General features: G+C 60.6%; 111 protein-coding genes, 1 tRNA gene and 1 pseudogene (2 of these 113 running past the window's edge). 59 read left to right on the top strand and 54 right to left on the bottom strand.

Annotated features, from left to right (window positions below):
- The 6 genes from uvrB to ACZ500_RS01035 all read right to left on the bottom strand — a co-directional run.
- Positions 1-766: the start of an excinuclease ABC subunit UvrB gene (uvrB, locus tag ACZ500_RS01060; RefSeq protein ID WP_464230685.1), read on the bottom strand. The gene continues 1,229 nt to the left of window position 1, outside the view; the window shows 766 of its 1,995 coding nt (coding positions 1-766); the start codon lies at positions 764-766; the stop codon falls past the left edge of the window.
- Positions 759-2,207, bottom strand: a complete 1,449-nt coding sequence (gene cysS / locus ACZ500_RS01055; RefSeq protein WP_464230684.1) for a cysteine--tRNA ligase — start codon at positions 2,205-2,207, stop codon at positions 759-761. Before cysS ends, uvrB begins: the two co-directional genes overlap by 8 nt.
- 41 nt (positions 2,208-2,248) lie before the next feature.
- Positions 2,249-2,740, bottom strand: coding sequence for a 2-C-methyl-D-erythritol 2,4-cyclodiphosphate synthase (gene ispF, locus ACZ500_RS01050; RefSeq protein ID WP_464233136.1), 492 nt, complete (start codon positions 2,738-2,740; stop codon positions 2,249-2,251).
- Between the two features lie 49 nt (positions 2,741-2,789).
- On the bottom strand, positions 2,790-3,008 hold the full coding sequence (locus ACZ500_RS01045; RefSeq protein WP_464230683.1) for an FmdB family zinc ribbon protein: 219 nt from the start codon (positions 3,006-3,008) through the stop codon (positions 2,790-2,792).
- A gap of 68 nt (positions 3,009-3,076) precedes the next feature.
- The gene (locus tag ACZ500_RS01040) at positions 3,077-4,081 is read right to left on the bottom strand and encodes a GSU2086 family protein (protein WP_464230682.1); all 1,005 of its coding nucleotides are present in this window, start codon (positions 4,079-4,081) and stop codon (positions 3,077-3,079) included.
- Entirely contained in the window at positions 4,078-4,677 is a 600-nt protein-coding gene (locus ACZ500_RS01035) for a D-sedoheptulose-7-phosphate isomerase (RefSeq protein ID WP_464230681.1), read from the bottom strand. Before ACZ500_RS01035 ends, ACZ500_RS01040 begins: the two co-directional genes overlap by 4 nt.
- 597 nt (positions 4,678-5,274) lie before the next feature.
- Between ACZ500_RS01035 and ACZ500_RS01030 the strand changes: the two genes are divergently transcribed.
- The gene (locus ACZ500_RS01030) at positions 5,275-5,454 is read left to right on the top strand and encodes a hypothetical protein (RefSeq protein WP_464230680.1); all 180 of its coding nucleotides are present in this window, start codon (positions 5,275-5,277) and stop codon (positions 5,452-5,454) included.
- A gap of 84 nt (positions 5,455-5,538) precedes the next feature.
- Positions 5,539-5,808 (top strand): HU family DNA-binding protein, encoded by a 270-nt coding sequence (locus tag ACZ500_RS01025; RefSeq protein WP_028320332.1) that lies wholly within the window; start codon positions 5,539-5,541, stop codon positions 5,806-5,808.
- A gap of 90 nt (positions 5,809-5,898) precedes the next feature.
- Here ACZ500_RS01025 and selA read toward each other — a convergent pair whose 3' ends face one another.
- On the bottom strand, positions 5,899-7,341 hold the full coding sequence (selA, locus tag ACZ500_RS01020) for an L-seryl-tRNA(Sec) selenium transferase (protein WP_464230679.1): 1,443 nt from the start codon (positions 7,339-7,341) through the stop codon (positions 5,899-5,901).
- 394 nt (positions 7,342-7,735) lie between these two features.
- On the opposite strand from selA, the gene ACZ500_RS01015 reads away from it, so the two are divergent.
- The 7 genes from ACZ500_RS01015 to phoU all read left to right on the top strand — a co-directional run bounded on the left by ACZ500_RS01015 (position 7,736) and on the right by phoU (position 14,031).
- Positions 7,736-7,811 (top strand) — tRNA-His (locus tag ACZ500_RS01015).
- Between the two features lie 114 nt (positions 7,812-7,925).
- Positions 7,926-9,335, top strand: a complete 1,410-nt coding sequence (gene pyk / locus ACZ500_RS01010; RefSeq protein WP_464230678.1) for a pyruvate kinase — start codon at positions 7,926-7,928, stop codon at positions 9,333-9,335.
- 380 nt (positions 9,336-9,715) lie between these two features.
- On the top strand, positions 9,716-10,534 hold the full coding sequence (locus ACZ500_RS01005; RefSeq protein ID WP_464230677.1) for a phosphate ABC transporter substrate-binding protein: 819 nt from the start codon (positions 9,716-9,718) through the stop codon (positions 10,532-10,534).
- 59 nt (positions 10,535-10,593) lie between these two features.
- Complete coding sequence (gene pstC / locus ACZ500_RS01000; RefSeq protein WP_464230676.1) at positions 10,594-11,595, top strand: phosphate ABC transporter permease subunit PstC; 1,002 nt, start codon at positions 10,594-10,596, stop codon at positions 11,593-11,595.
- A gap of 23 nt (positions 11,596-11,618) precedes the next feature.
- Positions 11,619-12,494, top strand: coding sequence for a phosphate ABC transporter permease PstA (gene pstA / locus ACZ500_RS00995; protein WP_464230675.1), 876 nt, complete (start codon positions 11,619-11,621; stop codon positions 12,492-12,494).
- A gap of 92 nt (positions 12,495-12,586) precedes the next feature.
- Positions 12,587-13,330 (top strand): phosphate ABC transporter ATP-binding protein PstB, encoded by a 744-nt coding sequence (pstB, locus tag ACZ500_RS00990; protein WP_464233135.1) that lies wholly within the window; start codon positions 12,587-12,589, stop codon positions 13,328-13,330.
- A gap of 20 nt (positions 13,331-13,350) precedes the next feature.
- Positions 13,351-14,031: a phosphate signaling complex protein PhoU gene (phoU, locus tag ACZ500_RS00985; protein WP_464230674.1), complete on the top strand. Its 681-nt coding sequence runs from the start codon at positions 13,351-13,353 to the stop codon at positions 14,029-14,031.
- A 48-nt stretch (positions 14,032-14,079) separates the two neighbouring features.
- Here the strand turns inward: phoU and pcaD are convergent, their stop codons facing one another.
- Both pcaD and ACZ500_RS00975 read right to left on the bottom strand, forming a co-directional pair.
- Positions 14,080-14,925 (bottom strand): 3-oxoadipate enol-lactonase, encoded by an 846-nt coding sequence (gene pcaD, locus ACZ500_RS00980; RefSeq protein WP_464230673.1) that lies wholly within the window; start codon positions 14,923-14,925, stop codon positions 14,080-14,082.
- Between the two features lie 41 nt (positions 14,926-14,966).
- A complete protein-coding gene (locus ACZ500_RS00975; protein ID WP_464230672.1) occupies positions 14,967-15,545 on the bottom strand; it encodes a hypothetical protein in 579 nt (192 codons plus the stop codon).
- A 221-nt stretch (positions 15,546-15,766) separates the two neighbouring features.
- On the opposite strand from ACZ500_RS00975, the gene ACZ500_RS00970 reads away from it, so the two are divergent.
- From ACZ500_RS00970 to ACZ500_RS00955, 4 genes are all read left to right on the top strand, one after another.
- On the top strand, positions 15,767-16,276 hold the full coding sequence (locus tag ACZ500_RS00970; RefSeq protein WP_464230671.1) for a hypothetical protein: 510 nt from the start codon (positions 15,767-15,769) through the stop codon (positions 16,274-16,276).
- Positions 16,277-16,278: 2 nt separating this feature from the next.
- Positions 16,279-17,559: a putative porin gene (locus ACZ500_RS00965; RefSeq protein WP_464230670.1), complete on the top strand. Its 1,281-nt coding sequence runs from the start codon at positions 16,279-16,281 to the stop codon at positions 17,557-17,559.
- A 388-nt stretch (positions 17,560-17,947) separates the two neighbouring features.
- Complete coding sequence (locus tag ACZ500_RS00960) at positions 17,948-18,178, top strand: hypothetical protein (protein ID WP_464230669.1); 231 nt, start codon at positions 17,948-17,950, stop codon at positions 18,176-18,178.
- 259 nt (positions 18,179-18,437) lie between these two features.
- Complete coding sequence (locus ACZ500_RS00955) at positions 18,438-19,970, top strand: sigma-54 interaction domain-containing protein (protein WP_464230668.1); 1,533 nt, start codon at positions 18,438-18,440, stop codon at positions 19,968-19,970.
- 99 nt (positions 19,971-20,069) lie between these two features.
- Here the strand turns inward: ACZ500_RS00955 and ACZ500_RS00950 are convergent, their stop codons facing one another.
- Entirely contained in the window at positions 20,070-20,366 is a 297-nt protein-coding gene (locus ACZ500_RS00950) for a hypothetical protein (protein ID WP_464230667.1), read from the bottom strand.
- Positions 20,367-20,440: 74 nt separating this feature from the next.
- Between ACZ500_RS00950 and ACZ500_RS00945 the strand changes: the two genes are divergently transcribed.
- Positions 20,441-21,139 carry a Crp/Fnr family transcriptional regulator gene (locus tag ACZ500_RS00945; RefSeq protein ID WP_464230666.1) on the top strand — a complete coding sequence of 233 codons (699 nt, stop codon included), beginning with the start codon at positions 20,441-20,443 and terminating at the stop codon, positions 21,137-21,139.
- A gap of 142 nt (positions 21,140-21,281) precedes the next feature.
- Here the strand turns inward: ACZ500_RS00945 and ACZ500_RS00940 are convergent, their stop codons facing one another.
- Positions 21,282-22,475 (bottom strand): vWA domain-containing protein, encoded by a 1,194-nt coding sequence (locus ACZ500_RS00940; RefSeq protein WP_464230665.1) that lies wholly within the window; start codon positions 22,473-22,475, stop codon positions 21,282-21,284.
- A gap of 140 nt (positions 22,476-22,615) precedes the next feature.
- Complete coding sequence (locus ACZ500_RS00935) at positions 22,616-23,488, bottom strand: AAA family ATPase (RefSeq protein WP_464230664.1); 873 nt, start codon at positions 23,486-23,488, stop codon at positions 22,616-22,618.
- 712 nt (positions 23,489-24,200) lie between these two features.
- Between ACZ500_RS00935 and ACZ500_RS00930 the strand changes: the two genes are divergently transcribed.
- Positions 24,201-24,827, top strand: a complete 627-nt coding sequence (locus ACZ500_RS00930) for a GAF domain-containing protein (protein WP_464230663.1) — start codon at positions 24,201-24,203, stop codon at positions 24,825-24,827.
- Positions 24,828-24,939: 112 nt separating this feature from the next.
- Positions 24,940-25,524, top strand: coding sequence for a hypothetical protein (locus ACZ500_RS00925; RefSeq protein ID WP_464230662.1), 585 nt, complete (start codon positions 24,940-24,942; stop codon positions 25,522-25,524).
- A 197-nt stretch (positions 25,525-25,721) separates the two neighbouring features.
- Here ACZ500_RS00925 and htpX read toward each other — a convergent pair whose 3' ends face one another.
- The 6 genes from htpX to ACZ500_RS00895 form a co-directional block, all read right to left on the bottom strand.
- Positions 25,722-26,654, bottom strand: coding sequence for a zinc metalloprotease HtpX (gene htpX, locus ACZ500_RS00920; RefSeq protein ID WP_464230661.1), 933 nt, complete (start codon positions 26,652-26,654; stop codon positions 25,722-25,724).
- A gap of 304 nt (positions 26,655-26,958) precedes the next feature.
- Positions 26,959-28,026, bottom strand: a complete 1,068-nt coding sequence (gene corA, locus ACZ500_RS00915) for a magnesium/cobalt transporter CorA (protein WP_464230660.1) — start codon at positions 28,024-28,026, stop codon at positions 26,959-26,961.
- 91 nt (positions 28,027-28,117) lie between these two features.
- Complete coding sequence (locus tag ACZ500_RS00910) at positions 28,118-29,371, bottom strand: sensor histidine kinase (protein ID WP_464230659.1); 1,254 nt, start codon at positions 29,369-29,371, stop codon at positions 28,118-28,120.
- 150 nt (positions 29,372-29,521) lie between these two features.
- Entirely contained in the window at positions 29,522-31,864 is a 2,343-nt protein-coding gene (locus ACZ500_RS00905; RefSeq protein WP_464230658.1) for a mechanosensitive ion channel domain-containing protein, read from the bottom strand.
- Complete coding sequence (locus tag ACZ500_RS00900; RefSeq protein WP_464230657.1) at positions 31,864-32,181, bottom strand: hypothetical protein; 318 nt, start codon at positions 32,179-32,181, stop codon at positions 31,864-31,866. Before ACZ500_RS00900 ends, ACZ500_RS00905 begins: the two co-directional genes overlap by 1 nt.
- A 130-nt stretch (positions 32,182-32,311) precedes the next feature.
- Positions 32,312-33,526, bottom strand: a complete 1,215-nt coding sequence (locus ACZ500_RS00895) for an anion transporter (RefSeq protein ID WP_464230656.1) — start codon at positions 33,524-33,526, stop codon at positions 32,312-32,314.
- Positions 33,527-33,690: 164 nt separating this feature from the next.
- On the opposite strand from ACZ500_RS00895, the gene ACZ500_RS00890 reads away from it, so the two are divergent.
- The 4 genes and pseudogenes from ACZ500_RS00890 to ACZ500_RS00875 form a co-directional block, all read left to right on the top strand.
- Positions 33,691-33,888, top strand: a complete 198-nt coding sequence (locus ACZ500_RS00890) for a hypothetical protein (protein ID WP_464230655.1) — start codon at positions 33,691-33,693, stop codon at positions 33,886-33,888.
- Between the two features lie 523 nt (positions 33,889-34,411).
- Positions 34,412-34,789: a hypothetical protein gene (locus tag ACZ500_RS00885; protein ID WP_464230654.1), complete on the top strand. Its 378-nt coding sequence runs from the start codon at positions 34,412-34,414 to the stop codon at positions 34,787-34,789.
- An 18-nt stretch (positions 34,790-34,807) separates the two neighbouring features.
- Positions 34,808-34,939, top strand: coding sequence for a hypothetical protein (locus ACZ500_RS00880; protein ID WP_464230653.1), 132 nt, complete (start codon positions 34,808-34,810; stop codon positions 34,937-34,939).
- Between the two features lie 194 nt (positions 34,940-35,133).
- Positions 35,134-35,433, top strand: a pseudogene (locus ACZ500_RS00875) (hypothetical protein); the annotation flags it as partial.
- A gap of 173 nt (positions 35,434-35,606) precedes the next feature.
- On the opposite strand, the gene ACZ500_RS00870 reads toward ACZ500_RS00875, so the two are convergent.
- The 4 genes from ACZ500_RS00870 to ACZ500_RS00855 all read right to left on the bottom strand — a co-directional run bounded on the left by ACZ500_RS00870 (position 35,607) and on the right by ACZ500_RS00855 (position 38,917).
- Entirely contained in the window at positions 35,607-36,095 is a 489-nt protein-coding gene (locus ACZ500_RS00870) for a hypothetical protein (protein WP_464230652.1), read from the bottom strand.
- Between the two features lie 13 nt (positions 36,096-36,108).
- Positions 36,109-36,411, bottom strand: a complete 303-nt coding sequence (locus ACZ500_RS00865; RefSeq protein ID WP_464230651.1) for an isoamylase early set domain-containing protein — start codon at positions 36,409-36,411, stop codon at positions 36,109-36,111.
- 407 nt (positions 36,412-36,818) lie between these two features.
- Positions 36,819-37,490 (bottom strand): acetate--CoA ligase family protein, encoded by a 672-nt coding sequence (locus ACZ500_RS00860; protein WP_464230650.1) that lies wholly within the window; start codon positions 37,488-37,490, stop codon positions 36,819-36,821.
- Positions 37,487-38,917, bottom strand: coding sequence for an acetate--CoA ligase family protein (locus ACZ500_RS00855; protein WP_464230649.1), 1,431 nt, complete (start codon positions 38,915-38,917; stop codon positions 37,487-37,489). Before ACZ500_RS00855 ends, ACZ500_RS00860 begins: the two co-directional genes overlap by 4 nt.
- Positions 38,918-39,330: 413 nt before the next feature.
- Here ACZ500_RS00855 and tilS point away from each other — a divergent pair, with 413 nt between their 5' ends.
- Positions 39,331-40,872: a tRNA lysidine(34) synthetase TilS gene (tilS, locus tag ACZ500_RS00850; protein ID WP_464230648.1), complete on the top strand. Its 1,542-nt coding sequence runs from the start codon at positions 39,331-39,333 to the stop codon at positions 40,870-40,872.
- A gap of 131 nt (positions 40,873-41,003) precedes the next feature.
- Here the strand turns inward: tilS and speD are convergent, their stop codons facing one another.
- The 10 genes from speD to ACZ500_RS00800 all read right to left on the bottom strand — a co-directional run bounded on the left by speD (position 41,004) and on the right by ACZ500_RS00800 (position 49,779).
- Positions 41,004-41,396, bottom strand: coding sequence for an adenosylmethionine decarboxylase (gene speD, locus ACZ500_RS00845; RefSeq protein WP_464230647.1), 393 nt, complete (start codon positions 41,394-41,396; stop codon positions 41,004-41,006).
- A gap of 232 nt (positions 41,397-41,628) precedes the next feature.
- Entirely contained in the window at positions 41,629-42,669 is a 1,041-nt protein-coding gene (gene mtnA / locus ACZ500_RS00840) for an S-methyl-5-thioribose-1-phosphate isomerase (RefSeq protein ID WP_464230646.1), read from the bottom strand.
- Positions 42,670-42,780: 111 nt separating this feature from the next.
- The gene (locus tag ACZ500_RS00835; protein WP_464230645.1) at positions 42,781-43,854 is read right to left on the bottom strand and encodes a branched-chain amino acid aminotransferase; all 1,074 of its coding nucleotides are present in this window, start codon (positions 43,852-43,854) and stop codon (positions 42,781-42,783) included.
- Between the two features lie 206 nt (positions 43,855-44,060).
- Complete coding sequence (locus ACZ500_RS00830) at positions 44,061-44,189, bottom strand: hypothetical protein (protein ID WP_464230644.1); 129 nt, start codon at positions 44,187-44,189, stop codon at positions 44,061-44,063.
- Between the two features lie 14 nt (positions 44,190-44,203).
- Positions 44,204-45,157 (bottom strand): DUF4340 domain-containing protein, encoded by a 954-nt coding sequence (locus tag ACZ500_RS00825; RefSeq protein WP_464230643.1) that lies wholly within the window; start codon positions 45,155-45,157, stop codon positions 44,204-44,206.
- On the bottom strand, positions 45,154-46,566 hold the full coding sequence (locus ACZ500_RS00820; protein WP_464230642.1) for a GldG family protein: 1,413 nt from the start codon (positions 46,564-46,566) through the stop codon (positions 45,154-45,156). The genes ACZ500_RS00825 and ACZ500_RS00820 overlap by 4 nt, the downstream gene beginning before the upstream one ends.
- Positions 46,567-46,571: 5 nt before the next feature.
- The gene (locus ACZ500_RS00815; protein ID WP_464230641.1) at positions 46,572-47,342 is read right to left on the bottom strand and encodes an ABC transporter permease subunit; all 771 of its coding nucleotides are present in this window, start codon (positions 47,340-47,342) and stop codon (positions 46,572-46,574) included.
- On the bottom strand, positions 47,339-48,310 hold the full coding sequence (locus ACZ500_RS00810; RefSeq protein WP_464230640.1) for an ABC transporter ATP-binding protein: 972 nt from the start codon (positions 48,308-48,310) through the stop codon (positions 47,339-47,341). Before ACZ500_RS00810 ends, ACZ500_RS00815 begins: the two co-directional genes overlap by 4 nt.
- Complete coding sequence (locus ACZ500_RS00805) at positions 48,283-48,528, bottom strand: hypothetical protein (RefSeq protein WP_464230639.1); 246 nt, start codon at positions 48,526-48,528, stop codon at positions 48,283-48,285. The genes ACZ500_RS00810 and ACZ500_RS00805 overlap by 28 nt, the downstream gene beginning before the upstream one ends.
- A gap of 141 nt (positions 48,529-48,669) precedes the next feature.
- Positions 48,670-49,779 carry a DUF362 domain-containing protein gene (locus ACZ500_RS00800; RefSeq protein WP_464230638.1) on the bottom strand — a complete coding sequence of 370 codons (1,110 nt, stop codon included), beginning with the start codon at positions 49,777-49,779 and terminating at the stop codon, positions 48,670-48,672.
- 495 nt (positions 49,780-50,274) lie between these two features.
- Between ACZ500_RS00800 and ACZ500_RS00795 the strand changes: the two genes are divergently transcribed.
- The 6 genes from ACZ500_RS00795 to ACZ500_RS00770 all read left to right on the top strand — a co-directional run bounded on the left by ACZ500_RS00795 (position 50,275) and on the right by ACZ500_RS00770 (position 53,747).
- Positions 50,275-50,898, top strand: coding sequence for a rhodanese-like domain-containing protein (locus tag ACZ500_RS00795; protein WP_464230637.1), 624 nt, complete (start codon positions 50,275-50,277; stop codon positions 50,896-50,898).
- 14 nt (positions 50,899-50,912) lie between these two features.
- Positions 50,913-51,095 (top strand): hypothetical protein, encoded by a 183-nt coding sequence (locus tag ACZ500_RS00790; protein ID WP_464230636.1) that lies wholly within the window; start codon positions 50,913-50,915, stop codon positions 51,093-51,095.
- Positions 51,096-51,308: 213 nt separating this feature from the next.
- Complete coding sequence (gene trxA / locus ACZ500_RS00785) at positions 51,309-51,632, top strand: thioredoxin (protein ID WP_464230635.1); 324 nt, start codon at positions 51,309-51,311, stop codon at positions 51,630-51,632.
- Between the two features lie 186 nt (positions 51,633-51,818).
- Positions 51,819-52,763: a thioredoxin-disulfide reductase gene (gene trxB, locus ACZ500_RS00780; RefSeq protein ID WP_464230634.1), complete on the top strand. Its 945-nt coding sequence runs from the start codon at positions 51,819-51,821 to the stop codon at positions 52,761-52,763.
- 23 nt (positions 52,764-52,786) lie between these two features.
- Positions 52,787-53,545, top strand: a complete 759-nt coding sequence (locus ACZ500_RS00775) for an outer membrane protein assembly factor BamD (protein ID WP_464230633.1) — start codon at positions 52,787-52,789, stop codon at positions 53,543-53,545.
- A 13-nt stretch (positions 53,546-53,558) separates the two neighbouring features.
- Positions 53,559-53,747 carry a hypothetical protein gene (locus ACZ500_RS00770; protein WP_464230632.1) on the top strand — a complete coding sequence of 63 codons (189 nt, stop codon included), beginning with the start codon at positions 53,559-53,561 and terminating at the stop codon, positions 53,745-53,747.
- A gap of 424 nt (positions 53,748-54,171) precedes the next feature.
- Here ACZ500_RS00770 and alaS read toward each other — a convergent pair whose 3' ends face one another.
- The 9 genes from alaS to ACZ500_RS00725 all read right to left on the bottom strand — a co-directional run bounded on the left by alaS (position 54,172) and on the right by ACZ500_RS00725 (position 64,787).
- The gene (gene alaS / locus ACZ500_RS00765; RefSeq protein ID WP_464233134.1) at positions 54,172-56,814 is read right to left on the bottom strand and encodes an alanine--tRNA ligase; all 2,643 of its coding nucleotides are present in this window, start codon (positions 56,812-56,814) and stop codon (positions 54,172-54,174) included.
- 112 nt (positions 56,815-56,926) lie between these two features.
- On the bottom strand, positions 56,927-57,967 hold the full coding sequence (recA, locus tag ACZ500_RS00760; protein WP_464230631.1) for a recombinase RecA: 1,041 nt from the start codon (positions 57,965-57,967) through the stop codon (positions 56,927-56,929).
- Between the two features lie 247 nt (positions 57,968-58,214).
- Positions 58,215-58,790: an RNA 2',3'-cyclic phosphodiesterase gene (thpR, locus tag ACZ500_RS00755; protein ID WP_464230630.1), complete on the bottom strand. Its 576-nt coding sequence runs from the start codon at positions 58,788-58,790 to the stop codon at positions 58,215-58,217.
- On the bottom strand, positions 58,762-60,018 hold the full coding sequence (locus ACZ500_RS00750; protein ID WP_464230629.1) for a CinA family nicotinamide mononucleotide deamidase-related protein: 1,257 nt from the start codon (positions 60,016-60,018) through the stop codon (positions 58,762-58,764). Before ACZ500_RS00750 ends, thpR begins: the two co-directional genes overlap by 29 nt.
- A gap of 87 nt (positions 60,019-60,105) precedes the next feature.
- Positions 60,106-60,621, bottom strand: a complete 516-nt coding sequence (locus tag ACZ500_RS00745; RefSeq protein WP_464230628.1) for a phosphatidylglycerophosphatase A family protein — start codon at positions 60,619-60,621, stop codon at positions 60,106-60,108.
- A gap of 144 nt (positions 60,622-60,765) precedes the next feature.
- Positions 60,766-61,938 carry a nickel pincer cofactor biosynthesis protein LarC gene (gene larC / locus ACZ500_RS00740; protein WP_464230627.1) on the bottom strand — a complete coding sequence of 391 codons (1,173 nt, stop codon included), beginning with the start codon at positions 61,936-61,938 and terminating at the stop codon, positions 60,766-60,768.
- Positions 61,939-62,025: 87 nt separating this feature from the next.
- Positions 62,026-63,174 (bottom strand): (Fe-S)-binding protein, encoded by a 1,149-nt coding sequence (locus ACZ500_RS00735; RefSeq protein WP_464230626.1) that lies wholly within the window; start codon positions 63,172-63,174, stop codon positions 62,026-62,028.
- A 231-nt stretch (positions 63,175-63,405) separates the two neighbouring features.
- Complete coding sequence (locus ACZ500_RS00730) at positions 63,406-64,362, bottom strand: radical SAM protein (protein WP_464230625.1); 957 nt, start codon at positions 64,360-64,362, stop codon at positions 63,406-63,408.
- Positions 64,363-64,607: 245 nt separating this feature from the next.
- The gene (locus ACZ500_RS00725) at positions 64,608-64,787 is read right to left on the bottom strand and encodes a hypothetical protein (protein ID WP_464230624.1); all 180 of its coding nucleotides are present in this window, start codon (positions 64,785-64,787) and stop codon (positions 64,608-64,610) included.
- Positions 64,788-65,117: 330 nt separating this feature from the next.
- On the opposite strand from ACZ500_RS00725, the gene ACZ500_RS00720 reads away from it, so the two are divergent.
- From ACZ500_RS00720 to ACZ500_RS00710, 3 genes are all read left to right on the top strand, one after another.
- Positions 65,118-66,890: a 4Fe-4S dicluster domain-containing protein gene (locus ACZ500_RS00720; RefSeq protein ID WP_464230623.1), complete on the top strand. Its 1,773-nt coding sequence runs from the start codon at positions 65,118-65,120 to the stop codon at positions 66,888-66,890.
- A gap of 150 nt (positions 66,891-67,040) precedes the next feature.
- Positions 67,041-67,925, top strand: coding sequence for a CoB--CoM heterodisulfide reductase iron-sulfur subunit B family protein (locus ACZ500_RS00715; RefSeq protein ID WP_464230622.1), 885 nt, complete (start codon positions 67,041-67,043; stop codon positions 67,923-67,925).
- 3 nt (positions 67,926-67,928) lie between these two features.
- Positions 67,929-70,949: an FAD-dependent oxidoreductase gene (locus ACZ500_RS00710; RefSeq protein ID WP_464230621.1), complete on the top strand. Its 3,021-nt coding sequence runs from the start codon at positions 67,929-67,931 to the stop codon at positions 70,947-70,949.
- 31 nt (positions 70,950-70,980) lie between these two features.
- On the opposite strand, the gene ACZ500_RS00705 is transcribed toward ACZ500_RS00710, so the two are convergent.
- On the bottom strand, positions 70,981-72,627 hold the full coding sequence (locus ACZ500_RS00705; RefSeq protein WP_464230620.1) for an NAD(P)H-hydrate dehydratase: 1,647 nt from the start codon (positions 72,625-72,627) through the stop codon (positions 70,981-70,983).
- 155 nt (positions 72,628-72,782) lie between these two features.
- The gene (locus tag ACZ500_RS00700) at positions 72,783-73,901 is read right to left on the bottom strand and encodes a DUF1207 domain-containing protein (protein WP_464230619.1); all 1,119 of its coding nucleotides are present in this window, start codon (positions 73,899-73,901) and stop codon (positions 72,783-72,785) included.
- Between the two features lie 277 nt (positions 73,902-74,178).
- Here ACZ500_RS00700 and ACZ500_RS00695 point away from each other — a divergent pair, with 277 nt between their 5' ends.
- The 4 genes from ACZ500_RS00695 to ACZ500_RS00680 all read left to right on the top strand — a co-directional run bounded on the left by ACZ500_RS00695 (position 74,179) and on the right by ACZ500_RS00680 (position 79,479).
- Entirely contained in the window at positions 74,179-74,721 is a 543-nt protein-coding gene (locus tag ACZ500_RS00695; RefSeq protein ID WP_464230618.1) for a hypothetical protein, read from the top strand.
- A gap of 397 nt (positions 74,722-75,118) precedes the next feature.
- A complete protein-coding gene (locus ACZ500_RS00690; RefSeq protein WP_464230617.1) occupies positions 75,119-77,767 on the top strand; it encodes a valine--tRNA ligase in 2,649 nt (882 codons plus the stop codon).
- A 46-nt stretch (positions 77,768-77,813) separates the two neighbouring features.
- Positions 77,814-78,653, top strand: a complete 840-nt coding sequence (locus ACZ500_RS00685) for a metal ABC transporter ATP-binding protein (protein WP_464230616.1) — start codon at positions 77,814-77,816, stop codon at positions 78,651-78,653.
- Between the two features lies 1 nt (position 78,654).
- Entirely contained in the window at positions 78,655-79,479 is an 825-nt protein-coding gene (locus ACZ500_RS00680; RefSeq protein WP_464230615.1) for a metal ABC transporter permease, read from the top strand.
- A gap of 172 nt (positions 79,480-79,651) precedes the next feature.
- Here the strand turns inward: ACZ500_RS00680 and speE are convergent, their stop codons facing one another.
- Positions 79,652-80,551, bottom strand: a complete 900-nt coding sequence (speE, locus tag ACZ500_RS00675) for a polyamine aminopropyltransferase (protein WP_464230614.1) — start codon at positions 80,549-80,551, stop codon at positions 79,652-79,654.
- A 422-nt stretch (positions 80,552-80,973) separates the two neighbouring features.
- Between speE and ACZ500_RS00670 the strand changes: the two genes are divergently transcribed.
- From ACZ500_RS00670 to ACZ500_RS00615, 12 genes are all read left to right on the top strand, one after another.
- Entirely contained in the window at positions 80,974-81,393 is a 420-nt protein-coding gene (locus ACZ500_RS00670; RefSeq protein ID WP_464230613.1) for a hypothetical protein, read from the top strand.
- A 236-nt stretch (positions 81,394-81,629) separates the two neighbouring features.
- Positions 81,630-82,208, top strand: a complete 579-nt coding sequence (locus ACZ500_RS00665; protein WP_464230612.1) for a response regulator — start codon at positions 81,630-81,632, stop codon at positions 82,206-82,208.
- Positions 82,209-82,363: 155 nt separating this feature from the next.
- Positions 82,364-84,190, top strand: coding sequence for a PAS domain-containing sensor histidine kinase (locus ACZ500_RS00660; RefSeq protein ID WP_464230611.1), 1,827 nt, complete (start codon positions 82,364-82,366; stop codon positions 84,188-84,190).
- A 97-nt stretch (positions 84,191-84,287) separates the two neighbouring features.
- Positions 84,288-84,491 carry a hypothetical protein gene (locus ACZ500_RS00655; protein WP_464230610.1) on the top strand — a complete coding sequence of 68 codons (204 nt, stop codon included), beginning with the start codon at positions 84,288-84,290 and terminating at the stop codon, positions 84,489-84,491.
- Positions 84,492-84,687: 196 nt separating this feature from the next.
- Positions 84,688-85,263 carry a response regulator gene (locus ACZ500_RS00650; protein WP_464230609.1) on the top strand — a complete coding sequence of 192 codons (576 nt, stop codon included), beginning with the start codon at positions 84,688-84,690 and terminating at the stop codon, positions 85,261-85,263.
- 75 nt (positions 85,264-85,338) lie between these two features.
- Positions 85,339-86,214 (top strand): methylenetetrahydrofolate reductase, encoded by an 876-nt coding sequence (locus ACZ500_RS00645; protein WP_464230608.1) that lies wholly within the window; start codon positions 85,339-85,341, stop codon positions 86,212-86,214.
- Positions 86,215-86,370: 156 nt separating this feature from the next.
- Positions 86,371-89,025, top strand: coding sequence for a molybdopterin-dependent oxidoreductase (locus tag ACZ500_RS00640; protein ID WP_464230607.1), 2,655 nt, complete (start codon positions 86,371-86,373; stop codon positions 89,023-89,025).
- Between the two features lie 275 nt (positions 89,026-89,300).
- Entirely contained in the window at positions 89,301-89,789 is a 489-nt protein-coding gene (gene nuoE / locus ACZ500_RS00635; protein ID WP_464230606.1) for an NADH-quinone oxidoreductase subunit NuoE, read from the top strand.
- A 4-nt stretch (positions 89,790-89,793) separates the two neighbouring features.
- The gene (locus ACZ500_RS00630) at positions 89,794-92,925 is read left to right on the top strand and encodes an NADH-ubiquinone oxidoreductase-F iron-sulfur binding region domain-containing protein (protein ID WP_464230605.1); all 3,132 of its coding nucleotides are present in this window, start codon (positions 89,794-89,796) and stop codon (positions 92,923-92,925) included.
- Entirely contained in the window at positions 92,922-93,578 is a 657-nt protein-coding gene (locus ACZ500_RS00625) for a methylenetetrahydrofolate reductase C-terminal domain-containing protein (protein ID WP_464230604.1), read from the top strand. Before ACZ500_RS00630 ends, ACZ500_RS00625 begins: the two co-directional genes overlap by 4 nt.
- A gap of 240 nt (positions 93,579-93,818) precedes the next feature.
- Positions 93,819-94,706 (top strand): methylenetetrahydrofolate reductase, encoded by an 888-nt coding sequence (locus ACZ500_RS00620; protein ID WP_464230603.1) that lies wholly within the window; start codon positions 93,819-93,821, stop codon positions 94,704-94,706.
- Between the two features lie 116 nt (positions 94,707-94,822).
- Entirely contained in the window at positions 94,823-94,948 is a 126-nt protein-coding gene (locus ACZ500_RS00615) for a hypothetical protein (protein ID WP_464230602.1), read from the top strand.
- Here ACZ500_RS00615 and ACZ500_RS00610 read toward each other — a convergent pair.
- Positions 94,937-95,686, bottom strand: coding sequence for an RluA family pseudouridine synthase (locus tag ACZ500_RS00610; RefSeq protein WP_464230601.1), 750 nt, complete (start codon positions 95,684-95,686; stop codon positions 94,937-94,939). The two genes, ACZ500_RS00615 and ACZ500_RS00610, sit on opposite strands and share 12 nt — an antisense overlap.
- A 35-nt stretch (positions 95,687-95,721) precedes the next feature.
- On the opposite strand from ACZ500_RS00610, the gene rsmG reads away from it, so the two are divergent.
- Complete coding sequence (rsmG, locus tag ACZ500_RS00605) at positions 95,722-97,269, top strand: 16S rRNA (guanine(527)-N(7))-methyltransferase RsmG (protein WP_464230600.1); 1,548 nt, start codon at positions 95,722-95,724, stop codon at positions 97,267-97,269.
- 315 nt (positions 97,270-97,584) lie between these two features.
- On the opposite strand, the gene dtd is transcribed toward rsmG, so the two are convergent.
- Positions 97,585-98,034: a D-aminoacyl-tRNA deacylase gene (gene dtd / locus ACZ500_RS00600; RefSeq protein ID WP_464230599.1), complete on the bottom strand. Its 450-nt coding sequence runs from the start codon at positions 98,032-98,034 to the stop codon at positions 97,585-97,587.
- A gap of 150 nt (positions 98,035-98,184) precedes the next feature.
- Here dtd and ACZ500_RS00595 point away from each other — a divergent pair, with 150 nt between their 5' ends.
- Positions 98,185-99,591: a B12-binding domain-containing radical SAM protein gene (locus ACZ500_RS00595; protein WP_464230598.1), complete on the top strand. Its 1,407-nt coding sequence runs from the start codon at positions 98,185-98,187 to the stop codon at positions 99,589-99,591.
- Here ACZ500_RS00595 and larB read toward each other — a convergent pair.
- Positions 99,578-100,327, bottom strand: coding sequence for a nickel pincer cofactor biosynthesis protein LarB (gene larB / locus ACZ500_RS00590; RefSeq protein ID WP_464230597.1), 750 nt, complete (start codon positions 100,325-100,327; stop codon positions 99,578-99,580). The two genes, ACZ500_RS00595 and larB, sit on opposite strands and share 14 nt — an antisense overlap.
- A 146-nt stretch (positions 100,328-100,473) precedes the next feature.
- On the opposite strand from larB, the gene ACZ500_RS00585 reads away from it, so the two are divergent.
- Positions 100,474-100,722, top strand: coding sequence for a hypothetical protein (locus ACZ500_RS00585; RefSeq protein ID WP_464230596.1), 249 nt, complete (start codon positions 100,474-100,476; stop codon positions 100,720-100,722).
- Positions 100,723-100,760: 38 nt separating this feature from the next.
- On the opposite strand, the gene ACZ500_RS00580 is transcribed toward ACZ500_RS00585, so the two are convergent.
- The gene (locus ACZ500_RS00580) at positions 100,761-101,099 is read right to left on the bottom strand and encodes a hypothetical protein (protein WP_464230594.1); all 339 of its coding nucleotides are present in this window, start codon (positions 101,097-101,099) and stop codon (positions 100,761-100,763) included.
- A 103-nt stretch (positions 101,100-101,202) separates the two neighbouring features.
- Entirely contained in the window at positions 101,203-102,951 is a 1,749-nt protein-coding gene (locus ACZ500_RS00575; protein WP_464230593.1) for an AMP-binding protein, read from the bottom strand.
- A 259-nt stretch (positions 102,952-103,210) separates the two neighbouring features.
- Here ACZ500_RS00575 and ACZ500_RS00570 point away from each other — a divergent pair, with 259 nt between their 5' ends.
- From ACZ500_RS00570 to ACZ500_RS00550, 5 genes are all read left to right on the top strand, one after another.
- Positions 103,211-103,333: a hypothetical protein gene (locus tag ACZ500_RS00570; RefSeq protein WP_464230592.1), complete on the top strand. Its 123-nt coding sequence runs from the start codon at positions 103,211-103,213 to the stop codon at positions 103,331-103,333.
- A gap of 12 nt (positions 103,334-103,345) precedes the next feature.
- On the top strand, positions 103,346-103,909 hold the full coding sequence (gene efp / locus ACZ500_RS00565; RefSeq protein ID WP_464230591.1) for an elongation factor P: 564 nt from the start codon (positions 103,346-103,348) through the stop codon (positions 103,907-103,909).
- A complete protein-coding gene (epmA, locus tag ACZ500_RS00560) occupies positions 103,896-104,843 on the top strand; it encodes an EF-P lysine aminoacylase EpmA (protein WP_464230590.1) in 948 nt (315 codons plus the stop codon). The genes efp and epmA overlap by 14 nt, the downstream gene beginning before the upstream one ends.
- Positions 104,844-104,934: 91 nt before the next feature.
- Positions 104,935-105,681, top strand: coding sequence for a DnaJ domain-containing protein (locus ACZ500_RS00555; RefSeq protein ID WP_464230589.1), 747 nt, complete (start codon positions 104,935-104,937; stop codon positions 105,679-105,681).
- A 69-nt stretch (positions 105,682-105,750) separates the two neighbouring features.
- Positions 105,751-106,038, top strand: a complete 288-nt coding sequence (locus tag ACZ500_RS00550) for a hypothetical protein (RefSeq protein WP_464230588.1) — start codon at positions 105,751-105,753, stop codon at positions 106,036-106,038.
- Between the two features lie 186 nt (positions 106,039-106,224).
- On the opposite strand, the gene ACZ500_RS00545 is transcribed toward ACZ500_RS00550, so the two are convergent.
- The gene (locus ACZ500_RS00545) at positions 106,225-106,764 is read right to left on the bottom strand and encodes a hypothetical protein (RefSeq protein ID WP_464230587.1); all 540 of its coding nucleotides are present in this window, start codon (positions 106,762-106,764) and stop codon (positions 106,225-106,227) included.
- A 182-nt stretch (positions 106,765-106,946) separates the two neighbouring features.
- On the opposite strand from ACZ500_RS00545, the gene ACZ500_RS00540 reads away from it, so the two are divergent.
- The 4 genes from ACZ500_RS00540 to ACZ500_RS00525 all read left to right on the top strand — a co-directional run bounded on the left by ACZ500_RS00540 (position 106,947) and on the right by ACZ500_RS00525 (position 108,530).
- The gene (locus ACZ500_RS00540; protein ID WP_464230586.1) at positions 106,947-107,312 is read left to right on the top strand and encodes a helix-turn-helix domain-containing protein; all 366 of its coding nucleotides are present in this window, start codon (positions 106,947-106,949) and stop codon (positions 107,310-107,312) included.
- A 15-nt stretch (positions 107,313-107,327) separates the two neighbouring features.
- Positions 107,328-107,549, top strand: coding sequence for a hypothetical protein (locus ACZ500_RS00535; RefSeq protein ID WP_464230585.1), 222 nt, complete (start codon positions 107,328-107,330; stop codon positions 107,547-107,549).
- A complete protein-coding gene (locus tag ACZ500_RS00530; RefSeq protein ID WP_464230584.1) occupies positions 107,537-107,974 on the top strand; it encodes a type II toxin-antitoxin system VapC family toxin in 438 nt (145 codons plus the stop codon). The genes ACZ500_RS00535 and ACZ500_RS00530 overlap by 13 nt, the downstream gene beginning before the upstream one ends.
- A 391-nt stretch (positions 107,975-108,365) precedes the next feature.
- Positions 108,366-108,530: a hypothetical protein gene (locus ACZ500_RS00525; RefSeq protein WP_464230583.1), complete on the top strand. Its 165-nt coding sequence runs from the start codon at positions 108,366-108,368 to the stop codon at positions 108,528-108,530.
- A 3-nt stretch (positions 108,531-108,533) separates the two neighbouring features.
- On the opposite strand, the gene ACZ500_RS00520 is transcribed toward ACZ500_RS00525, so the two are convergent.
- Positions 108,534-109,298, bottom strand: coding sequence for an RHS repeat-associated core domain-containing protein (locus ACZ500_RS00520; protein WP_464233133.1), 765 nt, complete (start codon positions 109,296-109,298; stop codon positions 108,534-108,536).
- Positions 109,299-109,970: 672 nt separating this feature from the next.
- Between ACZ500_RS00520 and ACZ500_RS00515 the strand changes: the two genes are divergently transcribed.
- Positions 109,971-110,468 (top strand): nitroreductase family protein, encoded by a 498-nt coding sequence (locus ACZ500_RS00515; protein WP_464230582.1) that lies wholly within the window; start codon positions 109,971-109,973, stop codon positions 110,466-110,468.
- Between the two features lie 325 nt (positions 110,469-110,793).
- Here ACZ500_RS00515 and ACZ500_RS00510 read toward each other — a convergent pair whose 3' ends face one another.
- The 3 genes from ACZ500_RS00510 to ACZ500_RS00500 form a co-directional block, all read right to left on the bottom strand.
- Positions 110,794-111,942 carry an acyl-CoA dehydrogenase family protein gene (locus ACZ500_RS00510; RefSeq protein ID WP_464230581.1) on the bottom strand — a complete coding sequence of 383 codons (1,149 nt, stop codon included), beginning with the start codon at positions 111,940-111,942 and terminating at the stop codon, positions 110,794-110,796.
- 44 nt (positions 111,943-111,986) lie between these two features.
- Positions 111,987-113,501, bottom strand: coding sequence for a class I adenylate-forming enzyme family protein (locus tag ACZ500_RS00505; RefSeq protein ID WP_464230580.1), 1,515 nt, complete (start codon positions 113,499-113,501; stop codon positions 111,987-111,989).
- Between the two features lie 63 nt (positions 113,502-113,564).
- Positions 113,565-113,594 carry the 3' portion of a TRAP transporter large permease gene (locus ACZ500_RS00500; RefSeq protein ID WP_464230579.1) on the bottom strand. The gene runs 1,263 nt beyond the window's last position, so 30 of the gene's 1,293 nt are visible here — the last part of the coding sequence; its start codon lies beyond the right edge, outside the window — the gene reads right to left on this strand; the stop codon is at positions 113,565-113,567.

The raw sequence follows: 113,594 nt of genomic DNA, 5'->3' as shown, positions 1-113,594 counted from the left end.
CCCTCTCGCGGATCTCGACGCTGGTGACATAATGACTGGCCGGGTAAACCGTGACGCGGTTCATGCTGCCGAGGGTCTTTCCCGTCAAGGGGTCGATCTCCTGGATCGCCTCCACCTCGTCGCCGAAAAAGCAGATCCGGACGGCCCGCTCCTCTTCGTGAACCGGATAGATGTCCAGCACATCGCCCCGGGCGCGGAAGCGGCCCCGGTAAAAATCGAGATCCCCCCGTTCGTACTGGATCTCCACCAGTTTCCTGACCGCCGCCTCCCGGGAGAACTCCGCTCCCCGCTCGACATAAAGCAGCATGTCCTGGTAGGCCTCGGGCGACCCCAGGCCGTAGATACAGGAGACGCTCGCCACGATGATGACGTCGTCCCGGTCGAGGAGCGATCGTGTGGCGGCGTGGCGCATCTTGTCGATCTGATCGTTGATGTGCGAGTCTTTCTGGATGTAGGTGTCGGACTGGGGGATGTAGGCCTCGGGTTGGTAATAATCGTAATAGCTGACGAAATACTCGACCGCGTTACGGGGGAAAAGATGCTTGAGTTCGCCATAAAGCTGACCGGCCAGCGTCTTGTTCGGGGCAATGACGAGGGTCGTCTTCTGCACGCGCTCGATCACCTGCGCGATGCTAAACGTCTTTCCGGAACCCGTCACCCCCAGAAGGACCTGGTGGGTCAGCCCCTCCTCCAGCCCCCCCGCGAGCTCATCGATCGCCTGGGGCTGATCGCCGCAGGGAGAGAGTTCCGTGACGATTTCAAACATCCAGCCTCCAGGTCGTTCCGCCGGGCCCGTCTTCGAGGACGACCCCCATCTCCTTCAACTGGTCACGGATCCTGTCGGCCTTCGCCCAATCCTTGGCCGTCCTGGCCTGCATACGCTCCTCGACCAATGCATCGACCTCGGCCCGGTCAACGGTCGGCTCCCTGCCGGTCATCTCCTCGAAAAAGACATCCGGCGGCGTCTCGAGCAGCCCCAGCACGGAGGCGGCCGCCAACAGCTCCCCGCGGGCCGTCTGCAGCTCTTCAAATCGGTTCTCCGCCGGGTCGGCATCCAGGATGCGGTTGAGGTCCCGCACCTTCTCGAAGAGGATCCCGATCGCCCCAGCCGTGTTCAGATCGTCCTCCATGGCGCGCACGAACGCACCCACAAAGGTCGTATCATCATTCTGCCCCTCCGCCAGGACCTTGAAATCGGGCAGAGACGCGGGGTGCCCCACCTCCTCTTCCAGGCGCTTCAAGGTCCGGTAAATGCGGACCAGGCCGGACTGCTGACCCAGGACCGCGCCCTTGCTGAAATCGAGAGGGCTCCGGTAATGCTTGGACAACAGGAACAGCCTCAAGACCTGCGGGTGGTACAGCCCGACCGCATCGCGGATAGTCAGGAAGTTGCCCAGGGATTTCGACATCTTTTCCCCTTCGACCGTCACGAAACCGTTGTGCACCCAGAAGCGGGCGAACTCCCCGCCGTTCGCGCCGATGGACTGAGCCCGCTCGTTTTCGTGGTGGGGAAACAGCAGATCGCGGCCCCCGCCGTGGATGTCGAAAGACGCCCCAAGGTAGCGGTTGCTCATCACCGAACACTCGAGGTGCCAGCCCGGCCGACCCGGCCCCCAGGGACTGGACCACTGGGGCTCGCCGGGTTTGGCGCTTTTCCAGAGGGCGAAATCCATCGGGTGCCTCTTCTTCTCGTCCACGGCAATGCGGCTGCCGGCCTTCATGTCCTCCAGTTTCCGTCCCGAAAGCGCGCCGTAGCCCCGAAACGCCTCGACCGAGTAGAAGACATCCCCGTCGACCGCGTAGGCCAGCCCTTTTTGCAGGAGGGCCTCGATCATCGCGATCATCCCGTCGACATGCTCGGTGGCGCGGGGTTCGATGTCGGCCTTCAAGACGCCGAGCAGACCCATGTCCTCATAGAAGGCATCGATGAACCGCTGGGCCAGGATGGCCGGTTCCTCCCCGATCTGGGCGGCCCGATCGATGATCTTGTCATCCACGTCGGTGAAATTACGGACATAGGTCACCTCCAGGCCTTTCGCCCGGAGATAGCGCACGAGCACATCGAACACGATCGCAGACCGGGCATGGCCGATGTGGCAAAGATCGTAGACCGTGACCCCGCACACATACAGGCCGACCTTGCCGGTCTCACGGGGCGTAAAGGTTTCTTTTCTCCGCGTCGCGGTATTGTAGAGCTGTAATGTCAACGATTTTCTCCTTCACGAACGATTTACGCCCGAGGGCAGTCTTAGGATGCCGTCGCCGCCTCCGCCCGGCGCAGGCTCACGACCGCATAGGCGGCGATCCCTTCCCGCCGGCCGCAAAAGCCGAGGCCTTCGGTCGTCGTCGCTTTGATGTTGATGCATTCGGCGGGCGTCTGCAGGGTGCGGGCGATCCTATCGCGCATCTCGGGGATATAAGGGGCGAGCTTCGGCCGTTCGGCCACGATTGTCGTGTCGAGGTTGTTGACGCACCAGCCCCGCTGCACAAGCATCTGCCTCACCTCATTCAGCAGGACCAGGCTCGAAACCCCCTCCAGCGCAGGATCGCTGTCCGGGAAATGCCGCCCGATGTCCCCCTGGCCCAAGGCCCCCACAACCGCATCCATCACGGCATGGATCAGGACGTCCGCATCCGAATGCCCTGCCAGCCCCGCCGAAAAGGGGATGTGAACCCCTCCCAGGATGAGGACCCGGTCCGGCACCAGGGCGTGGACATCGTACCCGAAGCCCACGCGCACGAGCGGCATCGAATCATTCAACAAACGCGCTTCCCCCGGTCGACGGGCCTCAATGGCAACTGCTGCAGCTGCCCCCGGAACAGGAGGTGCACCCCGAAGATCCGGAGGAGGGCGTAAATCCGCTGTCGCTCTTGAATCCGCACGCAGACATGAGCCGCGTCACGTCGGTCCCTTTGCAGTGCGGGCAGGAGATCTGGCTGTCACTCGAAAAGACCAGGGCCTCGAACTCCCGGTCGCACCCCTTGCATCGATATTCATAAATAGGCATATTGTTTTATCCCTTCGAAAAATCAGTGCGTGTCCGAAAAGGCCCATCAAGCACCGACACGTTCCCCATCAGCTTTCCCGCCTGCCGTCAAGCGCCGCCCGCGGAGGCCCTTGCCCTGCGGCCCGAGCCTCGGAAAGCCCTTCGATCACGGCCGCGGCCAGAAGTGGAAACATGATTTCGTGATGTCCTACCAGGTTGTAGCCTCTACCCCCTTCCAGAGTAGGGCGGCTGACGACATTGGTCAGCGGTCGATACTGACGGATGAAATCCATATTCACCGTCATAAAATGCTGCACCCGGTGCCCGAGGTTCCGCACCAGGCTGAGCGCCTTCAAAAAGACCTCGGGAAGGATGACGGCCGAACCGAGATTGATATAGACCCCCCCTTCCAGCATCGAGACCACGCGCGCAAAGACGCGGAAATCCCGGTGAGAGGTCTTGCCGATCGCCGCCCCATCGACGGTTGGGTGAAAATGGATGATGTCGGTTCCCAGGGCCACGTGGACCGTGACCGGGATATCCAGTCGATAGGCCTGCGCCAGCAGGCTCTGTTCGCAGTAAGGGAAGTTTTCCTCTGCGAGCATAGCCCCGACGGCCCGCCCAAGCCCGATGTCACGGGCCGCCCCGTCGCGGATGGCCCGGTTGAGATACGCCCCGGTCTCCTCCGCCATCCCGAAACGGCCGGAACCGAGTTCAGCCGCGACATCTTCCGAGGTGGACCCCACCATAGCCAATTCACTGTCATGGATGATCCCGGCCCCGTTCAAGGCGAGGGCATCGATCACCCCCCGACGCATCAGGTCGATGATGACGGGGTTCAGCCCCACCTTGATGGCATGGGCCCCCATGGCGAGAAGGACGGGCCGCTCCCGCTCGACCGCACCCACGATCCCGGCGACGATCTCCAACAGATCCTTTGCCGCCAGGATGCGCGGCAGGGAAGCCAGCCATTCCTTGACCGAACCGCCGGGCTGCCAAGGCCTGGCGAAGTCGTCCCGGCACACGATGCTCTTCCGTTCCGACAACGGATAGGAGCGGACATCGTCCAGCGCAAGGGGTTCGAGAAGGGTCATCGTGATTGTCCACCTTCGCTCGAGTGCCTTTGGAAAAGGATATAATCAACCAGATGGCAAAGCATATGTCCAGCCAAAATATGAGCCTCCTGGACCCTCGCGGTGACCTTGCTCTTCACCACCATCGCGAGATCCACCATCTGATGGACCTTGCCCCCGTCTCCTCCCAAAAGGGCGGCCGTAAAGAGGCCGCCCTTGCGCGCCGCCTCGACCGCCTTCACGATATTCTTCGACCGGCCGCTCGTGGTCAGCACCAGGAGGACATCGCCCGCTACACCGAGCGCCGCGACCTGCTTCGAAAAGACCTGGTCGAAGTCGTAATCGTTGGCGATGCTGGTGAGCACCGAGGTATCCGTCGCGAGCGAAAGCGCGGGCAGCGGCGGACGCTCCAGTTGAAAGCGGTTGACGAATTCGGCGGCCAGGTGCTGTGCGTCCGCGGCGCTGCCCCCGTTTCCACAAAGGAGCAGTTTGCGGTCCTGTGTGAAGGCCGACGCGATCTTCTCGGCAAGGGCTGCGATTTGTTTACTCTGCTCGCGAATGAAGGCTTCCTTGACCTCAATGCTCTCTTCCAGGATGTCCTTGATAATCCGTTCCAAGGATATTCCCCTTCCTGTAATCCACCCGATTTGTGCAAGCCGAGAGTCAGTTCCTTGGCCTTCTCGGAGGAAAAGTCTTCCGAAGCACCGCTCCTCCTGCCGCCCGGGTGTCCTTCGAACAGGAAAAACTCCCTCCGTCCAACCCATAAAACCCTTCGGTCATCCCCCCTGCAACGATCCTTCGGGCGGGAGATATTTTCGGCATCGTAAAGCGGTTGATTCGATCGATAATGTATGACCTCGCATCCGCGATGTCAACCAAAGCGGCGCCTTTGGCCGGCAGCATCCCAAAAGATGCCAAGACAACGGAAACGACATCCTTCCTTCTCGGGATCCCCTTGCCAATCTGGATTCCTCCTCCGATGACCCCCACAGGTCGCTCCCTGCGGCCTCCCGCCGGGAGGAATGTGATTTTTCCCTTGTTTTTCGGGGTTCTCGCGGCAATTTTTGATGATTTTTTATTGAAAAGGCGTATTTCATGTGCTAGAAAGGTCAAAATTAGTATCCTTACTTCCGATTTTTACAGAAACATGAGGATAGGGCGGGTTTAAGCCGTGTCCGTAATTTTATGGACCGTTTATTAGTTTCCATCCGGAAATGGTCTTTTTTGCCAATCTCGGCGTCAATCTGCACGTTTGCTTGTGCGGCGACCCACAGGTCGCCTCCGCGCAAACGCTTGATTTCCTTGATATTGGCAAAAAATCCTCATTTCCGGATTGGAAACTGGGTTGTACGGGGAAATCATTTCCGGATGGAAACTTACTATACTGGGGATGAAAGGGGGGAAAGAGAAAGGAAGAAGTTATACTGAGGAAGAATGATCTCTCGAAACCTGATCAGCGACACAGAAGGGGGGACACCATGACAAAGGCCGAGTTAGTGGCGGAAATCGCCAAGAATTCCCAGCTATCGAAGTCAGACGCCGAAAAAGCACTCAACTCATTCATCGATGTCGCCAAGAAGACCCTCAAGAAAGACAAGAAACTGGCTCTCGCTGGGTTTGGTTCTTTTGTGGTCGCCAAGAGAAAAGCAAGGAAAGGCAGAAATCCCCAGACAGGAAAAACGATCAACATCAAGGCAAAAAACGTGGTCAAATTTCGCCCGGGAAAGGCCCTCAAAGAAAGCGTCTAAGAATATCGACATCACACAAAAAAAGCGGGTCCGAAAACCCGCTTTTTTTGTGTGCCCCGCTTTTCGACAAAGGCGGCCTTCTTGCCGCCTTTACACCGGCACACCCGCTATCCGGTTCACGGTCCGCGCGACTACCGCCATCTCCGGCGTCTGGATGGTCCTCACGTCCAGCATGACCCGTTCCCGCTCCACCCTCGCAATGATCGGAGGATCCGAGGCCCGGAAGGCCTTTTCAAGAGATTGGGCCGTCATCCTTTTTGGATCCAGACAAACGAGACAGGTGGGCAATTCGAGGAGAGGCAAGGCCCCGCCGCCCACCTTTGACGATCCGTCGCATAGGCTCACGGTAACGGCCTCCTCCCCCCCCGGACCGATCATGTCCAGCAGGCTCCGGGCCTTTCGGCGCAGATCCTCCAGCGGCTGAAGGATCATCCGGAGCGTCGGGATCTCCTGCACGGCCTGCTTTGGATCGCGGTAAAGCCTGAGAGTCTCCTCCAAGGCGACAAGGGTCAACTTGTCGATCCTCAGCGCCCGGTTGAGCTGATTGCTCCGGATCGCGGCGACCAGATCACGCCGCCCGAGGATGATGCCGGCCTGCGGGCCGCCGAGCAGTTTGTCGCCGCTGAATGTAACGAGATCCGCACCCTGCGTGAGTACCTCCTGCACGGTGGGCTCCCGCGACAGGCCGAATGCATCCAGGTCCACGAAACAACCGCTCCCGAGATCCTCCATCACAGGCACTCCATGGCGGCCGCCCAATTCGGCGAGTTCGGCGAGGGGGACCTCTTCGGTAAAACCCACCACCTGGAAATTACTCGTGTGCACCTTCAAAAGCAAGGCGGTCTCGGGACCGATCGCCTCTTCGTAGTCTTTGAGATGGGTCTTGTTGGTGGTTCCCACCTCGACCATTACGGCACCGCTCTTGCGCATCACATCGGGGATTCTGAAAGATCCGCCGATCTCGACAAGCTGCCCGCGGGAGACGATCACCTCTCTTCCCTTGGCCAGCGTCTCGAGGGCGATGAGGACAGCCGCGGCATTGTTGTTCACGACCATCGCCGCTTCGGCCGACGTCAGTTCCCTGAGGATCCCCTCCACGTGCACATAGCGGCTGCCGCGCCGTCCCTCCGCCAAATCGTATTCGAGGTTGCTGTATCCGCCGGCGACGGACCGGAAGCGGTCGAGAACGCGATCGGCCAGGATGGACCGTCCGAGGTTCGTATGGGCCACCACCCCCGTCGCATTGATCACAGGGCGAAGGCTGGGCCGGACCAGTTCATCGACCCGTCTTCGAACCCTCCCCAGGACGGCCCCGAGGTCGAGATCCTCGAGATCCGTGATCCGCCCCTCGAATATCAGGGTGCGCAGCTCTTCCAGAACCTGATGGATCGCCCTCAGAATGAGCGCCCGCGGCTGGATCTGGACCAAGCCCTGGATCTCCTCACTTCCCAGGAGCCGATCGACGCCGGGGATCTTCCTCAAGAAAGCCTGCCTGTCTTCCTTACCCAATGAAACGCTCCTTTCCAGAACCATTTCCCATCCGGAAATGGCCTTTTTATTCAACGGCTTCGCCAAACTACTTCAAGCGCTGAAAACCGTCCGGGGAAACGGCTCTCGCTCCCTTTCCCATTGGGTCTCTCTGCGGAAGAGATCATTCCAGCGCAGTTTTCGGCCACGGATGAACAACCGCCTCCCCTCGGGGATCCCCTTGAAAAAAAGCCAAACCTTCAAGATTTCAGATGACTATAAAAGACCTCCTCAAATCCGTCAATGTCCATATCTCAGGAGGACACTCCTTCCAGGGCCTGGACCCCTGAAGTCAATCTATCAGCCGACCGGAGAGAGCTGCCCTCCCTGATGCCCCGGTTCAAACTTTGCGCTTGCCTCAGCCCCGGCATCTGTGTTAAAAGGATGATCGATGTCGATGGTGGGTGTAGCTCAGCTGGCAGAGCACTGGGTTGTGGCCCCAGCGGTCGAGGGTTCAAATCCCTTCACTCACCCCATCAGACTGTCATCACAAAGAGGGGGGAGTTGCATCCCCCCTCTTTCGTCTCCAATCCGCGCCTCCTCAGCCACAGCATCGGGCCCGTGTGTTCCATCACAGGAAGGAGCCTCGTATGCCCTTTCCCAAGACCAAAATCGTTTGCACGATCGGGCCGGCCAGCCAATCGCCCGAGATCCTGAAGGCGCTAATCCTGAACGGCATGAACGTCGTCAGGCTGAACTTCTCGCACGGAACCCACGCGGAACACGCCGCCAAGATCAGAGCGGTCCGGGCATTATCGGCGGAGCTGGGGAGACCTGTCGGGATTCTCCAGGATCTCGGCGGCCCGAAAATCCGCGTCGGCAGCATTCCCGACCCCGGCGTCACCCTCAAGGCCGGGCAGCGCTTCACCCTCACGTCCGAGCGGCTGGAAGGAAGCGCGATCGAGGTGTCCATCTCCTATCCAACCCTCCCCAACGAAGTGAAGGCCGGGGATCGGATTCTTCTTGCCGACGGGTTTCTCGAACTCATGGTTCTGGAAGTCGCTCCTCCCCGGATCGTCTGCGAGGTCATCACCGGAGGGGTCCTGACCTCCCACAAGGGCGTCAACCTCCCCTCCCGGACCATCAGCACACCATCCATCACCGCCAAAGACAAACGCGACCTCCGCTTCGGGCTCGAGCAGGACATCGACTGCGTTGCGCTTTCGTTCGTCCGGGGCCGGCAGGAGATCGATCAGATCAGGGAGATGATCACCCAGGCCGGCAAAGATGTTCCGGTGATCGCCAAGATCGAAAAGCATGAGGCCGTCCAACACATCGACGAGATCCTGCGCGCATCCGACGGCGTCATGGTGGCGCGGGGGGATCTCGGCGTGGAGATTCCGCTCTACGAAGTCCCCATGATCCAGAAAGAGATCATCGAAAAGGCCAACCGCCTGGGAAAACCGGTCATCACCGCCACCCAGATGCTGCGATCCATGGTGGACTCACCCCGTCCGACACGGGCCGAGGCAACGGACGTGGCCAACGCGGTCCTCGACGGGACGGATGCGGTCATGCTCTCGGAAGAAACGGCCAGTGGGCATTACCCCGTCGAGGCGGTCCGCTTCATGGCGCAGATCCTTCAACAGACCGAAATGCACTTTCCCCATGCCAGATACCTGCAGCGTCCGGTGGGCGGTGACATCCCCGAGGCGGTGGCCCATGCATCCTGCACCCTGGCCGACCGGCTGCATGCCAGGGCCATCATCGCACCCACACGTTCGGGGCAAACCGCACGCCTCATCTCGAGCTTCCGTCCAAGAAACCACCTGCTCGCCGTATCACCCACCATAGAAACCGTCAGAAGACTCACGCTCTGCTGGGGCTGCATCCCGATCCTGGTGGCGCGGCCGTCCGACACCGACGACATGTTCGATAAGGCAGCCGCAGCAGCGCTCGATTCGGGATATGTCAAGGAGAAGGACCTGGTGGTGATCACGGCCGGCCACCCAGTCTGGGTTGCCGGTTCGACCAACATGGTCAAGGTTCGATACGTCTGAAGGTCGCTCATGCCATCGGTCGCAGCGGTCGAGCTCACCCGATCCGCAAAGGGAAGGCAGTCATTTATTGCCTTCATCGAACTTTAACACCCGGCTAACGCAGGCTGAACGTACCCCGCGCATGGTGTTCCCCATCATCACTCTTTCCCGGCCGGGTTCACCCAAATCACCCTATCTCGCCCTGGAAAGACAGGGCCTGGGGTTTACCCCCCAGGCCGAAATCATTTTTCTGACCGGATGGAGGCTGCCCGCGCGAAAGGAGGTAAAAAATCGGAGGCAGCGAACCGTCTCGACCAGATCCTAACCAAACGCTAACGAGATTCTAACATTCCTAAACCTATATTTCGAAGGATGACGATATCGATTCGAGGAGGACAACCATGCGACAAAAATTGGCGACTGTTCTTTGTTCGATTGCAGCTTTGTGTCTCATAGCCGGGTCCGCTTGGGCGGACACCATCACGATCAAGGGATCCACCACCGTCCTGCCCATTGCCCAGAAGGTGGCCGAGGCCTACATGCAGCAGTTCCCCGACGTGAAGATCACCCTCTCCGGGGGCGGATCCGGCAACGGAATCAAGGCCCTCATCGACGGGTCCACGGATATCGCCGACAGCTCCCGTTTCATCAAAGACAAGGAAGTCAAGCTCGCCATAGAGAAGGGACGCTATCCGGTCCCGTTTGCGGTCGCCTACGACTGCATCGTCCCCGTGGTGCACCCGGACAACCCCATCACCAACATCACCTCGATGCAGCTCAAGGACATCTATATGGGCAAGATCAAAAACTGGCGTGAGATCGGCGGTCCAGACCGGCCGATCGTCGTCATCTCGCGCGACACCTCTTCAGGCACCTACGAGGTCTGGGAAGAAAAGGTCATGCAGAAAGAGCGGGTCTTCCCCGCCGCCCTGCTGCAGGCCTCGAACGGCGCCATCGTCCAGGCGGTGTCCAAGAACCCGAACGCCATCGGCTACATCGGCATCGGGTATATCGACGGCACCGTCAAGGGCCTGATGGTCGACCGCGTCGCCGGCACGCCGGAGAGCACCCTGAACGGGACCTATCCCATCAGCCGCGCCCTCTACATGTTTACCCAGGGGTGGCCTGTGGGCGATACCCTCAACTTCATCAACTTCGTCGTGCATCCCGAAAAGGGCCAGAAATATGTCAAGGACGCCGGGTTCGTTCCACTGTATTAACCGGCTCCGATGCACGATCAACCGACACGACGCCATGAAGCACCCACCCGCGGTGCGTCATGGCGTTTTATTCCCGAAAACCCCGCACCACCGATGAAGACCGCTTTAGCGACAAGGTTTACTGGATGAAGACATTTGCGATCGGCGCAAAGGGCAAAGCCCCGCATACCGGGCCTGCGCGGCAGCGGAGGGAGCGTGCGATCCGTGTTTTTTTCTTCCTGACCGCGCTCGCCTCCATCGCCACCCTGTCCTTCATCATGGTCTTTCTCTTCGCCGAAGGAGTGCCTCTGTTCCGTGATGTGTCCGTATTCGATTTTCTTTTCGGCCGGTACTGGTACCCCACATCGGATCCGCCGGATTTCGGGATCCTGCCCCTCATCGTCGCGTCCCTGTCGGTGACGGTGGTCGCCTCGGCGATCTCCATCCCCCTGGGCGTCCTTACGGCCCTCTATCTCGCCGAATCGGCCTCGCACCGGCTGCGCCAGTGGGTGAAACCCATCGTCGAACTGCTGGCGGCGCTTCCCTCGGTCGTCATCGGGTTTTTCGGGATGGTGCTCGTCGCCCCCTTCCTGCAGGAGACCTTCAACCTCCCGACAGGCCTCAACCTGTTCAACGCCTCGCTGATGCTGGCCTTCATGTCGGTGCCGACCATCTGCAGCATCTCGGAGGATGCCATCTTCAGCGTGCCGCGCGAACTGAAGGAGGCTTCCCTGGCCCTGGGGGCCACCCGCTGGGAGACCATCGCACGGGTGATCATCCCCGCCTCCCTCTCAGGGATATCCACGGCGGTGATCCTCGGAATGTCGCGGGCGATCGGGGAGACCATGGTGGTCCTGATGGTTGCGGGCGGGGCGGCCATGATCCCGACCTCCCTCTTCGACCCCGTGCGGCCCATGCCGGCCAGCATCGCGGCCGAGATGGCCGAGGCGCCGTTCCGGGGCGATCACTACTATGCGCTTTTTGCGACCGGCGTGGTCCTTTTTCTGTTCACGCTCCTTTTCAACCTGATTGCCGATCATGTCGCCCACCGCTATAAACAGACCGGAGCGGCGACGCTTTGATGGAGAAACACCCGAATACAGCCATGAATCACCGTTCGGATACGCGTCTGTCCCTGAGAAGACGGATCACCCAAGACATCATGTTCTGGCTTTTCCGCGCCGCCGCGCTGATCAACGGCCTCGCGCTGCTCGTGGTGGTCTTCTTCCTGATGAAAAACGGCTGGAAGGCCATCAACTGGACTTTCCTGACGCAGCCCCCGATCGATTCCATGACGCGGGGCGGCATCCTTCCCTGCATCGTCGGCACGCTGTGCCTGAGCGTCGGCGCCATCCTGGTCGCCCTCCCGATCGGCGTCGCCTCGGCCATCTACCTGCATGAATACGCGCGACCCGGACGAACGATGCGGATCATCCGTCTGGGGATCAACAACCTCGCCGGGGTCCCATCCGTCGTCTTCGGCCTCTTCGGCCTGGCCTTCTTCGTCGTCTATCTCGATATGGGCGTCAGCATCCTGGCAGGCTCCCTGACCCTGGGGGCCCTCACCCTGCCGGTCATCATCGGTTCGGCGGAAGAGGCCCTCAAGGCCGTTCCACAGACCTACCGGGAGGCATCCCTCGGGCTCGGCGCCACGAAATGGCAGACCATCTCCAAGGTCGTGCTGCCGGCCGCCCTGCCCGGCATATTGACCGGGGCCATCCTGGGCCTCAGCCGGGCGGCCGGTGAAACCGCCCCCATTATGTTCACCGCAGCCGTCTTCTTCACCCCGTCGATGCCCTCCTCGGTCTTCGACGAGATCATGGCGCTCCCCTACCACATCTATGTGTTGGCCACCGCGGGAACGGAGATCGAACAGACCCGCCCGCTTCAGTACGGAACGGCCCTCGTCCTGATCACCCTCGTCCTGGGCCTCAACCTGGTGGCGATCATCTACCGCGCAAGACTCCAAAAGAGGAGGTAATCCGGATGTCTACCATCCACATCGCCAACGAGAAGACTGCCGCCGCCGAACCCGCGGCCGACTCGGATGCCGGTGCTGATGACGCCGTCAAGATGCAGGTTCGCGACCTCGATTTTTACTATGGCGCGTTTCACGCGTTGCAGCGCATCGATCTGGATTTTTTCGCCAACCAGGTGGCAGCCCTGATCGGTCCCTCGGGCTGCGGAAAAAGCACGCTCTTGAGATGCCTGAACCGGATGAACGACCTGATCCCCTTCTCCCGAGTCGAGGGCGAGATCCTGCTGGACCGTGAGGATATCTACCATCCGGACCTCGACGTCGTCAGCCTCCGCCGGCGCATCGGGATGGTGTTCCAGAAGCCGAATCCCTTCCCTAAAACGATCTTCGAAAATGTGGCCTACGGGTTGAGGGTCAAAGGCATCAAAAATCGCGCGTTCCTCTCGGAAATGGTGGAAAAGAGCCTGAGAGGCGCCGCACTCTGGGACGAAGTCAAAGACCGCCTGAATGAATCCGCCCTGGGGCTTTCGGGCGGCCAGCAGCAGCGCCTTTGCATCGCGCGCGCAATGGCGGTCGAACCCGAAGTCCTCCTCATGGACGAGCCCGCTTCCGCCCTGGACCCCATTGCGACGCAGAAGATCGAAGACCTGATCCATGAGCTGAAGCAGGACTTCACCATTATCATCGTCACCCACAACATGCAGCAGGCCGCGAGGATCTCGGACCGCACGGCTTTTTTCTACATGGGCCATCTGATCGAGTCCGGCGAAACGAAAAACATCTTCACCCGTCCCAAGCTGAAACAGACCTCCGATTACATTACAGGCCGTTTCGGTTAACCCGATGGAAAGGGAAAGCGATGAGACACTTTCAACGTGAACTGGCACATCTGAAGAAACGGATCCTCACCCTGGGAGCGCTGGTAGAGGACCGGGTGCGCATGGCCATCAGGGCCATCGAAACCCGCGACGGGGAATTGGCGCGCGAGATCATCAAGGCCGATCGGGAAGTGGACGAGATCGAAGTGGAGGTGGAGGAGGAGTGCCTCAAGATCCTGGCTCTGCATCAACCGGTGGCGGTGGATCTGCGCTTCATCACGGCGGTCATCAAGATCAACAACGATCTGGAGAGGATCGGCGACGAGGCGGTCAACATCGCGGAGCGGGTGGTCAACATCGCGAAGCGCCCGCCGCTGAACGTGCCCTTCGACTACAGCCTGATGACCGAAAAGGCGGAGAAGATGGTCAAGAGCAGCCTGGACGCACTGGTCAACCTGGACGCCGATCTGGCTTACAAGGTGTGCCTCATGGACGATGAGGTGGACGAACTGAACCGGCAGATCTACGACAAGGTCAAAGACACGATCATGCTTCACCCGGACCGCGTCGCCTATCTGATCAATCTGCTCCTGGTGGCGCGCCACCTCGAGCGGATCGCGGACCACGCCACGAACATCGCCGAAGAGGTCATCTACATGATCGAGGGAGAGATCTCCCGGCACCAGAAAAACAACTTCCAGCCCGGCGACGCCCCTTCCTGACACCCAAAGAGGCGTTGACGGCACAGCTTACAAACCCTCCGCCTCCCTTCAAAGCGATCCACCTGGAAAGGCCTCCGGGGCGCCCTCGAGGGCATCCAGAAACCCCGTCACCGCGCGGTTGAAGGCGGCCGGCTGCTCCCGATTCGAGAGATGGGCTGCGGACTTCAACACCACGAGACGGGAGCCCGGTATCCGCTCCTGCAGGATCCTGGATTCGTCGACGGGTGTGCCGGGGTCGTCTTCGCCGACGACGATCAGAACCGGGAGGCCGATCCGTCCGAGCGCCTCCGTCAAGTCGAGGTCCCGGATGGCATGGCAGCAGCCTGCGTACCCTCGGGGCGACGTCTCCAGGATCATGCGGCGTACAGGCTCCACCTCCTCAGGGTGCTCCGCCCGGAACCGCGGGGTGAACCATCTTTCCATGGTCGGCTCCACATGGGGGGACATGCCCTCCCGAAGGGTGAGAGCGATACGCTCGTCCCAGACGGGGGCGGCCTCACGGGGGACGCGGCTGGTCGTATCGCACAGGATCAGGCTCTTCAGCGCCTCCGGATGCCGCAAAGCCAACGTCTGCCCGATCATGCCTCCCATGGAAATCCCTACAAAATGCGTGGGCCCAAGATCGAGGATCCGCAGCAGTTCGTAGATATCGCGGGCGAGCATATCCAGGCTGTAGGGGCCGGGTGTGGCATCGGTTCCGCCATGGCCGCGCGTGTCATAGCACAGAACGCGAAAACGCCCCTTCAGCGCTTTGGCCTGCGGCTCCCAGAGCTGGAGATTGGTCCCCAGGGAATGGCTCATCGTCACCAGCGGTCCGCCGGCCGGCCCTTCGAGGCTGTATTGCATCGTTATGTCGTTGGCTCCGGTCTTCATCACCCGGGTTTCTTCCCCCATCGAGCCCTGCGCAGTGTCAAGGAGCCAGGGCCCTGCGGCCTCTATGGAACATAAAGATCGCTCTTCTCCCAATCCCGCTGCTGCTCCTGAAAATCCTTGAGAAAAGATCTCCCCTGCTTGCTCTGCAAGTCGTAAATGGCATGCCGGAGGATCGCGGCCGGAACCCCGCCTTTTAGAGCCACCGTAATGTCGTAGCGGCTGAACTCGGAGATAACCCCTCGAACCACCTCGCCTTCGAGCAAGGTGAAAAACACCACCTCTCTTGCCGACATAAGCGGAAACAGGCTCTTGTTTTTGACAAAACGGCGCTCGCCGGCCGAGAGGATCGGGGTGAGATTCATGGCTCGAACGCCGCCGTCGATTCTGATCAGCCCTCTCACCCTGGAAGCGACGTCCAGCGGATAGAGCATTTTGATTTGAAGCTTGGACAGATGCATCTCCCCCCCGCCGGGCTGGGAGGAGAGGATATCGTATTTCAGATTTTTGTAGATCCGGCAACTGATTACGCGGCGCCCGTGAATGTGCAACTCCCAGGGTTTGCGGGACTGGACGGCCGTATCGAAAATGGACCGTTCGTAATGCTTTTCCAGATATTGCTGCAGTCCTTTGAGATATCCCATCGCCGCACCTGCTAAGCCGATCTCCCCTTTCGCGCAGCCGCCCGTTCCGTTTACACGGCTTCATGACCGGCTTCCGCTGCTCGATCGGCACAAAGGGCCGTTTCCGAAATCACAGCCGATCTTCCAAACTCATTTTTAAATATTATAGCATATCTCATGAAATTTGTTAGGGCATATCCAGCCGGAAATGATTGCCCGGTAGAACTCGTTTCCATCCGGAAATGGTCTTTTTTGCCAATCTCAGCGTCAATCTGCACGTTTGCTTGTGCGGCGACCACCAGGTCGCCTCCGCGCAAACGCTTGATTTCCTTGATATTGGCAAAAAATCCTCATTTCCGGATTGGAAACTGGGTTGTACCGGGAAATTATTTCCGGATGGACACGAACTCAGTTTCCAATCCGGAAATGATTGCCCGGCACGTCTGAGCATCCAGCCCCGCATTCATGCGCCAGGGCACAATCCCCGCCGGCCCGAAGCTCCCACTCGTCAATCGCCGAAAAGTACGTCCCGTCAACTGGATGCACCCCATCCGGATGGAAGCGGATTAACCAAAAACTCATCGTTTGATCACGCTCCCCAAATATCCCGGGAGGAAAGTGACCTATCTGGTATCCATCCGGAAATGAGGAATCGTCATCCGGGAAGGAGGTGGAAGCAAAGTTCGGCGCGGATGGGAAAACAGGAGGAAAGCGTTATGACCTATATCATTCAAAATAAGGAGATGGATTAAACATGAAGAAGCTGGTCCTATTACTGGCTGTGTGTGCGTTTCTTCTCAGCCCGGTATTTTCTGAGCCCCCGTATGCAGCAGAGGTGGACATCCTGGTGAACAAGCTCGTCGAAAAAGGCCTGCTGACACGCGACGAGGCCGGCCAACTGCTCACGGAGATGCAGGGTGAAACGGAGCGCCAAAAGGCCGAGATCAAGCAGGTGGCGCAGGAAGCCGCCAAGGAAGAGACGAAGGCGAATATCGTGGAGATCCCCAAATGGGTCGAAAAGATCGACTTCAAGGGCGATCTCCGCCTCCGCTACCAGAGCGAGGATACCGACAACGATACCAGCCCCAGCCGTGACCGATGGCGCTTTCGCTGGCGCGTAGGCATAGAGGCGGACGTGAACGAGCAGTGGAAGGCTGGATTCGGACTCGCCTCCGGCAGCGAAGATCCGCGCTCCACCAATCAGACCTTCGAAGACACCTTTCAATCGCCGGATGCGCGGATCGACTACGCCTTTATCAAATACACCCCGGCCAAATGGGCCGATTTGTTGGGCGGCAAGTTCAAGAACCCGATCTGGGGCGCCAAGGACCTACTGTGGGACGGCGACATCAATCCGGACGGCTTTGCCGCCTCCTTCAACCACAAGATGCAGGACGGCCGGGTGAAGCTCTTCTTCGTCCCCGCGTGGTTCATCCTCGACGAATACAAGGCCGATACCAGCGATCCGTGGATGCTGGCATTGCAGGCCGGGATGCAGTACAGTTTCAACCAGATGGTCTACGCAAAGGTTGCGCCTTCTTTCTACAAATTCGACGCCCTCGAGGGGAACAGTTTCACACACAGCGCCAAGAGCAACTCGGTCGATAAGAACGGCAAACTCATCTACGATTACGACGCCTGGACCGTGGACGGCGAGGTGGGTTTCCACTTCGGCGGACCGGTCGAGATGGCCGCTCTCTTTGGCCAATACGTCAAGTCGGACGCCGACAGGGACGACACAGGGTATCTCTTCGGCGCCAAGCTGGGTGCCAAGAAGGTCAAATCCTTTGCCGACTGGCAGCTCAAGTACAATTACCGCAGACTGGAAAGGGACGCATGGCCCGACTTTCTGCCGGACAGCGATTTTTACGGCGGAGCGACCAACGCCAAAGGGCACGAGGCCGAATTCGTCTTCGGTCTTGCCAAAAACGTCACGATCGGCCTGGATTACTACTTTGACGTCGAGCCCATCGATGCCATCGACCCAAAGAAAAAGCAGGATCTCCTGCAGCTCGATCTCATCGTCAAGTGGTAGCAGCCGGAGGGGAAGGCAGACCGCGGCTTCCGGGTCTGCCTCTCCAGGAGCCTGTATGACCGGCTCCGTAGATCTGGGAAAGAACGGTGCGTAGGGCCGATACTGTGCGGTATCGGAATACCTCAGAATCCATGGCTTTCATGAACACCGAAGGAGAGGAGCGGCACGCTCCCGGAGCCCGGCGAGTTTGCCACAGTGCGATCGGATGCATCTTGCGGGAAGCCGGTCATCCGATGCAGCCCCTACCGGCCCGAAAACAAGAAACGGCGGTTTACGGTGCAAGCCCCGCGGCTCCACCGCAAACCGCCGGGGAAAACCATCCGTTTCCGGGCGCAAAGGACGTCGATCACCCTGGAAACGATCATCGATCTGGAAAGGAGGACCCTATATGATAACGGAAAGAGAAGTCGATAAGTTCGTATCGATCTTTGACTTCGAAAACTGGGCGGCGCTTGGTCTGCCGGAACAGTTGGCTACCCGTGTCATGGTTGTTCACGATCGGAAGGCGGGTCTCACGGATGTCACCATCCTGAACAAAAAGCTCGCCCTGGACACCCATGAACGTCTTGCCCAATGGTTGAAGACACACGTAGACACCTACGAAATCCCACGACAATAGCCCACCCGAGGCCAAGTCCTGTCCATGACCCGCTCCCGACGGAACGGGGAAGACAGGCCAGGCATCCCATCATCCCTATTCAATTTCCTTTGAAGCGCTCCGGTTCGGTCTGTCGCCAACACCTTGGAACGGACCGTCCGACAACCTTTGAGATTGACAGGCCCCCAGAATTCATTTGCCAATGGATCTACATTTTTGTATGATATTGTATTCGTTTTTTTGCTCGGAAATCCTTGCTGCGCATCGAGGCAACCTTTTCATGGATGAAGCGACCCATCCGGATAAAATCACCTGTCTATATAAAATCACGAAGGCCATCCATGCCTCTCTCGATCTGCGCAAGAGCCTTTACAAGGTCCTCGATCTGCTCTCCGAATACCTCGGAATGAACAGGGGCTCGATCACCCTTCTCAATCCCGAAACCTCCGAGATCCATATCGAGGTCGCCCACGGCATCTCCTCGGCCGAGATGAACCGAGGCAGGTATCGTCTCGGCGAAGGGATCACCGGGCGGGTGATCGAAACGGGGCGCCCCATGGTCATCCCGCAGATCGACGCGGAGCCCCTCTTTCTGGACCGGACGGGCGCAAGGCGAGCCATCGACAAATCCAAGATCGCATTTCTCTGCGTGCCCGTCATCGACGGGGTCAAGATCCTCGGGGCCCTGAGCGTCGACCGGACGCCGGACAGGGAGAACTCGCTGGACGATGACGTCCGGCTCCTCACGATCATCAGCAGCCTAATCGCACAGAAGGTGAGCCTCCTTGAAAAGATCACCCGGGAAACCGACCAACTGCGCGAAGAGAACATCCTCCTCAAGAAGGAACTAAACCGCAAGTACAGTTTCACCAATATCATCGGCAACAGCCGGAAGATGCAGGAGGTCTTCTACCTCATCACCCAGGTAGCGAAAAGCAACGCGAACGTCCTCCTCCTGGGGGAAAGCGGCACCGGCAAGGAGTTGGTCGCGAACGCCATCCACTACAACAGCCTTCGCACCGACCAGCCTCTGATCAAGGTCAACTGTGCCGCCCTGCCCGCCAATCTCGTCGAGGCGGAGCTGTTCGGATACGAAAAGGGGGCCTTTACGGGGGCGAACGAGCAGAAGGCCGGCAAGTTCGAACGGGCACAGGGCGGAACCATCTTCCTGGACGAGATCGGCTCCTTGGCCCTTGAAAGCCAGGGAAAGCTCCTGCGCGTCCTGCAGGAAAGAGAGCTCGAAAGACTGGGGGGCAACAAGGTCATCAAGGTCAATATCCGGCTGATCGCCGCCACCAACCAGGACCTCGCCACGGCCGTCGAGGCCGGGACCTTCCGCGAGGACCTCTTCTACCGTCTGAACGTCTACCCCATCTACCTCCCGGCGCTGCGGGAACGGGAGGCTGACATCCTGCTTCTGGCCGATTATTTTCTGGAAAAATACGCCAAGGAATACAACAAGGACATCAAGCGAATCTCGACCCCGGCGATCGAGGCCTTGAACCAGTACCACTGGCCGGGGAACGTCCGGGAACTCGAAAACTGCATCGAGCGGGCCGTCCTCCTCTGCGACGATCAGGTCCTGCACAGCTACCATCTGCCGCCCACCCTGCAAACAGCCCGGGACACCGGCACACAGCAGTCCGATGCGCTCCAGGACGCCATCGAGCGCTTCGAGAAGGATCTTCTGATCGACGCTCTGAAAAGTTCGCGCGGGAACATGCGGCAGGCCGCCAAGGCCCTTCAGACAACCGAAAGGATCTTCGGCTACAAAATCAGAAAATACCGGATCGATCCGAAAAAATACCGGTGACGCGGGGTCCGGTCCTCCTTTCACCCGGGAAGGTTTCGCCAGGGCGAGGCAAGAGGCGGGCAGGAGGCCGTCAGGGGTCGGGCGCTCCCCAATGCGAGATCAGGTCTTGTTTCGCCGCCTGACCACGTCAATGAACGATTTCAGATTCTCGGCAGTACCGAAGCTCTCTTCGAAAAGGCGTTCGCTCCAGAAGGTCAAGCCCATTCTGAAGATGCGGTTGATGGCTTCATCGGCGCCTTCCGCGCCCTGGAGTTTGACCAGTTGGTAAAGCAGTTCCTGAGGCACTTTGATAGGGTAAACGGCTGTGTTTGAATCCGTATCGGATTTGAGATACTCCTGAATCTCCTTGAGAATCTTGAGATTAAGGAATTTGCGCTGATATTCCTGTTCGTCCATGGGATACAGAACCATCCTTTTTTTCGAGTATAGAAACCCCATCTCCCAAAGTCAACCAAGGTGGAATGCAAACGATGGCGGCCCCTGAAGCGAAACTGACCCGGATCATCAGGGATATCCCGATGTTCGAGGGCTTGCCCCAGCGGCAGTCGGAAGAATTGGCGCAGATCGCGAGGATCGACGCCTTCGAGAAAGGCTCCGTCATCTTTTCCGAGGGAGATCCGGGCATAGGCTTCTATGTATTGATCGAGGGGCGCGTCAAGATCTACAAGATCTCCTGGGACGGCAAGGAACAGATCCTGCATATATTCGGCCCGGGTGAACCGTTCGGAGAGGTGCCTGTTTTTGCCGGACAGCGTTTCCCGGCCCATGCCGAAGCGATCGAAAAGAGCCTGCTTCTCTTTTTTCCGCGGGAGGCCTTTATCGCCTGCATCCGCAGAAACCCCGATCTGGCCCTGGACATGCTGGCCGTCCTCGCAAAGCGCCTCCGCGTCTTTACGGTGCTGATCGAAGACCTCTCCCTCAAGGAAGTGCCTGGCAGACTGGCTGCCTATCTGCTTTATCTCAGCACGCGAAATCAGCGCAGCCTGGATCTCGAACTGGACATCTCCAAATCCCAGTTGGCCGCCCTGCTCGGGACCATCCCCGAGACCCTTTCGCGCATCCTGGGACGAATGAGCAAGCGGGGGTTGATCCTTTCGGACGGGCCGCGCATCCAGATTCTCGACCTCACCGCCTTGCAGCAACTCGCCGAATCCGGCACGGGGCTGTAACCGCCGGCCGCCGTTTTTTGGGTCATGCACCCGGAGCGTTGAGACCGCGGAGGCGCGACCCATCATCGACCTCACCGCCTGCGGCATGCAGTCCTGTCGATCTCCCGTGGAACAGGCAGAAGGGGAAAAACGTGCGGGCCGCTCAGTTCTTCCGCATCAGATGGGTAACGGCCTCCTCCAGCCCATCGATGGTCAGCTCGAACATGGGAAAGATCTCGCGCACGACGTTGATGGAGCGGGTATAGGGCCATTCATCGGACATCTTCGGGTTGAGCCAGGCCGAATAACGGAAGGTCTCCGCGATGAACCTCAGCCTTTCGATGCTCGGCCGGTTCGAACGCTCCTCGACATGGATCGACCCGTCCGTCGCCATAAGCTCGTAGGGCGCCATGCTGGCGTCCCCGACGACGATGAAACGGGTCTCGGGGTCCAATCTGACCACTTCGTCGATCCGGAACGGCTTCCGGTATCGGGAGGGATCCTCCCAGAGGTTGTCGTAGATGGTGTTGTGGAAGAAAAAGGTCTTCAACTCCTTGAACTGCGAACGCGCATAGTTGAAAAGGGTCTGTACGACCGCGATGTAGGGGTCCATCGACCAGCCCCCGTTGTCGATGGCGAGGATGACCTTGAGGCGGTCTTTCAGGCTGCGGTCGAAGATGATTTCGATCTCCCCCGCGTTGCGCATGGTCTGATAGATCGTTTTGTCGACGTTCACCTGATCTTTCGGGCCGGCGGGCATCAGGTTGCGAAGCCGTTTCAGGGCCTCCCCGATCTGGGCCTGAGTCAGCGGGCCTCCCTGGGAGTAGTCCCGGTAGCGGCGGTCCATGGCGACCTTGATGGCCGACTTGTTCCGGGAGACGCCCCCGACGCGCATGCCGCCCGGATGGTAGCCGGAGTGGCCTACCGGTGAAGTCCCCCCCGTCCCGATCCATTTGCTCCCGCCGTGGTGCTCCTCGGTCTGCTCTTTCAGCCGGTCCAGAAAATACTGCAGCAGTTCCTCCGGACTGAGCTTGTTCAACTTCGACTCATCGACCCCGAGTGCATCGGCGATGGCCTTGGGATCCTTGAGCCATTCCTCCAGCATGAGCCGGGCCATTTCCTCCATCTCGAAGGCCTCGGGCGCCTTGAGTTCCGCCCCCTCGAAATGGTGGGCAAAGACCTGGTCATAAAGATCGAAATAGCGCTCGCTCTTCACCAGAATAGCCCGCGCCGCGGTGTACAGGTCTCCGATCGAGGTGATCATCCCCTCGGAAAGAGCCTTCTGCAGCCGGAGAAAGGAGGTGGGGGATACCGGGATCCCCACCTGTCTCAACAAATAGAAAAATTGGGTGAACATAAGCTCCTGTCCGTCCAGGCTTGATTTTCCTTCCGCCGGACCGCCCTATGGCCGAACGCCGATGGGCGCAGACCACCCCCGCCGGCGGTGCACAAGGCACAGCCCGGTTCGGGGTGAAAGGGTTGTCGAGGCGGCCCTTTTCAAATCCGCATGCGGGAAACAGCGCTGCGTGCCAATGAGAAATCGGGGCTTTTCTTGAAGAGGACCCCCAGGTAAGGGAGGTCGCCCTTTACGAGATCCTTGGCCTTGAACTCCGGATCGGCCTTCAGGGCCCGTATCCAGTTGATCAATTCCCGGGTGGCGGGCTTTTTCTCCGTCCCCCGGATGCCCCGCAGTTGATAGAAGGCCCGCACCGCATGATCCAGCAGTTCGCGGCTGATGTCCGGGAAGTGCACCGAAATGATCCGCTGCATCATATCCGGCTCCGGGAAAGCGATGTGGTGGAAATTGCAGCGCCCCAGAAAGGGATCCGAGAGGTCCTTCTTGGCGTTGGACGTAATGATGATGACAGGGCGGTTCTTGGCCTTCATGGTCTTGTCGATCTCGATGATGTCGAATTCCATCTGGTCCAGGACATCGAGCATGTCATCCTGAAAATCGGTGTCCGCCTTGTCGATCTCGTCGATCAGCAGGACCACCTTCTCGTCGGTTGTAAACGCCTGGCCGATCTTTCCCATCTTGATATATTCTTCGATGTTGCTGACATTGCGCTGGGAATCCCCGAAGCGGCTGTCGTTCAACCGGGTGAGCGTATCGTACTGATAGAGGGCCTCGACCAGCTTCATGCTGGATTTGACGTTCAAAACGATCAGCCGCATATGGAGCGATTCGGCGATGGCATGGGCAAGCATCGTCTTTCCCGTACCGGGTTCGCCCTTGAGAAGCAGGGGCATCTCGAGCGCCATCGAAATGTTCACGATATTGGCCAGTTCCTCGTCCAGGACGTATTTGGACGCCCCGGTGAAAACGCAGCCCTCAGATCCGGTGGCCGGTGGGGAAGGTACATTGGACATGTCTTGACTCCTTTTTTTACGCCTTGCTAGAAACGGAATATTTTCACAAAGTAAATCCCACATTCGATTTCGGGGTGGTGCGACGCCGCAGATATGATCCGAACTTTCAAATATAAAGGCTCGGAGGAGCCCTGTCAACTTACGAACTGCACAGCCTCTCATCTCGTATCTATCCGGAAAGGATTTCCCAGTACGATCAAGCCTTGAATCCGGCTCGTCCCCAACCTCTGCTGTGCGATCCGGTGCGACGATCCAGGCTGTGCGGCTGCGCTCCAGTGACACCTGCCCGCAAAAGATCCGCAGGAGGCACCCATCCACTCGGGAATACACATGAGAGGCCCGGGGCGAATTTTCAGATCGACAGGTCCTATTCAAAGATGGACGAGCGGCCGCAGACGATGTATGATGCATGGCATCGAGTATTCCGCTTTCCGTTTACACAAACCGGACAGACAGGATCCAGCAGGATCCCAGATCCAGGTGGCATCGTAAAGGGCGACCACATCCCAGCCTCACCTCAGCAGGTATTGCAAACCTTCCTGATTGGTTCCACCCTATCGACCGATCGAAAAAACGGAGCGGCATCGTGTCCTGGACCCGTCTCAAACTGCCCTTGCCCGAGCCTCCAAGGAGGGGAAGTTTCCTTGGAGGCTCCACCGCGCAAACGTCCACCCAGAACCTGTGCAACCCATTGTCCGGGAAGGAGGCGCCCATGCAAAAACAGATCCTCAACTATGAAACGCTTCTGAAGGTGACCCACGGCATCGTGGTCTCCAAAGATCCCGAAGAGGTCGCCCTTCTCATCGTCGAAAGCGTCAAGAGTGCACTCAACGCCAAGGCCTGTGCCCTGTTTCTCTTCAATCGCAAAAACAACGAACTCGAGGTCGCCGCCTCCATGGGCCTCAGTGACGAGTACCTGAACAAAGGTCCCCTTAGTTCTCTTAAATCCATCGCGGCCTCCCTGCGCGACGGACCGGTCGCCGTCTATGACGTCGCCGACGACCCGCGCATCCAGTACCCGGAAGCCGCCAAAAAGGAAGGCATCGCCTCCATTCTCGCCGTTCCCATCACCGTCCGGGAAAACCCGATAGGCGCCCTCAGGGTCTATACCGCCGAGCCGTGGGAAGCCACCCTGGAGGATGTCAATTTCGTCCAGGCGGTCGCCCAGATAGCGGGGATGGCGCTTGAGATGTCACGCTTATACAAAGGGCTGAAAGACAGCATCGAGATTCTCAAGGCCCGCAGACCGGCCAGCACCCTGAAGAGCAAGAAATGGACGCCCCACGAGGGCGTGCCGAAAAGCGTCGGGACGCTCGGCCAGAAATCGGCGGATGTTTAATGAACAGGCCGTCGGAAACCCTTAAATCTGTGAAACCCGCCCCGAACTCCATGGGTCCCCTAAACGACCCTCGAGACCGGGCGGGTTTCCAATCGAATAACGAGGCCGCCGCATGCCGTTAGCCTTTCAATCCTCGAGCCACGGGACCACTGCATTCGGCTTTTTCAACATCGACTCCGACATGCTTATTCTGGATCGCATCTTCTTTTTCGCACCGCTTTTCTGCCGCTCCCTGGCCGAAATCGCCGAGACGGGCACGACCTGCCACCATGCCACCACCTGGGATGTCTACCGGATCGAGCGGTCCGATGACATCGGCGACCTCATGGGCGCCATCCACGGCATCCGCTACACAGGGTTCCTCGGTGAGGTCTATCGCCGGTTTCCCTTTCCATCGGAGCCGGAGGCCTTCAGACAAAAAGCCGAGGGTCACGGAACACGGGCGGACATGGAAGCCCTCATCCAGAAATATGCCCGGAAACTGCAGATCCCGTTTGTCATTGAAAAGGAAGGAACGGAGGTCTCGATCGGGGTTTACCGCTTCGATCGTCCTGGCTTCCAGGACCTGATCCAATATGTCTGGCTGGGAGGATACCCCCGCTGGAAGGAGGGCATCCGCCCCCCCGAGGTCCTCGAAATGAAACAGAGCATCGAAAAGCGGCCCACCGGCATTTTCGAAGGGCTCGTCCTTTCCTAGGCCCCTGCCCGAAAACGGGGGCGATTCATTTCTTGGGTGTGCATGGCCCGGTCGCTTTCGAAGTCCCGAAGAACCGGCGGCCACGCCAGTCCGTGCAAAAAGAGGCAGACGCAAGCCCATCATCCCTCGAACCCTTCCGGATGAAAGAGGATCGGGCCTGCTGGATGACCAGGCAGGCGGAAGCCGCCGACCGGCTCTCAGGAGCCTGACAAACGCCGCCAGGCCGCCTTGGCCTGATCCTCACCCGAAAGGGACCCGCTGTCCCCGCTGCCGGCCGGCGGCGGCCTTCTGCCGCGAAGCCTCGCAATACGTTCCTCGATCGGCGGATGGGTGGAAAACAGGTGCATAAGGCTCCGCCCTGAGAGCGGGTTGACGATGAACATGTGGGCTGTCGACGGGTTGGCGTGCATCGGCAGCCGCTTGGAATAAGCGCCCAGCTTTTCGAGCGCCCCGGCCAGTCCTTCGGGATTCCCCGCGAACGAGGCCCCTCCGGCATCGGCCTGATATTCCCTCGAACGGGAAATGGCCATCTGGATCAGCATGGCCGCTATGGGCGCAAGGATCGACATGACGATCAAGCCGACGCCGCCGAGGCCCCCGCCTTCTTCATTGTCGCTCGACCCGCCGCCGAATATGGCCGTCCATCGGGCCATGTTGGCCAGGATCATGATGGCTCCGGCCAATGTGGCCGCGACGGAGCCGATCAGGATATCGCGGTGTTTCACATGGGCCAGTTCATGAGCGAGGACCCCCTTGATCTCCTCACGATTCATGAGCCGCAGGAGCCCCTCCGTAACCGCCACGACGGCATGCTCCGGGTTCCTTCCGGTAGCGAAGGCGTTCGGAGCCTCCTCGGGAATCACGTAAACTCTGGGCATCGGCAGCCCGGCCCTCTGCGCCAGTTCGGAGACAATCCCGTGCAGCTCGGGATACCGGTCAGGGGCAGCCTCCTGGGCCCGGTACATCCGCAGCACGATCTTGTCGGAGTACCAGTAACTGAAAAAATTCATGGCCATGGCCAGGATGAAAGCGATGATCATCCCCTGCTTCCCGCCGAAAAGATGGCCGATCCACACAATCAAAAGGGTCAACGCCCCGAGCAGGAGCGTCGTCTTGAACCAGTTTCCCATGATCCTTTTTCCTCCCCGTCTTCAAACAGCACAAGGTCTAGCGTGTAAGTGCATTCCACAACGGCCCCGCCGGCTGCGCGGCCCGACCCCCCGCTTCGAGGACCGACGTCGGCGCACACCTGTAAACATCATAAGGATTGGCACAGCAGGGTCAATAGAGATCGGATGAAAACGCGGCCGAGAGGCGTCCATCGAACGCCGATTCCAAAGAAGCCTGCCGGGGCGCCCGCAATGCGGGCGCCCCGGCAGGCTCGGCTAATCATCATCTGAGCCGCTGCGAACCAGGCAGGAAATCAAGGAACGCTCAGAGCCATTTCTTCCGCCGAAATGCCAGAAGCATAAGCCCCCCGGCAACGATCATCACAAGCCAGACCGCGGCATAACCCCAACGCCATTCGAGCTCGGGCATGTACCGGAAATTCATCCCATAGACGCCGGCGATAAAGGTCAGGGGGATAAAGATGGTGGCAATGATGGTGAGGACCTTCATCACCTCGTTCATCCGGTTGCTGAGGCTCGACAGATAGACCTCGAGCGTGGCGGCTGCCATATCCCGGAAGGTTTCGAGGGTGTCCACCACCTGGATCGAGTGGTCGTACACGTCCCGCAAAAAGGGCAGCACCTCCGGCCCCATCAGGGACGATTCCCCCCTCTGCAACTCGCCAAGCACTTCTCGCAGGGGCCATACCGATTTCCGCATCCAGAGCATCTCCCGCTTGAGGGTCTGGATGCTTCCCAGGGTATCGGACGCAGGTCCTGAAAGGACCACATCCTGAAGCGCTTCGAGCTCTTCCCCGAAATTCTCGAGGATCACGAAATACTGATCCACCACCGCATCCATCAGGGCGTAGGCAAGGTAATCCGCCCCCATTTTCCGGATGCGCCCCTTCCCGCCCCGAATCCGTTCCCTGAGCAGTCCGAAGACATCCCCCTCACGCTCCTGGAACGAAATGACGTACCGGGGACCGACAACCAGGCTGATCTGCTCCGAAAGCAGTTCCCGCTTTTCGACATCGAAACTGAGCATGCGAAGGACGATGAAGAGATACGCCTCGTAATCCTCCTGCTTCGGCCGCTGCCCGGTATGGAGGATATCCTCGAGCAGCAGGGGGTGCAGCCCGAATACCCGCCCGAACGTCTCCACGATGCCGGCCTCGTGAACCCCGCTCATATTGATCCATGACACAAAGGATTCGTCTGCCGGCAGCGCCTCGCACTCCCGGACGGACACCCCATCCTTTTCGAGCAGATCCGACCCATTGTATTGCATCACGGTGACCTGGACTTCTTCCGCCTTCCTCTCCCCGACATGCATCAGGGTGCCCGGCGGCAAACCGGCCTTCGATGATGCCTTTCTATGATGTATCCCCACGAACCGTACCTCCTGCACCACCGTACTCACCCTTGGCTGCCCCAACCTTATTTCAGGATGGGAACGTCCGTTTGCACAGACACAGGTCTGTTCACACCAGGCCTTTCCTGATGGAAAACAGAAAGGACGCGCCTTTTCCGACCCCCTCAGCCAGCCAGACCCGACCCCCGTGCCGCTGGACGACCTCCTTGACGATCGCCAATCCCATACCCGAACCCTCGATCCCTTTCGAGTTCGCGTGGCGCTGGAAGAGTTCAAAGAGACGGGCGGCGTCCGCGCTGCAAATCCCCACGCCGTCATCCGAGACCGAAAAAACGTGAAAATCACCTTCCTCCCGGTAGCCGAAGCGGATCTCACTCAGGCCGGGGCCCCCGTATTTGAGGGCATTGTCCGTCAGGTTCCGCAGGATCCGGCTGATGGACAACCGGTCGGCGGAAACGACCGGCAGATCTTCCTGGACCTTCCATACAATGCCTCGGCAGGACAGGGTTTCCCGAACCGACTCTTCGATTTCGGCCAGCACCTCCTGCACCGAAACCTTTTCGATGCTGAGCGAGGCCTCCTTCGCGCTGATGTAAGCGTTGATGTCCGCCACCAGATGCTGCAACTGGGCCGAGGCCTTGAAGATATGGTCCAGGCACGTCTTCGCCTTCTCGTCGAGCCTGCCGTCGATCAGCGACTCCAGACGCCGCAGCAGCCCATAGATAGCGATTGCGGGTCCTTTGAGGTCATGCGAGATGGAATAGGCGAAAAATTTGATGGTCTCGTTCTTCTTTTCAATCTCCTCGGCCTTGGCCCGGATATCTCCGACCAGTCGGATGTTGGCGACAGCAACGGCGATCTGACTGCCGATGACGTTGAGGATGTCCACCATGCCCTGGTCCAGTTCGATCTCGTGCCGCGTAGCCAGATTCAGGACGCCGACAACCTTTTCCATCAATATGAGGGGCACGCAGATGATGATCTTGATCCCCCTGTCGGCCAACAGTTTGATCCTCTCCCGATCGTCCAGCTCACTCAGCCTCTGCGCGATGAAGGACCGGGTGCGGGCCGATTTCCCCGAAAAACCCTCTTCCAGTCGCACCGTCTCCAACCGCTCGGTCTCGATGCCCAGACTGGCTGCCAGGTGCATGCACGCCGCGTTTTCATCCATCAGGTAGATTCTGGCGGCTTCCAGTTGAAAATGCGAGGTGATCTTTGCGATAGCCTCGTTCAGAAGCCCGTTCAGATCGACGGTCGATGCCATCAGAAAACTCAAATCCAGCAGGAGGGAAAGATCGCGGTTCCGCTCCCGGAAACCGGTCTCGTCGAACGGCAGAGAGATATACTTCTTGCTGAAGGGCATTGCTTCAGATCACCTCGTAGAAATATTTTTGCGACAAACAGCCTGAAAATCCGTACCGCCGGAAAATACCCGTGCAACTCGAATCCCGGATGTGGAAAGAAGCAGGGGCCCAAAGTCTCGAACCGGGCGAGACCCTTGCACGAAGGTTGCTTACCGGGCCTTCGCGGTGCGGTCGCCCGGGTCACCCTCCGACCCGCCGGCCCCCTTGTCTGTCTCCCCACCGGCCGGCTCAGCGGCTCCACCCGAATCGCCGCCGCTTTCCGGCTTCAGCTTCAGGAAGAGGGGAGGCGCCTCGCCATCCTTCAAGGCGCCCATGTAAACCGTGCGGTGCGGAAACGGGATCTCGATCCCTCGGGCGTCGAAGACCCGCTTCAACCGGCGATTGAACTCCCTGCGCACCCCCCACTGCTTGAGCGGCCGCGTCGTGAATCGGGCGCGGATCACCACCGCCGAATCCTCGAAGCGATCCAGGCCGAAGACCTCCAGGGGCTCCAGGATATCCGGCGCATATTCCGGGTCCTGACACATCTCCGCACCGATCTCCTTCAAGATCTCGATGACCTCGTCCACGTTCTCCCGGTAGGCCACCCCAACGTCTAACACCGCCCGTGAAAAATCCTTGCTCAAGTTTGTCAATACATCGATAGAACTGTTTGGAATGACATGTACATTTCCATCCAGATCACGCAGTCTGATGGTCCGGATGCTGACCGCTTCGACGCTTCCGCCCCTGTCCCCCAGCCTGATCCAGTCCCCCACCCGGATGCTGTCCTCGAAGAGGATAAACAGGCCGTTGATCAAGTCTTTTACAAGGGTTTGGGAACCAAATCCTACGGCCAGTCCCAGAATCCCCGCCCCGGCCAGAATCGGCCCGACGCTGACCCCCAGTCGATCCAGCACGGTCACGCCGGCCACAAACCAGACCCCCACTTTGATCCCCGCATGAAGCATGGGGATCAGCGTCCGGGTCTTCTGGGTCACCTTGAACCATGTCCAGCCGTCATCCCTGAGAAGGTGCCCCCGCACAAACCCGCAAACCTCGAGGACCGCCAAAGCGACCACGATCGCCAGCACGATGCCGATTCCTCTCCAGATCAGCAGGGAGCCGGTGCCCGACAGAACCAGATCCCGAAGCGGGACCCCCCATACCTGCCCCGCAACCCCCAGGGCCATGACCACCAGGACGCCGTTCAGGCACTTCCGGAAGATGTGGATATAGCGGTTTGCCTTCACTTCAAGCCCGATGAACCGTCCCTTGACAACCTTCTCGATATGAAACAGGATCCCGAAGAGCCAGTCGAGCAGTCGAAACGCCAGCCAGAGCAGTACCCCGGTCAAGACCGTCTTGAGCGTAGCCGCCAGAAGGTAGGAAAAGGCCGTATCGAGGTGCAAGATCAGGAAGAGGAAGAACGCCCACGCATACCCGACCAGGAGGAATTGCCCATAACGCGCGGTCAGGCGCAAACTCCGGTGCAGCACGGGTTCTTGTCCACCCGCATCGGGCGTGCGCTTCCCGAGGCGCAGTTGGATCTCCGCCGCCGCCTGCAGAACGAAGGTCCCGATCATGACCGGAAACCCAAGGAGCAACGCACCGCGGATGAAGGCATACGCATCGGCGGGAATCCTCAGCAACCGCAGGGACTGGGTCAGAACGACGTAAAAAAAGGTGTACCGGGCAAGACGCATCCCCCAAAGCCAGGCATAGTTGGCATCCTCGTCCGAAATCCTCAACAGGCGGGGCAGAGCGGGATCCGGCCCCAGGAAGACCCTCAGCAGCGCCACCGTCCACCGGTATCCGAGCAGGACCGTAAAAAAGAAGAGGGTGAGAAGCTCCGCCCTCGGGAAGGAAGGCACAAACCGGAAAAGCAGAAACAGCGCCGTCAGCAGGACCACGCATGGCAAACCCGATACGAAGGCCCTGCTAAGCGCAAGGGGCAGATACCCCGGCTTCCGGATCATCCCCTCGCCGGTCCGGACCAGGATGCCATGGAGTGCCCAGCGCATCAGCAGAGCCAGGGTGATTGCAGCAAGGACGTTACCGGCAAGCCGCAGAAGGCCCTTCCGGTTTTCCGGATGACGCAGGAAAGCGAGCGTCTGATGAAACGCCTCCGGTGTCCGGTTCAGGAGGCTGTAAACCGCCTCGGCGGCCCGTATGATGTGCGTCGAAACTGTTTCGAACCGGGCGAACAGCCGGTCCAGGACTGCGAGTTCTTCATCCGCCTCCGATGATGGTGCAACCGCTCCTTCAGAAGTCGCCGTCTTTTTCCGCTCCGCCTGGAGATCGATCAGGGTCTTCAAATCCTGGATGAACGTCTCGCGCCTTGCCGGGTCCTCCAGCAGCTCCACCATGCGCTGCAGGTCCTGACGGGGGACCTGTAGAAGATCCGGATCGACCGGATCGGCCGCCGCCCCCGAAGGCAAGGCCGGATATCCCGATAGCGCCGCCCCCGTCAACACCATCAAAGCCAGCGACAACATCCGTCTACGAAGCATCACGCACCCCGCCGCAGACGCGTCGTCACCAGCGCCGGCCTCAACGGATCCACCCCGCGCTTGCACGAAAAGTCCAGGTAGCGGTTCGAAAAACGCGGGACGAACCTCCGCGCCGGTTTCATCCGCACCCCTTCCGGGCGAACCGTCGTGGTCGTGCCCTTCGAGACCGGCACGGCCACGGCGGCAGGTGCATCGCGCAGTTCGTGGTATTTTTGGGAGGCGATCTCCTCCTGGGCGTCGAGTTCCGGAGGAATGATCGGTGATCGGGGCGTCGCCCCCTCGAGGAGGAAATGCTCCGGTTTCATGTCTTCATTCATGGAATGCAGCCTCGCCCATGGCGGACAGAAAAGAAAAGAGCCGGGCAGCACAAACCCGTTTCATGATCAAAGACTCATCCCGGTTATACCCCAAGCCGCCCGATAAGACAACCCTCCCGGCCGAACGGGCCTATACCGCAGCCCAAAGCCAGAGGGCGCTGATGGCGAGGGTCAGGAGGGTCACCGGGATACCGACCCGGGCGTGCGCCCACCAGGAGATCCGCACGCCGCACTGCTCGGCCTGGCCGACAACGATCAGGTTCGCGATGCTGCCGACGAGGATCAGGTTGCCCGCCAGCGTGCTGCTGAGCGCGAGGATGAGACCGGCCTGCGGATGCGTGGCGACCGGGAGAAGGAGCATCGTCGCCGGGACGTTCGACACCAGATTGGAGAGGATGACGGTGATACCGAAGAGCCAGGCGGGCTGGGACGGATCGATGCCGGCACCCCGCAGGGACCGGAGCAGCCCGTCGAGCATGCCGGATGACTGAAAGGCGCCGTTCACCACGAAAAGCCCGGCGAAGAGCACCAGCAGCTGCCAATCCACCAGGGCGAGGATCTTTCGGGAGGCCATATGCCGGCTGGTCAGAAGGACACCCGCCGCAGCGAGGGCCATGACATCGCGGGGCCACAAGGCCAGAAGGAAGGCCGTCACCAGGCAGCCGAGCACCCCCATGCCTTTCAGGGTCTGCCACAGGCTGAAGGGCGGTGCCTCCGCCTCACAGCTCGATGCACCGGGCTTCTGCCACCGGCTCCTGTACAGCCTGGCGATCACCAGCCACACGCTGACCAGCCCAAGGGCCACGGGCATCGCCGCATCCAGCGCGTAGCGCCCGAAAGAGAGGTCGAGCGACTGCCCGATCAGCATGTTCTGGGGGTTTCCGATGAGGGTCGCCGCCGAGCCGACATTGGCGGCGCAGGCAAGGGCCAGCAGGAAGGGCACCGGGTCCCAATGCCTGCGCCCGCAGCCTTCCACCAGGACCGGGGTCATCGCCAGGCAGACGATATCGTTCGCGAGAAGCGCCGAAAGGAAACCGGCCAAACCGATCACGCCGGCAAGGAAAAGTCGGGGGCCAATCGTCAAGGCCGAAAGGCGGCGCGTGACGTGGGCGTAAAAACCGCCCAACCGGAACTGCGCGGACACCACCATGAGCCCCAGAAGGAGCGAGATGGTCGGGACGTCTACGGCATCCCAGGCCTGCTGCGCATCCAGGCGCCCCATGGCCAGCAGCCCGATCGCGCCGAGCAGGGCGATGCCCGTCCGGTCGAGGGCGAGGCCCGGAACGCGCCCAAGCATCATCCCCGCATAGACGAGCCCGAAAACGATGAGGACCCCGGCATCCATTGTCGCCTACTCCCACCCTGTGAGCAGATCCGAACTCAGAGCCATTTTCGGAGATCGGAATGCTACCATCCGATCATGAGGATCCAGGAAGACCCCCATTTCCAAGCCCGAAACGAAAGGCTAACGACTCCGTTTATCTTGCCGCCGTTTACATAGCACGATCGATGTGGTCTGTCATCCGTGTTCCTGTACCCGGCCTGTTTGCGGTAAGTGTATTTTTCCATCCGGAAAGGGCCTTTTTTGCCGATTTCGGCGCCAATCTGCACGTTTGCTTGTGCGGCGACCACCAGGTCGCCTCCGCACAAACGCTTGATTTCCTTGCTATTGGCAAACCGGGACCCGCCGCGAAGCGGTGGGACTGAGCACACGAAGCGTGTGAAGAAAAAATCCTCATTTCCGGATTGGAAACTGGGTTATACTGCGAAATCATCTCCGGATGGACGCTTTTACAATTTCGTTTATTCAGGGAAAAATGTCGTCTGCCTCCAGGCGCCCGGGAATGGTTTCCGGCCGGATGCCTCCGGTTCATTCTCATCCGCCTTGATTGGACGGATCGATCCGGACAACGGCACAATTTGCGCTCGCGTTTCGAGTACACTGCGGAGCCCCCTTGTCAGGGGACGGAGCAGGGCGGCGGCCAAGACTTCCGGTTCCACGGCTGCTCCTGAATGCGGGCAGAAGGCAAATGCCGCTGCCTTTCGAGGCGGCCTGCTGAACGTCTGGCCGGACGAAGATCCGCAGGATGGGCCAGAGGCCGGGACAAGCCGAAGGCCCGCCGCAGAAGGGTTTATGCATCTCTTTTATGGTGGAATTGGCGCGGCAGAGACCGACCACGGGCGGCGGGTCGCCGAATGAACCCTTGTTTTTGAAAGGAATAACAACACGATGGCAACACCAAAAAAAACGAAACAGACGACCCTCGAAGGATACGTCGCGCCCGCAAAATGGGATGAGGACGGGAAGGTGACCGCCGTAAGCATCGAGACTGACGAAGAAGGATACATCGTCGAGATGGACGTCCTGGGCGAGGAGCTGCTCGATTTTCTTCACGAGGATGTGGAAGTGACCGGCGTCGTGACGGTGGATCCCGACGGGGTCTTTCATATCCAATTATCGGATTACGCGCTCCTCGATGATCTCTTCGATGAAGAAGAAGAGGAGGACGCGCTGGAGGCGGAATATGACTGGGAGAACGATGACCTGGATAATGACGAAGAAGATGACGACGATGACGATGACGACTACAGACCGAAGATTCGCTAGAGTTGTTTCCATCCGGAAATGGTCTTTTTTGCCAATCTCAGCGTCAATCTGCACGTTTGCTTGTGCGGCGACCCGCAGGTCGCCTCCGCGCAAACGCTTGATTTCCTTGATATTGGCAAACCGGGACCCGCCGCGAAGCGGTGGGACTGAGCACGCGAAGCGTGTGAAGAAAAAATCCTCATTTCCGGATTGGAAACTGGGTTGTACAGGGAAATCATTTCCGGATGGAAACTAGAGTTGTTCCACTGACACCCGGTACGCCCCCCGGATCCCTTCGGAACAGGGAGCCCATCCGCCCTGCTTTTCCGGACTGGGTATGAACCTATCCGTAGAAACGGAATTCCATGGAAATACGCTGCTCTCTCGAACTTTCCCGAAAAGTCCTGGAACTCTACAAGGCATTGGACGATAATGCCTCACGATTTCAAACACTCACACGGTTGGCATGCCCGCCCGGATGCGGGGTCTGCTGCCGGAGCGAGACGGTGGAAGCCACCGTCCTGGAAGTCCTCCCTCTGGCACAGGAGGTCTTCCGCAGGGGCGAGGAAAACCTCATCGCGGATGCGATCGAGGAAAGAGAAAAGGAAGAACGGTTCGACTGCGTCCTCTACCGGGCCGATGACGATACGGGAACCCTGGGCCGCTGCCGGTATTATCCTTTCAGGGCCTTGGTCTGCAGGCTTTTCGGTTTTGCCGCCCGGCGCAGCAAAACCGGGGAATTCGAGTTTTCCACCTGCAGACGGATCAAAGAATCATCTCCTCATGAAATCCAGCGGGCGGAGACGGCCATCGTCAACGGGATCCTTCCGCCCGTCTTTCAGGACGCCTTTTTCCGGGTCGGATCTCTCGAGCCGGCCAGGGGCTTTCGCAGGCTTCCCATCAACATTGCGCTCAAGGAGGCCCTTTCAGAAATGTACTGGACCTCCCCCAGGCACCTGACCCCTTCGCAGGCATCCTCCTTTTGATCCGGCGCAAAACTCCGCGGTCCGCTTTGCGGACGCACCGAAATGCATCCGCCTCCTCCAGGGGAAAACCGCCGGGCAAAGCGCTCGTGCCAAGGCGACCCGCAGGTCGCCTCACAAGCAAACGTGCAGATTGACGCCGAGATTGGCAAAAAAGACCATTCCCGGATGGAAACCACTTCGTGTCCATCCGGAAATGATTTCCCGGCACAACTCAGTTTCCAATCCGGAAATGAGGATTTTTTGTCAATATCAAGGAAATCAAACGTTTGCGCGGAGGCGACCTGCGGGTCGCCGCACAAGCAAACGTGCAGATTGACGCCGAGATTGGCAAAAAAGACCATTCCCGGATGGAAACTACTTCGGTGATACCGCCAATACATTGTTGAAGGTGCCGAAACAGTTTTCACATGTTTGCGAATTGGCCGGGTCGTTTTGCCACTCGCCGTCTATGATGAACTTATACTCATAGGTCCCCGGCTCGATCATCAGGTTGCGCGACCACAACCCGTTCTTGTCGAGCCTCATGGGGTGGCTCATGGGGTTCCACTGGTTGAAATCTCCGACAAGAAACACCTCGCGCGCGTCAGGGGCCTCCAGAAAAACGGTGACCCGACGTCTGCCCGCCGTACTCCTCTTTACGATCTTCGCCTTTGCCACGATAGCACCTCCCTTATGACTTCAAAGCGCTAACGTTGAACATTCATGGATTCAACAAAATTTGCCGCGACGCGCCACCTGCATCGCGTACCATGATACCACATCGGGCATCCGCATGGCGCACTTTTTATGTCGGCGGTTGCAAGGGCAACCCGATCCGACCGCTTTACAGCAGGGTCCATCCGGAAATGCTCGATCCAGCACGAGCCCGTTTCCAATCCGGAAATGAGGATTTTTCTTTACACGCTGCGCGTGCTCAGTCCCACCGCTTCGCGGCGGGTCCCGGTTTGGCCGATATCAAGGAAATCAAGCGCTTGCGCGGAGGCGATCTGGTGGTCGCCGCACAAGCAAAGGTCCGGATTGACGCCGAGATCGGCAAAAAAGACCCTTTCCGGATGGAAACGAGGCTAGCCTTCCAGAACGACCAGGGCGTCCACGGCCACCGGCCGCTCAGCCTTGAGAATAAGAGGATTCACATCGATTTCCTTCACCTGGGGGTGATCGAGCCCAATCCGGCCGAGCGAGACCAGGATGCGGGCCAACTGGTCACGGTCGGCCGCCGGCATCCCGCGCACCGCATCGAGGATCCGACGCCCCTTGATCTCCGAAAGCATGTCGAAGGCATCCCGCTGCGCGAGAGGCGCGACCCGGAAAACAACATCCCGCAGGATCTCGGTGAAGATGCCACCCAACCCGAACATCACACAGGGGCCGAACTGCGGGTCACGCGTGAGACCGGCGGCCAGCTCCCGCCTGCCGGCGACCAGCTCCTGCACGAGAACAGAGCCGCCGGCCTGCTGCGCCTCGGGCCAAATTTCCTCGAACGCCCGCTGTGCCTCGTCCCTCGTACGCAGATCCACCCGCACCAGGCCCTTTTCGGTCTTGTGGGTGAACCCGGGCCCGCAGGCCTTCAAAACCAGGGGAAAGCCAACCTCGTCGAGGGCGCCGGCCAAATCCTCCGACCGGCGGACCTCCACCTCCCGGCTCACGGGTATCCCATAGGCCGCGAGCAGTTGCTTGGATGCGTGCTCGGACAGGGTGTTTTCACCCCGTTCCAATGCTTCTTCGATCAGATTCACATTGCCCTCCGCTCCGTATTCGACAAACAGGCATATCGCCACAGGCCCGCCATGGCCTCGGCGGCCCTCTCCGGGGTCGGATAATTCGCCACCGCACGACCCGCTTCGAGTTCCTCCACCGCTTCGTCCCATATACCGGCCGGCGAAACCAGACAGCTCACGAGTGGCTTCCGCTGCCGCCATTCATTCAAAAGCCCTGAGAGGACCGGGACCACCTCCCGGTTGGCCGAGGCATACATCATGAGCAGGATGATCCCATGCACCGCCTCGTCCTCCAAGACAGCGCGCATGATCCCCTGGATCGCCCCGCTGTCGTACCAGGCCGGCCCCATGTCAACAGGGTTGGTGCGCATCGCGAGCGGCGGCAGCAGGCGGTCGACCGCAGACTGGGTCTCAGAGCTGAACCGCGCGATCTCCAGACCGTTCATCTCACAGGCATCGCAGGCCGCCATACCGGGCCCAGCCTGGCCGGTCAGGATCGCAATCCTGCGCCCTCCGGGCCGCGGACAGACGCCCAACGCCTTTCCAAGATCCAGCATGGCCTGGGACCCGTCGACCGCCAGGACCCCGGCCTGGCGGAAGGCCCCCGAATAGATCTCGTGCCGCCCAGCCAGACTTCCGGTATGGCTCATCGAGGCCTGGTCACTCTTGGAGGCGGCGCCGGTTTTATAAACCAGGATGGGTTTCTTCCCCCGCGCGGATTCCGCCGCCTCGAGAAGCGGCCGTGGATCATCCAGGCCTTCGATATAGAGCGCAATGACTCGCGTATCGGGATCGGCTGTCAGATAGGGGACGATCTCGGCAAAATCCAAATTCAGACGATTCCCCAACCCGATGATCTTGCTGAAGCCGATCCCCTGGTTCATGGCCAAGAACGCGAGGAGATGGGACATCCCGCCGCTCTGGCTCACGAGGGCAATGCCCCCCTTGCCGGCCAACGAGAACTCGGGTGTAAAGGAGGCGTTCAGGTCATGATGGAGATTGATCATCCCGAAGGTATTCGGCCCGATGACCGGGATGCGGTTTGCGACGGCCATTGCCTGCAGAGCCTCCTGCTGCCGGGCCCCGGCCGGGTCATCGATCTCCTTGAAACCGGCCGAGATGAGCACCAGCCCCCCCACCCTCTTCCGGATGCACTGCTCGAGGACGGAGGGCACCGCCGCAGCCGGCACAACCACAATCCCCAGATCGATGCACGGCGGACAGTCCTCCACAGACGGGAAGGCAGACAGTCCCATCACCCGCCCCCCTTTTGCATTCACCGGCAGGATATCCCCTTGGAAGCCGCCCTCGGTCAAGCTCTTCATAACATGGTAGCCGAGCTTGCCGGGGTTGTCGGAAGCCCCGATCACCGCCACGGTGCGGGGACGGAACAGCGGATCGAGATCATAGACAGGAGGGGTGGCGGACATATCGATTCCTTTCATGACGGAAACCTGAAGCCTTCGAGGAAAACACCGGGTTTGCGGTTCGCACCGTTATCGCTGCCGGATCACCTTGCCAGCCGGAAGACATCCACGCTGCGACACACTGCACCCGGTCAATCGGCCGAGGCCGTTTCCGGATTGCAAACCGGGTCGTGCCAGGCCATCATTTCCGGACGGACGCGAAGTCATTCGCCGGAACAAAACCGTTGACGTTTCGGACCGCGCAGGCGCCCTGCCAAGGCCCCGGATCCCGCGCGGGACACTCCGCCTTGGAAAACCGGGGGCCAAGCTCCATTGCCGGCACGATCCGGTGTTCCTTTTTCTGTTTATAACCAGGTGCCGTCTTCGTCAATCGAAATTGTCGCCTGCGGGACAGCCCCTGCCGGTTGTCTTTCCGATCGAACCGTGCTAGGGTGTCGACTTCAGGGAATAAAACATCGGCCGATGCCGCGCGCGCAAACATCCAGGCGGTCATTTCCCAAAGCGGGGGCATCATCCGTACATCTACGATCGACGGGCACCGGGCCATGCGGGAAACCCTCCTTTTTTTGAGGAAGATCGAAAAGACCATCCTGCGTTTCGGGATGATCGAACCGGAGGAGCGCATCCTGGTGGCGGTGTCGGGAGGGGCCGATTCGGTCTGCCTCCTTCATGTGTTGCACTCCCTCACGGCTACCCTGGGCTGTGAACTGGCTGTCGCCCACTTCGACCATGGACTGCGCCCCGCGGAAGACCCTCAGGAGACCGCCTTCGCAGCCTCCCTGGCTTCCTCGCTCGGCGTCGAGTGTGCGTGCGGACAGCCGGAGATCCCCTTGGATCCCGGGTCTCCATCCCTCGAAGAGCGGGCGCGCCTTGCCCGCTACACCTTCCTGGAGGAAACCTGCAGACGCCTCGGCACCCACAAGATCGCCCTGGCCCACCACATGAACGACCAGGCGGAAACCGTCCTGATGCGGCTTCTTCGGGGAAGCGGGGCTGAAGGGCTCGCCGGTATGGCGCCCGTCCGGGGAGGCCGCTTTATCCGCCCGCTCATCGAAGTGAGCCGCGCCGAAATCGAGGCCTATCTACGCGCAAAAGGGCTCCCGTACATGTCAGACTCCTCCAATCGGTCGCTCGATCCCCTGCGAAACCGCCTCCGGCTGGAACTCATCCCCTTCCTCGCATCTTTTCAGCCCCGGATCGTCGAACGGCTGGCAGCCACCGCCGAGATCCTCCGCCTGGACCATGCCTTTCTGAAGCAGTGCGCGGACGAGTGGATCCGAGAGCGCTGTGAGCATGAATCCGGCAGCGTGAAGATCCCGAGGGCGGCCTTTGTATCCCTGCCTGCAGGTCTTCAGAACCATGTCATCCGCGAGGTCTTGAGGAGCGCGGCCCGGGGAAGCCTGCGAAGGGTGGAAATCCGGCACATCGACGCTGTGAAGGCAATAGGCGCCGCCCCCGGGAACCGCGGCCCGCTGCACCTGCCAAACGGTATCCGCGCCGAGGCGAATCCGGCATACCTGATCGTAGGTTCCCGCACGGCGGTTCATACGGGGCCCGAATTTTCCTACCTCATGCAAAGCCCCGGCACCTGCGCCCTGCCGGAGGCGGGGGCAAGCCTCACCTTGCGTCTGATGCCGTCAACCGACGGGGTGGAGTTGGATGGCGTGCCGCAGCGGGAATATTTCGATGCCGACAGGATCCGCTTCCCGCTCACCGTCAGGAGTATCCGGCCAGGAGACCGTTTTCGGCCGCTCGGCATGTCCGGAGCGAGGAAGCTAAAGGATTTTCTGATCGATCTGAAGATCCCCCGATCCGAAAGAGCACGGATCCCGCTGCTCACACATCGCTCGGGCAGCGAAATCGTCTGGGTCTGCGGACTCCGGATCGATGACCGATTCAAACTGACGACGGAAACAAAGCGGGTATTGGAGGGGATCTATCTGAAGCGGGAAACCGCCCCTTCCGGGGCATAAGCGGCAGACAGGAAGGGGGTAATACAGGCACACCTCACCATGGCCCTGCCCGGAGAAAAAGACTCCACAGCGGGATATCGGGTCATGGTAAGGTTTTGGTGACCGGGTAAACGCGGTCTCGAGCCCTTGAGTCAGCCAACCACCTGTTTATAAGGCAGCACGGTGTTGTCGGCGGACTCGATGAAGCCCCGCTTCTGCTGGGTAATCCTGGGCCTTCGCGAACTGAAAAACCCGATCAGGTAATTGAAAGCCTTTTTGTGGTCCATATGTTGACCGCACGTTTCGAACGTGACCGCAGCGAAATCATATTCCGGCCACGTGTGAACCGCCAGGTGGGATTCCGCGATGGTCACGGTCCCGCTGACACCCCACGGTTCAAAGGTGTGAAAAGAGTCGCCCACCACTTCGGCGCCCATGATCTTGGCGGCCTCGAGCATCCCTTCCCGTATCCGGTCGGTGTCCATGAGGCTCTCGCGATCACACTCATACAAATCGATCAATACAAGATCAAGTAGTGATGTCACTTTCCCTGTCTCTCTTTCGTTTTTAAATCAGGATTTTGAAGTTCCCAACTCCTTTCCCTCGGCCCAGCCCGTCCCCCACCCGGAAACCGACCCCTGTTCGGAGCGCGTTTTCTGACGAAGATACGCCTATTCGGCCGCCCGGCCCCGCCGGGTATATTTTTGTACCCTCTCTCTTGAAACGTGTGAGTTTATGCAATTCGTCGTTTTACGTCAAGGACAAAATCAGGGGGCCTTACCGCGCCTCCAACACCTCTTTTATCTGGTCTGGATAGGGGGGATAAAGAACCCCCTTTTCCGTGATGATCGCTGTCACGTAACGCGCCGGCGTGATGTCGAAAGCCGGATTCAAAGCAGCGACGCCCTGCGGTCCAAGGCATTTACCGCCCACTTCGCAGATCTCCGCCGGATCTCTTTCTTCCACCGGGATGTGGTCCCCGTCGGGGATCGCCGGGTCGATGGTGGAAAGAGGCGCTGCCACATAGAAAGGAATGCCGTTCTCCCTGGCCAGGACCGCCACCTGATACGTGCCGATCTTGTTCGCCACATCTCCGTTGGCCGCAATGCGGTCGGCACCCGTGACGACGAGTTGGATTCGGCCCCGCCGCATGAACGAACCGGCGGCGTTGTCGGCGATGACCCATACCGGGATGCCTTCCTCCATCATTTCATAGGCCGTGAGACGCAGCCCCTGCAGCCAGGGTCTCGTCTCGTCGGCATAGACCCGAACCTTCTTTCCCGCCTCCCAGGCCGCGCGGATCACACCCAGGGCCGTTCCGTAGCCGCCGGTCGCCAGGGATCCCGCGTTGCAGTGGGTCAGGATAGTAGCCTCATCGGGCACCAACGATGCCCCGTGCCGGCCGATAGACCGGTTGACGGCGATATCCTCGGCGAGGATCCGGTCGGCCTCCACGCGGAGGGCCGCTTTGATCGCGTCCACAGGCTCCCGGGACAGGCCCTCGGCGAGACGGAGCATACGCTCCACCGCCCAGCGCAGATTGACCGCCGTCGGGCGCGCCTCCGCCATCTCCGCCCCCATCGCCTCCAGGCGCTGCACGAAAGCCTCGTAAGTCCGGGCCTTGATGGCGCGCCCGCCCATCGCAAGGCCCATGGCGGCCGCCACGCCGATCGCCGGCGCACCACGGATCACCATCCTCTGGATAGCCTTGATCACATCCCGGTAGCTCCGTGCAACGAACCACTCGACCCGGGACGGCAGCTTCCGCTGGTCGACCATACGGATATAATCTTTGTCCCACTGGATGGTGGGGATCATGAGAACTCCTCCATCAAAAGCTAGACGGGGGCAAAAACCCCCAACGGGTATTCAACCGTGCTAACCGGCCGATTGGAACACCGGTGCAGGGCCGGCCCGCTCGTCCCCCGATCAGTCGATCCGCTCCAGCCAGCCGTAGCGATCCTCGCGGTCGCCATACTGGATGCCGACGATCTCGTCGTAGAGTCGTTGAGAAAGCGCCCCCATCTTCCCGCCGGCCACGATATAGTCTTCGCCCTTGAACGTGATCTGCCCGACCGGCGAGATCACCGCCGCCGTACCCGTTCCGAAGGCCTCCTTGAGGCGCCCGCTTTTCGCGGCGGACACCACTTCATCGATGGCCAGCGCCCGCTCGGTGACCTTCAGCCCCCAATCCCGCACGATCCGCAGAACGGAATCACGGGTCACGCCCGGCAGGATGCTCCCGTCCAAGGGGGCCGTGAGCACCTCGTCATCGATGACGAAAAACATGTTCATCGTCCCGACTTCCTCGACGTACTTGCGCTCCGCAGCATCCAGCCAGAGGACCTGGGTAAAGCCCTTCTCCTTGGCCTTCTCGGCAGCCAACAGGCTCGAGGCATAGTTTCCGGCGGTTTTCGCCTCACCCGTCCCGCCCCGGGCCGCCCGGACATAGAAGTCCTCGACGTAGATCTTGACAGGGTTCAGCCCCTCTTTATAGTAGGCGCCCACAGGTCCGATGATGACATAGAACAGATAGGACCTGGCGGGCCGCACACCGAGGTGGGGCTCCGTCGCAAACATGGTCGGCCGAATATAGAGGGAAGTGCCCGATGAGCGAGGTATCCATTCCCGGTCGAGCAGGACCAACTCCTTCATACCCGCCATGACATCCTCGACCGGAAGTTCGGGCATGCACAGCCGCAGGGCGGAGCGGTTCATTCGCTCGAAATTCCCCCGGGGCCTGAACAGATAGATCCCGTCACCGCGCCCCCGGTAGGCCTTGAGGCCCTCGAAGATCTGCTGACCATAGTGGATCGCCATGGCTGCAGGGTCGATGGAAAGCGGCCCATACGGCTCTATCCGGGGATTGATCCACCCCTTGCCCGCCTCGTAGTCCATCATGAACATGTGGTCCGAAAAGATATCACCGAACCCCAATTTGGATTCATCCTCCGGCCGCTTCTTGAGCTTGTCCGGACTCAACCGATTGACGCTGATCTCCATGGTTTCCTGTCTCCTTTGCACGTATCGAAAAATCGTCCTTCCATAGCACACCCTGCAGCGGCTTACAATAGGCGGATGCCCCTCCGGAAAAAATGAACAGGCGCCGACAGGCCTTCCCTAACCCGTACCCGTCCGGAAATGATTTCACGGTACAACCCGGTTTCCAACCCGGAAGCGAGGATTTTTTCTTCACACGCTTCGCGTGCTCATTCCCACCGCTTCGCAGCGGGTCCCGGTTTGCCAATATCAATAAAATCAAGCGCTTGCGCGGAGGAAACTTGGTGGTCACCGGACAAGCAAACGTGGAGATTCCCGCCAGGATCGGAAAAAACCATTTCCGGATTGGAAACTAACCAGCTCCCTCCCGGATCTCTTCCCTGCCGGCAGGCAGATGGGCAACCACCCAGTCATGCAGGGTGAAAACCTCTGTGCTCCCAAGCATACAGCCATAGAGGCGCCCATCCTCTCCGCCCACGGGATCGCCGACCAGCAGCGTCTCCGCCCTCCTGCCGTCTGAAAGTCTTACGCGGTAACGAGGGGAATCCAGACCGTAGGCCGCGGCATCGAACATGTCGGTGCCTTCGAAGGAGGCCGCCTCGGCCCAGACAAACCGGCCTACCATCGTATCCACCCGATGTCCGTCCGGAATGAAATCAGGATCGTCCTGAAGCCGCCATTGGTCCCCTCTGCGGGTAAAGCGCCACTTCACCCCCTGGCCGTCGATATCCACCTCGATGACCTCCCGCGGATCGAAATGAAACAGACGCTTGTCACGCAGATCGAACAGGGTCTTGTCCAATTTCTTCCGCATATCCCGCGCCACGATCAGGATCTCGTGGCCTCCGCTCCTGCGCGCATAATACCCCTCCCGAACAGGGCTCTCCTCGCCGAACACGATCCCGCTGGAGGACCCGGACTCCGTTTCGTAGAGGATGCTGAGAACCGGCCGATCGAGCCCGAAGGCCGCAAAATCCCCGGCTTCGTCCTGAAAGGTCCGCAGCGACTGGAGCGCAGTCAGATCGGCGGCCATCCGTTCCACCGCGGCCGCATCCGCCGCGGCCTCGATGGGCTCCAGGATCCGCCAGCAGCCGTCCTTCCCGGGGCAAGCCTCTTTGACGAGCACAATGGCCTCCCCCGGGCGCTTGATCATCAACCGGTCGATATCCTCCTCGGCCGCATCGAAAACAAGCCGCGCCTGCCGGTCGGCCTTTTCCTCGGCGCCGTGACGGCTGCGGTCCAGGAAGTAAAGGGCCGCGGCCGCCATGGCCAGCACCACGTACACGATGACAGGGCGGAGATTCATCTCGGTCGTCTCCGCATCCATACCCCGAAACCCGCGATCAGCACGAGCGCGGGCAGAACCACCACGGGAAACACGAAAAAGAGCCATCCCTGAGCTCGGCTCAGGGTCAGGGATTCGAGTCTCCCCCGCCTCGGTTCGATGGTGATGAAGTCCGCTTTTCCAGCCAGATAAAGAAAGGTATTGATGATAAACCGCTGATTGCCCGCTACGCTCAAAAACTGGTTCGAGGCGAAATCACAGTCGGCGAAGACCGCGAGCCTCCCCTTCTGCGGACGGAGATTCCTTCCCGCCTCCCCGTTTTCTGCACCGTTTTCGCCGTCCCTCCCCTCACGAGGCGCCGTTTCGACCAGCGCCGCCAGGCAGAGGGGGCCTTTTTGGTCCGCCGCGTCCATCTCCACGCGGCCCTCGTCCAAGGCGGCGCGATCCGTCTCCGCCCAGGAATCCTCGGAGGTATAGGCCAGGCAGACCGCTTCCCCCTTCGGCGTCTTTGCCTCATCGAGCAGGGTGAGGGAGCGGCTCATGGGAAAGATGGACGTGAGATCGAACCCTTTCGTAATCTCATGGGCCCCATAGTCGTTGACCATCGGCAGCAGGTAGTCGCCCCCCATGACGCGGCTGAATTTGTCCACGACGATGTCCTCCCCGATCCCGATCCCGTGGCGGCTCAAAAACGGCTCCAGGCCGCCGTCGTGAAAAGGTTCGAGGAAAAGGAGAATCCGGCCCCCCTCCGCCAGAAAGACATCGAGCCGTTCGATCTCTTCCGGGAAAAGAGGCTTTTCCGGCGCGGCCACGACCATCACGTCCGCATCCCGCGGCGGATCTCCGCGCATGAGGTTCAGAGACATCACTTCGCAATGTTCGGCCTCGAGCGCTTCGGCAAAGGACGCGAGATCCTCCGGTTCCTTTCCGTCGAATGAGCGCTCGCCGTGCCCGGTAAGCCAATAGACCCGGCGGGGTGAACTCTCCATCAGACGGTGGAGGGCATTGGTCACCTTTTGCTCGTCCGGGATCCTGACAGTCTGCCTCCGGCCGTAACCCTCCAAAATCAGAGTCTTCTCACTCGTGACATCGTAGCGACGGGCCTCGGAGGGGTTCCGAGTCGGATCGATCACCGTATAACTCACCTGCCGGTTGTGATAGCAGTATCCCGCCAGAAGATCTTCGACCTTACGGCTCCCGTCTCTCCCGTCCGCCAGAAAAGCCTTGATCCGAACCGGTTCCAGAATATTTTCCAACACCTTGATGGTTTCGGCGGAAAGGCTGTTCTGCCTCGATCCCGTCAGATCCCACCGAAGGTAATACCTCTCGGAGAGAAGGCTCAGGAATACGAGCAGCGCGAGCACAGCCGCGACGGCAGCGCTCGCACTGCCGGATCCCAAAAACCTTGTCCTTCGAACGGATCCCGCCATCCGTCTTACCCCCTCCAGGAACGCGAGTTCAGGCAGCGCAAGGTCAGAAAAAGCCAGAAGAACCCGAAGCAAAGGTAGTAGAGGATATCACGGGTATCGACGAGCCCCTGCGCAAACGAATCCATATGGGACGCGATCGCCAGATGAGCCAGCACCTGGCCCACCCGTCCGCCGACCAACGGCTCGGCCCAGCCGAGGGCCCAGAATAGGAGCAGCAGACCGAAGCTCAAGGCCGCGGCGACCACCTGATTTTCAGTCAGAGACGAGGTAAACACCCCCAATGACACGAAGGCGCCTCCCATAAGGAACAGGCCGAGATACCCCGCGCCCACCATTCCCCAGTCCACGAAAGCCACCGTCGCAAAGAGGAGAAAGCACGGGAAACCGGCGCCGAGGAGGGCCAGCAACGCCAGGAGCGTGGCGGCGACTTTGCCGGTCAGCGTCGCGGCATCGCTCAGCGGATAGGTGAACAGGAGTTCGATCGTCCCCGATTTTTTCTCCTCGGCATATAACCGCATCGTAATGAGCGGCAGCATCAGGAGGAGTATGATCGAGATATTTCCGAAAAAGGGCTGAATCACCATGGTCTCCGGGTTCAGCCCCTCGGCGATGAACGGGTTGCTGGCCGCCTGCAGGCTCAGAAAATTGAAGTAGGCGACATCGGAGTAGAAAAAATACCCGCTGATCAAAAGAAAGATGAAGGCGACCGCATAAAAGATGGGCGACGTGAAGGTCACAGCCAACTCCTTGCGCATAACGGCACCTACCTGCCTCACAGCTGCACACCTCCTTCTTCTTCGGTCACCAGCCGCACAAAGATCTCTTCCAGGCTGGGATCGCGGGGAGTCATCTCATATAAAAGCCAACCGGAAGAAACGATACAGCGGGCGATCGCGGCCCGGACATCGCGGCCTTGCTCGCTCTCCACTTCATAGAGGCCCTGTTCGGAGCCGGCATGCACTGCAATGGCTCCATCCAGGGCGAGCAGCCCCTGGACCAGGGGGCCTTCGGGCGCATCCACCCGAATAGTCGTCCGGACCCCCCGCCGGGACGCGAGCTTTGCACCGAGCCCCTCCGGTGTATCCTCCGCGACGATCCGGCCTCTACTGATGATGATCACCCGGCGGCAAAGCTGGCTTACCTCCGGGAGGATATGGGTGCTCAGCACCACCGTGCGCTCACCTCCCAGCCCGCGGATCATCTCCCGCATCTCGACGATCTGCGAGGGGTCCAACCCTGTCGTCGGCTCGTCCAGGATCAGCAGCGGCGGATCGTTCAGGAGGGCCTGCGCCAGGCCGACGCGCTGACGCAATCCTTTCGACAGATGCCGAATCAGGCGCCTTTCATATCCGCTGAGGGCGCAGACCGCCAGGACCCGCCCAACCTCGACGGTCAAACGCTCGCGGGGGACGCCCTTGGCCGAAGCGGCGAAGCGCAGGAACTGCAGCACGCTGAGATCGCTGTAAAGCGGCACGTTCTCGGGCAAAAACCCGATCCCTTTCCGCACGGCAAGCGACTCCCGACGGGCATCCCGCCCCCCAACGAGCACACGGCCCGACGTCGGCGGCATATATCCGGTGAGGATTCGGAGGATCGTCGTCTTCCCGGCCCCGTTCGGCCCGAGGAGACCCACGATTTCACCCGGTTCGACATGGAACGAAACCCCCGTCACGGCGGGTATCCGTCCGTAATATTTACTCAAATTCTCTACAACGATCATGCCGAAATGCTCATTCTGATGCATTCACCCTCACTATGGATTGCAAATAGCCGAAAACAGACGCTTTTCAGAACAATTTCGTCTCCATCCGGAAATGATTTCGCGGTAGAACCCAGTTTCCAATCCGGAAATGAGGATTTTTTGCCAATATCAAGGAAATCAAGCGTTTGCGCGGAGGCGACCTGGTGGTCGCCGCACAAGCAAATGTGCAGATTGACGCCGAGATTGGCAAAAAAGACCATTTCCGGATGGAAACAATTTCACACCGCCTCCCGTTTCAGGAAAACCGGAAAACACATCCGCGAGGGGAATCGGGAAGGTTCCCGGCCTGGTATTTGCGCCACCCTTTCCGAAAACACGATGGAGGCGCTTCCGCCCGCCGATCAGAGGGATATCAGTTCATAGTCGCGGCTCCCGAGCCCCACACGTTCGGCATGCTCGAACTGCACCTCCCAATCGACCTTGGGATAAAGGCTGCGGAATTTGTCCTGTGCGGCATCCGCCTTATCGGCCAGACAGGCCATTCCCGACACAGGCTGGCGGTTGACGAGATCTACGGAGGCCTGATCGATGGCGACCGGATCCCTTGAAGCGACGATCCCCACGTCCTGCACGATGGGGGCATCGCTGAAGCCGTAGCAGTCGCAGGCCGGAGAGATATTCGTCAAAAAATTGATGAAAAGGGCCCGTTTGCGTTTCCCGAGCAGGACCGCCTGCGTGTATTCGACCATCTTCTTCAGAAAGACGGGGATGTCCGCGTTCCACTGCACCTCGATCGCCCCGTTCGGACAGATGAGGATGCACTCCCCGCAGCCGACGCACCGCTCCGGATCGATCCGCGCCTTGCCTTTGACGATCGAGGGTGCGCCGTGGGCGCAGTGCTCCACACAAGCCCCGCATGCCACGCATTTCTTGGCCTTGACCTTCGGCGAGAGGCCGCTGTGCTGATCCAGCTTGCCTCTCCGGCTGGCACATCCCATCCCGAGATTCTTGATGGTCCCGCCAAACCCGGACAACTCGTGCCCCTTGAAATGGGCGACGCTGATCAAGGCATCCGCTTCGACGATCTCCTTGCCGATAAAGGCCCGTCTGATCAATTCCCCCGGGATCTCGACCTCAGCGCAGGTAGCCCCTCTCATCCCGTCGGCGATGATGATCGGCGCCCCGATCACGCTGTAGGCAAACCCGTTCGCGATAGCCGTATCGAGGTGGGAGACGCTGTTGCCCCGGGTTCCGGCATACAGGGTGTTGCTGTCCGTCAAAAAGGGCTGCGCGCCCAGGGCCTTGATGTCCGCGACCACCTGGCGGAGGAAAAGCGGCCGGATAAAGGCCGTGTTGCCGAGTTCACCGAAATGGAGTTTCACCGCAACCAAACCACGCTTGGGCACGACGTCCTTCAACCCCGCCGTCTCCATGAGACGGCTCAACTTACCGAGGAGATTCTCCTTGATGGAAGTCCGCAAGTCGGCGAAAAAGACCTGGCTCTTTGCCATGGCTGTCCTCCTGAATGGCATGGTTGAGCGGCCGCCCCGGGGGCAACCGCGCAGTCGCCGGGAAACGAATGACCGTGGCAGTGCAGGGCCCCACGCGCAAAAACGCCGTTCCGGCGAAAAAACCCTCTGGGGACTGCAAACCCGGCCGCGCTGGATCAGCATGATCCTGATAAACACCAAGCAGCCTGAAATCTAATGTATTCCCGAATTGGCTGTCAAGGGCCATAGCTTGCAACCCATGATTTTCATTGACAGGAAAAGCCCCGTTGGATTAAAAACCTTAGGCATTGAATCGAAGAAATAGACAGGGCGCGGGTGCGCCCCGATCTGGTCAGCCCCCGTTTTGCGGTCCAGCCGGTTGGGGTCGACTGGATTTTGAGGACGCTTGGCCCAGCGGTCGGGTATCCCTGATCGGATGACGCTCGCACGCCCATCTTCAAGAAAAGGATACCGAGAGACCCACTGGTTTTGGTTCAAGGTCTCATCGATGAAACCATGAAATACGCGCTTCACGCTACGATAATGCTGTTCTCGGTGCTTGTGTGCATCTTTTGCTCCGCCGGTCCGGCCGAGGCTCAGGAACCCAGGAAGATCCTGAGCATCGAAGCCCTCGATATGCTCAATACGGTCCCCGACACCTATCTGCTTGACATACGGACAAGGGCCGAGTACCAGTTCGTGGGCCATCCCGTCGGGGCTTACCTTTTCCCCTATCAGTTCTTTACGGACACCTTCAAGAAATCCGATGAAGAATACACCTATCAACTGAGTCCTAAAAACGAGAAGTTCGTGGAACAGGTTGCTAAAGTTTTCAAGAAAACCGACAATCTGCTTGTCCTTTGCCGGGATGGCACACGCAGCGCCCAGGCGGCCGTCGATCTCCTGAAAGCGGGTTTCAAAAACGTCTACGATGTAGAAGACGGCTTCGAGGGGTCGCTTTTTCCGTTTTCCGAAGACAGCAACCGCCACAAGTATTTCAGGCAATTGGCCAAACGCAACAAGATTTATGGCTTCAATCACCGGCGGCATAACGGCTGGCAGTGGTGGGGACTTCCGTGGACCTATGAAATGGATCCGAAATATATCTACCCCCCTGATCTTGCATCTGCCGAAAAATAAGGAGGATCTCAGGAATGGAATCGCCAGAGCTTATCGAATTGATGAAACAAATCGAGGAAAAGGGGATCGGCTGGGATAAAGTCCAGGAGAAAGCGAAGATTTCTCACGCTTTGCTGAACCTTTACGCAAAATCGGGACCTGTACCGGTCACCGTCATGAAGAATCTCGAGAAGGTACTGAATGAGGGGACGGCCTGATCGGGCAACCGTGCCTTCACCGCTTCTTCGCTGCATGCCGGTCGCACCGCAATCCGTGAAGCCGCGCGCCAACCGGCTTTACCTGCGATAGAGGTGGAAGAAACCGCGGCAAGCATCCGTTTGGATGGGGCGAGCCTTCGAGAAATCGAGCACGGGCGATTGAATTGCCCGATGAACCTTATTATCCTCAAATCATCATTAAGGAGAGTATCCATGTCCGACATGCTTTATGTGACCGATAGCACATTCGATGACGAAATCCTGAAATCCGACATCCCGGCCATGGTCGATTTCTGGGCGGAGTGGTGCGGCCCCTGTAAAATGGTCGGGCCTGTGATTGAAGAGTTGGCTAAAGAATATCAGGGCCAGATCAAGGTCGCCAAGATGAACGTGGACGAAAACCGTCAGACGCCTCCGCGCTTCGGTATCCGGAACATCCCGACCCTGCTCTTCTTCAAGAACGGTGAACTGGTTCAGACGGTCATCGGGGCCCACCCCAAGAGCCATATCGCCGAGGAACTGAAAAAGCTCCTGTAGGCGGAACGGTCCGCTTTTCGAAACGGTTTACCTGTCGGGACCACCCGGCAGGTCCGATCGCGCGGCGTTGGGTCCGCCTGATTCGGGAACTTTCGTTGATGCGCCCGTTTCCACCCTGAAGCGTGGTCAGGTCGTTCCTGAATGGAGAGCCCGTGCGTACCCCAAAACAGTTTCAGGATGGAAATCATGTATGATCTCATCATCATCGGAGGCGGTCCAGCAGGCTTGACCGCCGGGCTATACGCCGCCAGGGCCCGGCTCGACACGGTTCTTCTGGAAAAACTCGCCCCGGGGGGGCAGATCCTCACGACGGATTGGGTGGAAAATTACCCGGGTTTCCCGGACGGCATCTCGGGCTTCGAACTGATCGACCGTATGAAAAACCAGGCGGAAAAGTTCGGCCTGGACATCCAAAGCCGTGAAGTCACTCGGCTGGACCTGGCGGGCGAGACCAAGATCGTCCACACCGACAAAGGGGAACTGAAGACGCTGGCGATTGTCCTTGCGACCGGCGCCTTTCCCCAGAAGCTCGGTGTGGAGGGTGAAAGTCTGCTGACAGGTAAAGGCGTGTCCTACTGCGCCACCTGCGACGGCCCCTTTTACCGCGATCAGGAGGTGGCCGTCATCGGAGGAGGGGATACCGCCGTGGAGGAGGCCCTTTTCTTGACGCGCTTCGCGAGCAGGGTCCACCTTATCCACCGCCGCGACAGGCTCAGGGCCACTCAACTCCTGCAAGACCGCGCCATGGCCTCGGAAAAAATCCACATCCTCTGGGATACCATCTGCAACCGCATCACCGGTGAAACCGGCGTCGACGGTCTCGACCTTCGAAACGTAAAATCCGGAGAGACCTCTCACCTGACTGTGCAGGGGGCCTTTATCTTCGTCGGATACAGCCCCAACAACCAACTGCTCGATGGTCTCCTCAAAACAGACGACTACGGATTCGTTGTCACCGACCAAAACATGCAAACCTCCGTCTCCGGTGTCTTCGCCGGCGGAGACATCCGCTCCAAGCAGCTGCGCCAGGTCGCTACAGCGGTGGGGGAAGGGGCCGCCGCGACCTTTGCGGCCGAAAAGTATGTCGAAGACCTGAAGGCCCATCGAGAGGCCGCCGGCCAAACCTCATGAACAGTGAGCATCGAACCGACCGTATGAAAACGCCTCGTTTTGTTCTGCAATGGTGCGCGATCTTCGCGCTGATGGGATTTCTCCTGAGCGGCTGTGCGCTGTGGCACAAGGTCTTCCCTCCTGAGAAGGAGGAGGAAAAAGGTGCGACACTGCTCCTCAGCGACGGCATGGACGCCATGGACAGAGGCTACTATCAGGAGGCCATCGACAACTTCCAGCAGATCACCGACCGGTACCCTTACAGCCGGGAGGCCGTAAGCGCCGAACTCAAGCTGGCCGATGCCTACTTCTCCAAGGGCCTGTACGAGGAGGCCTTCGGCTCCTATGCCGATTTCGAAAAGCTGCACCCGAACCACCCCGAAATCCCATACATCATTTACCGGATGGGACTCTGCCACTACGAGCGTATGAAATCCATCGACCGCGACCAGGAATATACGTTCAAGGCCAAGGAGCATTTCGAGCGACTGATCAAGCGTTTTCCGGACTCACCCTATGCGCAGGCAGCGAAACTGAAGGTGCGGGACTGCTACGAATCGCTGGCCCAACATGAACTCTACGTCGCCAACTTCTATTTCAAGACCGGCCGCTACGGCGCCGCTGCAGGCAGGTACGAATACCTCCTCCAAAATTACCCCGACCTGGGCCAATACCATGAGGCCCTGATCAAACTCTCGGAGAGCAGAGAAACGCTCGCTGACGCCCCGCCCGACGGCGAGGCCGCCGAACCGGCCAAAAAGAAACCCGCCTGGTGGAACCTGCCGGCCCGCATCTTCAACTAGTTTCCATCCGGAAATGGTGTTTTTGACCAATCTCGGCGTCAATCTGCGCGTTTGCTTGTGCGGCGACCTGCAGGTCGCCTCCGCACAAACGCTTGATTTCCTTGATATTGGCCAAACCGGGACCCGCCGCGTAGCGGTGGGACTGAGCGGCGAAGCGGTGAAGAAAAATCCTCATTTCCAGATTGGAAACTGGGTTCTATAGGGGAATCATTTCCGGATGGATACCAATTAATCCACCTTTGTCATATTCACGCCGCGGCCGACCGCGGCGTGCGTGCCTGGAATTTCAATGATATTATAGAAATAACGTCAAAAATCCGGTGATTTTCTGGGCATGAAATGGGGAAGTCAATGGGGGGGGACAAGCTCGATCACAACTGCCCGCCCGAACATCCACACAATTGAAAAAGGTGAGAGGTCCGTCGGTGCCGCAAGGCGATCCTGCGGCACCCCTCTTCTGTAATGCGTCGTCGATTCCTATATCGCCGTGACACTTGAACGTAGCGCGAAAATCGGTGATAATCCAGGACAGTAGCCTGCCTTTGTAGCAATGCCAAAGCATTGCTCGTTTTTTCAATCTCTTGTTTGTAAACTCGAGTTCAAGGAGTTCCCCTGTTTTCACCGGGTCACGAACGGCCCGCCATCAGCGCATAGAAAGCCTCGATCGCCTCGGCGAGCTTCTCCGGCCGCGTGCCCCCGCCCTGGGCCATATCGGGACGGCCGCCGCCTTTCCCCCCGACGACGGGAGAGAGCTGACGGACGATGTCCCCGGCCTTGAACCGGTTTTGGAGATCCGCCGTCACCACACAGATCAGCATAACCTTCTGCTCGTGCGCGGCGCCCAGGAGGATCACACCGGAGCCAAGCTTGTCCCTGATGCGGTCCGCCGCCTCCCGCAAGGCCTTCGGGCCATCGGCCTCCAGCTGTTGGGCCAGCACGGGAACCCCCCCGATACGCCGGACATCCTGCAGCCATTCATCCGATTTGCGGCTCAGGAGACGTGCCTTCAGGGTCTCGATCTCCCGATCCTTCTCGCGATGCTCCCGCACCAGGCGCTCGACCCGTTCGATCAGGGCGTCCGCCGTCGTCTTGAGGAGCGCCGACGAGCGCCGGATCGTCTCCGACTCCTCCTCGTCGTGGAGAAGCGCCGCCTCCCCGGTCAAGGCCTCGATGCGCCGGACATTGGCCGCCACACCCGCCTCGCTCACGATCCGGAAAAGGCCGATGTCTCCAGTCCGCGCGGTGTGCGTCCCGCCGCAGAGTTCCTTGCTCACGTCATCGCCGACGCTGACCACCCGGACCCGCTCCCCGTACCGCTCCTCGAAAATGGCCATGGCACCGGTATGCACCGCGTCTTCCCGGGACATGACCTCGGTCGCAAGCGGGTGATTCTCGCGGATGCGGGCATTGACCCGCCGCTCCACATCCAGAAGCTTTTCGGTCGAAGCCTGCGTGAAGTGGCTGAAATCGAAGCGCAGCCGCTCGGGGGAAACCATCGAACCGGCCTGCTTCACGTGGTCGCCCAAGACCTCCCGCAGCGCGGCGTGCAGGAGGTGCGTCGCCGAATGGTTTGCCTCCGTCGCCCTCCGCAGTTTTTCGTCGACAACGGCCCTGACCTTTTCCCCCGCGGCGATCCGGCCACTTTCGAGCACGCCCTGGTGCACGGTCAGATCCTGGCCGTATTTGCGCGTGTCCTTCACGACGAACCGGCCCCCGTCGGATTCGATCCAGCCCCGATCGCCCACCTGCCCGCCGGCCTGGCCGTAAAAGGGCGTGCGGCTCAGGATCAGCTCGGCCTTGGCGCCGCTCGAAACGGCGTCCTGCTCCCGCCCGTCCACCAGGACAGCCACCACATCGGCCTCGGCCGCGAGATCGGTGTATCCCACAAACGGCGTCGTGACCCCCCGCGCCAGAACGGCCCGATAGCCCGCGGGAATCGCCTCTTCCCCGCTCCCCTTCCAAGACTCCTGCGACTGCGCCCGCTGCCGCGACATCGCCGTCCCGTAGCCCTCCATGTCGAGCGCGAGGCCCTCATCACGGACCACGTCCTCAACGATGTCGGCCGAGAGACCGTAGGTGTCGTAGAGCTTGAAGAGGACATCACCCGGGACGACCCGGACTCCGTCGGCACACAGCCGCTCGATCTCATCCTCCAGGACACGCATCCCGTAGTGGAGCGTATCCGCAAAGCGTCTCTCCTCGTTCGTCACCACCCCTTCGATAAACGGCTGCGAGCGGGCCAGATCGGGGTAGTCCGGCTCCATGACCTCAATCACCCGGCTGCACACCCGGTTGAGGAACACGTCCTGCAGCCCGAGCACCTGGCCGAAACGGACAGCCCGGCGGATGATGCGCCGCAGGACATACCCGCGGCCCTCGTTCGAAGGCATCACACCGTCGTTGATCAGGAATGTGACCGCGCGCGAATGATCCGCGATCACACGGAACGCGACGTCCTGCCGCGATTCCTCGCCATAACGCCTCCCGGAAAATTCCGCGATCACCCCCAGGATGTCCCTGAAGATATCCGAGCCGTAGTTCGAGGCAGACCCCTGGATGACCGCCGCCAGACGCTCGAGCCCCATACCCGTGTCGATGTTCGGGCGCGGGAGCGGCGTAAGGCTTCCATCCGGGCTCCGATCGAACTGGGTGAAGACCAGGTTCCAGATCTCCAGAAACCGGTCGCAGTCGCAACCGGGGAAGCACTCGGGGCGGCCGCAACCGATCTCCGGCCCCTGGTCGATGTAGATCTCGGAGCAGGGTCCGCAGGGCCCTGTATCCCCCATCGCCCAGAAATTGTCTTTCTCCCCGAGAGGAACGATCTTCTCCGGCGGGATACCGACCTCCTTCTCCCAGATGCGCTGCGCCTCGTCGTCATCCTTGAAGACCGAGACATAGAGCCGTTCTTCCGGCAGGCCGTAGATTCGGGTGAGCAACTCCCAGGCCCACACGATAGCCTCCTCCTTGAAATAGTCGCCGAAGGAAAAGTTGCCGAGCATCTCGAAAAAGGTGTGGTGACGCGCCGTGTAGCCTACATTGTCAAGGTCGTTGTGCTTGCCGCCTGCGCGAACGCATTTCTGGCACGTGGCCGCCCGGGTATAGCCCCGCTTCTCTTCTCCCAGGAACAGCCGTTTGAACTGCACCATTCCCGCATTGGTGAAAAGCAGGGTCGGGTCGTCCCTCGGAATGAGCGGAGAGCTCTCCACGATCGCGTGGCCCCGGCCCTTGAAGTAGTCGAGGAAGGCCCGTCTGATCTCTCTGAAATCCATTGGCATCGTCATGAACCTGTTCCATCCTGTCTAAAAATAACCCCCATGCGGGGGACGGCACCGTCTGGGCGGATACCGGTCTTTTCACTGCGTGGACCTGCCGGTCCTTGTTTCAGGCGGTTTCGGCGGCGGCCTCCGCCGGCTCAACGCCGGCCTCCCGGGAGATGACCTGCCTCAGCCCGGACTTTTCGAGGATCATCACGGCGATCCGATCCCGGATATCGGTGTTCTCCGCCAGGAAGCGCTTCACGTTTTCCCGCCCCTGCCCGATGCGGTCCTCCCCGAAGGAGTACCAGGCGCCGCTCTTCTCCACGATGCCCAGTTCCACCCCGAGGTCCAGGATATCGCCTTCCTTCGAAATGCCCTTTCCGTAAATAATGTCGAACTCCGCCTCCTTGAAGGGCGGGGCGACCTTGTTCTTGACTACTTTCACGCGAGTGCGGTTGCCGATCGTATCGGCGCCCTCCTTGATCGCGGCGATCCGCCGGATATCGAGGCGTTGACTCGCATAAAACTTGAGTGCGTTTCCGCCCGTGGTGGTCTCGGGGCTTCCAAACATCACACCGATCTTCATCCGGATCTGGTTGATGAAAATCACACAAGTGTGGGACTTACTGATGGTGGCCGTCAGCTTCCGCAAGGCCTGACTCATGAGCCGGGCCTGCAACCCGACGTGCTGATCGCCCATCTCCCCTTCGATCTCGGCCCGGGGGACCAATGCCGCGACCGAATCGATGACCAGAACGTCGATGGCCCCGCTCCTGACCAGTATCTCGGCGATGTCCAGGCCCTGCTCACCGGTATCCGGCTGGGACACGAGCAGGCTGTCGACATCCACCCCGAGGTTCCGGGCATACGTGATATCCAGGGCGTGTTCGGCGTCGATGAAAGCCACCATCCCCCCCTTGGCCTGGGCCTCCGCCGCTATGTGGAGCGCCAGGGTGGTTTTCCCCGAGGATTCCGGGCCGTAGATCTCCACCACGCGTCCGCGGGGAACCCCCCCGACCCCCAAGGCGAGATCGAGAGCCAGTGAACCGGTTGAAATCGCGGGGATATCCAGAACCTTCTGCTCCCCCATCTTCATTATCGAGCCCCGGCCGAACTGTTTTTCTATCTGCGAAATCGCCTGTTCCACGGCCTTTCCTCGGTCCATCACATCAACCTCCCCACTATAGTTTCCAACCGGAAATCATGATCAAGCAAGAACTCATCTCGAACTCGGCCATAAAGAATCCTCTTCACAGGCACCGCCTGCCCGGTCCCATCCATCCCGAGAGGGTCCCCGGTAGACCAAAAATCGAGCGAACGCGCAGATGGACGCCGAGGTTGGCTAAACAGACCGTTTCAGGGTGGAAACGATGCCAACGTTCGACTGCCCATCCTGCAAAGCGCACCGCCGATCATCTCGATCCGGACAGCGGCCAGGCGCCGAGACGGGTGTACACCGCACCCCCCGGCTTCAGGTCACTCCTGTAAAGGACCACTTCATCGAGGACGCCGAGCGGTGTAGCCCATTGCGCCCGCTCCTTCAGGCATCGATCGAGCGCCTCGCCGGGCCGCGCATTTTCCCGGAATCTCCCCACGGTCAGATGCGGCCGGAAAGGGCGCGTCTCCCGCTGAATGCCGAAGGGCTGCAGGGAATCCTGCAGGGCGTCACGGAATGCCCCCATCCGATCGAGGTCCCCTGAGAGACCGATCCAGAGAACCCTCGGCCGGCGGCGGCCGCCGAACGTCCCCAGCCCTTCGAGCGCCATCCTGAAGGGGCCGTATCTGCTGCAGACAGCGGCGGCGGAGGACCCGATGCCGTCGAGATCCCCCTGCGGCACATGACCGAGGAAAATCACCGTCAGATGCACATTGCCCGGCGCCACCCAGCGCACGTCGCGGATCAGGGGATGCAAGTCCCGGTGAACCGAATCGACCCCCTCCTTCAGGACGTCGGGCAGATCAAAGGCCAGAAAGGAACGGATCTCCATGCAGAAAACGCCTCACCCAGTCGAGAGCCATCATGGCTGCATTCTTCCGGATCTGTTTCCGGTTGCCCCAGAAGCAATATCGCCCCGCAAACGGGGTCCCCGCATGCGCCAGAGCGAAATAGACCGTACCCACGGGTTTCTCGGCAGAACCGCCCGCAGGGCCTGCGATGCCCGTCACCGACAGGCCGATGTCCACCTTCATACGCCCGCGCACCCCTTCGGCCATCTCGAGCGCCGTCTCGCGGCTGACGGCGCCGTGCCGATCGAGCGTCGTCCGCCGAACGCCCAGAAGATCCACCTTGGCGGCGTTGCTGTAGGAGATCACACCCCCTTCGAAATAGTCCGAACTCCCCGGCACATTGGTCAACATCTGGCCGATCATGCCCCCGGTGCAGGACTCCGCCGATGCCAGTTTCAGCCCGGCCTCGGTGAGCCCCCAGCCCACCACCTCCTCCATGGTATCGCTCCCCGACGCGAAGACATACTCCCCCAAAAGCCCCTGGACGGCCGATTCGGCCTCGTCGAGTTCACGGCTCACGGAGGGTTCGTCGGGGCCCCTCAAGCTCATCGTGACATGGTTTTCGGGGAAGCGGGGATAGAAACCGAATTGGACATCCGGAGATTTGGCCTCCAGCCGCTTGAAGGTCTCCGCGATGACGGGCTCGCTGACGCCGTAAAGCTTCAGGATGCGCTGACGAATCACCGGCAGGGTCTTGAAGCGATGCAGGATATCCGGCAGGACACACTCATCCATCAGGTAGCGCATCTGATCCGGTACACCAGGCAGAAAATACAGCCGGACACTCCCCTCGACCATCCGGAACCCGCACGCATTTCCCTCCGGATTCAGCATTTGTGCGCCGCCGGGCATCCAGGCCATCTTTTCGAGTGCAGCGGTCATCTCCATTCCGCGCGCATCCGCATGGCTCTTGATCAGGTCGAGCATCTGCCGGTCGAGGCAGAGCGGCCGCTTCAAGGCCTCCGCCACGATCTCGGTCGTCATGTCATCCTCAGTGGACCCGAGGCCCCCGGTCACGATGACAAACAGAGATTCGCCGAGCGCGCGCGCGAGGGCATCGCTGACCCTTTCCCGATCGTCCCCGACAGCCGTCATCCGGGTCACCCGAAGACCCGAGGCCGTCAATCGGCCCGCAGCGTACCACCCGTTCAGGTCGAGGGTCCTGCCCGAAATGAGTTCACTGCCTATCGTGATGATTTCGCCGTACATGTTTCGCGTGCCGGATATTCCCCACTGCTGCGCTATGGGTGGGCGCCCCGCGCTCTCGACGCACCCTGACCGGCCGGAAACCCGCCCTCAGGCGGCATGCGTCAGCCACAGGAAAATGCCGAGTGCGATCCGGGCGTACACCCCGGCCAGAAGATCATCGGCGACAATCCCCAAGCCGCCCTTCAGACTCTCGAGCCGCCTGATCGGATAGGGCTTGAAGATGTCGAAAAAACGGAACAGGAAAAAACCAGCGGTCCAACCCATCCACGAAGGCGGGACCAGAAAGAGGGTCACCAGGGTGCCCGCGACTTCATCGATTACCACCGGCGAGGGATCGTCCTTTCGGAGCAGCCGCCGCGTCCGCTCCGAGGACCAGAAAGCCAACCCGAACAGCGTCAGCGCCACCAGCACCCCCCATCCGCTCCCGGCAACGCTCACCGCATAGGCCAGAGGCAAAGCCGCCAGCGTGCCAAACGTCCCCGAGGCCACCGGGGCAAGACCGCTGCCGAACCAGGTCGCCAGAATCAAGGCCGCTTTATCGGGGAACGAGGCGGTCCCGAACACCGCTCCGGGGGTCAAGGTATCAGATCGGTCTCTGGACATCAAGCAGCGTTTGCCTCCGCTTTCGCCCCTCTTTCAGAAAGGACCCGGTACGCAGCGCCCGTGCGGCTGTCAGCAGCGCCGATCGGCCAGCGGGCACTTTCAGGCCGATTCGCACCCGAGGGGCGCTTGAATCGAGGATGACCATCACGGCCCAGCGTCCTGCCGGGCCGTCACCCAGGCGTAAACGTCCCTCAAAGGGACCTTCCGGCTGAGGGCCACCGCCCGGCAGGCCTCGAATTCCGGCACCAGCCGGCTGCGGCCCCCCGGGTCTTTCACGCGCTTGACCCGAAGGGGCCCCCAGGGGCTTTCCAGCGTCACAACATCGCGATCGAGGACCCTTCGCTCGCAGGTGCGGAACCGGACACCGAGGGTGGTGCTCTCTTCGAAAAGAATCCGCGTCAGATCGTCTTTCCGCTCAGGATGGGCCACGACCTGGACCTGGGTCCCCGGGCGGTTCTTCTTCATCTGCGCGGGGATGAAGACCACATCCAGCGCACCGGCGCCGAAAAGCCTTTCCATCATGAAGCCCAGGGATTCCGGGCTCGCGTCGTCGAGGTTCGTTTCGAGGATGAGGACGGTCTGCGTCTCACCGGCCGCAGCGGCCTCCCCAATGAGGACCCTCAGGCAGTTCGGTCTGTCCGGCAGATCCCGCGAGCCGGCGCCGTATCCCACCTGCTGGATCCGCATGGCCGGCATCGGACCGCAGGACGTGGCCAGGGCCTTCACCAGGGCGGCCCCGGTCGGGGTCACCGTCTCGGTCTCCGTAGAAGCGTCCCGAACCTCCAGCCCCTCCAGGATCGCGAGGGTGGCGGGGGCAGGCAAGGGCAGCCTGCCGTGGGCCGACGGTGTAAACCCGCGGCCGAGGGGCAGGGGGGAGACATGGATCTCCTCGATGCCCATGCATTCGACCCCGAACACGCCGCCCACGATGTCCACGATCGAATCGACCGCACCGACCTCGTGGAAGGTCACCGCCTCCGGAGGAAGGCCGTGGACCGCACCCTCCGCCCGCGCCAGGATCTCGAAAACGGCCTGCGCCGTTCCTTTGGACCATTCGCTCAAGGCTGAGGCGCGGATGATGCGGCGGACATCCTCCAACCGGCGATGGGTGTGCTCGTGATGGAGCATCTCCACCAGGAAGCGCGTTCCCTGGATCCCCTGGCGCAGCTCTTTGCGCATCTCCAGTCGGTATCCTTCGAGCGGCATCGTTTCAAGCGCCGCCCGGAGCACGTCGAAGGGCAGTCCGGCATCCAGCAGCGCGCCGATGAACATGTCGCCGCTGACACCGGCATAGCAATCGAAATAGGCTGTTTTCATCCGTTCCGGCCCCGCGGGCCCGAGGTCCACGCGCCAAAAAAGCCTTACCCGTGCAGGTAAGGCTTTCAGGAGGCAGCGATCAAAGGATTAGAGGGCTTCCGCGATCAGTTCGGAGATATCCTTGATCTCGATGTCGTCTTCCTTGTTGGTGGTCTTCCGGCTATCTTCGAGCATGGAGATGCAGTACGGACAGGCCGTCGCGAGGATCTTGGCCCCGGTCTCGCACGCCTCGTGGATTCTGAGATCCGAAAAACGCCACTCGGGCGGGGTCTCCATCCACAGCCGCCCGCCGCCGGCGCCGCAGCAAAGGCTGTCCTTCCGGATGCGCTTCATCTCGACGAGCTTTCCTCCGGTCACGGCGGAAATGAGGGCCCTCGGCTCGTCATACACCTCGCTGTGCCGGCCTAGATAGCACGGATCATGATAGGTGACCGTGGTGTCCAAGGTCTTCGAGAGCTTGAGTTTGCCTTCTTCCAGAAGCTTCGCCAGAAACTGCGTGTAGTGCATGACCTCGAAATCCGCGCCGAATTCGGGGTATTCCTTGGAAAACGTGTAGAAACAGTGGGGGGAGGTGGTAATGACCTTCCTGACGCCCTTTTCACTGTAAAGCTTGATGTTTTTCTCGGCCGTTTTCGTGAACAGTTCTTCGTCGCCGATCTTGCGGACCGATTCGGCGCAGCAGTTCTCCTCCTCGCCGATGACGCCGAAGGAGACTCCGGCCGCCTTGAGCACCTTCACCATGGCCTTGGCGATCTTCTGGCTGCGTGCGTCGACGGTGGACGTGCAGCAAACGAACAGGAAGTATTCCTGGCTGCCGTCGAACTTCGGGACATCGAGTCCGCTCATCCACTGGACCCGCTTCTCTCGCGGTTCGGACCAGGGGTTGCCCTGGCTGTGGACGCTTCCCGTGGCGGTCTTGAGGACGCCCGGCAGCGAACCGGCTTCGACCATCATCCCGCGCATGGCCTTGACGATATCGATGATAGTGACGCCCCTCGGGCACTTCAGGACACACTTGTTGCAGGTGGTGCAGCCGAAAAGGATATCGTCCGATTCGTAGCCTTCGACGCCAAGCTGCGCCATGCGGATCATCTTGCGGATATTGAACGGCCCGTCGACGATGCGCCACGGACAGGACCCGGCGCACATGCCGCATTGCATGCAGAGATTGAGCTTTTCGGCCCCCATCCCCACGAGGGCCTCATTGACTTCATATAACGGGGTTAATGCTTCCATGAGGTGTGTGCTCCTTTCAGAATTTTGGCCTCTCCGGTTCAGCCGGACGTGGGCAATCCAAAGAATGTGATTTTTTTAACAAACGCCTCCATTAATGTCAACAGAAGATGACGCATGAAAAAACCGGCTTTCCAGAGGCCCCTGGAGGCTTGCAGCCGCATTCCACGCCCGGCCTTCCGGAAGCGGGAACCGGACGGCGAAGGGGCGCGATGCCCGCTCGGCCCCGCCCCCTCAAGGGATCGGACCGAAAGGCTCCACGGCCGTGAAATCGGGGACGAGCGGCCTCCACGACACCCCATCCGCTCCCGCAGGCACGTCCTCCGGAAACTGCACGAACAGGTTTCTGAATCCAAGAGCGAGCGCATGGTCGAAAACCCGGTCGAACTCGTCTTTTCGGAGGCGCCGGTTGAGGGAGGCATGCGGCTGGGGGGTCACGGGATGGTATTGCGACATCAGGCTCAAAGGAAGGCCGTCACCAAACTCCAGGAAGAGCATCGTCAAGGCGTTCAACGAATTTTCCACCTCCCCGGGCAGGATCAGGTGCCGCACCAGTACACCCCCTTCGGCCAACGCGCCCTCCTTTTTGAAGGAATCCAGGAACCCCTTCTGCCGGATCATCTCCGCTATCGCCTCCAGGGCCTTCGAGGAGTAGTCCGGACAGCGGGACAGTTCACGCGCGAGGTCCTGGTCGGCATACTTGAAATCCGGCAGGTAGATATCCGCAAAAGGGGCCGCCCGTTTCAACAGGTCGACCCGCTGATACCCGGAGAGGTTGTACACGAAAGGAATACGGACATTTCCCCGTTCGCGGCAGATCGACACGACCTCGAAGACATCGGGAAAGAAGTGATCCGGCGTGACGAAATTGACGTTGTGCACACGGCGGCGCCCGACCATATCGACGATGCGGCCGGCCAACTCCTCCGCAGAAAGCACCTCGCCCACGCCCCCGCGCGAGATCTGATGATTCTGGCAGAAACTGCAGCGTAGGGCGCATCCTGTAAAAAACACGGTGCCCGACCCCCTTTCCCCGCTTATGGGCGGCTCCTCCCCGAAATGCGGGCCGATGTAGGCTACCCGCGGGGTATCGGCCTCTCCGCAGACCCCCCTGCGGACCGAGCGGTCTACCCGGCATTCGCGCGGGCAAAGGCGGCAATCGTCATACAACGCTCTGTCGTTCCCGTCCATTCAGAAATGCCCGTCCGGCACGATCACGCTCCCGGTCCAAAAATGCGGGGTCTTCTGCACAGGCCTTGCCTGCTCACTCCCAGTCCTTCAGGGTGGATCCCGATTCTTTCAAAGGCTTCGCCCGCTCGGCCCCATCCCTTCACAGCCGGTCACCGTTCGGCCAAGTTCAGGTAAATCAACCGGTCGCGCCAAGGCGATCCGGCAATGTCAAGGCACGAGGTAGTATCCATCCGGAAATGATTTTCTTATAGAACCCAGTTTCCAATCCGGAAATGAGGATTTTTCTTCACCGCTTCGCCGCTCAGTCCCACCGCTACGCGGCGGGTCCCGGTTTGGCCAATATCAAGGAAATCAAGCGTTTGCGCGGAGGCGACCTGGTGGTCGCCGCACAAGCAAACGTGCAGATTGACGCCGAGATTGGCCAAAAATCCTCATTTCCGGATGGAAACGAGGTAAAGATGCAAATCGACACAGAGATCGGCCGAAGAGATCCTTTCCGGGCGGTGATTGGTCCGTGGTTCGGGAGCCCGGCAATCCCCTTGTATACGTGCCTCTATCCTTATCCGCCCAGGCGATCCGCAAATCACGAAGCGTCGTATTGTACCACAACGGCCGAAAAAAGTTTGTGAATATATTCTTTTGACAAAAGCACTCACAATCGCTATAAGGGTTGATCGCAAAAAGCCAATCCGGGGCGAATCGCCTTTAAAACCCTGCGGTTTTGCCCTTCAAGGGAATCATGAGGAGGTCCACGCATGTTTTTCACCGTCTCGCTCTATACCTCTTTGGCCATTCTTCTCATCGGCCTGATCTACAAAATCGGCACGTGGTTCACCCGTCAGGTGGGCATGGGCGGGAAGGGTTTCACGACAGGAGAGCGTGTTGGAGCCGCGATCAAAGGCATCCTGGCGGTCCTGTTCAGCGCGAGGCTGGGAACCCTGATCAAGGCCTTTTTCGTCGACGTTCTCTGGCAGCAGCGCATCCTCAAGGAAGACGGGCTGCGCTGGATCATGCACATGCTGATATTCTGGGGGTTTACGCTGCTCCTGCTCATGCACGCCCTCGGCAGCATCCTGACCGTCGCGGTCTTCCCCGACTACGCCTCGACCCTCAACCCTTACATGTTCCTGCGGAACCTCTTCGGTGCCATGGTCGTCGTCGGTGTGGCCATCGCCATCTACCGGCGCTTCATCCTGAAGGTCCCGCGCCTCAGAACCAGCGGCATGGACAAATACGCCATCCTCATCCTCGCCGTCATCATCCTGTCGGGCATCTTCCTCGAAGCGGTCAAAATCACGTCTCACACGGATTTCATGCGCATGGTGGAAGACTACGCCGACTCGACCGATCCGGAGGATGTCAGGCCGCTCGAAAGCTACTGGGTCGAGCACTTCGGCGTGGTGTCCCCCACCGCTAAAGCGCCCTTCGACGCCGAGACCCTGGCAGCCGGGGGGGAGATGCACGAAATGAGCTGCGCCGCGTGCCATTCCGCCCCGCAGTGGGCCTTCACCGGATACCCGCTGGCGAAGATCATCAGCCCGATCGCCCTTGGCCTCGACCGGGCGGGCGCAAGCACCTTCCTCTGGTATATGCATCTCTGGGCCTGTTTTTTCGGACTGGCCTATCTGCCCTTCAGCAAGATGTTCCATCTCTTCGCCACGCCGGTCAGCCTCCTGGCCAACGCCGTGATGAGCCCCGAAACCTCCGATCCGGCCAACATCGCCACCCGCCAGGTGATGGAACTGGATGCCTGCACGCATTGCGGCACCTGCAGTCTGCGCTGCTCCGCCGCAGGGGCCTTCGCCGCGATGGGGAACGAATGCATCCTCCCGTCCGAAAAGATGGCGGTCCTCAAGAAGTGGGTCTCGCGTAAAACCATCAGCCCCGAGGAGAACCGGGCGCTGATAGAAGGCGTCTGGGTCTGCACGAGCTGCGACCGGTGCACCGTCGTCTGCCCGTCCGGCATCAACCTGAGGGAGATGTGGCTCAACCTTCGGGAAGTCCAGTTCGAAAAAGGCTACGCCGACCCGGTGGTGCTCTCGCCCCTGTCCTATGTCGTCGGGATGTTCCGCAAGGGCCTCGCCTCCGATGACTATCCGGAGCCGAGCGAATCGGCCAAAAAGCGGTTCGCCCTGGATTTCGAGGCCTTGAGGGCACAGAACCAGCCCATCGCGCTCCATGCGACGGCGTCGGGCAAGGGGACGGCGCTCAGCCGTGCAAACACCTTCAGCTACTGCTTCGGCTGCCAGAACTGCACGACGGTCTGCCCGGTCGTCGGCAGCTACGAAGAGCCCGAAAAGGCGCTCGGCCTCCTGCCGCATCAGATCATGTGCTCCCTCGGCCTGGGCCTCGTCGATATGGCTGCCGGTTCCCGCATGATCTGGGACTGTCTGACCTGTTATCAGTGCCAGGAACATTGCCCCCAAAACGTGCGGGTTACGGACATCCTATACGAACTGAAGCATGTGGCGATCCGGAATCAGGAGAAGTCCGCCGAAAAGATCGGCGCTCCGAGCCAGGCCGCCTGATCGGCGCTTCTCCTGGAATCAGTCCTGCCGGGCCTGCCTCCGGAGGTCCGACCCGCCAAAGACCGGGTCGATTCGGGCGCAGGCCGGTGCGAGTCTTCGAACCAGGCCGATCGGTTCTGGTCATGATGGAACGGAATTGAGGTGCCAACCATGAACTTTGCATTTTTCCTAGGCTGCAACATCCCGGCCCGTGTTCCGCAATACGAGACGGCCTCCCGCGCCGTCCTCGCGCGCCTCGGGGTCGAACTCCGGGATTTCCGCGAATTCAACTGCTGCGGGTACCCGCTGCGCAACATCGACGAAACGGCCTTTCTGGTCTCTTCCGCCAAGAACCTGGCCCTCGCCGAACAGGCCGGGCTGGACATGCTGACCCTGTGCAAGTGCTGCTATGGTACGCTCAGGAAGGCCCAGTACACCCTCCGGGGGGATGAAGACCTCAAACGCGAGGTCAACCGGATCCTGGAGCGCGAAGGGCTGCACTACGAAGGCAAAACCGAGGTCAAACACCTCCTGTCTTTCCTGCACCGGGAGATCGGCATCAAAACGCTCAAAGACACCCTGAAGACCAGCTTCAAGGGACTCAGCATCGCCGCCCATTACGGCTGTCACGCCCTGCGCCCGAGCGAGGTCACCCAGTTCGACGATCCGGTCGCTCCCACCCTCTTCGAAGATCTCGTGAAACTGCTGGGGGCCAAACCCGTGGACTGGCCCACGCGCCTCGAGTGCTGCGGGGCCCCCCTGCTCGGCATCAACGATCGGGTGTCGCTCGATCTGACGCGCAAGAAGCTCCGGGACGGGAAAAAGGCCGGCGCCGATTTCCTCTGCACCGCCTGCCCCTGGTGTCAGCAGCAGTTCGACACGGTTCAGCAGACGATCGTTTCACACAACGGCAGCAAGGAATACCTCGCTTCGATCCTTTATCCGCAACTGCTTGGCCTCTGTATGGGCATCGACGCCAAGACGCTCGGGATCGAGCGGAACAAGATCGACATCAGCGGTGTCACGTCTTTTTTCGATACCGGCAAAGAGGAGTAAACCATGTCACAGAATAAAACCGGCGCTGTGATGGTCGTTGGGGGTGGTATAACGGGGATGCAGGCCGCACTCGACCTGGCCGATTCAGGTTATTTCGTCTACCTGGTCGAGAAGTCCAGTTCCATCGGGGGCATGATGTCCCAGTTGGACAAGACCTTCCCGACCAACGACTGCGCCATGTGAATTATCTCACCCAAACTGGTCGAGGTCGGCCGGCATATCAACATCGAACTGTTGACGCTCTCCGAGGTGATGGACATCTCCGGGAGCGAAGGTGATTTCCATGTCAAGGTCACGCAGCATCCGAGGTACGTGGATGTCGACAAGTGCATCGCCTGCGGACTCTGCGCCGAGAAATGCCCCAAAAAGGTGGACAACGAATACGACGAACGGCTGGTCAAGCGCAAGGCCATCTACGTCAAGTACCCCCAGGCAGTGCCGCTCAAATACGCGATCGACGCAAACAACTGCATCTACCTCACGAAGGGCAAATGCAGGACCTGCGAAAAGGTCTGCCCGGCCGGCGCCATCAATTACGAGGACAAGGGCAAGCAGCTCGACTTGCAGGTCGGCTCCATCGTCCTCGCGCTCGGCGGCCAGGTCTTCGACCCCGCGGTCCACGACACCTACGGCTACTCCAGGCATCCCAACATCGTGACCAGCCTCGAATTCGAACGGATCCTCTCCTCCTCCGGCCCTTACGGCGGCCACTTGGTCAGGCCTCTGGACCACAAGGAGCCGAAGAAGATCGCCTGGCTGCAGTGCATCGGGTCGAGGGACGAACATCCGGGGGCGAAAGGGTACTGCTCCGGCGTCTGCTGCACTTACGCCATCAAGGAAGCCATGCTCGCCAAGGAGCACAGCAAGGAAGGGCTCGACACCGCCGTCTTCTATATCGATATCCGGACCTACGGCAAGGATTTCGAGCGGTACTACAACCGGGCCAAGGACCAGATGGGCGTGCGCTTCATCAAATCCAAGATCACCAACATCACGCCTCTCGAAGACGGACGCCTCCTGCTCCTGTATGTGGATGAATCCGGCAGACGGGTCGAAGAGGATTTCGATATCGTGGTCCTCTCCGTGGGCCTCCAGGTCAACCCGGAATCGGCGGACTTGGCCGCCCGGTTCGGGGTCAAGCTCGATCACTATCGGTTCGCGAGCACCAGCAGCTTTGCCCCGGTCGAAAGCTCACGGCCGGGCATCTACGTCTGCGGCGTCTGCCAGGGCCCGAAGGACATCCCGACCTCCGTCGTGGATTCGAGCGCAGCGGCGGGCGTGGCCGGCAGCCGGCTCACCGAAGCGCGCTGGTCCCTGACGAAGACCAAGGAGATTCCGAAGGAAATCGACATCCGCGGCGAACCGACGCGGATCGGGGTGTTCGTCTGCTGCTGCGGCACCAATATCGCCGGGACGGTGGATGTACCGGGCGTCGTCGAGTTCGCCAAGGGGCTGCCTGGCGTCACCTACGCCGAACAGAACATGTTCAGCTGCTCACAGGACACCCAGGACAAGATGCGGCAGGTGATCGAGGAGCACCACCTCAATCGCGTGGTGGTGGCCGCCTGCACCCCCAAGACGCATGAACCGCTCTTCCAGGAGACGCTGACCAACGCGGGCATCAACAAATACCTGTTCGAGATGGCCAATATCCGGAATCAGTGCTCCTGGGTCCACAAGGACGACCCGGAAGCCGCCACGGCCAAGGCCAAGGACCTGGTCCGAATGGCCGTCGCAAAGGTCGCCCTTCTCGAACCCCTGCCCGAGCCGAAGCTCCAGATCATTCCGTCCGCGCTCGTCATCGGCGGCGGGATCGCCGGGATGGCCGCGGCGCGCAACCTGGCCGACCAGGGGTACACCACCTATCTGGTCGAGAAGACCGGCGCACTCGGCGGCAACGCCATCCATCTGCACGAGACCTGGAGGGGGGAAGACATCCAGGGTCAGCTCGCCAAAATGATCGAGGCGACCCAGTCCAACGAGCGGATCCAGGTCTTCCTCAACTCCCGGATCACCCAGGTCGACGGGTTTGTCGGGAACTTCCGCACCACCATCCACACGAACGGGCAAGATCAGGTCCTGGAGCACGGCGTGACCATCTTCGCTTCGGGGGCCTCCGAGTACAAACCCGATCAGTACCTCTACGGACATGACCGGCGCGTCGTGACAGGGCTCGAACTCCAGCAGCGCTTCATCGACCAGGACCCCGAACTCGAAAAGGCCGACACGGCGGTCTTCGTCCAGTGCGTGGGCTCCCGCATCCCCGAGCGCCCTTACTGCTCGAAGGTCTGCTGCACCCAGTCCATCAAGAGTGCCCTCAAACTGAAGGGCATCAATCCACGGATGGAGATCTTCATCGTCTACCGGGATATGCGCCCCTATGGGCTGCGCGAGGACCTGTACCGGGAGGCGCGCACCCGCGGCATCCGCTTCATCCGGTACAACTCCGAGAAGGGCCTGGACGTGGCCGTCAGGGACAATAAGCTCCTGGTCGGCTTCATCGACCGCGTCCTGCGCCGACCCATGGAAATCCAACCGGACATCCTGGTGCTCGCCTCGGCCGTGGTGCCCGAGAAGGAAAGCCCCCTGGCGCAGTTTTACAAGGTTTCCCAGAACGATGACGGGTTCTACGCCGAGGCCCACGTCAAGCTGCGGCCGGTGGATTTTGCCACGGACGGGGTGTTCGTCTGCGGGCTCGCCCATGCGCCCAAGCCGATCGACGAGTCCATCACGCAGGCCCAGGCGGCGGCTGCCCGTGCGGTCACCCTGCTTTCTGCGAAGATCATCCCGGTCAGCGGCACGGTCGCCCAGGTCGACCCGAACTTCTGCAGCCAGTGCGGCGTCTGCGTAACCATCTGCCCCTACTCGGCCCCCCGGTTCAACGAAAAGACCGGCAAAGCCGAGATCCAGTCGGAGCTCTGCAAGGGCTGCGGCCTGTGCGCAGCTTCCTGCCGCTCCGGGGCCATCCATCTGAAGGGATTCGACACCTCCCAGATCATGGCCATGATCGACCAGGTCGGCTGATGCATGAGACGGGGGGACTTCGGTCCCCCTTTCAAATAACGACAGGCCCCCGATAGGAGCGCCCGAGCACTTCCTCCGCGCGGCCCTCACGGTCCAGGCGCACCGCCTGCGGCAGGTGTCCGAGCACGTCCCGCGCGGTCATGCCGTCCTCCCCCATCGCCTGGGCGGCCAGATCCCCCGCCAGCCCGTGGATGAAGACCCCTTTCTGCACCGCCTCTTCGAACCCGAGCCCGAGGCCGTGCATGGCGGGTATAATCCCCGTCAGCACGTCGCCTGACCCTGCGCTGCCCATGCCGCTGTTTCCACTCAGATTCACGTAGACCCGGCCGTCCGGGCACCCGATCAGGGAGTGCGCCCCCTTCAGCACAACGTGCGCGCGCAGATCCCGCGCGGCCTTCCGGACGGCGCCCACCCGGTCGTTCTGGATCTCTGCCGTCGTTGCGCCGGCCAGCCGTGCCATTTCGCCCGGGTGCGGCGTCAGTACGGTCGGCGCCTCCCGGCCCCGGACGCAGTCGAGATCGCTGCAAACCGCGGTGATCCCGTCCCCGTCGATCAGCAGCGGCCGCCCAATCCGGGCGGCGAGGTCCACCACCAGGCGCTGCGTCTCCTGCTCCAGCGACAGGCCCGGGCCCATCACGATCATGTCCATCCTCTGCGACAGGTCCAGGAGTCTCCCGCCGTTTTCCTCGGAAATGCCGCCCATGTCCGTTTCCGTCATGGGGACCAAAACAATCTCCCTGCCCTCCACCGCGATGAAGGGGGCCATTGCGCAAGGAACCGCCAGCCGGGAATACCCGCCCCCCGCCTTCAGAAAGGCATAGGCGGACAGGTACGGGGCCCCGTAATAGTCCGCCGCGCCGCTGATAAAAAGCGCCTGGCCGAAAGACCCCTTGTGACCGTCCGGATCCCGCGGGGGAAGCGCCGGGGGGAGATTTACAGCGATATCCAGTCCGGGGGCCTCCTGCAGCTCCGGGGGGAAAGAGATGTGGGTCACGAAAAGTTCCCCGCACAGGCCTGAGCCCGGATACAGCATGTTGCCGATCTTCGGCAACCCGAAGGTGACGGTCATATCCGCCTTGACCGCCGCACCCATCACCCGGCCGGTATCGCCCTGCACCCCGGACGGGATGTCGACGCTCACCACAGGCTTCCCGCTCCGGTTGATCGCCTCGATCACCTCACGGAAAACCCCCGACACCTCCCGCGCAAGGCCCGTTCCAAAAATGGCATCGATCAGAATATCCGCCTCCCGGATGACCCCGGCGGCCTCTCCGGCCTCCCGAATCCGCCGCACGGGCAGACCGAGGGCCATGACGATCTCCCGGTTCAGCTGCGCCGCGCCGCTGAACCTCTCGGGATCCGCCAGGAGACAGACCTCGACGAAGGCCCCTGCCGCGTGCAACTTCCGGGCGATTACAAATCCATCTCCCCCATTGTTGCCCCCGCCGCAGAAGACCGCGAAGCGCCTGCCGCCCGTCTCGTAACGCTGCGAGAGGGCAAAATAGACCGCTTCCCCGGCGTTTTCCATCAGAAGCTCCTCCCGGATCCCGTAACGCTCGATCGCCGTCCGGTCCATATCCCGCATTTGTGAAACCCGTGCAACCTTCATATCCATCGACTCCTGTCCATCGGCCGGCCATCGATCCCGAAAGGATCGGCCGAACGTCCTGAGTTCCATCGATTTGCGGCCCTATGCAACCCGGCCTGCAACCGGCTGTTCATTTGCGGTCCGCCGGCAGGGCTCGGCATGCCCGATCCTGCGCAAAAGGCCATACCCGCGCGCGGCAAAACCATTCCATCGAACGAAGACCTGCACCGAAAACCCACCTTCCCTTAAAAGTAAAAATGGGTGCCGATCCCCAAGCTTTCGATCTTGCGGTCGTAGAACTGTCCGCTCGGGGCGTGACCGTTGTAGTAGTCGAGGGTCAGGAGATAGCGCCGCGTCCCCGTTTCCAAGGCCCTGAAGCGGACGCCCACTCGCAGCGAGAGGCCGGTGCTCCAATCGTTTTCCTGATTGAGCTGCAGATCCATTCCCATCAGCGGCGTCACCCAACCCTGCAGATAATGGCGCTGGCTCTCATACTCGAGTCCGAGCTGGGCATACCAGGGCTCGAGCTCGGACGGCGTCCTGCGAACGAGGTACCCTCCGCCTGCATAGACCCGGAAAGAGGTCAGAAATTTCTGCGAAAGCGTCAGGCTCAAGGCCTCGTAGCTGAGGTTGACCCGGTCGATTCCGCCTCTCAGGATATACTCGTCTCCCAGATGGGAACTCTGGTGGTAGAAGCGCATCAGGGCGCTGAAATCGCGGTCCCGGTAGGTCAAAGAAGGAAAAGAAACCCAGAAATCGCTGTTGATGAGGTCAAAGGAATCCGCGTCCATATCGAAGAGGGAGAAGACCGCGGCTTCGACCCCGAGTTCCCAGCTCCTCCCGGACGGAAAGATCTCCCGGTACAAGGGGAAGCGTTCGCCGAAACTGACCGCACCCATGTGGCTGAACTCCTCGCCATCGAGGAGCCGGACAAAGCTCGCGGAGAAGTGGGGCCACCGGGGATCGGCGATGAGGGGGTCGAAAAGGCTGCCCCCTTTCGGGAAAAAGAGACCCTCTTTTTGCGCACAGACCCTTTCGGAAGCCGCCGGCGCTGGAGCCGGCTCCAGCGCCGGGACATCCACGATGTCCACCCGCGCAACGCCCGGGACCTCGAGCAGCGTCCGCCGCAAACGCTCTTCCGCATCGCTCGGCAGCCCCGTCAACTCGAGGGTTATGACGCCCTCCCGGGCGGTGACCGTACGGCAACCCAACTGAAACTCGCGTTCGATCACCGCAGCCGCATAACCGGCAAGATAGGCGTCTTCCCGCGTCTGCTCCGACGCGCCCGCCGGCCGCCCGCAAACCATCGTGAAACCCATCATGAAAAGGAACACCGCCCAACCGATCCCGAAACGCATCTTCATCTTTCCGCTTCCTCCTCGCCCCACCCATCCGATCCCATTATGGACCATATCAGATACCCAAAATAAATCTGTCCCCTTTTTCGCATACGGCTTCATTCTATCCGTTCCATCGATCCATGGAAAGGGGGGCGACGGTATTCGGACCGCCGCGATCCGGGCAGTCCTCACCTGGATCCATCCGCTCTTTTCATTGTGATTCTGAACCGTTGACAATCAGCCAAGGCTGTGTTAGGGTCCGCTCTGAGTTGGATTTTCACCCCGATCCCAGAGGCTGCCCATGGCTGATGACAAAAAATCCCGAGAGGATCCGCCCCTCGATTTCTCGTTCGAGAACAATCATGCCGCCTATTCCAATCTGGATGCGGAGGATCCGGACGCCGCTCCGGACCTCATCGAACTGACGGACGTGGTGGAACGGGGACCCGGGTACGAAGAAACAGAGACCATCACCCTGTCCGACCTCGACGCCGCCCTGGGTCAGGAAAGGGCCATCGAATCCGATGAGATGGAAGACATCCCGGCTCACCCAGTGAAGGACATGCATAAAGGCCCGCTTCTGAACGGTTTCGAAGGCGGTGGAGCGGGTGCAGATCTTTACGCACCGCCTCAGGATGCCCCCTGTGCTGCAGGTCCTCCGGAAGGCCGCCCCCCGGATCATCTGGGCGCACTCTCCGAGGCACGGATCGAGGAGATTGTCCGACGGGTGGTCGGAGAAACCGTCGAACGCGTGGCGCGGGAAACCATGACCACAGTGGCGGAAAAACTGATCCGTGAAGCCATTGATTCCCTGAAGGAAAGCCTTCAGTCCGAGCAGGATTGACGCCCATCCCACGGGCCAGCTCCTCAGGTTGCAGCCCCCAGGAAAGATCCGAGCGAACCTGTATCGAATCGATCGATACAGCAACCTTGGCGCCCAAACGCTTGCAGCCTCTGCAACCCCGCCGGTTCTCTCCTTGAAGCGCCGGAAAGGCCGCAGCAGTCTTCCGAACCCCTCCACGCTTCCCGCCGGTCAACCTGAAAGCGCCCGATCTCCCTTGAAGGCGGCCTGCCTGCTGGGACGCAGCGGACGGCATGCCGTGTGCGCGGCGCCCGGGGTCGACCCTGCGGAGCCAAAACGGCCGCACCCGCCTGGACCGGCAAAGATGCGGCTTGATCCTCGGCGTTTATCCTGCTAGAAATAGTGTTTCCGATTTTTTCTGTTAAGGAGTGTGTGATCCATGGAACATGAAACCCTACCGAAAAGCTATGAACCGGGCGATGTCGAGAAAAGGTGGTACAGCTACTGGGAGGACAACGGTCTTTTTCGCGCCGCCGCCACCTCTGAGGCCCCCTCATACTGCATCGTCATCCCGCCCCCGAACGTCACGGGAACCCTGCATATGGGGCACGCCCTCAACAACACGCTGCAGGACATTCTTTGCCGCTTCAAACGCATGCGGGGTCACAACGTCCTGTGGCAGCCCGGTACGGACCATGCCGGCATCGCCACGCAGAACGTAGTGGAAAAGGCCCTTGCCGCCGAAGGCAGGGACCGGCATTCAGTCGGCAGGGAGGCCTTCATCGACCTTGTCTGGGAATGGCGCAGGAAATACGGCGGTCTCATCATCAATCAGCTGAAACGCCTCGGCTGCTGCTGCGACTGGAGCCGGGAGCGCTTCACCATGGACGAGGGGCTTTCGAGGGCCGTTCGGGAGGTCTTCGTCCAACTCTACGAGGAAGGCCTGATCTACCGCGGCGATTACATCATCAACTGGTGCCCCCGGTGCCATACCGCCCTGGCGGATCTGGAGGTCGAGCACGAGGAGCTGGACAGCCATCTGTACTATATCCGTTACCCCGTCGAAGGCCGGGACGGCCACCTCGTCGTGGCCACTACACGGCCGGAAACCATGCTCGGAGACACGGCGGTGGCCGTGAACCCCGAGGACGAGCGCTACAGCCGGTTTTCCGGGCTGCATGTCATTCTGCCCCTGCTGAACAAGCCGATACCCATCATCTTCGACGCCTATGTCGACAAGGAATTCGGCACCGGGGCCCTCAAGATCACACCGGCCCACGATCCGAACGATTTCGAGATCGGCCGCACGTTCAACCTCGAACAGATCAAGGTCATCGACGAAAACGGCCGGATGAACGAACTGGCCGGGGAATACCGGGGCCTCGACCGCTTCGAGTGCCGCAAGCGGGTCCTGGCCGACCTGGAGGCGCAGGGCCTCCTGGAGAAGATCGAGCCCTACCGCCACGCCGTCGGGCATTGCTATCGCTGCAAGACCATGATCGAGCCCCTGCTCTCGAAGCAGTGGTTCGTGCGGGTCGCTCCGCTCGCCGCCAAGGCCCTGGAGGCGGTCAAACAAGGCCAAACCCGCATCTACCCCGCCAACTGGGAGGCCGTCTACGAGGAGTGGATGACCAACATCAAAGACTGGTGCGTCTCCCGTCAGATCTGGTGGGGGCACCGCATCCCGGCCTGGTATTGCGAGGCATGCGGAGAGGTCCAGGTGGCCAAGGAGGTCCCGGCGGCCTGCAAAGCCTGCGGATCCTCGCGACTGACGCAGGAGACCGATGTACTGGACACCTGGTTCAGCTCCGCCCTCTGGCCCTTCTCCACCCTGGGCTGGCCGGACGAGACGCCGGAACTCAAGACCTTTTATCCCACCGCAGCCCTGGTGACCGGGTTCGACATCCTCTTTTTCTGGGTCGCCCGTATGATGATGATGGGCATCCATTTCATGGGCCAGGTCCCGTTCCGGGACGTATACATCCACGCCCTGGTGCGGGATGCCGAAGGCAAGAAGATGAGCAAATCCAAGGGGAACGTCATCGACCCCCTGCTGGTCATGGACCAGTTCGGCACCGACGCATTCCGCTTCACGCTGGCCGCCCTCGCGGCCCAGGGACGGGATATCAAGCTCTCGGAAGAGCGGATCCTCGGCTACCGCCACTTCGTGAACAAGATCTGGAATGCCGCGCGCCTCGTGCTGATGAACCTGGGCGACCATCCCCTCACGGATGCACCCCGTGACCTGACACTCGCCGACCGGTGGATCCTCACCCGTCTCGGACAGGTGAGCGAGGACGTGACCAAGGCCATCGACGACTACAAGTTTAACGAGGCGGCCATGCTCGCCTACCAGTTCGTCTGGCATGAATTCTGCGACTGGTACCTCGAAATGGCCAAGCAGGGCCTTTACAGCGAGGATCCCGTCGTCAGGGAATCGGCCCGCGCCACCGCCCAGGAGGTGCTCGCAGCATCGCTGAAGCTGCTCCACCCCTTCATGCCCTTCGTGACCGAAGAGATCTGGCAGCGTCTACCGGGTACCGATCGCAGCATCATGATCGCACCCTTCCCGAAACGGGGGGACTTTCCGGAAGACGAGCAGGCGATCCGAGAAATGGACCTCCTGGTGGGCGTCATCACCGGCATCCGCAACATCCGCGGCGAGATGAACATCGCCCCCTCCAAGACAGTCAGCGTGGTGATCGATCTTGCGCGCCCGGAGGACGCGGAACTCCTGCGGCGGGACCTCAAGCACGTGCAAACGCTCGCGCGGGTGGACCAGATCACACTCGGAACCGGCCTCGCCAAGCCCGAGGCCTCCGCAACCGCTGTCTTCCAGCAGAACCAGGTCCATGTGCTCCTGCGCGGACTGCTCGATTTCGAGGAAGAGAAAAAACGCATCAGCAAGACCATGCAGAAACTGCAAAAGGACATGCAAACCGCCGAGCGCAAGCTCGGCAATGCGGGCTTCCTCGACAAAGCACCGGCCGAGGTCGTACAGGAGGTACGTGAAAAGCTTGCGGCGCAGCAGGCCGAGTTCGGAAAGCTGCAGCAGAACCTCCGCTTCTTCGAGGAGATTCGCTCCTGACCGAGCAAAGCCGTGCCTGCTGCAAACACCCTCATCCTGCCCGGGCATGGTTCAGAGTCGAGCGGCTCACCGGGCCCTCGCCCACCCCGCCCCGGAAGGCGCATTTGTGGGAGATCGAAACGCCATGAGTGTCCCCGCAATCGAGGTCGAACATCTCTGGTTCGCATTCGATGAACGTCCGATTGTCCAGGACGTGAGTTTCCGTCTGGAGCAGGGCGATTTCCTGGGGATCCTGGGGCCCAACGGAGGGGGCAAAACGACCCTGCTCAAACTGCTGCTGGGACTCCTCAAACCGGACAGAGGCACCATCCGGATCCTCGGGCAGGAGCCGCACGATGCGAGGCACCGGGTCGGGTACGTGCCGCAGCACACCGACTTCAACATCAGTTTTCCCATCTCGGCGCTGGAATTGGCCATGATGGGCCGCCTCTCCCAGGCCCGAATCGGCAGGCGGTATTCCCGCGAGGACCGCAGCAAGGTCGAGGAGGCCCTGAAGCGTGTGGGGATGTGGGAGGAGCGCGCCACCCCCATCGGGCACCTTTCAGGCGGGCAGCGTCAGCGTGTTTTCATCGCCCGCGCGCTCGCCACGGACCCCAAGATCCTCTTTCTGGACGAACCGACCTCCAGCGTGGACGCCGAGTTTCAGGTCGACCTCTATGACTTTCTTCGGGATCTGAACCGCAGCGTAACGATCGTGGTGATCACGCATGATATCGGCGTCATCTCGAGGCACGTCAAATCGGTCGCCTGCATCAACCGCAAGATGATCTTTCACGGTGAAGGCCAGATCACCACGGAGATGCTCAACATGGCCTATCAGTGCCCGGTCGACCTCATCGCGCACGGGATCCCGCACCGCGTCCTCCCGAAACACGAGGAACGCTGACGTGTGGGAAGCCCTCCAGTATGAGTTCATGCGCAATGCCCTTGCGGCGGGCATCCTGGTCAGCGTCGTCTGCGGTGTCATCGGCACGCTCGTGGTCGTCAACCGGATCGTCTTCATCTCCGGAGGCATCGCCCACGCGGCCTACGGCGGCATCGGTCTGGCCTTCTATGCCGGGATTCCGCCGACCCTCGGTGCAGCCCTCTTCTCCATGGCGGTGGCCATGATCATGGGCGCCGTCAGCTTCAGGAACCGGCACCGGGCCGACACCATCATCGGTGTTCTCTGGGCCGTCGGCATGGCGGTCGGCATCATCCTGATCGATCTGACCCCCGGCTACCGCGTGGATCTGATGAGCTATCTCTTCGGAAGCATCCTGGCCGTGCCCCTGGGCGATCTCTGGTTCATGCTCCCCATGGACCTACTGATCTGCCTGACCGTTTTCGCTTTCTACAAAGAATTCATCGCGATGTCTTTCGACGAGGAATTCGCCTTCGTGGTGGGGATACCGGTCAAGATCCTCTATTTCACCCTGCTCGGGATGATCGCCCTGGCGGTGGTCATGATCATCCGGGTCGTCGGCCTGATCCTGGTGATCGCCCTGCTGACCATCCCCCCCTACATCGCTGAAAAGTACACGCATACGCTCGGGAAGATGATGGTCCTCTCTTCCTTTCTGGGCATCGCCTTCACAGTGGTGGGATTGTGGCTGTCCTACCAGTATGACCTGACATCCGGGGCCACCATCATCCTGGTGGCCGGGACCGCCTTTTTTCTGTCCGCCTTCTCGGACCGGATCAAGAAAGGGACCTCCGGCGCCAAAGACTGAACTCCTCGGTTGCGCTTGGGAAGCCCCATAACAGCGATGGGTGAGAGGGGGTTTGCGGAATCTCCGGCAAATCCGGAAAGGATGATCCGGGACGACCGGATTTCCATTCCGGAGATGAGGATTTTTTCTTCATACGCTTCGCGTGCAAAGCCCATTTCCGGACGGAAACGGTCTAGACCAGGCCGTGTGCAAAGCGGGGCAGCACGAAGGCCGCCCGGTGCAGCTCCGGCGTGTAGTACCGCAGATCCTCGAGGACATCGGCCCGCTTTTCGTCGAAATCCTTCAGCGGGTCATAGCGGCGGGAACAGCACATGAACCCGATCACGCCGCTCGGGTAGGTCGGCACGAGGGTGTAGTAATAACCGATTTTGGGGTAGATCTCTTTGGCAAAGTCCGCCACGCCGCGGATCACCTCCCTGTGGAGGTGAATGGATTCGCATTGGGTCACGACCATCCCGTCTTCCTTCAATGCGGTGTACATATCCGCATAGAAGGGCCGCTGAAAAAGGACCTGACCGGGGCCGATGGGATCGGTCGAATCGACGATGATGACATCGTAGACCGAACTGCGCTCCTTGACGAACCGTGCGCCGTCTTCGTAAAACACCTTGACACGGGGATCGTCAAACCCAGAAGCAAGCGACGGAATATGTGCACGGCAGGCCTTGACCACTTCTTCGTCGAGTTCGCAAAGATGGACCTCCTCGACGGAGGGGTGCTTCAACACCTCACGGATCGAACCACCGTCACCGCCGCCGATCACCAGCACCGTGACCGGTTTGGGATGGGTCAGCAGGGGGACGTGCGCGATCATTTCATGATAGGCCGCTTCATCGAATTCCGTCAGCATGGTGATGTTATCCAGCACCAGCATCCGGCCCAGCCGCTCCGTTTCAAAGACGGCGATTTCCTGAAAACGGGAGCGATAGTGGCACAGGACGTCCTTGATCCTCACACTGATCCTGCAGCCGTGTGCGAACTCTATTGTGTCATTGAACCAGAGGCTGAGCGATTGCCCCGCCCCTGGGTCTTCCCGAAACCCGATATGTTTTTCGGATGTATTTTGCGTCATTTTCTCCCTCTTCGATCCTGCAAGGTTTTACGGTGACCCCCTCGCCTCACCGCCGCCGGGGTCCTGTCATACGGGTGTCTATGCAACACAAAGGCATCGTGAGGAACTATAGGCAAATGTCAAAAGAGGGTCAACACCTGATTTTGCCTCATAGAAACCATCGTCTGCCCCTGCCCGGAACAGGGACCGGATTACCGGCATCACCGATGTCCAAACGGGATGAGGCGGCGGCAGGAGTCCGGCACCCCCACAGCCTTTGCAGTGAAAAGCGGCGGAGCGCGCGACTTCCCGAATAGGCTTGCAGTACTGCAGCCATCCGCGCAAGGCGCGTACCGTCCCGAACGACCGCCGTTCGGATGGCATCCTGTCGGAACAGATATCCTGAACCAAAGCCGCCCGACCAAAAAGGAGGGTTAAACCGGATGAAATGGCCCGTTTTCACACCGGCGCACAAGCCGCCGCGTGAACCGGTCGACGACGAAATAGAGCATTTCGCGCGTCTGATCGAAGCCTCTTCGCCCAAGGAATACAACACCGAGAGGCGTACACACTATTACAACTACCGCACGATCGCCGTTTACCGTAAGCCATTGCTATCCCTACTCGAAATCCTCTCGCGATCCCCGTCCCTCCGGGACGACCTCGGCGTCACCACCCGGGAGATCTTCCTTAAGCTGAAAAACTTCTACGACCCCAAAAGCCGGCTGACCCTGGCGGAGGCCGTGGCCGATACACAGTTGCGCAGCAAATTCAATGACCTCCTGCTCTATTTCTACGGCCGGAAAAGACCCTCGGCGGATGAGATCGCGGCCTCCTTGAACGAACTGATCTTCTCCGTGTGACGTCGGCCGTCGCGCGGGCGGTGCGGCCCCGGGACCCTCCGACTTCACCGGGCGATCCGCCGAACCCGCAACGTGTCGCCCTTCCCTGTTTCGCACCCGAGCCCGATCCGCTTCGAGGGAATCAGGCTCGGCCTCAGGGACCTCTCCATCCTTTTTGATTGACACCATCCGATGCAGACTATAATTATTATAATAAATAAAAAGCTCAATCACCCGTATGAGGAGACCGTTTCAGAATGCACGACGTTTTTACCGTATATACTGCGAGCCAGTTTTGCAATGTTTCCTCCAAGACCATCATCAACTGGATCGACGCAGGCCATATCAAGGCCTATCGCACGGTGGGGGGGCACCGCCGGATCAGCCGCGGGGACCTGGAGGCGTTCATGCTCCGGCAGGGGATCCCCATCCCCCGCCAGACGAGCGACGAGAGCCGCCGGAAACGCATCCTGGTGGTGGACGACGACCCCATCATCGTAGAGAGCATCGTGCAGGCCCTCGAAGAAGACGCCCACGATTACGAGGTCGTTTCCGCCGCGGACGGCTTCGAGGCCGGGGTGCAGGTCACCCACTTCAAGCCGGATCTCCTGATCCTCGATATCATGATGCCGGATATCAAAGGTTACGAGGTCTGCCGCAGGATCAAATCGTCCCCGGAGACCCGGGATATCAAGATCATCGTCCTTTCGGCCTACCTGGACGAAGAGAAGTTCAAACGCATCAAGGCGGACGGCGCAGACGTCTGTTTTTCCAAACCTCTGCCCCTTCCGCAGCTCCTGGAGGAAGTGGCCGGCCAACTCGGGCTTACCGGGTAGAATCGCAGCCGACCGCCGTGCTCCAGGTACACGGAGAGGCTGGGCGTGTCCGTCCTCAACCGTTGGTTCTCATTCAGCGGTGCTCTACCTTCGAAGGGGAAACCCATCTCCGGGTAGAAACCGGACCGTCGGCATCGTCAGGGAAGGGATCGGCCATGGACAAGGAAAAGCGGATGCTGGCATCCATCGTGGAGTCGATCGACGAAGGCGTCTACGTCATCGATGACGACTTCACGGTGGAGTATATGAACCGGACCATGATCGATCATTTCGGATACGGGGTCGGCGAAAAGTGTCACAAGGTCATCAACGATCAGGATACGCTATGCCCCTGGTGCTGGGCGCACGAAACCGCGCCGTCCAGGCAGCAGCGCGGGGAACTCTATATCTCCAAGGTGAACAAAACCTTCGAGGTGACGGAGATCCCCGTGACCCACCCGGACGGCAGCCGGTCCCGGATCCGCTTCTTCAAGGACATCTCGGACCGCAAACGAAGAGAGGCCGAGTTCCGTCTGTCCGAGGAAAAATTCCGCAGCCTTTTCGAACACGTCAACGTCGGGGTCTACATCAGCAGCAAGGAAGGCAAATTCCTGGACGCGAACAGGGCCCTGCTGCAGATGCTCGACTACGAAAGCAAGGAAGAGTTCCTGAGCATCGACATCTCCAGGGACCTCTACGTCCGACCGGAGGACCGGATCCGGTTCCGGCAGCTGATCGAGCGCGAGGGATTCGTCAAAGACTATGAGGTCGAGTTCAAGCGAAAGAGCGGAGACACCATCGTGGTCTGGGTCACCGGGCACCTGCGGCATGACCACCTCGGCAACGTCATCGGCTATGAAGGCATCAATGTCGATCAGACCGAGCGTTACCGAATGGAGCGCAAGCTGAAGGAGGCCCACGATTTCCTGAACAAGATCATCCAGAGTTCCCCGAACCCGATCATGGCCGCCGACCTCACGGGCAGGATCATCCTCTGGAACCGCGCGGCGGAAAAGACCCTCGGCTATTCGGCCGAGGAAACGGTCGGCAGGATGCACATTTCCCGCATCTACCCCGAAGGCGTGGCCCGCAAGATCATGAAAATGATCCGCGACCCCGAGCACGGAGGGAAGGGCCTGCTGCAGAACCACGCCATGCTCTACGTCCGGAGGGACAGCGAGATCATCGACGGAACCCTCTCGGCAGCCATGATTTACGACGATGAAGGGCACGAGGTTGCAACGGTGGGCTCCTTCGTCGACATGACCGAGCGGATTCGCATGGAAAGGGCCCTGCACAACATCCAGGAACAGCTTCTCCAATCCGAAAAACTCGCCGCCATGGGCAAGCTGACATCCCAGATCGCGCACGAACTGAACAACCCGCTTTACGGCATCATGAACACCCTCGAATTGATGAAGACCGAGATACCGCCCGAAAACAAGCGGCGCAGGCTCCTGGACATGTCGCTTTCAGAGACAGTCAGGCTGGCCGACATGCTCAAGAAGATGCTCTCGTTCTCCAAGCCGGATCAGGAGGAGCGGTGTCCGGCCGACCTCAATCAGATCATCGAAGAACTGCTCCTGCTCCACGAACGGATCCTCCAGGAAAACAATATCTGGATCGTCTCCGAACTGGCGGAGGACGTCGGAGAGGTCTACGTCTCCAAGAACCAGATGCGCCAGGTCATCCTCAACATGATCTCGAACGCCCGGGACGCCATGCCGGGCGGCGGCACCCTGACCTTCAGAACCCGCCGGAAGGGCGACCAGGCCCTGATCGAGATCGCCGACACCGGGCAGGGCATCGCGGAGGAAAACGTCAACCGGATCTTCGAGAGCTTTTTCACCACCAAGGACAGCATCAAAGGAGTCGGCCTGGGGCTCTCCGTCTGCTACGGCTTCATCCGCGACCACGGCGGCGATATCACGGTCCGATCCACGCCGAACCAGGGGACCACCTTCACCATCACGCTGCCGGTCCACAAGGCTCAAAACGGCTGAATGCCCCCAGACATCGAGGCGCAGCCCTGAACACCTCCCAAAATCTGCCTGGTGTTACAACGGGTATCCCCCGAAAGAATCCGAGTTCGATAAGGTGATGGTCGCCGCTGATGGTATAGTCGGCCCGGCCATCGTCGTCATTTCCAGAATGCGGGACCCCATCGAGCACCCGCTGAAGTCCGCTGTTCCGGCAGCACCGTCAACCCGAATCCTCCTCATTTTACCAACACCCTTTCTTGAGAGCATGATCCCCCTGCCCGGACAGATTTTCAATCCGGGAAATTCGGGTCAAATGGATTAGATCTATAATACATTAAAAAACAGCAATTCTCACCGACACTCCTTTTTTGCCCTTAGCCAAAGATATATATGCTTTTAATTCAGAATGTTACAAATATTTGTTATCCGGTTGCAGATTTTTTACTTGACAAACATCAGAAGCTATAATTTATATAATAACTAAAAATTCAACAAATCTTGTGAAGAAGGGGGCCATCATGGAGGATGTCTTCACCGTTTTCGCCGCCGGCCAGTACTGCAACGTCCCTTCCAAAACCATCATCGACTGGATCGAAGCGGGGCGTCTCAAGGCCCACGAGACGGCCGGAGGACACCGCCGAATCAAGCGCAGCGAGTTGGAACGTTTCATGCGGGAGGAGGGGATCCCCATCCCGGCGGAAGCGCCCGCCGCCGCCCGCCGCCGGATCCTGGTGGTCGATGACGATCCGATCATCGTGGAAAGCATCGTTCAGGCCCTGGAGGAGGACGAACATGACTATGACGTCATCTCCGCCTCCGACGGGTTCGAAGCCGGGTTGCAGGTCGCACACTTCAGACCCGATCTCCTGATCCTGGACATCATGATGCCGGACATCAAAGGCTACGAGGTGTGCAGAAAGATCAAGTCCTCTCCCGAGACGCGCGATACCCGGATCATCGTTCTTTCCGCGTATCTGGACGACGAGAAGTTCGAGCGGATGAAGGCGAACGGCGCCGACGCCTGCTTTTCCAAGCCGCTGCCCCTGCCCCGCCTCAAGGAAGAGGTGCGACGTCAATTCGAGGGTGAGGGTTAGAGCGGCGCCGTCCGCCGCCGGTCCCGTTTTCAATGCGCCGGGTTCCGATCCGGCAAAGAGGGGAGGAGGTCGTCCATGAAACTCAAGGAGGCCCTGCAGAAGAAGCGCTTCGTCGTCACCACCGAAATCCAGACGCCGATCGAACAGGAGTCCGGCAGTATCGTTCAAAACCTCGAACGGATCCGGGGGCGCATCGACGGGGTGACCCTGTCCGAGACCGAATTCGAAGGGGTTGTAGGGGACACCATCAAGACCTGTGAACTGCTCAAACAGAACCGCTTCGAATCCATCTATCAGACGACCACCCGCGACAAGAACCGCATTCAGCTCCAAAAAGACCTGGTGACCGCCCACCAGGCAGGCGTGGAAAACCTCCTCGTCTTCACCGAAGATTACCGCATCACAGGCGACAGCCTGCAGGAGATGATGTTCTTCCACGTGGACGCCGGCAAGCTGAAGTCCGTGCTCGACCATATCCGTGAAGGACACACGGTCGACGGCCGCGATATCCCGGACAAGGCCGAGTTCCTCCTGGGCTCGGGCGTCGAATCGGTCTGGGGGCGGAACGTCCCGGACCTCGAACTCCGGGAAATGGAGGAAATGGTCCGGGTCGGCGCCGGCTACTTTCTGACCACCCCGGTCTTCGACCTCGACCGCTTCCAGAAATTCCTCTCCCGCACCGACACCTTCGGGGTGCCGGTCATCGCCGAGGTCCTCATCCTGCGGACAGCCGGTGTGGCGCGTTTCCTCAACCGCCATCTGAAGAGCGGACTCGTACCCGAGTGGGTGATCCGCAAACTGGCCCAGGCCGCCGACATCGAAAAGGCCAGTCTGGAACTCTTTGCCGACACGGTCAAGGGTCTCAAGGAAGTCTGTGACGGCGTCCACATCATCACCATCGGCGGGGAAGCGAAGCTGCGGCAGTATCTGGACGCCGCCAAGCTGCGGTAGTTTCCAGCCGGAAACGTTTCGGTGACATCGATTTTCTTCGGTTTGGGAGAGCATGCTCGAACGCCGGAAGACGTCCCTCGGAAGCGAAAGCGTCCCATCCTGCCGGCGCCCGTATCAGGCAGGACTTTCAACCCCCGACGAGAAAGGAGCCGCCCCGTGCAGTCCATCGTCCTGTCCATCAACGGCAAGAGGGTATCCGGCCCGCCCGGTGCGTCCCTCCTGAGCATCGCCGAGAAGAACGGCTTTTCGATTCCCACTTTGTGCCACCACCGCGATCTCACACCGTACGGCGCCTGCCGCATGTGCCTGGTGGAAGACGAAAAGACCGGCCGGCTGATGGCTGCATGTGTCACGCCAGCCGCCCGGGACATGGCCGTCCTCACCCATTCGCCGCGCGTGATTGAACATCGGCGGAATATCGTGCGTCTGATGATGGCCGAACACCCCGAATCCTGCATCGTCTGCAGCAAGGGGAACCGCTGCGAGCTGCGCCGGGTGGCCGCGGAACTCGGCGTGGGGGAGCCCGGGCTCTATCCCATGCCCAACTACAAACCCTTCGAGGTGCTCAACCCCTTCATCGTCCGCGACCTCTCCAAGTGCATCCTGTGCGGGAAGTGCATCCGCGCCGACCACGAACTCGTCGCGGCGGGCGCCATCGACTATTACGGCCGCGGCTTCGCGTCCCGCCCCGCGACCCTCCACGAACAGCCGCTGGAGTCCTCGCGCTGCACCTTCTGCGGGACCTGCGTCTCCCTCTGCCCCACGGGGGCCCTCTCCACCCGCAGCGGCACCTTCGTCGGGACCCCGGAGCGTGAGGCATCCTCGGTCTGCGGGTTTTGCAGCGCGGGCTGCGCCCTGGCCCTCGGGGTCTCTGGCGGGCGGGTGGTCGAAGTCAACCCCTCCAGGGAAGGGGACACGGTTAACGGCGCCACCCTGTGCGTACGGGGTCATTTCGCCCATGACTTCCTCGGCTCACCCGACCGCCTCCTGCAGCCTCTGATCCGCCGCCCGCTGGAGGGCGGCGGCGATGGCCACCAGCCGTCAACCTGGGAGGAGGCTCTCTCCCTGGTCAGCGGGCGACTGGCTGAACTCAAGCGCCGCCACGGCCCCGAAAGCATCGCCTTCCTGGGCTCGACCAAGTGCAGCAACGAGGAGAATTACCTCCTGCAGAAGATCGCCCGGGTCTGCTTCCAAACCAACCACGTGGCGAGTGGCGGCAGCCACAACGGCCACGCGCTGCTGCGGGGGATCGAGGAGCGGCTGCAGGACGCCTGCCGGGTGCGCCCGCTTGCCGAACTCGAACAGGCCGAGGTCGTCCTGATCGTTGAGGCGGACCCCGACCACACCGTGCCGGTCGCGGCCTACCACATCCGTCGGGCAGCCCGCAAGGGTATTCCCCTCGTAGTGGTCGACCCGGTCCGGACCGGCTGCTGCGAAACGGCCGCCGCCTGGCTCGGCCCCGGCGGCCTCCCTTCCCTGACGATGCTGAACGCCCTCACGGCCCGTCTCCAGAAGGACCTCGTCCTCGACCGGGCCTTCATCGAAGCCCGCACAACCGGCTGGGATGACTGGGCTGCCCGCTTCCGAGCTCTGGAGCCGGAAAAGGCCGCAGGGGAAGACCCGGCCGTCCTGCGGGGTCTGGAAAAGGCCGCCGCCCTGCTCCGGAACCACCGGATCGCCTTCGTGCTCGGGCACGATCTCCTGGAGCGCGACCACGGCCCCGCCCTCTTCGACGCGGTCCTGAACCTCGCCCTCCTGACGGGCAGCATCGGCTCCCCGAACGCGGGCATCTTCGTCCTTGGCATGGAAAACAACCTGACCGGCGCCTTCGACATGGGGGCGGCACCGGATTGTCTGCCGGGCCGGCGCCGGCTGTCGGACCCGGCCGCACGGCGGGAGGTGGAAGCCCTCTGGGGGACCGCTCTCCCGGAGGCAGCCGGACTCGACCCCGGTCCGCTCATGGAGGCCGCCCTTGCCGGGCGTCTGAAGGCCCTCTACATCATGGGGGAAAATCCCCTGCGCTCCCTGCCGGACCCGGAACGGGTCGACGCGGCCTTCAAGCGGCTGGATTTCCTCGTCGTGCAGGATATCCTGATGACGCGGACCGCGGCCCTCGCCGACGTGGTGCTGCCGGCGGCCGCGTTCGCTGAAAAGGGCGGGTCCTTCACCAACCTGGAAGGCCGCGTCCAGACCTTCGAGCCGGCCGTCGAGCCGCCGGGCGACGCTCTGCCCGACTGGACCATCCTGGCGCAACTCGCCCGCAGGATGGGCTACCCGGAGCACTACGCCACCCTTGAAAAGATACGCCGGGAGATCCGAGCCGCGGTGCCCGAGTACGCCGATCTCGGCACCAAACGGTGGGGCTGGGTCGCGGCCGAAGAGTCCCGGGACAGCCGAGTGGGGGACGGCCGGCGCTTCGCGCTTGCGCCTCCGGCCGCCGCGCAACCGGCCGCCACGGCGGCGGACTTTCCTTATGAAGCCTTGATCGGCGCCCAACGCTGGCATCTCGGGAGCGGAACCCGCACCTCTCGGTCGGGCCGCATCCGCGATTCGGGCAAGCTCGGAGAGGCCGAACTGTCCCCGCAGGATCAGGATGCGCTCGGCCTCACTGCGGCGGACAGGATCCGCATCATCTCCGCAACGGGGAGTGTCGAACGCCCCTTCACGGTCAACCGGGGCCTGCCGCCCGGCCGGGTGTTCATCCCCCAAGGATTCCACGGAAACGACGTCATGCGGCTGGTCAGCCTCGAGCGCCTGTCATCCCCGGGAAAAGGCTGGAGGACCTGCAGGGTCAGAATCGAACGGGTTTAGCCCCGCGCCCGAGCGAAGGCCCTCCCTGGGAGAAGCGCCATCTCGGCACAGGCGCCGCGTCCCTCTGCCGGCCGGGAACGGATCCGACAGCAGCATCCCGTCGGCGGCCATCCAGACCGACCGTCCACAACCGGCTGCTACCTCCCTGATGCAGGAGCATGGGGCCGGGACCAGGCGTGAAAAGACGGCAGCAACCGCACATGAACTTCAGACGGAAGGCCGGGATTCCGAACCATTGACGCAGGACCTTCCCCGAAGATCAAGGAGCGCACCCAATGAAAGACTCGACCCGTTTCGACAGCGAGACACTCGACCGGATCATCGAAAAACACCGAGAGGCAAGCTGGGGGCTGATCCCGCTCCTCCAGGAGGTCCAGGAGGCCTTCGGCTACGTCCCTCCGGAGTCGATCGAGCCCATCGCCGAGGCCCTGCGGCTCTTCCCGGCGCAGGTCCAGGGGGTGGTCACCTTCTACTCGGGGTTTTCCCTCAAGCCGAAAGGCCGCTACGTCCTGAAGGTCTGCCGCGGCACGGCCTGCCACGTCAAGGGAAGCCGCAGCATCCTCCGGCTGATCCAGAAGGAACTCGACCTCAAGGAAGGCGAAACCAGCCCCGACTATCAGTTCACCCTCGAGACAGTCGCCTGCCTCGGGGCCTGCTTCCTGGCCCCGACCATGATGGTCAATCGGGATTATTTCGGCAGGCTCAATCCGACCAAGGTGACGAGCGTGCTCAGCGAGTACCGCAAAGACAGGGAGGAGGCCTAAGCCCATGCAGAAGCTCGCATCCATCGGTCAACTGGAGTGGCTGCGGAACAAGATCCTGGCCGAGGCGGACGTCAGGCGGACGGAGATCCATGTCTGCATGACCGGCTGCCGGGCCTACGGAGCGGCCGCCGTCCGTGACGCCCTCGTCGAGGAGGTCGCCCGGGCCGGCCTCGATCACCAGGTGGAGGTCCGTTCGACCGGTTGCCACGGCTTCTGCGCCAAGGCCCCGGTCGTAGCCATCGAACCCCTGGGCGTGCAATATCAGGAGGTCGACCCGAAGGACGCCGTGGAGATCGTCCAGAGCACCCTGAAAGAGGGCCGCCTGATCGAGCGTCTGGCCTACTGCGACCCCCGGACCGGACAGCCCATCTACTACCGCAACCAGATCCCCTTCTATCAGAAGCAGGTGCGGCGGGTCCTGGCCCACTGCGGCCGGCTCGACCCCACCCGGATCGAGCACTACATCGCCGCCGGCGGCTACAAGGCCCTCGTCAAGGCCCTGACGAAGATGAGCCCGGAGGCGGTGATCGAAGAGGTCGTTCGGTCGAAGCTCCGCGGCCGCGGCGGGGCGGGGTTTCCGACCGGCCTCAAGTGGCGCTTCGCCCGACAGTCGGAAAACACCCCGAAATACCTCGTCTGCAACGCGGATGAGGGGGACCCCGGGGCCTTCATGGACCGGGCCCTGCTCGAAGGCGACCCCCACGCCGTGATCGAGGGGATGATGATCGGCGGCTACGCCATGGGGGCCGAATACGGCATCATCTACGTCCGCGAGGAGTACCCGATCGCCGTCGAGCACCTGAACCTGGCCCTGCAGCAGTGCCTGGACCTCGGGCTTGCCGGGGAGGACATCCTCGGCACCGGCTTCGACTTCCACCTTTCGCTCAAGAAGGGCGCGGGGGCCTTTGTCTGCGGCGAGGAGACGGCGCTCATGGCCTCCATCGAGGGCCGGCGCGGCATGCCGCGCCCGCGCCCGCCCTTTCCCGCCCAGGCCGGGGTGGACGGCAAACCGACCAACATCAACAACGTGGAGACCCTGGCCAACATCCCGCTCATCATCGGCAACGGCGCGGCCTGGTACGCGGAGATGGGCACGGAGGCCAGCCGCGGGACCAAGATCTTCTCCCTGGCCGGCAAGGTCAACAACACGGGTCTCGTGGAGGTCCCCATCGGCACAACCATCAAGGAGGTCGTCTTCGACATCGGGGGCGGCATCCCCAAGGGCCGGCGCTTCAAGGCGGTCCAGATGGGCGGCCCTGCAGGCGGCTGCGTCCCGGCGCGCTTCCTGAACCTGCCGATCGACTACGACACCATCCAGCGTATCGGCGCCATCATGGGCTCGGGCGGGATGGTGGTTTTGGACGAAAACAACTGCATGGTGGAGATCGCGCGCTTCTTCCTGAACTTCACCCAGTCCGAATCCTGCGGTAAATGCGCCCCGTGCCGCCTCGGCACCACCCAGCTCCTCGAGACCCTCACGCGCATCACCGACGGGCGCGGCCGGGCCGAGGACATCGCGACCATCCAGTCGATCGGCCGCACCATGACCGAGGCGTCCCTGTGCGGCCTCGGGCAGGCGAGCCCCAAGCCGGCCCTTTCCACCCTGATGTACTTCGAGGACGAGTACCGCGAGCACATCCAGGAGCACCGCTGCGCAGGGGCGGTCTGCGACGCCATGGTGATCTCGGCCTGCCAGCACGCCTGCCCGGCCGGCATCGACGTCCCCAACTACGTGGCGGCGATCGCCCAAGGGGATTACAGAGCGGCGGTCGAAATCATTCGCGAGCGCAACCCCTTCCCGGCCATCTGCGGGCGGGTCTGCATCCACCCCTGCGAGTACAAGTGCCGGCGCGGCGAACTCGACGAACCGGTGGCGATCCGCGCCCTCAAACGCTTCGCCTCCGACTGGTACTACCAGCATTACGGCGCGGCCCATAGGCCATTCCCCGTGACCCGCCCCCAGAAGGTGGCGGTGGTGGGCGCCGGACCTGCGGGCCTCACCTGCGCCTATTTCCTGGCCAAAATGGGGTACGCCGCGACCGTCTTCGAAGCCCAGCCGGTGCCGGGCGGCATGCTCGGGATCGCCGTCCCGGAGTTCCGTCTGCCGCGCGCCGTCATCGACCTCGAGATCCAATCGATCGCCAACGCGGGCGTGCAGATCGAGTGCAACCACCCCATCGACGCCAACCACACCATCAACGACCTCCTCAAGGAGGGCTTCAGCGCCGTCTTCATCGCCGCGGGCGCCCAGGCGAGCAAGCGGATCGGCATCCCCGGGGAGGAGGAGGGTCTGGCGGGGCTCCATTACGGCCTCACGTTCCTCAGAGACGTCCGGATGGGGCTCGGCGGCCGGCTGTCCGGTAAGACCGTGGTCATCGGCGGGGGCAACGTCGCCATGGACGTGGCCCGGACCGCGCTCCGGGCCGGCGCGGAGGACGTCCAGGTCTTCTGCCTCGAGCAGCGCGACGAGATGCCCGCCTGGGAGAAAGACGTGGAGGAGACGATCGAGGAGGGTATCGTCATCAACGCGGCCTGGTCGCCCGTCCAGATCGAGCACACGAATGGCGCCGTCAGCGGCATTCAGTTCATGCGCTGCCTGTCCGTCTTCGACCAGAACGGCCGTTTCAGCCCGGAATGCGACGCCGACGACACCCAGTTCATCAAGGCCGACCACATCATCATCGCCATCGGCCAGGCGCCAGACATGTCCTTCCTGCCCGAGGACAGCCGGCTCGAACGTGCCCTGTGGGGGAGCCTCGCCGTCAACGAGAACACCCTTGCAACCAATATCCCCGGGGTCTTCGCCGGAGGGGATTTCACCACCGGCCCGACCTTCGTGATCCGGGCGATCGCCGCCGGCCGCCGGGCGGCCCTGGCGATCGACAAATACCTGGAGGGGGACACCTCCGGCATCCAGATAGTGGACGAAAAAACACCCCTCGCGCAGGCAACGGGCCTCGCCCTGGAGGAGGAATCGACGGAGGATCGGCCGCGCATACCGGTCGAGATGGAAGACCCCGCGGAGCGCGTCCAGGACTTTCGCGAGGTTGAAAGGGGATTCAGCGCCGAACAGGCCCACGTGGAGGCACGGCGCTGCCTCAGGTGCGACCTTGAAAAAGAGAGGAGTCGAGCATGATCCGGACCATCACCCAGCCAAAGCCCATCGAGGAAATCGAGCGCCTGCTCGAAGGGTTGGACAGGATATTCATCATCGGCTGCGGGACCTGCACCACGCTGACCCGCACCGGCGGCGCGCCGGAAGTCGCGGCCATGCAATCGACCCTTTCCGAAAGGGGCAAGGTGGTGACCGGGACGACGGTGGTGCCGGTCGCCTGTGACAACCTGACCCCGCAGATCCTGAGCGAGCAGGGAGGCCGGATCGACCAGGCCGATGCCCTGCTGGTGATGTCCTGCGCCTTCGGGGTCCAGACCATCGCGAGTCAGCTCCGGCGACTGGTGATCCCGGCCCAGAACACACTGTTCATCGGGAAAGAACGTCCGGACGGCCGGTTCGACGAAATCTGCACCCAGTGCGGCACCTGCATCATCGGGGAGACCGGGGGGATCTGCCCTGTCACCGCCTGTCACAAAGGCCTGGTGAACGGCCCCTGCGGCGGGACCAACAACGGGAAGTGCGAGATCGATGCCGACAAGGACTGCGCCTGGACCATGATTTACAACCGTTTGAAGGAGTTGGACCGGCTCGACGCCATGCGGCGTTACCAGCGCCCGCGGAACCACCTGGGCGAGCCGAGCCCGGGCCGCTACCGCCTGCCCGCGGCCCCGTAAGGCAGACCCCGAATGGAGCGGCCGGTTGATTCCCTTCACCCCAGCCGGCTCCCCATCCCGGAAGTCGTCAGCCTCGATCGAGGGCGTCTGGAAGGCCGGACCGGCCGGATTTCGGAGACGGGGTTCACGCTTCGGCCAGCCGGCCGCGAGCGGCCCCGGCTCACCCGGTGACGGGTGCTTGGGCGGCCGAATGGATGGATTCCCCATATCACTCTGTCTGGAACTGGAAAGGATGATCTCATGACCTCTGCATTCAAAAAGGCCCTGGATTCCGGCAAGTTCGTGGTGACGGCCGAAGCGGCCCCCTCCAAGGGCACCCGTCTCGAGAAGATGCAGCATCATGTGGAGATACTGAAGGACAAGGTGGATGGCCTGAACGTGACCGACCATCAGAGTTCGGTCATGCGCTACCCGTCCCTCGGGGGGGCGCTCCTCGTCAAGGAACAGGGCGGCGAACCGATCCTCCAGATGACCTGCCGGGACCGGAACCGCCTCGCCCTCCAGGCCGACCTCCTCTTCGCTTACAGCCGCGGGATCCGCAACGTGCTCTGCCTGACCGGGGACTCGGTCATGCTGGGGGACCACAAGGAGGCCAAGGGAGTGTTCGACCTCGACTCCTCTCAACTCCTCGCCGCCATCCGCACCATGGAGCGCGGCAAGGACATGGCCGGCAACGAACTCGACGGAGGCATCGAAATGTGCGCGGGGGCCATCGTCACCCCGGAGGCCAACCCGATCGAGCCGCAGATGATCAAGTTCGAAAAAAAGATCGAGGCCGGCGCCGAATTCATCCAGACCCAGGCGGTCTACGACCTCGACAACTTCAAACGGTTCATGGACTATGCGCGGCGCTTTCCTGTCAAGATTCTGGCGGGCATCATCCTGCTCACCTCCGCCCCCATGGCCCGCTTCATGAACAAGAACGTGGCGGGGGTGGTGGTGCCTCAGGCCCTGATCGATGAAATGGCCACGGCCCCGAAGGGCGGAGCCCTCCGCAAGGGGATCGAGGTCGCGGGACGGATGATCCGCCAGATCGAGGAAGAAGAGATCTGTGACGGCGTACACATCATGGCCATCGGCAAAGAGGAGGTTGTCCCGGAGATCATGACCGAGGCAGGTCTCCTCTGAAATGGCCGCACCGGCAGTTTACCGTTGACCCCGGGAAATTTCTCCGCTAGAAAGAAGGATCAAACTTCTTTCAATGGGTGGACGCACCCATGACAATCAGGGAGGAATCAAACCCGATGGCCAAACACAAGAAGATCGAAAGAAAACGAGAGATCGAACGGCGGCGGCGCCGCAGGGAAAAACGGCTCAAGATGCGGGCCCGCGAGGCCCGCCTCGCACGCGAAGGCAAGTCACAGGCGTGAGGAATCCACCCCTCTCCTGGCCTCGGCGCCCTTGCCGCGAGGCCAGGGCCAGTCGCCCGGGAACGGGGAAACGAGGGTGACCGCTTCGCCGCGGGTCGGGTGCCGCACGGTCAGGCTGTAGGCCAGGAGGGCGATGGGGCCGGTTTTTTCCTTTGCTCTGCCGCCGTAAAGCCGGTCCCCCAGAATGGGACAGCCGATGGACGAGAGCTGCAGCCGGATCTGGTGGTGGCGCCCGCTCAGCAGCTCGACCTCGAGCAGGCTCAGACCGTCCCGGCGCTCCAGGGTCCTATAGCGCAGCCCGGCCTCTTTTGCACCAGGGTGCTCTGCTGGTACGATGAGCGCCCTTTTTCCGTTCCAGACCATATGGGACGTGAGGGCGCCCTCAGCGGGCCGGGGCGTGCCCACGGCGACCGCCCAATAAAGCTTGCGGCAGCTGCGCTCGCGGAACTGCTCCGAAAGCCGCCGCGCCGCCTTGGAGGTGCGGGCCAGGAGGACCACCCCCGCAACCGGGCGGTCCAGCCGGTGCACCAGCCCCACAAAAACCTCGCCGGGCTTTGCGTACCGCGCCCGGATATAATCCTTGGCCCATTCGAGAAGGGAGTAGTCCCCGGTCCGGTCGCCCTGCACCAGCATCCCGGCCGGCTTGTAAAGCCCGAGCAGGTGATTGTCCTCATAGAGGACCCGTACGGCTTCCCGGCTCCCGATCATCTCGAACCGCCCGTTTTCAGACCGGCGCAACCGGCATAAAACGCAACCAAATGACAGGAGACCCCATGCGCCCCGGCTTCAAGGCCATGATCGCGCTCTTCGAGCGCAGCGGCATCGCCCTTTCGGAGCAGGAAGCCCGCCGGTTCTGGCAGTTTCATACGCACCTCCGCGAAAGGAACGCAGAACTCGACCTGACGCGGATCACCCATTTCGACAACATGGTTCTCAAGCACTATGTGGACTGCGCCCTGGTAACCGAGTTCGTCGAGCTGCCCTCCCCGCTCCTCGACATCGGCTCGGGCGCGGGGTTCCCGGGCATCCCCATCAAGATCCGGCGGCCGGAGATCGAGCTGATCCTGGCCGAGGGCCGGCGCAAACGGGTCGATTTCCTCCAGGAGGTCTGTGATCTCCTGGGGCTCAGCGGTGTCACCATTCTTCATGCCACCATTAAACCCGATTTCGACCTTCCGGTCCAGGGTGTTATCACCCGGGCGGTGGAAACCATCGGGAGGACGCTTGCGAGGGTGGAGGCCTTTCTTCCCCAGGGGGGGGAGGTGATCTTCATGAAGGGGCCGCACTGCGACGAGGAACTCGCAGAGGCCCTGAGGCGTTTGGGGGGAACCTACGAACTGAAGAGGGACACCGCTTACGTCATCCCGCAGACCCCGCACCGCCGCCGCCTCATCGTCTTCAAACGGCGGGAGGAGGCAAGGCCGCGGGCGCGGAGGCCGCTGACGGCCGCGGCCGCGCCGCACGGCGCGGAGGCCGCCCCACCTTTGGAGGCTGCCGCAATCAGCAGCGCCGCCAACCCCTTCTTCAAAGACCTCCAAAAAATGACCCGAGCCCGAGGGATCAAGAAGCTCGGAACCGCCCTTTTCTGGGGGGCGAAAAACATCGCCGAGGTCCTCGCCGATTTCCCGGCGCAGGCGGCGGGCATCCTTTACTGCGAGGGGGAACACCGGCCGGAGATGCCGCTGCCCTCAGGGCTGCCGGCTTATGTGCTCGCCCGGGAACTCTTCCGGCAGATCGACCTCTTCGACACGCGCTACCCGGTCCTTATCGTGCGCCTGCCGTCCATGGATTCGTGGTCCGCCGCCGAGGCCCAGCCAGGCTGCACACTGCTCGTCCCGTTCCAGGACCCGGCCAACGTCGGGGCCGTCATCCGGACAGCCGCGGCCTTCGCGGTCGACCGCGTCGTGCTCCTGCAAGAGGCCTCGCACCCCTTCCACCCGAAGGCCGTGCGGGCGGCGGGCAGCACCCTCTTCCGAGCCCCCCTCCTGGAGGGCCCCTCCATCGAGACGCTCCGCCCCGACCGGCTGCCGCTGATCGCCCTGTCCCCCACGGGCCGGGACATCGGCCCGTTCCGCTTCCCGGAGCGGTTCTGTCTGATACCAGGCCTCGAAGGCCCTGGTCTGACCGAGGTCCTTGCCAAGGCCGAGACCCTGTCGATTCCCATGGCCCCCGGCGTCGAATCGCTGAACGCCGCGCTCGCCGCCGGCATCGCCCTGTATTTATGGCGCCGCGGGCTGGACAGCGGACGTCCGGCTGTTCCTCGCATCCAGGAGTTCACTGCAAACCCCGGACGTCGGTCTGAGAGGTTTCAGAAGGATTGATTCGATTCAACGAGGTCAGCAAGAAGGTTATGCAAGTCAACTGTCAACAACATCGTAAAACCATGGAGCTGCTTGGTCTCAAACTGCAACTGGAAGAATCGGAAATGGCCCCGGATGCACGGAAGGCCATCCAGGCAAGGATCAAGGAACTGGAACACGACCTGCAGATGGACTGACGCAGGGTATGCAGAGGCGCTGCCGCACAGCCGCCTTTCAACCGCAAAACGGTTCGTCGCGGGCCGGTTCGTTAGAAAAACTCCCGGCTGTCAAGCCCGAGAGAGCGCCGAGAGGCAGGGATGACGGCGGACCGGTTTTTCAGAACGTCTTTTCGCTGTCGATGAGGATGGTCACCGGCCCGTCGTTGACGAGGTGGACCGCCATCATCTCCTGGAAGCGGCCCGTCGCCACGGTGAGGCCCGTTCGCTTCATCTCCTCGACGAAGCGGGTGTAGAGTTCCCGGGCCTTTTCCGGCCTGGCGGCGCGCACGAAGGAGGGGCGCCGGCCCTTGCGGCAGTCGGCCCAGAGGGTGAACTGGGAGACCACCAGCACCTCCCCATGTACGTCTTGGACCGAGCGATTCATAGCCCCCCCGGCGTCCGCGAAGATCCGCATCTCGGCGATCTTCCGGGCGAGATAGGCTGCATCCGCCTCCGTGTCCGCCTCCCCGACACCGAGAAGAACCAGGAGGCCGGGGCCAATCTCCCCGACGACGGTTCCCTCGACGTCCACCCGCGACTCTTTCACCCTCTGCACGACGGCGCGCATCGCCTGAAAACCCTCCCTGGAAACACCGATGTTGTTCAAACGGGCGAAGGGGCCTGCAGGCTCCCGCGACCAGCCCGGGCGCGGTAAGCGGACATGCGCTCCAACGCGCCTTTGCCGCGGAATGCATCAAAACGAAAGGAAACACCTTTGATGGACCCTACCCTGGTCCTGATCAACCCCTGGATCCACGACTTCGCCGCCTATGACCTCTGGGCCAAGCCGCTCGGACTGCTCACCCTTGCAGCAATGCTCCGGCAAAGCGGCTACCCCGTCCATTTGATCGACTGCCTCGATGTCCACCATCCGTCCCTGGCCGAGGCCCAGGGAACCTCCGCCCTCAAACGGCGCCTTTACGGCACGGGAAAATACCCGCGCCGCGAGATCCCGAAGCCCGACCCCCTCGCCTTCGCCGCCCGCCCCTACAGCCGTTACGGCATCAGCCCCGCCGCCTTTCAGGCGGATCTGGCCGCTGTCCCCAAACCGGGCGCCATTCTGGTCACGTCCCTCATGACCTACTGGTACCCGGGCGTACAGGCCGTCGTCGCCGCCGCACGTGCGGTGCACCCGGAAACGCCGGTGATCCTCGGGGGGATTTACGCCCGCCTCTGCCGTAGGCACGCTGCGGCCACCAGCGGCGCAGATTACGTGGTCTACGAGGATGACCCGCAGGCACTCATCGCGTTGCTTTCCCGCCTGGGGCTCCCGCCGCCCCCGGAGGCGCGCGAACAGCCTCCGCACCCTTACCCGGCCTTCGATCTCCTCCACGGCCTCGACTATGTCTGCCTGCTTGCCTCGCGGGGCTGCCCCTACTCCTGCCGCTACTGCGCAAGCCCTTTTCTGAACCCTGGCAGTGCACGAAGAGACGTGGAAAACGTTCTTGCCGAAATCCGCTGGTGGAACAGGGAAATGGGCGTCACGGACATGGCCTTCTACGACGACGCGCTCCTTGCCGGCCCCAGGGATTCGATCAGGAGCCTCCTCCAAGGGATCGCCCGCGAGGCGCCGTCGGTCCGTTTCCACACCCCGAACGCCCTCCATGTCCGTGAGATCTCACGCGAAACGGCCCTTCTCATGCGCCGGGCGGGGTTCCGAACCATCCGGCTGGGTCTCGAATCGGCTGACTTCTCGGAGCGGCGTCTGGACAAAAAGGTGCAGCAGGGGGATTTCGAAAGAGCGGTGGAAAACCTTCTCCACGCCGGTTTCCAAGGGTCGGAGATCGGGGCCTACCTCCTGGCCGGCCTGCCGGGGCAAACCGTCGAAGCCGTCCATGCAGCCCTTTCCCTGGTCGAACAGACAGGCGTCATGCCCTTCATCTCGGAATACTCGCCCATTCCGCACACAGCACTCTGGGAGGCGGCGCGGACCGCCTCGGCCTATGACCTGGCCGCCGAGCCCCTCTTTCACAACAACACCCTGCTCTCCTGCTGGGGTACCCGCGAACGCGACCGCCTGCCCGAACTGAGGAAAAGGCTCCGCGCGATCCGCGAGGCCGTCAGGGGAAGAAGGCTTTGGGGCCGGGGCGCAGGTTCCGATGAAAACACGCTCAGGCCCGGTTGATCAAGCTCGCCGCGTACCCCGCGCCGAAGCCGTTGTCGATATTGACCACCGTCACACCGGCCGCGCAGGAGTTGAGCATCCCGAGGAGCGCCGCCAGACCCTGAAAGCCCGCGCCGTATCCGACACTCGTGGGGACCGCAATGACAGGCCGGTCCACAAGCCCGCCCACCACGCTCGGCAGCGCCCCTTCCATCCCGGCGACGACGATGATGACCGAGGCCTGCCGCAGCCGCTCCTGCGCCCGCAGCAACCGGTGTAACCCCGCCACGCCGACGTCGAAAAGCGTCTCGACCGAATTGCCGAGGAAACGCGCCGTGAGGACCGCCTCCTCGGCTACGGGGATGTCGGAGGTCCCGGCGCTCACGACCAGGATCGTTCCCCGTCCGGCCAGAGCAGAGGCTTTACGGATAAAGGTCAAGACACGACCTCGAGGGTGGTAAATGCTTCCCGGAAAGGCCCGTTCGAGGGCCCCAGCCTTTTCGGGGGCAAGGCGAGTCACCAGGACATTGTCCCCGGCGGCGATCATCCGCTCCATGATCGCCTGGATGTCAGCCGCATCCTTCCCTTCGCCATAGATCACCTCGGCCGCGCCGCGCCGCAGTGAACGGTGGTGGTCGACGCATGCGAATCCCATATCCTCGAAAGGGAGGAACTTCAGGCGATCGAGGCATGCCTCGACGGTGATCTCACCGCGCCCGAACTCTCTCAGAATGTTTTCCAGAAGATCTCTGTTCAAGGTCTTTCACGCCCCAAGACCGTTTCAGGCCGAGGCCGCGCCTTTCGGCCTTCGGCCGATGGGTCCATCCGTTTCCCGGGATTCTACTTCTGCGGCATCCCAACAATTGAACATGTCGGATTGCTAAAAAGAGTTTCCATCCGGAAATGGTCCTTTTGGCCAATCTCGGCGTCAATCTGCTCGTTTGCTTGTGCGGCGACCCACAGGTCGCCTCCGCACAAACGCTTGATTTCCTTGATATTGGCATAAAATCCTCATTTCCGAGCTGGAAACTGGGTTGTACCGGGAAATCATTTCCGGATGGAAACAAGATAAAAAAAGCGGTGCCCTTGACAACTTCGACGACCAGGAGCTCCCGTCCGACAAGCTCCCGGGATCCGGCCGCCGCACGGTGATAAATCCCCCGACAGGATTGCCCACCCGGCGGGCAGGATCAGCCGAGCAGATGTTCGTCTTTCAGGTACGTCATAGCCCGCTGCCCGATTGTGGTCACCCGGCTGAGGGCCTTCGTCAGGTGGTGGACCGCCTCGAAGCCCACCCCGGAGGCGACCATCACCAGCGCTTGCTCCATGAAGGACTGGACCTCCCGCCAGCCGTCGTCGGGGGCCACCCGCGCAGACAGCTGCACGTCATGGGCGATCAGGTTCACGAGGATCCTGATCACCCCCTCCGCCCCGCGCCGTTCCGGACCCTGGAGGGCATCCAGGGTCTGCAGGGCGGTCGACGCCCAGATGATGCCGCCCTTGATCTTTTCGCTCTGAGAAAAAGCCATGATGGCTTCCTGATACGTCACGGTTCGAAACCGTCCTTTCTTGGTCGCGCAGAAAAAAGGGCCGCCGGCTCGACAGCCCTTCCGCGGGGGCACGCCGTACGGATCACGCACCGGTCTTTGCGTGAAACGTCTTGTAAACCGGGTCGTCCTCCATCAGGTGCCGGCGCATCACCTTGCCGACCAGCGTCTTCGGAAGATCGTCCCGAAATTCGATCAGCTTCGGGACCTTGTAGTGCGTGATGTTCTCCTTGCACCACTCCCGCAACTGCTGTTCGGTGATCTTCCCTTTCCAGTTGTCCTTGAGGACCACCCAGACCTTGATGAGTTCGCCCGTCTCCGGGTCCGGCAGGCCCGATGCAGCCACTTCCAACACCGATTCATGGCGACCGACGAGTTCCTCGACCTCTTTGGGAAAGACCGAGTAGCCCCGCACCTTGATGAGCTGTTTCTTGCGGTCGCTGATCGTGACCCGCCCGTGCTCGTCCATGAAGCCGATATCGCCGGTGAAGAGCCAGCGCTTGCCGTCCCACTCCCGGATGGTGTCCGCCGTCTCTTTCGCCTGGTTCAGGTATCCTAGCATAACCTGGGGTCCGCTCGCCACCACTTCGCCGTGCTCGCCGACCGGGAGTTCCTCGGTGCCCGTAGCGATATCCATGATCTTCCACTCGGTCCCGGGCAGAGGCAAGCCGATGGTGCCCGTCGTGCGAAAATCGGTGAGCGGCCCCGCCGAGATGACCGGGGAACTCTCCGTGAGCCCGTAGCCTTCGACAATGACCGCGTTGGTCGCCTGCTCGAAGCGCTCCTGGACCGGGCGGTGGAGGGGACCCGCCCCGGAGATGCAGGCCCGCATCTTCTTGGCGATCGGGTGTTTCCCGATATCGGGGTAATCCGCCATCCGCTGGAAAAGCACCTCGGCGCCGCAGTAAATGGTCTGTTTATCCGGCGCGAGCCTGCAGATCGTCTTGATCAGTTCACCGGTTTCGGGCGGCTTCGGAAACAGCATCATCCACATCCCGACCCGGACGCTCGTGTTCATGACCGTCGTCATGGCGAAGGAGTGAAAGAGCGGCAGGACCCCGACATCCGCGAATCCCTTGCCTCCCATCCACATCCAGAGGGAGCACTGCACCGCGTTCGATACGCAGTTGAAATGCGAGAGTACAGCCGCCTTCGGCACACCGGTGGTCCCCCCCGTCATGATGTAGGTGGCAGGGTCATCGGCTGAAACGGAGACATCCGGCGGGGCGGGCGTCACCGCCAGGAGGTCTTTGAAGCGGAGGGCCGACGCGGGCACCTCCCCGGTCGGGATCTTTTTGAGCTTCTTTCCGAGCCAGCGCTTCAGCCCTGACATCCGGACCAAATCGACGATCCCGGTCACAATCACGGGTTTGAGCGGGTAGACCTCCGCGATGGGCTTGATCAGGGGCTCATAGAGGGCGTCGAGGGCGATCACCCCTTTGACGCCCGTCACATTGAACTGATGGAGGACCTCCGCCGGTTTGTAGGTGGGGTTGACCCCTGTCACCACCAGCCCTAACCGCGCACAGGCGTAATAGGAAATAACGTATTGGAAGGAGTTCGGCAGAACCAGGGCCACAACATCCCCTTTTCCGAGGCCGAGCCCATCCAGACTCGTCGCGAGGGCGTTGACATGCCGATCGAGTTCGCGATAGCTCAGGAAGCTTTCGAGGAACCACATCGCCGGCAGGTCGGCGTGCTTCGCCACCGATTCGGCCAACATCTGATACAGGGAGATACGGGGGAACTCGAAATTTTTGGGAACCTGCTCCGGCCAACCTGCCTCGGGGCGAAACCAGGGCCGCGATTCCGGGACAAAATAGGGATTCTCCATCAAACCTGCCTCCTTCTGAACGTTATTCACCTGATTATTTTAGCATTTTTATATCTTTTTCGGCCGCCGGGCTCAAGCCTTTTCGTTCACAGACGACAGGATTTTCTCTTGACCCCAAGCCTTTTTCTATATAAATCAATGCATCGGAAAAACGATCGGCAACCGGGCCCCCCTCCGGGGGCATCACCCATGAGAATTAGTTTCCATCCGGAAATGATTTCCCTATAGAACCCAGTTTCCAATCCGGAAATGAGGATTTTTGGCCAATATCAAGGAAATCAAGCGCTTGCGCGGAGGCGACCTAGTGGTCGCCGCACAAGCAAACGTGCAGATTGACGCCGAGATTGGCCAAAAAGACCATTTCCGGATGGAAACGAATTAAGGATTGCAGCCTATGTACACAGCAAGCGACTTGCGAAAAGGACTCAAGGTGGAAATCGACGGAGAACCCTACGTCGTCACGGATTTTCAGTTCTCCAAGCCCGGCAAGGGGCAAGCCCTCTACCGGTGCAAGCTGAAGAACATGATCACCGAAATCATCATCGACCGGACCTACCGCTCGGGCGACACCTTCCAGCAGGCCGCCCTCGAGGAGCGGCGCATGCAGTACCTGTACAACCAGGACAACGAATACTGCTTCATGGACGTCCAGAACTACGAGCAGGCCTTCCTGAAGGAGGATCAACTCGGGGACGCCAAGAACTTTCTGATCGACAACCTGGAAGTGGACATCCTCTTTTTCGGGGAAAAGGCCATCGGCATCACCCTCCCCAACTTTGTCAACTTGACCGTCACCAAGGCCGACCCGTGGGTCAAGGGGGACTCGGCCGCCGGCGACTCCAAGCCCATCACCCTGGAAACCGGCTATGTCCTGCGGGTCCCGCCCTTTATCCAGGAGGGGGAAAAGCTCCAGATCGACACCCGCACCGGCGAATACGTGACGCGTGTCAAAGAATAGCCTCCTGCACCCCCTTGCCTCAGCCGTCAACCGCCCCGCCCTGCTCAGGCTGCGCGCCCGCCTGATCCAGGCGGTGCGGCGTTTTTTTCTCGAGGACGGTTTCCTCGAGGTGGAAACCCCTGTGCGTATCCCCGCCCCGGCCCCTGAAACCCACATCGACGCGATCCCCGCCGAAGGGGGCTTTCTCCAGACCTCGCCCGAACTCTGCATGAAACGGCTGCTGGCCGAAGACTTCGACCGCATCTTCCAGATCTGCCGCTGTTTCCGGAGGGGCGAGCGCGGCCGGCTCCACCTGCCCGAGTTCACCATGCTGGAATGGTACCGGTTGAACGCCGACTACCGACAGCTGATGACGGACTGCGAAGGCCTTGTCGGAGCGATTGCAGAGGCCCTCGGGTCCGGACCCTTTCTCCGGCGCGACCGGCGGTCGATCGACGTCACCCCGCCTTGGGAAAAACTAAGCGTAGCGGAGGCTTTTGCGCGCCATGCACCCGTGCCGCTGGACGAGGCGATGGAGACAGACCGCTTTGATGAAACCCTCGTCTGCCACATCGAACCTAACCTCGGGACAGTCCGGCCCGTTTTTCTCTGCGATTACCCGGCCGCGCTCGGCTCCCTGGCGCGACTGAAACCTTCCGATCCCCGCTGGGCGGAGCGTGTAGAGCTTTATATCGACGGGGTGGAATTAGCCAATGGGTTTTCCGAACTGACCGATGCCGGGGAGCAACGCCGGCGCTTCCGGGAAGAGGACTCGGCGCGAAAGCGGGCCGGTAAGGACGCCTATCCCGCGCCGGAGCGGTTCCTGCGCGATCTCGAAAAGCTTGCCGGCAGGGAAGCCGCGGGGATCGCCCTCGGCATCGACCGCCTCGTGATGCTCTTTGCCGACCGCACCTGCGTAGACGACGTCGTAACCTTTACCCCTGAAGACCTTTAGTAAGTGCTTGCTTCCCGCGCCTTTTCGGGCTATAAAGTAATGGGAGCAGCGAAAATACTTTCAATCAGGAATGAATCACCCTTCTCGGACAATGCGTACCGCCACCCACACAGCCCAGCGACTCGAAATCGCCATCCAGCCGGAGCCCGCCCGCGCAAAGCGGTGCCTCGCCTGCGGTACCATGCCCGTCAAGGGGGGGCGCCGGTACTGCTCGAAGGAGTGCCGGCAGCAGATGAACTGGGTGCTCTCCCTGTCCAAAGGACTCCTGAAGGCCCTCAACACCCGCTACGCGGCCTTCTTTTTCACGAGCCACCATGTCATCCTGGATACCCTGCCGATCTTCTCGAAGCGCATCTCGCGCTTCGTCGGCCGGCGCGCACCCGGGAACAAACCCGCCCAGGATCTCAAGAATCTCATCCTCCGCTCCGGCGAGGAGTGGCACGACATGGTTCACAACCGCACTTCGAGGAGCTACGCCTCCTTCTATATGCTGGAGCGCAACCAGGATGACCATATCGATCCCCAGGACATCATGCCCGATCGCAACACCAAACCGAGGCTCTCGAAAGACGAAAGATCTTGTCTGAGGATCCTCGATCTGGAGGGCGAAGATCTTTCATCCGATTCCCTCATGGCCAAGATCAGGCACGCCTACAAGAAGATGGCCAAGCGGTACCACCCGGATGTCGGGGGCGACACAGAGAAGTTCAAACAGCTCAGCCGGGCCCACGAACAGATGCTCATCTGGGCCGAGAACCCTCAATATACGTCGCGCAAGGCCCTAGAAGACTGCTGGTCCTATGACGGGTCCACGAACCGCTGGTCTCCGCCGCTATAAAGCGGATGTTTTTTCAACTGTCGTTCCCATGAATCGAACTTCTTTGTTCAGCACCGCCTTCCCCGCCCCATGAACACGCCGCCGAGCACCGACCCGACCGACCGCGAACCCATCATCCTCTGGTATTCCCTTTACAAGGGGGAACTCTGCCGCATCCGGGAACAGCCTGCAACGGGGCTGCTGTGCGAGGTATGGCGGGAGGCTGTCTGGGTAGCCGGACCGGATTTTTCGGCGGTGGAATTCACGGGGAGAATGATCAGCGAGGCGGAAGCCCGAACCTGGATCCGTTTCCACTTTCGGACCAAAACCCTCCGCTCCAGTGGGGGCGGCAAATCGTCAGGAACTGTTCAAAAATAATCCAGTCTTGATTTTCGGATTGGAAGCTTTGCCGCGCCGGATGCTCTTTTCCGGATGGACACTGAGAAAACGTCTGAGATCAAAGGGGGTGCATTTTTCGCTGCCGTCGGCTGCTAAATTTTGCCAGGGTGCTTTCCCAGGAGGGAACAGCACCTTGGCAGAGAGCCTGTATCAAATTCGCGGCCGTCAGATCAGAGAGGAAGAGCTCTCGTTTATCCGCGATACCATCTCCCGGCACTGGGAACGCGGTCGAACCGCAATCTCCCGAGTGCTTTGTGAGCATTGTGACTGGCGGCAACCGAACGGACATCTCAAAGAAATGGCCTGCCGTGTACTGCTGCTCAATCTCGAAGAAAAGAAGGCCGTCAATCTCCCCCTCGGAATGGGTCGGGCTACGGCAGACCTACCGCCTTCGGAAGAAAAGAACCTTCCCTGTGCTTGTCGATGCCCTGCACGCAACCTTCCAGGGCCAGGAACCGGACCTCTCCTGGATCGCTCAGTCCGCCGTTTGATCCAGACCCTGTGATCGGTAACAAGACTTTTATTCACCATTGTTGTTAGCTTGTGTCCATCCGGAAATGATTTTCTTATAGAACCCAGTTTCCAATCCGGAAATGAGGATTTTTGGCCAATATCAAGGAAATCAAGCGCTTGCGCGGAGGCGACCTGGTGGTCGCCGCACAAGCAAACGTGCAGATTGACGCCGAGATTGGCCAAAAAGACCATTTCCGGATGGAAACTAGCTTCTTAATAAAACCAACATGCGAGAGACCACAGGGGTCTATAAAGTTTACCGGATTATTTTGGACAACATTCTTGTCAACTCAAAAAATACGCCTGCGTAAACTTTCTTTGATTTTTTGTTGAAAGTGTATATAATTAGAGCAAAATAAATATTGGGGGCGGTTGTGAGAATTCAGGATAAAATAAAAAAGCTTAGAAAGAATAAAGGGTTAGGCCAAAAAGAACTGGCCGAGACGGTCGGAATCAATACCTCACACCTCAGCCGGTTGGAAACCGGAAGATACCAGCCGTCTGTTGAGGTTTTAAAAAAACTGGCTGACGCGCTTCAGGTAAGCGCTGACTATCTGCTCAGCGATACGGATGATGAAGCAGAAGAGATAAGGATTCAGGATCAATCTTTTGTCGATAAAATCAGGCTGCTGGATTCATTGGACGATAAAGAAAAAGAAACTGTTATCAACGTAATTGATGCCATACTTACAAAAAAGAAAATGCTCAACCTTTTAACTGAAAAACATGAACATGCTTAAATTGGGAGACGGATCATGCCGGAAGCAAACTACAATCAAGTCATATCCGAGATAAAAACACTAAAACTATCAGACCAGCTTCGCCTTTTAGAAGAAATGGCGACGCTGATTCGCAAGGGGGCAAGCAAACAAGCACCCCGCAGCATTTTGGAGATCAAGGGAAAAGGCAAGGATATTTGGAAAGGGCTTAATGTAAAAGCCTATATTGATGAGGAAAGATCATCGTGGAATGGATAAACGACCTGCAGGGGAAAACGGTTGGCCTCGATACTGCGCCGCTGATTTATTTTATTGAAGAAAATCCCGCTTATATTGAAACGGTGCGGTTTTTCTTTGAAGCAATGGACAGGGGTGACTTTACGGTTGTCACTTCAACCGTGACCTTGCTGGAAGTGCTGGTACATCCATTACGCAGCAACAACAAAGAACTTGCGGCAGAGTACCGGGATATCTTGCTTAATTCAAGACTGATGACGTTGGAAGTTTCAAACACCATTGCGGAACAAGCCGCCCAACTCAGAGCAACCCATAACATCCGTACACCGGATGCCATCCAGTTCAGCGCGGCATTAAACGCGGGCGCAACTCATTTTTTTACCAATGATATCAGATTGCCTGAAATTCCATCCATACAGATCCTCTCCCTTGATGCACTTGTCTAAAAAACAAGGTTGCCTCTGCATGCTCGAGCTCCAGCCGACGGGACCGAAGTTTATCCCGACAATAGGAGGCTGTCTGCTCCTACCCACCGCCCTAAACTCGAGTTGAAGGGAACTTCGCAACCCCCCTCTACTCGATTTTGTTTACTGCCCGGGGCAGCCCCAGTCTGCTTATATCTATCTAAACCGGATAATGTGCAATACCGATAATAAAACAATCATGCCAAATATTATACCAATTACTAAGAATCCAATTTGATATCCCTTCTCACTAAATTGGATATGAAAAAGTCTATAGTAAAATTCCGCAGTCTTATGGCCGAGTTTTTTATAAGAAGTCACAAAATATAATCCTATAATGACTGAAATGATACCACCTAGTTTCCATCCGGAAATGGTCTTTTTTGCCAATCTCAGCGTCAATCTGCACGTTTGCTTGTGCGGCGACCTACAGGTCGCCTCCGCACAAACGCTTGATTTCCTTGATATTGGCCAAAAATCCTCATTTCCGGATTGGAAACTGGGTTCTACCGCGAAATCATTTCCGGATGGACACTAGTTACTATTCACATGGATCATCTTCTTTGTCTTTCCATGGCCATCTCCATGGTTCCCAAACATGATAACCTGTAACAGAAAATCCTGGGGTTACAAATCCTACTTCCCAGAATATATCTCCACCACCTTCAAAGCTATAACCATATTGGAATCCAGCCCAATACCCTCCTTGAACGCCTACATTCCACCCTGGAGTGGGATCTGAGGGCGACCATGTCACGGCAACGCCCCCAGGTGGAGAGACGACTCCGCCACCGGCATAAGGATAAATTCCCTCTAAACCAATAATGATTCCACCTGTACCACCACCCCAATAACCAAACGATACATTTATGTCGATATACCAAAGACCAAATGGATCCGTATTATTTATCGGATTATTTTCAGTATATCCATAAAGATCCGTATCTCCCCCGCCAAAGCCGATGGGGTCTTTGGCGATCCAGCGGCCGGTGGTGGGGTCGTAGTCGCGGAATCCGAAGCGCACCAGACCCGTGTCGGGGTCGTGGAGGCCACCGGCGAAGCCCAAGGGGATGGCAAGCCCCGGGTTGCTGTCGAAGACGATATTGCCGAAGGCATCGTACTGGATCTCTTTGACCACATTGTCCTGGCCGTCCACCACCAGGCAGAGCGAGCCAACCGGATCGTAGAAGAGGTGAGAGCGGGCGCCGTCTTCTCCGGTCATAGCGACGGGGAGACGGCCGTCCGCGTATTCGAAGCGGAGTTGGAGCCGGTCGTTTGCGTCATAGACCGCGAGGAGCCGGGTCAGGCCCTGCCAGAGGTATTTCTGGGTGAGGGCCGCGCCATCGGGCGGTCGTTATTCATGCTGCAGGCATGCATCCGGTTGAATTTATGCGGATAGGGGATTTTTTGCTCGGGAGGAGGTTCGGCCGGGAACGGGGACGGACAAAGCAATGGGGGATCCACGAAGGGGGCTCAAAACGGGTCGATGCACAATCGAGTGGGCATTGCCGCCGGGATTCAGGCCACCGATGAGCCTCGGATGGATCCGACCTCCGCGTTTTGGCGGACCGGCGATACGCTTCGTCAAACCTTCGGGCTTCGGGGCGGAGACACCTTCGGGTTAGCGCCCCGGTCGCCTTGACACCCTGCAGGTTTTGGTGTTAGGAACTGTTCATAAATAACCTGGACTTTTTGTTCCGTAACCGGCAAAAGAATGCTCCTCAGACATCAGGCGAGCCGCACCTTGACGAGAAAGGGCAAAGGCTCTGCGCCGCTTCCGAGCCTCTGATAGAATCCACAACAACACGCACCGGCCTCAGGGTCCGCGCCCGCCCTGGATACACATCACTACCCCAAAGGAATCAAGGTGCCCGATGTCGAGATGAAGGCCGTGTTCACCCGGATTCCTTTCACGGTAAGTGAAATTGCGCGATCGAAAAGCATCATTCATTCTTGAGCCGTTTCTTAGGGAGGGGACATGATCGAGACCATCGTCGAGCGACGCAGTATACGCACCTTCACCTCTGATCCGGTTGAGGATCCGACCGTGGACCGGATCCTGACCCTCGGAACCTGGGCACCGTCGGGTTTGAACAATCAGCCATGGAAATTCGTGGTGGTGCGTGACCCGGCGCTGAAAAGCCGCCTGGGCGAGCAGACCAAATACAGCCGGGTGATCCTTGGTGCCCCCGTTTGCATCGCCGTCTTTCTCGACAACGCACAAAGCTATGACCGGGTGAAGGACATCCAGGCCGTCGGGGCATGCATCCAGAACATGCTCCTCGCCATCCACGAAATGGGTCTCGGCGCCGTCTGGCTGGGGGAGATTCTGAAAAACCGCTCCATCGTCGAGGCCGTCCTCGAGGTCCCCGAAACCTGCGAACTGATGGCAGTCATCGCACTGGGGCATCCCGCCGGAAAGAAGGGGCCCGGCACCCGCAAGCCCCTCGCCGATTGTCTGCTCGCCCGCAAATAGACCGCGCCGCCCCTGCATCACCAGCGGCTCGGCCGGTCCACGCAAAGACGGGGCAGACCCGGACCCGCCCCGAAGCGGTGGGACTGAGCACCCGAAGGGTGTGAAGAAACCGGGACCCGCCCCGAAGGGGCGGGACTGAGCACGCACAGCGTGTGAAGAAAAAGACCGTTTTCGGCTTAGACCCGTTTCCGGCACGAAAACGAGGATTTTTGCCTCGTATCAAGAAAATCAAGAGGTTGTGCGGAGGCGACCTGCAGGTCGCCGCACAAGCAACCTCGCAGATTGACGCAGAGACGAGGCAAAAAGACCGTTTTCGTGCCGGAAACTACTGGGGAGTAAGCCCGAGATTGCGACTCACAATCAACTTCATAATCTCGCTCGTCCCGGCAAAGATCGAAAGCGAGCGAACATCGCGGGATATCCTGCAGATGCGATACTCCTCCATATAACCGTAACCCCCGTGGATCTGGAGCGACTGATAGGCCACCCGGTTGACCATCTCGCCGAGCCAGTACTTCGCCATGGAGACCTGCTGAGTGATGTCTTTTCCCTCGATGTGCCGCCGGATGAGATGGTCCAGAAACACGCGGCCCAACTCCACGTCAGTGGCCATTTCCGCCAGTCTGAAGGCCGTGTACTGGAAATTGCCGATCGGCCGCCCGAAGGCCTCCCTCACCTTGGCGTAGCTTAGCCCCTCTTTCAGCGCCTCTTCGGCGTTGACCTGGCACTTGATGCAGACCTCGAGCCGTTCCCTCTGCAGCTTCTCCATCATATACTTGAAGCCCGCGCCCTCGACCCCGAGCAGGTGCGAGGCCGGTACGCGGCAGTCCTCGAAGAAGAGTTCGGCCGTATCCTGCATGTGGTAGCCCATCTTCTCGAGCCGCCGTCCGCGGTGGAACCCGGGGGCATCCTTGTCGACCAGGATCAGGCTGACCCCGCGATGCCCGGCCTTGGGATCGGTCTTGGCGGCCACCACGACCAGATCCGCGAAAAACCCATTGGTGATGAAGGTCTTCTGCCCGTTCAGGACGTAGCTGTCACCATCGCGCCGAGCGGTGGTGCGGATAGCGGCCAGATCCGAGCCCGCGTTCGGCTCCGTCAGGCCGATGGAGGTGATCACCTCCCCGGTCGCACAGCCGGGCAGCCACCGCTCCTTCATCTCCGGGGTAGCGTACGAATGGACGTAGGGGGTCGCCACGTCGCTGTGGAGCGGCACACCCACTCCGAAGCCGTCTCCCCGGATCAGTTCCTCATTGATGATCACGGAGTACTCGAAGCCCAGCCCCAGGCCGCCGTATTCCTCGGGCAGCCAAGGGCAGAGATAGCCCTGCTCCCCCATCTTGAGCCAGAGGTCCCTCGGCACGGCCCGGTCGGCCTCCCACTGTTCGACGTTGGGGGTGATCTCCTTGGCGACGAACTTCCTGAAAGCGTCGCGGAATATCTGATGTTCTTCGGTATACAATGAATCGGTCATCTGGTTTAGTCCCTGATCCTTGACATTGCGTGAAGTCTTCCCCCTCACGCCTTTTGAAGGTTGATCTGATCGAGCAGGCTCTTTTTGACTTCGCGCTTCAGCATCTTGCCCGCACTGCTCTTCGGTATCGCATCGACGGTGATATATTCCTTGGGCACCTTGAAGGGGGCCAGCCGCGCCTTCAGGAAGGCCTTCAGCTCGACGGGGTCGACGGTGCGCCCTTCTTGGGTCGTCAAGACGGCCACCACCCGCTCGCCATACTCGTGGTCGGGCACCCCGATGACGGCGCATTCCTGGATCTCCGGCCTCATGTAGAGCCACTCCTCGATCTCGCGCGGATAAACGTTTTCACCGCCCGTGATGATGAGGTCTTTCAGCCGGTCCACGATGTAGAGATACCCGCTTTCATCGATGAGCCCGATGTCCCCCGACCGGAACCACCGGTCGTCCCAAAAGGCGGCTGCAGTCTCGGACGGTTTGGCCAGATACTCACGCATGATATTCGGACCCTGAATGCAGATCTCGCCTTCGACACCCGGCCCGACGGGGTTCCCCTCGAGGTCGCGTATCTCCACCTCGACGAGATTGGCCGGCGTACCGACTGACCCTACCACGTGCCGATGGAAGTGATTGAAGGTCACCATGGAAGCGCTCTCTGTCATTCCATAGGCCTCGTGGATATCGAGGCCGGTCCGGCCCTTCCAGTCCCGCACGAGTTCGGCAGCCATGCTGGCGGCCGCTGAAAAACAGTAGCGGACCGAGGCGAAGCGCTCCGTGACATCCTTGAGCGCGAGGAGGCGCACATAGATAGTCGGCACCGCATAAAACTTGGTCACCCCGAGCCGTTTAATCGCATCGAGCGCACGATCCATCTCGAAGGCCGGCTGCATGATCAGGGTCCCGCCGCTGTAAATGGTGGACCCGGCGATATGCACCTGTGCGAAGACGTGGTTGAGAGGCAGAAAACAGAGCGCCCGATCGATCCGGGAGGAGCGCTCGTTGTACGCTACATTGTGAACCGAGGTCTGGAGGTTCTGATGGGTCAGGATCACCCCTTTGGGGATCCCGGTGGTCCCGCCGGTATAGAGGATCGCGGCAGCATCGTCCCGTGAACGGTTGACCCACTGGAATCCCGGGGCACCCTTTTCTACGAGCCCCTCGAAGGTGTAATCCCCCGACGGAGAAACCACCCATTCGAGATAACCCCTCTCCCGCGCCTCCGCAAGATCCTGCAGCCGGTCATCGGTTGTATAGATGAGGCGCGGCCGGCAGTCATCCAAAATGGCAGCCAGTTCCTCCTTCTTGAGGGCGGCCGAGATCGTCACCGCCACCGCACCCGCCTTCAGCACCCCGTAATACATAGCGAGCCAGGCATAGGTGTTGGGGGTGCACAGCGCGACGTGTTCGCCGCGCTGGATGCCCAGTTCCGTCAAGGCGGCGGCGATGCGGTTCGATTCTTCGTGAAACCGCAGGTAACTGATATTGCAATCATTCTCGATAATAGCGGTCGCCTCTGGGAAAAGAGTCGCCATCCTTACCAGATTTTGAGCGATATTCACGGCCTGGCTCCTTTACAGGTTGGGTTCTTCATTGCAACACACCATGGTCGGTCGGTCCCCTTCTCAGACCTTCCCCAGCAGCAGGTTGGGGAC

This window comes from Desulfatiglans parachlorophenolica, from assembly GCF_055394735.1.
Note: the sequence above shows the minus strand (reverse complement) of the source record. Positions and strands in the feature narration are given on the sequence as shown.

What these genes read in the sequence shown, in the direction of transcription:
- ACZ500_RS00750 (WP_464230629.1), bottom strand. Translation starts at nt 60,018, where the DNA reads ATGTACGGCGAAATCATCACGATAGGCAGTGAACTCATTTCGGGCAGG.
- ACZ500_RS00900 (WP_464230657.1), bottom strand. Translation starts at nt 32,181, where the DNA reads ATGAATGAAGACATGAAACCGGAGCATTTCCTCCTCGAGGGGGCGACG.
- ACZ500_RS00515 (WP_464230582.1), top strand. Translation starts at nt 109,971, where the DNA reads ATGATCGAGACCATCGTCGAGCGACGCAGTATACGCACCTTCACCTCT.
- ACZ500_RS00585 (WP_464230596.1), top strand. Translation starts at nt 100,474, where the DNA reads ATGGTCCTTTTGGCCAATCTCGGCGTCAATCTGCTCGTTTGCTTGTGC.
- ACZ500_RS00970 (WP_464230671.1), top strand. Translation starts at nt 15,767, where the DNA reads ATGGTCTTTTTTGCCAATCTCAGCGTCAATCTGCACGTTTGCTTGTGC.
- ACZ500_RS00665 (WP_464230612.1), top strand. Translation starts at nt 81,630, where the DNA reads ATGCACGACGTTTTTACCGTATATACTGCGAGCCAGTTTTGCAATGTT.
- ACZ500_RS00700 (WP_464230619.1), bottom strand. Translation starts at nt 73,901, where the DNA reads ATGAAGATGCGTTTCGGGATCGGTTGGGCGGTGTTCCTTTTCATGATG.
- ACZ500_RS00695 (WP_464230618.1), top strand. Translation starts at nt 74,179, where the DNA reads ATGGCTGATGACAAAAAATCCCGAGAGGATCCGCCCCTCGATTTCTCG.
- ACZ500_RS00690 (WP_464230617.1), top strand. Translation starts at nt 75,119, where the DNA reads ATGGAACATGAAACCCTACCGAAAAGCTATGAACCGGGCGATGTCGAG.
- speE (WP_464230614.1), bottom strand. Translation starts at nt 80,551, where the DNA reads ATGACGCAAAATACATCCGAAAAACATATCGGGTTTCGGGAAGACCCA.
- ACZ500_RS00595 (WP_464230598.1), top strand. Translation starts at nt 98,185, where the DNA reads ATGGACCCTACCCTGGTCCTGATCAACCCCTGGATCCACGACTTCGCC.
- pyk (WP_464230678.1), top strand. Translation starts at nt 7,926, where the DNA reads ATGCCCTTTCCCAAGACCAAAATCGTTTGCACGATCGGGCCGGCCAGC.
- ACZ500_RS00705 (WP_464230620.1), bottom strand. Translation starts at nt 72,627, where the DNA reads ATGGAACTCAGGACGTTCGGCCGATCCTTTCGGGATCGATGGCCGGCC.
- ACZ500_RS00795 (WP_464230637.1), top strand. Translation starts at nt 50,275, where the DNA reads ATGAAATACGCGCTTCACGCTACGATAATGCTGTTCTCGGTGCTTGTG.
- ACZ500_RS00965 (WP_464230670.1), top strand. Translation starts at nt 16,279, where the DNA reads ATGAAGAAGCTGGTCCTATTACTGGCTGTGTGTGCGTTTCTTCTCAGC.
- ACZ500_RS00715 (WP_464230622.1), top strand. Translation starts at nt 67,041, where the DNA reads ATGAACTTTGCATTTTTCCTAGGCTGCAACATCCCGGCCCGTGTTCCG.
- ACZ500_RS00575 (WP_464230593.1), bottom strand. Translation starts at nt 102,951, where the DNA reads ATGGAGAATCCCTATTTTGTCCCGGAATCGCGGCCCTGGTTTCGCCCC.
- efp (WP_464230591.1), top strand. Translation starts at nt 103,346, where the DNA reads ATGTACACAGCAAGCGACTTGCGAAAAGGACTCAAGGTGGAAATCGAC.
- htpX (WP_464230661.1), bottom strand. Translation starts at nt 26,654, where the DNA reads ATGGGAAACTGGTTCAAGACGACGCTCCTGCTCGGGGCGTTGACCCTT.
- ACZ500_RS00935 (WP_464230664.1), bottom strand. Translation starts at nt 23,488, where the DNA reads ATGTCCAATGTACCTTCCCCACCGGCCACCGGATCTGAGGGCTGCGTT.
- ACZ500_RS00855 (WP_464230649.1), bottom strand. Translation starts at nt 38,917, where the DNA reads ATGAAAGGAATCGATATGTCCGCCACCCCTCCTGTCTATGATCTCGAT.
- pstB (WP_464233135.1), top strand. Translation starts at nt 12,587, where the DNA reads ATGCAGGTTCGCGACCTCGATTTTTACTATGGCGCGTTTCACGCGTTG.
- pstC (WP_464230676.1), top strand. Translation starts at nt 10,594, where the DNA reads ATGGCGTTTTATTCCCGAAAACCCCGCACCACCGATGAAGACCGCTTT.
- rsmG (WP_464230600.1), top strand. Translation starts at nt 95,722, where the DNA reads ATGCGCCCCGGCTTCAAGGCCATGATCGCGCTCTTCGAGCGCAGCGGC.
- phoU (WP_464230674.1), top strand. Translation starts at nt 13,351, where the DNA reads ATGAGACACTTTCAACGTGAACTGGCACATCTGAAGAAACGGATCCTC.
- ACZ500_RS00805 (WP_464230639.1), bottom strand. Translation starts at nt 48,528, where the DNA reads ATGGTCTTTTTTGCCAATCTCGGCGTCAATCTGCACATTTGCTTGTGC.
- ACZ500_RS01030 (WP_464230680.1), top strand. Translation starts at nt 5,275, where the DNA reads ATGGTCTTTTTTGCCAATCTCGGCGTCAATCTGCACGTTTGCTTGTGC.
- ACZ500_RS00555 (WP_464230589.1), top strand. Translation starts at nt 104,935, where the DNA reads ATGCGTACCGCCACCCACACAGCCCAGCGACTCGAAATCGCCATCCAG.
- ACZ500_RS00730 (WP_464230625.1), bottom strand. Translation starts at nt 64,362, where the DNA reads ATGGACGGGAACGACAGAGCGTTGTATGACGATTGCCGCCTTTGCCCG.
- trxA (WP_464230635.1), top strand. Translation starts at nt 51,309, where the DNA reads ATGTCCGACATGCTTTATGTGACCGATAGCACATTCGATGACGAAATC.
- ACZ500_RS00770 (WP_464230632.1), top strand. Translation starts at nt 53,559, where the DNA reads ATGGTGTTTTTGACCAATCTCGGCGTCAATCTGCGCGTTTGCTTGTGC.
- ACZ500_RS00545 (WP_464230587.1), bottom strand. Translation starts at nt 106,764, where the DNA reads ATGGTCTTTTTGGCCAATCTCGGCGTCAATCTGCACGTTTGCTTGTGC.
- ACZ500_RS00580 (WP_464230594.1), bottom strand. Translation starts at nt 101,099, where the DNA reads ATGGCTTTTTCTCAGAGCGAAAAGATCAAGGGCGGCATCATCTGGGCG.
- ACZ500_RS00660 (WP_464230611.1), top strand. Translation starts at nt 82,364, where the DNA reads ATGGACAAGGAAAAGCGGATGCTGGCATCCATCGTGGAGTCGATCGAC.
- ACZ500_RS00945 (WP_464230666.1), top strand. Translation starts at nt 20,441, where the DNA reads ATGGCGGCCCCTGAAGCGAAACTGACCCGGATCATCAGGGATATCCCG.
- ACZ500_RS00655 (WP_464230610.1), top strand. Translation starts at nt 84,288, where the DNA reads ATGGTCGCCGCTGATGGTATAGTCGGCCCGGCCATCGTCGTCATTTCC.
- ACZ500_RS01045 (WP_464230683.1), bottom strand. Translation starts at nt 3,008, where the DNA reads ATGCCTATTTATGAATATCGATGCAAGGGGTGCGACCGGGAGTTCGAG.
- ACZ500_RS00895 (WP_464230656.1), bottom strand. Translation starts at nt 33,526, where the DNA reads ATGGATGCCGGGGTCCTCATCGTTTTCGGGCTCGTCTATGCGGGGATG.
- ACZ500_RS01040 (WP_464230682.1), bottom strand. Translation starts at nt 4,081, where the DNA reads ATGACCCTTCTCGAACCCCTTGCGCTGGACGATGTCCGCTCCTATCCG.
- ACZ500_RS00810 (WP_464230640.1), bottom strand. Translation starts at nt 48,310, where the DNA reads ATGCATCAGAATGAGCATTTCGGCATGATCGTTGTAGAGAATTTGAGT.
- ACZ500_RS00870 (WP_464230652.1), bottom strand. Translation starts at nt 36,095, where the DNA reads ATGGTCTTTTTTGCCAATCTCGGCGTCAATCTGCACGTTTGCTTGTGC.
- ACZ500_RS00800 (WP_464230638.1), bottom strand. Translation starts at nt 49,779, where the DNA reads ATGGCAAAGAGCCAGGTCTTTTTCGCCGACTTGCGGACTTCCATCAAG.
- ACZ500_RS00620 (WP_464230603.1), top strand. Translation starts at nt 93,819, where the DNA reads ATGACCTCTGCATTCAAAAAGGCCCTGGATTCCGGCAAGTTCGTGGTG.
- ACZ500_RS01025 (WP_028320332.1), top strand. Translation starts at nt 5,539, where the DNA reads ATGACAAAGGCCGAGTTAGTGGCGGAAATCGCCAAGAATTCCCAGCTA.
- ACZ500_RS01005 (WP_464230677.1), top strand. Translation starts at nt 9,716, where the DNA reads ATGCGACAAAAATTGGCGACTGTTCTTTGTTCGATTGCAGCTTTGTGT.
- ACZ500_RS00625 (WP_464230604.1), top strand. Translation starts at nt 92,922, where the DNA reads ATGATCCGGACCATCACCCAGCCAAAGCCCATCGAGGAAATCGAGCGC.
- ACZ500_RS00825 (WP_464230643.1), bottom strand. Translation starts at nt 45,157, where the DNA reads ATGAATCTCCGCCCTGTCATCGTGTACGTGGTGCTGGCCATGGCGGCC.
- selA (WP_464230679.1), bottom strand. Translation starts at nt 7,341, where the DNA reads ATGGTTCTGGAAAGGAGCGTTTCATTGGGTAAGGAAGACAGGCAGGCT.
- ACZ500_RS00955 (WP_464230668.1), top strand. Translation starts at nt 18,438, where the DNA reads ATGGATGAAGCGACCCATCCGGATAAAATCACCTGTCTATATAAAATC.
- ACZ500_RS00880 (WP_464230653.1), top strand. Translation starts at nt 34,808, where the DNA reads ATGGTCTTTTTTGCCAATCTCAGCGTCAATCTGCACGTTTGCTTGTGC.
- trxB (WP_464230634.1), top strand. Translation starts at nt 51,819, where the DNA reads ATGTATGATCTCATCATCATCGGAGGCGGTCCAGCAGGCTTGACCGCC.
- ACZ500_RS00525 (WP_464230583.1), top strand. Translation starts at nt 108,366, where the DNA reads ATGGTCTTTTTTGCCAATCTCAGCGTCAATCTGCACGTTTGCTTGTGC.
- ACZ500_RS00975 (WP_464230672.1), bottom strand. Translation starts at nt 15,545, where the DNA reads ATGGGATATCTCAAAGGACTGCAGCAATATCTGGAAAAGCATTACGAA.
- thpR (WP_464230630.1), bottom strand. Translation starts at nt 58,790, where the DNA reads ATGGAGATCCGTTCCTTTCTGGCCTTTGATCTGCCCGACGTCCTGAAG.
- dtd (WP_464230599.1), bottom strand. Translation starts at nt 98,034, where the DNA reads ATGCGCGCCGTCGTGCAGAGGGTGAAAGAGTCGCGGGTGGACGTCGAG.
- ACZ500_RS00790 (WP_464230636.1), top strand. Translation starts at nt 50,913, where the DNA reads ATGGAATCGCCAGAGCTTATCGAATTGATGAAACAAATCGAGGAAAAG.
- ACZ500_RS00630 (WP_464230605.1), top strand. Translation starts at nt 89,794, where the DNA reads ATGCAGAAGCTCGCATCCATCGGTCAACTGGAGTGGCTGCGGAACAAG.
- ACZ500_RS00510 (WP_464230581.1), bottom strand. Translation starts at nt 111,942, where the DNA reads ATGACCGATTCATTGTATACCGAAGAACATCAGATATTCCGCGACGCT.
- ACZ500_RS00550 (WP_464230588.1), top strand. Translation starts at nt 105,751, where the DNA reads ATGAACACGCCGCCGAGCACCGACCCGACCGACCGCGAACCCATCATC.
- ACZ500_RS00650 (WP_464230609.1), top strand. Translation starts at nt 84,688, where the DNA reads ATGGAGGATGTCTTCACCGTTTTCGCCGCCGGCCAGTACTGCAACGTC.
- ACZ500_RS00910 (WP_464230659.1), bottom strand. Translation starts at nt 29,371, where the DNA reads ATGCCCTTCAGCAAGAAGTATATCTCTCTGCCGTTCGACGAGACCGGT.
- ACZ500_RS00685 (WP_464230616.1), top strand. Translation starts at nt 77,814, where the DNA reads ATGGTTCAGAGTCGAGCGGCTCACCGGGCCCTCGCCCACCCCGCCCCG.
- ACZ500_RS00960 (WP_464230669.1), top strand. Translation starts at nt 17,948, where the DNA reads ATGATAACGGAAAGAGAAGTCGATAAGTTCGTATCGATCTTTGACTTC.
- alaS (WP_464233134.1), bottom strand. Translation starts at nt 56,814, where the DNA reads ATGGATTTCAGAGAGATCAGACGGGCCTTCCTCGACTACTTCAAGGGC.
- ACZ500_RS00885 (WP_464230654.1), top strand. Translation starts at nt 34,412, where the DNA reads ATGGCAACACCAAAAAAAACGAAACAGACGACCCTCGAAGGATACGTC.
- ACZ500_RS00735 (WP_464230626.1), bottom strand. Translation starts at nt 63,174, where the DNA reads ATGGAAGCATTAACCCCGTTATATGAAGTCAATGAGGCCCTCGTGGGG.
- nuoE (WP_464230606.1), top strand. Translation starts at nt 89,301, where the DNA reads ATGAAAGACTCGACCCGTTTCGACAGCGAGACACTCGACCGGATCATC.
- ACZ500_RS00820 (WP_464230642.1), bottom strand. Translation starts at nt 46,566, where the DNA reads ATGGCGGGATCCGTTCGAAGGACAAGGTTTTTGGGATCCGGCAGTGCG.
- ACZ500_RS00940 (WP_464230665.1), bottom strand. Translation starts at nt 22,475, where the DNA reads ATGTTCACCCAATTTTTCTATTTGTTGAGACAGGTGGGGATCCCGGTA.
- ACZ500_RS00745 (WP_464230628.1), bottom strand. Translation starts at nt 60,621, where the DNA reads ATGTCCAGAGACCGATCTGATACCTTGACCCCCGGAGCGGTGTTCGGG.
- pcaD (WP_464230673.1), bottom strand. Translation starts at nt 14,925, where the DNA reads ATGGGGGAAGAAACCCGGGTGATGAAGACCGGAGCCAACGACATAACG.
- pstA (WP_464230675.1), top strand. Translation starts at nt 11,619, where the DNA reads ATGAATCACCGTTCGGATACGCGTCTGTCCCTGAGAAGACGGATCACC.
- ACZ500_RS00925 (WP_464230662.1), top strand. Translation starts at nt 24,940, where the DNA reads ATGCCGTTAGCCTTTCAATCCTCGAGCCACGGGACCACTGCATTCGGC.
- ACZ500_RS00905 (WP_464230658.1), bottom strand. Translation starts at nt 31,864, where the DNA reads ATGCTTCGTAGACGGATGTTGTCGCTGGCTTTGATGGTGTTGACGGGG.
- mtnA (WP_464230646.1), bottom strand. Translation starts at nt 42,669, where the DNA reads ATGATCCCCACCATCCAGTGGGACAAAGATTATATCCGTATGGTCGAC.
- larC (WP_464230627.1), bottom strand. Translation starts at nt 61,938, where the DNA reads ATGAAAACAGCCTATTTCGATTGCTATGCCGGTGTCAGCGGCGACATG.
- ACZ500_RS00890 (WP_464230655.1), top strand. Translation starts at nt 33,691, where the DNA reads ATGTGGTCTGTCATCCGTGTTCCTGTACCCGGCCTGTTTGCGGTAAGT.
- ACZ500_RS00535 (WP_464230585.1), top strand. Translation starts at nt 107,328, where the DNA reads ATGCCGGAAGCAAACTACAATCAAGTCATATCCGAGATAAAAACACTA.
- ACZ500_RS00615 (WP_464230602.1), top strand. Translation starts at nt 94,823, where the DNA reads ATGGCCAAACACAAGAAGATCGAAAGAAAACGAGAGATCGAACGGCGG.
- ACZ500_RS00830 (WP_464230644.1), bottom strand. Translation starts at nt 44,189, where the DNA reads ATGGTTTTTTCCGATCCTGGCGGGAATCTCCACGTTTGCTTGTCCGGT.
- ACZ500_RS00775 (WP_464230633.1), top strand. Translation starts at nt 52,787, where the DNA reads ATGAAAACGCCTCGTTTTGTTCTGCAATGGTGCGCGATCTTCGCGCTG.
- ACZ500_RS00720 (WP_464230623.1), top strand. Translation starts at nt 65,118, where the DNA reads ATGTTTTTCACCGTCTCGCTCTATACCTCTTTGGCCATTCTTCTCATC.
- ACZ500_RS00835 (WP_464230645.1), bottom strand. Translation starts at nt 43,854, where the DNA reads ATGGAGATCAGCGTCAATCGGTTGAGTCCGGACAAGCTCAAGAAGCGG.
- ACZ500_RS00645 (WP_464230608.1), top strand. Translation starts at nt 85,339, where the DNA reads ATGAAACTCAAGGAGGCCCTGCAGAAGAAGCGCTTCGTCGTCACCACC.
- ACZ500_RS00670 (WP_464230613.1), top strand. Translation starts at nt 80,974, where the DNA reads ATGAAATGGCCCGTTTTCACACCGGCGCACAAGCCGCCGCGTGAACCG.
- ACZ500_RS00950 (WP_464230667.1), bottom strand. Translation starts at nt 20,366, where the DNA reads ATGGACGAACAGGAATATCAGCGCAAATTCCTTAATCTCAAGATTCTC.
- ACZ500_RS00930 (WP_464230663.1), top strand. Translation starts at nt 24,201, where the DNA reads ATGCAAAAACAGATCCTCAACTATGAAACGCTTCTGAAGGTGACCCAC.
- recA (WP_464230631.1), bottom strand. Translation starts at nt 57,967, where the DNA reads ATGGACCGAGGAAAGGCCGTGGAACAGGCGATTTCGCAGATAGAAAAA.